The sequence below is a fragment of the Trichocoleus sp. FACHB-6 genome (assembly GCF_014695815.1).
Classification (GTDB): domain Bacteria; phylum Cyanobacteriota; class Cyanobacteriia; order Cyanobacteriales; family FACHB-T130; genus Funiculus; species Funiculus sociatus.
Window position 1 is genome coordinate 1 of record NZ_JACJOY010000065.1, and the last position, 106,339, is coordinate 106,339.

The 106,339-nt window shown below is 45.9% G+C and carries 81 protein-coding genes, 1 pseudogene and 1 CRISPR repeat array; of the genes and pseudogenes, 36 read left to right on the forward strand and 46 right to left on the reverse strand.

The window, feature by feature from the left end; translation table 11 throughout:
• The 5 genes and pseudogenes from H6F66_RS12165 to H6F66_RS12185 all read left to right on the forward strand — a co-directional run.
• Positions 1-92, forward strand: a pseudogene (locus tag H6F66_RS12165) (IS5/IS1182 family transposase); the annotation flags it as partial.
• Between the two features lie 105 nt (positions 93-197).
• Positions 198-1,124, forward strand: a complete 927-nt coding sequence (locus tag H6F66_RS12170; protein WP_347269373.1) for a molybdopterin cofactor-binding domain-containing protein — start codon at positions 198-200, stop codon at positions 1,122-1,124.
• Between the two features lie 158 nt (positions 1,125-1,282).
• Positions 1,283-2,299 carry an XdhC/CoxI family protein gene (locus tag H6F66_RS12175; protein ID WP_190421524.1) on the forward strand — a complete coding sequence of 339 codons (1,017 nt, stop codon included), beginning with the start codon at positions 1,283-1,285 and terminating at the stop codon, positions 2,297-2,299.
• An 18-nt stretch (positions 2,300-2,317) separates the two neighbouring features.
• On the forward strand, positions 2,318-2,932 hold the full coding sequence (locus H6F66_RS12180) for a nucleotidyltransferase family protein (protein ID WP_199295195.1): 615 nt from the start codon (positions 2,318-2,320) through the stop codon (positions 2,930-2,932).
• Between the two features lie 277 nt (positions 2,933-3,209).
• Positions 3,210-4,469, forward strand: a complete 1,260-nt coding sequence (locus H6F66_RS12185; RefSeq protein ID WP_190421526.1) for a Zn-dependent hydrolase — start codon at positions 3,210-3,212, stop codon at positions 4,467-4,469.
• Positions 4,470-4,500: 31 nt separating this feature from the next.
• Here H6F66_RS12185 and H6F66_RS12190 read toward each other — a convergent pair whose 3' ends face one another.
• From H6F66_RS12190 to plsX, 6 genes are all read right to left on the reverse strand, one after another.
• Positions 4,501-4,818 carry a DUF2288 domain-containing protein gene (locus H6F66_RS12190; RefSeq protein ID WP_190421528.1) on the reverse strand — a complete coding sequence of 106 codons (318 nt, stop codon included), beginning with the start codon at positions 4,816-4,818 and terminating at the stop codon, positions 4,501-4,503.
• Positions 4,819-4,928: 110 nt separating this feature from the next.
• Entirely contained in the window at positions 4,929-5,978 is a 1,050-nt protein-coding gene (locus H6F66_RS12195; RefSeq protein ID WP_190421530.1) for an AI-2E family transporter, read from the reverse strand.
• Positions 5,979-5,982: 4 nt separating this feature from the next.
• Entirely contained in the window at positions 5,983-6,621 is a 639-nt protein-coding gene (locus tag H6F66_RS12200; RefSeq protein WP_190421532.1) for a lysophospholipid acyltransferase family protein, read from the reverse strand.
• Between the two features lie 156 nt (positions 6,622-6,777).
• A complete protein-coding gene (gene fabD, locus H6F66_RS12205) occupies positions 6,778-7,665 on the reverse strand; it encodes an ACP S-malonyltransferase (protein WP_190421534.1) in 888 nt (295 codons plus the stop codon).
• A gap of 117 nt (positions 7,666-7,782) precedes the next feature.
• Positions 7,783-8,781: a beta-ketoacyl-ACP synthase III gene (locus H6F66_RS12210; RefSeq protein ID WP_190421536.1), complete on the reverse strand. Its 999-nt coding sequence runs from the start codon at positions 8,779-8,781 to the stop codon at positions 7,783-7,785.
• Between the two features lie 115 nt (positions 8,782-8,896).
• Positions 8,897-9,940, reverse strand: a complete 1,044-nt coding sequence (gene plsX, locus H6F66_RS12215) for a phosphate acyltransferase PlsX (protein ID WP_190421538.1) — start codon at positions 9,938-9,940, stop codon at positions 8,897-8,899.
• A gap of 246 nt (positions 9,941-10,186) precedes the next feature.
• On the opposite strand from plsX, the gene H6F66_RS12220 reads away from it, so the two are divergent.
• Entirely contained in the window at positions 10,187-11,542 is a 1,356-nt protein-coding gene (locus H6F66_RS12220) for a D-alanyl-D-alanine carboxypeptidase (protein WP_190421540.1), read from the forward strand.
• A gap of 50 nt (positions 11,543-11,592) precedes the next feature.
• Here H6F66_RS12220 and lptC read toward each other — a convergent pair whose 3' ends face one another.
• The 3 genes from lptC to metG form a co-directional block, all read right to left on the reverse strand.
• Entirely contained in the window at positions 11,593-12,756 is a 1,164-nt protein-coding gene (gene lptC, locus H6F66_RS12225) for an LPS export ABC transporter periplasmic protein LptC (RefSeq protein ID WP_190421542.1), read from the reverse strand.
• A gap of 40 nt (positions 12,757-12,796) precedes the next feature.
• Entirely contained in the window at positions 12,797-13,405 is a 609-nt protein-coding gene (locus H6F66_RS12230) for an NYN domain-containing protein (protein ID WP_190421544.1), read from the reverse strand.
• A gap of 112 nt (positions 13,406-13,517) precedes the next feature.
• Positions 13,518-15,125: a methionine--tRNA ligase gene (gene metG, locus H6F66_RS12235; protein ID WP_190421546.1), complete on the reverse strand. Its 1,608-nt coding sequence runs from the start codon at positions 15,123-15,125 to the stop codon at positions 13,518-13,520.
• A gap of 444 nt (positions 15,126-15,569) precedes the next feature.
• Between metG and H6F66_RS12240 the strand changes: the two genes are divergently transcribed.
• Together H6F66_RS12240 and H6F66_RS12245 are read left to right on the forward strand one after the other, a co-directional pair.
• Positions 15,570-16,292, forward strand: coding sequence for a lysophospholipid acyltransferase family protein (locus H6F66_RS12240; protein WP_190421547.1), 723 nt, complete (start codon positions 15,570-15,572; stop codon positions 16,290-16,292).
• A 125-nt stretch (positions 16,293-16,417) separates the two neighbouring features.
• The gene (locus tag H6F66_RS12245) at positions 16,418-17,233 is read left to right on the forward strand and encodes an alpha/beta fold hydrolase (RefSeq protein ID WP_190421548.1); all 816 of its coding nucleotides are present in this window, start codon (positions 16,418-16,420) and stop codon (positions 17,231-17,233) included.
• Between the two features lie 82 nt (positions 17,234-17,315).
• Here the strand turns inward: H6F66_RS12245 and H6F66_RS12250 are convergent, their stop codons facing one another.
• A complete protein-coding gene (locus tag H6F66_RS12250) occupies positions 17,316-18,140 on the reverse strand; it encodes a COP23 domain-containing protein (protein WP_190421549.1) in 825 nt (274 codons plus the stop codon).
• Positions 18,141-18,383: 243 nt separating this feature from the next.
• Between H6F66_RS12250 and crtR the strand changes: the two genes are divergently transcribed.
• Positions 18,384-19,268, forward strand: a complete 885-nt coding sequence (crtR, locus tag H6F66_RS12255) for a beta-carotene hydroxylase (protein ID WP_190421550.1) — start codon at positions 18,384-18,386, stop codon at positions 19,266-19,268.
• A 48-nt stretch (positions 19,269-19,316) separates the two neighbouring features.
• Here the strand turns inward: crtR and aroH are convergent, their stop codons facing one another.
• Entirely contained in the window at positions 19,317-19,703 is a 387-nt protein-coding gene (aroH, locus tag H6F66_RS12260; RefSeq protein ID WP_190421551.1) for a chorismate mutase, read from the reverse strand.
• A gap of 106 nt (positions 19,704-19,809) precedes the next feature.
• The gene (sppA, locus tag H6F66_RS12265) at positions 19,810-20,631 is read right to left on the reverse strand and encodes a signal peptide peptidase SppA (protein ID WP_190421552.1); all 822 of its coding nucleotides are present in this window, start codon (positions 20,629-20,631) and stop codon (positions 19,810-19,812) included.
• A 351-nt stretch (positions 20,632-20,982) separates the two neighbouring features.
• Between sppA and H6F66_RS12270 the strand changes: the two genes are divergently transcribed.
• The 3 genes from H6F66_RS12270 to H6F66_RS12280 all read left to right on the forward strand — a co-directional run bounded on the left by H6F66_RS12270 (position 20,983) and on the right by H6F66_RS12280 (position 24,737).
• Complete coding sequence (locus H6F66_RS12270; RefSeq protein WP_190421553.1) at positions 20,983-22,131, forward strand: DMT family transporter; 1,149 nt, start codon at positions 20,983-20,985, stop codon at positions 22,129-22,131.
• A gap of 237 nt (positions 22,132-22,368) precedes the next feature.
• A complete protein-coding gene (locus H6F66_RS12275) occupies positions 22,369-23,610 on the forward strand; it encodes a peptidoglycan-binding protein (protein WP_190421554.1) in 1,242 nt (413 codons plus the stop codon).
• 56 nt (positions 23,611-23,666) lie between these two features.
• Positions 23,667-24,737 (forward strand): glycosyltransferase family 4 protein, encoded by a 1,071-nt coding sequence (locus tag H6F66_RS12280; protein WP_199295196.1) that lies wholly within the window; start codon positions 23,667-23,669, stop codon positions 24,735-24,737.
• A 160-nt stretch (positions 24,738-24,897) separates the two neighbouring features.
• Here the strand turns inward: H6F66_RS12280 and H6F66_RS12285 are convergent, their stop codons facing one another.
• The 7 genes from H6F66_RS12285 to H6F66_RS12315 all read right to left on the reverse strand — a co-directional run bounded on the left by H6F66_RS12285 (position 24,898) and on the right by H6F66_RS12315 (position 33,926).
• The gene (locus H6F66_RS12285) at positions 24,898-26,493 is read right to left on the reverse strand and encodes a B12-binding domain-containing radical SAM protein (protein ID WP_190421556.1); all 1,596 of its coding nucleotides are present in this window, start codon (positions 26,491-26,493) and stop codon (positions 24,898-24,900) included.
• A 92-nt stretch (positions 26,494-26,585) separates the two neighbouring features.
• The gene (locus H6F66_RS12290; RefSeq protein ID WP_190421558.1) at positions 26,586-28,190 is read right to left on the reverse strand and encodes a B12-binding domain-containing radical SAM protein; all 1,605 of its coding nucleotides are present in this window, start codon (positions 28,188-28,190) and stop codon (positions 26,586-26,588) included.
• Positions 28,191-28,452: 262 nt separating this feature from the next.
• A complete protein-coding gene (locus tag H6F66_RS12295) occupies positions 28,453-29,430 on the reverse strand; it encodes an NAD(P)-dependent oxidoreductase (RefSeq protein WP_190421560.1) in 978 nt (325 codons plus the stop codon).
• 67 nt (positions 29,431-29,497) lie between these two features.
• Complete coding sequence (gene hemE, locus H6F66_RS12300; protein ID WP_190421562.1) at positions 29,498-30,544, reverse strand: uroporphyrinogen decarboxylase; 1,047 nt, start codon at positions 30,542-30,544, stop codon at positions 29,498-29,500.
• 151 nt (positions 30,545-30,695) lie between these two features.
• Positions 30,696-30,986 carry a hypothetical protein gene (locus H6F66_RS12305; protein ID WP_190421564.1) on the reverse strand — a complete coding sequence of 97 codons (291 nt, stop codon included), beginning with the start codon at positions 30,984-30,986 and terminating at the stop codon, positions 30,696-30,698.
• 171 nt (positions 30,987-31,157) lie between these two features.
• Positions 31,158-32,093, reverse strand: a complete 936-nt coding sequence (locus H6F66_RS12310; RefSeq protein ID WP_190421566.1) for an LD-carboxypeptidase — start codon at positions 32,091-32,093, stop codon at positions 31,158-31,160.
• A gap of 57 nt (positions 32,094-32,150) precedes the next feature.
• Positions 32,151-33,926 (reverse strand): glycosyltransferase family 39 protein, encoded by a 1,776-nt coding sequence (locus H6F66_RS12315; RefSeq protein WP_190421568.1) that lies wholly within the window; start codon positions 33,924-33,926, stop codon positions 32,151-32,153.
• Positions 33,927-34,006: 80 nt separating this feature from the next.
• Here H6F66_RS12315 and H6F66_RS12320 point away from each other — a divergent pair, with 80 nt between their 5' ends.
• Entirely contained in the window at positions 34,007-36,406 is a 2,400-nt protein-coding gene (locus tag H6F66_RS12320; protein ID WP_190421570.1) for an ATP-dependent helicase, read from the forward strand.
• Here H6F66_RS12320 and H6F66_RS27645 read toward each other — a convergent pair.
• The 5 genes from H6F66_RS27645 to H6F66_RS12345 all read right to left on the reverse strand — a co-directional run bounded on the left by H6F66_RS27645 (position 36,390) and on the right by H6F66_RS12345 (position 42,416).
• The gene (locus tag H6F66_RS27645; RefSeq protein ID WP_199295197.1) at positions 36,390-37,130 is read right to left on the reverse strand and encodes a PEP-CTERM sorting domain-containing protein; all 741 of its coding nucleotides are present in this window, start codon (positions 37,128-37,130) and stop codon (positions 36,390-36,392) included. The two genes, H6F66_RS12320 and H6F66_RS27645, sit on opposite strands and share 17 nt — an antisense overlap.
• 64 nt (positions 37,131-37,194) lie before the next feature.
• Positions 37,195-38,490 carry a choice-of-anchor tandem repeat NxxGxxAF-containing protein gene (locus H6F66_RS12330; RefSeq protein WP_190421572.1) on the reverse strand — a complete coding sequence of 432 codons (1,296 nt, stop codon included), beginning with the start codon at positions 38,488-38,490 and terminating at the stop codon, positions 37,195-37,197.
• Between the two features lie 38 nt (positions 38,491-38,528).
• Positions 38,529-39,818, reverse strand: coding sequence for a choice-of-anchor tandem repeat NxxGxxAF-containing protein (locus H6F66_RS12335; protein ID WP_190421574.1), 1,290 nt, complete (start codon positions 39,816-39,818; stop codon positions 38,529-38,531).
• Positions 39,819-39,853: 35 nt separating this feature from the next.
• The gene (locus H6F66_RS12340) at positions 39,854-41,173 is read right to left on the reverse strand and encodes a choice-of-anchor tandem repeat NxxGxxAF-containing protein (protein WP_190421576.1); all 1,320 of its coding nucleotides are present in this window, start codon (positions 41,171-41,173) and stop codon (positions 39,854-39,856) included.
• Between the two features lie 19 nt (positions 41,174-41,192).
• Entirely contained in the window at positions 41,193-42,416 is a 1,224-nt protein-coding gene (locus H6F66_RS12345; RefSeq protein WP_190421578.1) for a PEP-CTERM sorting domain-containing protein, read from the reverse strand.
• 848 nt (positions 42,417-43,264) lie between these two features.
• Here H6F66_RS12345 and rpmI point away from each other — a divergent pair.
• The 4 genes from rpmI (at position 43,265) to H6F66_RS12365 (ending at position 45,395) form a co-directional block, all read left to right on the forward strand.
• Positions 43,265-43,462, forward strand: a complete 198-nt coding sequence (rpmI, locus tag H6F66_RS12350) for a 50S ribosomal protein L35 (protein WP_190421580.1) — start codon at positions 43,265-43,267, stop codon at positions 43,460-43,462.
• A 98-nt stretch (positions 43,463-43,560) separates the two neighbouring features.
• On the forward strand, positions 43,561-43,911 hold the full coding sequence (rplT, locus tag H6F66_RS12355) for a 50S ribosomal protein L20 (RefSeq protein WP_190421582.1): 351 nt from the start codon (positions 43,561-43,563) through the stop codon (positions 43,909-43,911).
• A 202-nt stretch (positions 43,912-44,113) separates the two neighbouring features.
• Positions 44,114-44,806, forward strand: a complete 693-nt coding sequence (locus H6F66_RS12360; RefSeq protein ID WP_347269376.1) for a transporter substrate-binding domain-containing protein — start codon at positions 44,114-44,116, stop codon at positions 44,804-44,806.
• A gap of 58 nt (positions 44,807-44,864) precedes the next feature.
• A complete protein-coding gene (locus tag H6F66_RS12365) occupies positions 44,865-45,395 on the forward strand; it encodes a tetratricopeptide repeat protein (protein WP_190421586.1) in 531 nt (176 codons plus the stop codon).
• Between the two features lie 151 nt (positions 45,396-45,546).
• Here H6F66_RS12365 and H6F66_RS12370 read toward each other — a convergent pair whose 3' ends face one another.
• Positions 45,547-46,644 carry a RuBisCO accumulation factor 1 gene (locus tag H6F66_RS12370; RefSeq protein ID WP_190421588.1) on the reverse strand — a complete coding sequence of 366 codons (1,098 nt, stop codon included), beginning with the start codon at positions 46,642-46,644 and terminating at the stop codon, positions 45,547-45,549.
• Positions 46,645-46,912: 268 nt separating this feature from the next.
• Between H6F66_RS12370 and H6F66_RS12375 the strand changes: the two genes are divergently transcribed.
• From H6F66_RS12375 to H6F66_RS12405, 7 genes are all read left to right on the forward strand, one after another.
• Positions 46,913-47,860 (forward strand): response regulator, encoded by a 948-nt coding sequence (locus H6F66_RS12375; RefSeq protein ID WP_190421590.1) that lies wholly within the window; start codon positions 46,913-46,915, stop codon positions 47,858-47,860.
• 67 nt (positions 47,861-47,927) lie between these two features.
• Positions 47,928-48,629 carry a bifunctional demethylmenaquinone methyltransferase/2-methoxy-6-polyprenyl-1,4-benzoquinol methylase UbiE gene (gene ubiE, locus H6F66_RS12380; protein ID WP_190421592.1) on the forward strand — a complete coding sequence of 234 codons (702 nt, stop codon included), beginning with the start codon at positions 47,928-47,930 and terminating at the stop codon, positions 48,627-48,629.
• A 257-nt stretch (positions 48,630-48,886) separates the two neighbouring features.
• Positions 48,887-50,116: a DUF445 family protein gene (locus H6F66_RS12385; RefSeq protein ID WP_190421594.1), complete on the forward strand. Its 1,230-nt coding sequence runs from the start codon at positions 48,887-48,889 to the stop codon at positions 50,114-50,116.
• A 182-nt stretch (positions 50,117-50,298) separates the two neighbouring features.
• A complete protein-coding gene (locus tag H6F66_RS12390) occupies positions 50,299-50,565 on the forward strand; it encodes a hypothetical protein (RefSeq protein WP_190421596.1) in 267 nt (88 codons plus the stop codon).
• Complete coding sequence (locus H6F66_RS12395) at positions 50,562-50,714, forward strand: hypothetical protein (RefSeq protein ID WP_190421598.1); 153 nt, start codon at positions 50,562-50,564, stop codon at positions 50,712-50,714. The genes H6F66_RS12390 and H6F66_RS12395 overlap by 4 nt, the downstream gene beginning before the upstream one ends.
• A gap of 35 nt (positions 50,715-50,749) precedes the next feature.
• Positions 50,750-51,523 carry a GUN4 domain-containing protein gene (locus tag H6F66_RS12400; RefSeq protein ID WP_190421600.1) on the forward strand — a complete coding sequence of 258 codons (774 nt, stop codon included), beginning with the start codon at positions 50,750-50,752 and terminating at the stop codon, positions 51,521-51,523.
• A gap of 78 nt (positions 51,524-51,601) precedes the next feature.
• Entirely contained in the window at positions 51,602-52,540 is a 939-nt protein-coding gene (locus tag H6F66_RS12405) for a class I SAM-dependent methyltransferase (protein ID WP_347269375.1), read from the forward strand.
• Between the two features lie 267 nt (positions 52,541-52,807).
• A CRISPR array of direct repeats spans positions 52,808-58,583; the repeat unit is 37 nt; unit sequence GCCGGAAAAGTCCTAAATCCCTATCAGGGATTGAAAC.
• 16 nt (positions 58,584-58,599) lie between these two features.
• On the opposite strand, the gene rsgA is transcribed toward H6F66_RS12405, so the two are convergent.
• The 6 genes from rsgA to grpE form a co-directional block, all read right to left on the reverse strand.
• Positions 58,600-59,685 (reverse strand): small ribosomal subunit biogenesis GTPase RsgA, encoded by a 1,086-nt coding sequence (rsgA, locus tag H6F66_RS12410; protein ID WP_190421602.1) that lies wholly within the window; start codon positions 59,683-59,685, stop codon positions 58,600-58,602.
• A gap of 10 nt (positions 59,686-59,695) precedes the next feature.
• Complete coding sequence (locus H6F66_RS12415; RefSeq protein ID WP_190421604.1) at positions 59,696-59,956, reverse strand: sulfurtransferase TusA family protein; 261 nt, start codon at positions 59,954-59,956, stop codon at positions 59,696-59,698.
• Positions 59,953-61,080, reverse strand: a complete 1,128-nt coding sequence (gene dnaJ / locus H6F66_RS12420; protein ID WP_190421606.1) for a molecular chaperone DnaJ — start codon at positions 61,078-61,080, stop codon at positions 59,953-59,955. The genes H6F66_RS12415 and dnaJ overlap by 4 nt, the downstream gene beginning before the upstream one ends.
• A gap of 98 nt (positions 61,081-61,178) precedes the next feature.
• The gene (gene dnaK, locus H6F66_RS12425) at positions 61,179-63,143 is read right to left on the reverse strand and encodes a molecular chaperone DnaK (protein ID WP_190421608.1); all 1,965 of its coding nucleotides are present in this window, start codon (positions 63,141-63,143) and stop codon (positions 61,179-61,181) included.
• A gap of 2 nt (positions 63,144-63,145) precedes the next feature.
• Positions 63,146-63,292 carry a hypothetical protein gene (locus H6F66_RS12430; RefSeq protein ID WP_190421610.1) on the reverse strand — a complete coding sequence of 49 codons (147 nt, stop codon included), beginning with the start codon at positions 63,290-63,292 and terminating at the stop codon, positions 63,146-63,148.
• The gene (gene grpE / locus H6F66_RS12435) at positions 63,292-64,062 is read right to left on the reverse strand and encodes a nucleotide exchange factor GrpE (RefSeq protein ID WP_190421671.1); all 771 of its coding nucleotides are present in this window, start codon (positions 64,060-64,062) and stop codon (positions 63,292-63,294) included. Before grpE ends, H6F66_RS12430 begins: the two co-directional genes overlap by 1 nt.
• Before the next feature lie 824 nt (positions 64,063-64,886).
• On the opposite strand from grpE, the gene H6F66_RS12440 reads away from it, so the two are divergent.
• From H6F66_RS12440 to H6F66_RS12455, 4 genes are all read left to right on the forward strand, one after another.
• Positions 64,887-66,878, forward strand: a complete 1,992-nt coding sequence (locus tag H6F66_RS12440) for a GspE/PulE family protein (protein WP_190421612.1) — start codon at positions 64,887-64,889, stop codon at positions 66,876-66,878.
• Positions 66,879-66,937: 59 nt separating this feature from the next.
• Positions 66,938-68,041 (forward strand): type IV pilus twitching motility protein PilT, encoded by a 1,104-nt coding sequence (locus H6F66_RS12445; protein ID WP_190421614.1) that lies wholly within the window; start codon positions 66,938-66,940, stop codon positions 68,039-68,041.
• A gap of 185 nt (positions 68,042-68,226) precedes the next feature.
• Positions 68,227-69,453 carry a type II secretion system F family protein gene (locus H6F66_RS12450; protein ID WP_190421616.1) on the forward strand — a complete coding sequence of 409 codons (1,227 nt, stop codon included), beginning with the start codon at positions 68,227-68,229 and terminating at the stop codon, positions 69,451-69,453.
• Positions 69,454-69,613: 160 nt separating this feature from the next.
• On the forward strand, positions 69,614-70,201 hold the full coding sequence (locus H6F66_RS12455) for a hypothetical protein (RefSeq protein ID WP_190421618.1): 588 nt from the start codon (positions 69,614-69,616) through the stop codon (positions 70,199-70,201).
• A 69-nt stretch (positions 70,202-70,270) separates the two neighbouring features.
• Here the strand turns inward: H6F66_RS12455 and H6F66_RS12460 are convergent, their stop codons facing one another.
• On the reverse strand, positions 70,271-71,329 hold the full coding sequence (locus H6F66_RS12460; RefSeq protein ID WP_242019165.1) for a saccharopine dehydrogenase-like oxidoreductase: 1,059 nt from the start codon (positions 71,327-71,329) through the stop codon (positions 70,271-70,273).
• Between the two features lie 471 nt (positions 71,330-71,800).
• Between H6F66_RS12460 and H6F66_RS12465 the strand changes: the two genes are divergently transcribed.
• The 4 genes from H6F66_RS12465 to H6F66_RS12480 all read left to right on the forward strand — a co-directional run bounded on the left by H6F66_RS12465 (position 71,801) and on the right by H6F66_RS12480 (position 78,788).
• The gene (locus H6F66_RS12465) at positions 71,801-72,010 is read left to right on the forward strand and encodes a DUF2997 domain-containing protein (RefSeq protein WP_190421675.1); all 210 of its coding nucleotides are present in this window, start codon (positions 71,801-71,803) and stop codon (positions 72,008-72,010) included.
• 42 nt (positions 72,011-72,052) lie between these two features.
• Complete coding sequence (locus tag H6F66_RS12470; RefSeq protein ID WP_190421620.1) at positions 72,053-72,439, forward strand: DUF1257 domain-containing protein; 387 nt, start codon at positions 72,053-72,055, stop codon at positions 72,437-72,439.
• Positions 72,439-72,897, forward strand: a complete 459-nt coding sequence (locus tag H6F66_RS12475) for a ferredoxin (RefSeq protein WP_190421622.1) — start codon at positions 72,439-72,441, stop codon at positions 72,895-72,897. The genes H6F66_RS12470 and H6F66_RS12475 overlap by 1 nt, the downstream gene beginning before the upstream one ends.
• Before the next feature lie 488 nt (positions 72,898-73,385).
• Complete coding sequence (locus tag H6F66_RS12480) at positions 73,386-78,788, forward strand: ATP-binding sensor histidine kinase (protein WP_190421624.1); 5,403 nt, start codon at positions 73,386-73,388, stop codon at positions 78,786-78,788.
• On the opposite strand, the gene H6F66_RS12485 is transcribed toward H6F66_RS12480, so the two are convergent.
• From H6F66_RS12485 to H6F66_RS28900, 3 genes are all read right to left on the reverse strand, one after another.
• Positions 78,778-81,273 carry a DUF3769 domain-containing protein gene (locus H6F66_RS12485; protein WP_190421626.1) on the reverse strand — a complete coding sequence of 832 codons (2,496 nt, stop codon included), beginning with the start codon at positions 81,271-81,273 and terminating at the stop codon, positions 78,778-78,780. The genes H6F66_RS12480 and H6F66_RS12485 overlap by 11 nt on opposite strands.
• Before the next feature lie 120 nt (positions 81,274-81,393).
• Positions 81,394-81,510 (reverse strand): photosystem II reaction center protein I, encoded by a 117-nt coding sequence (locus H6F66_RS12490; protein ID WP_190421628.1) that lies wholly within the window; start codon positions 81,508-81,510, stop codon positions 81,394-81,396.
• Between the two features lie 134 nt (positions 81,511-81,644).
• Positions 81,645-81,779 carry a hypothetical protein gene (locus H6F66_RS28900; protein ID WP_277874029.1) on the reverse strand — a complete coding sequence of 45 codons (135 nt, stop codon included), beginning with the start codon at positions 81,777-81,779 and terminating at the stop codon, positions 81,645-81,647.
• 185 nt (positions 81,780-81,964) lie between these two features.
• Between H6F66_RS28900 and H6F66_RS12500 the strand changes: the two genes are divergently transcribed.
• The gene (locus H6F66_RS12500) at positions 81,965-82,192 is read left to right on the forward strand and encodes an NfeD family protein (protein ID WP_190421632.1); all 228 of its coding nucleotides are present in this window, start codon (positions 81,965-81,967) and stop codon (positions 82,190-82,192) included.
• A 51-nt stretch (positions 82,193-82,243) separates the two neighbouring features.
• Here H6F66_RS12500 and H6F66_RS12505 read toward each other — a convergent pair whose 3' ends face one another.
• The gene (locus H6F66_RS12505; protein WP_190421634.1) at positions 82,244-82,597 is read right to left on the reverse strand and encodes a helix-turn-helix transcriptional regulator; all 354 of its coding nucleotides are present in this window, start codon (positions 82,595-82,597) and stop codon (positions 82,244-82,246) included.
• 122 nt (positions 82,598-82,719) lie between these two features.
• On the opposite strand from H6F66_RS12505, the gene H6F66_RS12510 reads away from it, so the two are divergent.
• The 3 genes from H6F66_RS12510 to H6F66_RS12520 all read left to right on the forward strand — a co-directional run bounded on the left by H6F66_RS12510 (position 82,720) and on the right by H6F66_RS12520 (position 86,566).
• On the forward strand, positions 82,720-83,130 hold the full coding sequence (locus tag H6F66_RS12510) for a hypothetical protein (protein ID WP_190421636.1): 411 nt from the start codon (positions 82,720-82,722) through the stop codon (positions 83,128-83,130).
• A 129-nt stretch (positions 83,131-83,259) separates the two neighbouring features.
• The gene (gene glgP, locus H6F66_RS12515; RefSeq protein ID WP_190421638.1) at positions 83,260-85,842 is read left to right on the forward strand and encodes an alpha-glucan family phosphorylase; all 2,583 of its coding nucleotides are present in this window, start codon (positions 83,260-83,262) and stop codon (positions 85,840-85,842) included.
• 121 nt (positions 85,843-85,963) lie between these two features.
• Positions 85,964-86,566: a Uma2 family endonuclease gene (locus H6F66_RS12520; protein WP_190421640.1), complete on the forward strand. Its 603-nt coding sequence runs from the start codon at positions 85,964-85,966 to the stop codon at positions 86,564-86,566.
• Between the two features lie 4 nt (positions 86,567-86,570).
• Here the strand turns inward: H6F66_RS12520 and H6F66_RS12525 are convergent, their stop codons facing one another.
• The 10 genes from H6F66_RS12525 to H6F66_RS12570 all read right to left on the reverse strand — a co-directional run bounded on the left by H6F66_RS12525 (position 86,571) and on the right by H6F66_RS12570 (position 105,875).
• Positions 86,571-87,833 carry a tetratricopeptide repeat protein gene (locus tag H6F66_RS12525; protein WP_190421642.1) on the reverse strand — a complete coding sequence of 421 codons (1,263 nt, stop codon included), beginning with the start codon at positions 87,831-87,833 and terminating at the stop codon, positions 86,571-86,573.
• Between the two features lie 91 nt (positions 87,834-87,924).
• A complete protein-coding gene (locus H6F66_RS12530; RefSeq protein WP_190421645.1) occupies positions 87,925-89,181 on the reverse strand; it encodes a tetratricopeptide repeat protein in 1,257 nt (418 codons plus the stop codon).
• The gene (locus tag H6F66_RS12535) at positions 89,181-90,524 is read right to left on the reverse strand and encodes an ATP-binding protein (RefSeq protein ID WP_190421647.1); all 1,344 of its coding nucleotides are present in this window, start codon (positions 90,522-90,524) and stop codon (positions 89,181-89,183) included. Before H6F66_RS12535 ends, H6F66_RS12530 begins: the two co-directional genes overlap by 1 nt.
• An 87-nt stretch (positions 90,525-90,611) precedes the next feature.
• The gene (locus H6F66_RS12540) at positions 90,612-91,634 is read right to left on the reverse strand and encodes an isochorismatase (RefSeq protein WP_190421649.1); all 1,023 of its coding nucleotides are present in this window, start codon (positions 91,632-91,634) and stop codon (positions 90,612-90,614) included.
• Complete coding sequence (locus H6F66_RS12545) at positions 91,588-92,571, reverse strand: methylenetetrahydrofolate reductase (protein WP_190421651.1); 984 nt, start codon at positions 92,569-92,571, stop codon at positions 91,588-91,590. The genes H6F66_RS12540 and H6F66_RS12545 overlap by 47 nt, the downstream gene beginning before the upstream one ends.
• A 113-nt stretch (positions 92,572-92,684) precedes the next feature.
• Positions 92,685-93,050: a type II toxin-antitoxin system RelE/ParE family toxin gene (locus H6F66_RS12550; RefSeq protein WP_190421653.1), complete on the reverse strand. Its 366-nt coding sequence runs from the start codon at positions 93,048-93,050 to the stop codon at positions 92,685-92,687.
• Positions 93,040-93,279, reverse strand: a complete 240-nt coding sequence (locus H6F66_RS12555) for a hypothetical protein (RefSeq protein ID WP_190421655.1) — start codon at positions 93,277-93,279, stop codon at positions 93,040-93,042. Before H6F66_RS12555 ends, H6F66_RS12550 begins: the two co-directional genes overlap by 11 nt.
• 31 nt (positions 93,280-93,310) lie before the next feature.
• Positions 93,311-94,318 carry a tryptophan--tRNA ligase gene (gene trpS / locus H6F66_RS12560; RefSeq protein WP_190421657.1) on the reverse strand — a complete coding sequence of 336 codons (1,008 nt, stop codon included), beginning with the start codon at positions 94,316-94,318 and terminating at the stop codon, positions 93,311-93,313.
• Between the two features lie 256 nt (positions 94,319-94,574).
• A complete protein-coding gene (locus tag H6F66_RS12565; RefSeq protein ID WP_190421659.1) occupies positions 94,575-97,289 on the reverse strand; it encodes a right-handed parallel beta-helix repeat-containing protein in 2,715 nt (904 codons plus the stop codon).
• A 249-nt stretch (positions 97,290-97,538) separates the two neighbouring features.
• Positions 97,539-105,875: a DUF4347 domain-containing protein gene (locus H6F66_RS12570; RefSeq protein ID WP_190421661.1), complete on the reverse strand. Its 8,337-nt coding sequence runs from the start codon at positions 105,873-105,875 to the stop codon at positions 97,539-97,541.
• Between the last annotated feature and the right edge of the window lie 464 nt (positions 105,876-106,339).

Here is a 106,339-nt window from a genome sequence, read left to right on the forward strand (position 1 = left end):
GACTCTCTAAGGATTATGAAATTTTGCCGCAGACGTCGGAAGCTTTTATCTATATCGCAAACATTCGTTTGATGTTACGACGCTTAGCTTAGTACACTTCTCAGACATCCTCTAAAGACCATTTTCACTTAATTGGCAGTTATGGCTTACAAGAATGTTTTGAAAAAGCTACCTCAGCCCTTGGTTATGTTCCGGGAGTGCAACCCGTATTAGATGGACATTTGCGGCGAGGTTTTGGATTTGCCGCTTCAATGCAAGGAAGCGGTTTGGCGAAAATTCATAGTGCTGGAGTCAAGTTATCGCTAACAGCTTCCGGGAAGTATGAACTAAGAACTGGTGCAGTTGATGTTGGTACTGGTTCAGATACTACTTTGCGACAAATTGCGGCTGATATCCTTGGGGTAGAAGTTGCTGATATTGACCTTATTGCGGGTGATACCCACCGCACTCCTTATGATTCTGGCTCTTATGCTTCGGCTACTGTTTATATATCAGGACAAGCTGTGAATAAAGCCGCGCAAATAATGCGATCGCGTCTTTTGGAATTAGCAGCCCAACTTTTGCCTAATCAACCCGAACAAACCATTTTAACAGATAAAACTGTCTTACAACAACTAGCAGCAGCCGCTCAAGAACACCAGGTATTTCTATCAGTAGAGGTAGAACATTCAGCAGATGAATCTTCTCTAAGTTTTGCAGTTCTGGGTGTGGAAGTAGAAGTTGATATTGAGACAGGGAAAATCAAAGTTTTACGATGCGTTCAAGCCCTTGATATTGGCAAAGCAATTAATCCTAGAATTTGTCACGGACAAGCCACTGGCGGAATTGTGATGGGATTAGGATATGCTCTTGCGGAAGAACTTATAATCATCGAACAAGGGCGAATTCTTAATTCTTGGATGCGTACTTATCGCATCCCTTCTGCCAAAGATGTACCGCCGATGGAAATCATTTTAATCGAGAAAGCTGACCCCCACGGCCCGTTTGGAGCAAAAGGCATCGGAGAGATTGGAACCAATTGTACTGCACCTGCGATCGCTAATGCTGTCGCCCATGCCACAGGCATCAGATTAAATCAACTTCCCATGACACCAGAACGAGTCTGGAAAGCATTAAATCAGTAATTTGTATTAATTTGTAGGTTAGGGTTTGGTGTCCCTTGTAACTCACCTTACATCGGTTAAAGCAATCGTGAGTTGTTTGATTGAAAAATAGTGAAACTCAACAAATATTTTAAAGTAAATCTCATCCCACTCTACAACCTTTTAAACATCCGAAAGGTATGCTTTATTTTTACCATCAATTAGCGCAATCTTTGCAAGAAAGCCCAGTAGCTATTGCCACAGTAACCAGCATCAAAGGTTCTGTTCCAAGAGAAGTGGGAGCAAAAATGATTGTTTTCCCCAACGGACAAATTATTGGAACAATTGGCGGCGGCGCAGGGGAAGCTAAAGTCATAAAACAAGCCTTAAAGGTGCTAGAAACGGGGGAAAAACAATTGGTAGCAATTGATTTATCTGGCGCACCGCATCGGGAAACTCAAGGAGTTTGTGGTGGAATAATGCAGGTGTGGCTAGAACGTTGGTCAGGAACAGCTAGTATTACACTGGTAAATAAGATTATGAATGTGCTGAAATCCGGCAATTCTGGAGCGCTGGTCACACCTTTTGATGTTGCCAAATTTCCTTATCTAATTCACCCATATTCAGTAACAGCGTCAGAGTTAGAACTTAGTGAAACTGTCTTCATTGAGCCTTTACTTTATCCACCAACTCTATTAATTATTGGCGCTGGTCACGTTGCTTTGGCGCTGGCGAAAATTGCACATTTAGTAGGTTTTCAAATCGTTGTTCAGGACGATAGAGCGGAATTTGCCTGTGTGGAAAGATTCCCCCAAGCAACAGCGATTGTGGCTCAGCCTATAGGCGAGGCAATATTAAATTTACCTCAGACTTCGCAATTGTATGCAGCGCTAGTTACAAGAGGATATGCACAGGATTTGGCAGCACTGCGAATTCTATTGCAGCGACAGGTAAAATATATTGGAATGATTGGGAGTGAAAGGCGTGTTAAAACTGTTTATCAATTGTTGCAAAATGAAGGAATTTCGCTGAAATTGCTACACAAAGTTTACGCTCCTATTGGTTTGGATATTGGCGCTTTAACTCCAGAGGAAATAGCTGTTAGCATTTGTGCGGAATTAATCAAAGTTCGTCGGGGCGGAAGTGGGTTATCTTTGTCTGAGATAATGGGAGCTGCTTCAGCAGAAAACTCTCCTTTAATTCAAAAGTGTTTCTAAATTGGTAATTGATAACTGGTGATTAACAACTTTGCTATAGTTTTGGCAGCAGGCGCGTCTACCCGGATGAACTCTTGCAAAACTTCTTTAATGTGGCGCGATCGCAAAAATTTGTTATCTTATCAAGTGGAAGAATTTCTGCTTGCAGGTATTACACCTATAGTAGTTCTTGGCCCTCACAATTGGGAGCGACGTGCAGATTGCTTACCGGGAAGTATAGCCGTTATTAATAACCAGCCCAGTGATGGGAAAACCAGTTCTATATTAATAGGTTTAAAGCATCTACCTAGACACTTTCATACTTTAGTTATTTCAGCAGTAGACCAACCTCGATCTGCGTGGATTTATCAAAAATTACTACAAGCAAGCGAATCTTCTGATGCACCTATTACTGCACCAACTTATCAAGGTAAAATGGGTCATCCTTTATTTTTCTCGCCCGAAGTTCTGCCTAAATTAGAAAATTTGCGCGAAGAAAGTTTTGGTTTGCGGCAAGTAGTTCAAGATTTTCATCCTAATATTCAGCAAGTGGAATTTGACACAAGTGATGTTTTGATGGATTTAAATACGCCGGAAAGTTATCAATCTGAATTTATCAAACTACCAACTATAGCCGTTCTAAATTATCTCTAAAATTCTCTGCTTTCTCTTACTCAGCGCCTCAGCGGTTCGTGAATATTCACCAATTAAATCAAATTGCCATATAAAAATGTGTTAATGAAAAATTACAGTTGTTTTTAGTCTGAGTTGGAAAAAAAATATAGAAGCGCTGCCTCTTATAAAGGCGGCTGAAAAATGTTAATTTCTAACTTACATTTAGCGCTATTATCAACAATCGGAGGCAGAGCCTCCAAAACTTCTTTTCCAGACTGAGCCAGAATACGAGAAAATCGGATAAGGGAGTTTGTATATGACAGTTATTTCCCCACTGGCGGTGAATAGCGATCGCCTCAACCGCAGCATCGCCAACCTCGCAGAAATTGGCAAACTCCCTAACAGCGGTGTGCGCCGTCTTGCTTACTCTCAGGAAGATTTACAAGCGCGTCAGCTGGTGCAAGGCTGGATGATTAAGGCAGGTATGACAGTTCGCATAGATGCCGCTGGTAACATTATTGGCACTTATCCCGGTCAGCAGCCAGCACCAGCATTAGCCACAGGTTCCCACATTGATACAGTACCCTCTGGCGGACGCTACGACGGCGTTTTGGGGGTGTTGGCGGGAATTGAAGCTGTGCGAGTATTGCACGAAAACCGTATCGCACTAACTCATCCGGTGGAAGTAATTGTATTTGCGGACGAAGAAGGCACAATGATAGGTGCTAAGGCGATGTCGGGTAGTGTTGTAAAAGACCCAGAATATTACAGTCGCCGCGATCGCGCCTCAATTCAAACTTGTTTACAACTCATTGGTGGAAATTGGGATAAAATTGCCACAGCAAAACGCACTCGCTCTGATATCGCTGCCTACGTCGAATTACACGTCGAACAGGGAGGAGTGCTGGAGAGTTTGGGTAGGGAAATTGGTGTTGTCGAGGGCATTGTTAGCCAGCATCGGTATAAAATTACCATCACAGGTTGCCCAAATCACGCTGGAACTACGCCCATGCACCAGCGACAGGATGCTTTAGTAGCAGGCGCTCAAGTAATTTTAGCTGTAAATGATCTAGCTAAGAATACGCCCGGTCAACAAGTGGCAACAGTGGGAGCCTTGAATGTCTTTCCCAATGCTGCCAATATTGTACCGGGACGAGTTGAGATGACGGTAGATATCCGCGACTTATCTCAAACTCATGTTGAGGGAATAGCAGAGGAGTTGGAAGAAAGATTGAAAGCGATCGCTAGTGCAACGCAAACTGAGATAGCGATCGCCCCGTTTTTACAAACTATACCAACTCTCGCAACACCACAGATTCAACAGGCAATTGTTCAAGCTTGCTTATCATTGAAACTTACCCACTGTACAATGCCTAGCCGTGCCAGTCACGATGCACAAGAAATAGGACATTTCACGGATATGGGCATGATTTTTGTCCCCAGCAAAGCAGGTATCAGTCACGCAGAAAATGAATATACCTCGCCAGAACAATGTACTCAAGGTGCAAATGTGCTGTTACAAACTTTGTTACATCTAGACCAAATTTACACAGCGCGATCGCGCTTTCCAAGCTAGAGGTAACTCAAAAAACTATGATGAGGAGCTTTTATTCTTGGGGACTTAGGGGAGTTTCAGGGATGTATTCTTGCACCAAAACGTAAGGCGACACGATCAGCGCGTTGAATCGCTTCTTGTGGTTAACGTTCCAATCTTGCTTCTCTTCTGGGGAAGGCTTGTAAATTAGCTGTTCGACAATCCAATGCTGCACTGAGGAAACATCATCAGACGCGATCGCTACCCCCACATCCAGCAAATCCAAACCTTTATCCACAACAACCACAGCATCGCGTTCAGCATGAGGCATCAGCCAATTCCACTCGGCCTCATCCAGCAATTCTGCTAATTCTGCTCTTAAATCCGACATTTTTTTATCCTCTTTTATTTTAGTTTAATAGGCTGTAGCTAATAGCATCAACCCTACTTTAAAGGTATTTTACCAAATAGATAAAAATTTAAAATCCGCTGGTACTTTATCTATACTTCGGCTTTCATTTCGTCAATCTCAAACAAGCTTACTATTACCCCAGTAATAGGAATCGAAATAAAAATACCCAATAATCCTGCTACTTTTGCACCTACTAACAGGGCAAAAAATACCACTACTGGATTAATATTGAGCGAATTTTGCATAATCCGAGGGGAGATCAAATTATCTTGTAGCTGCTGAAGTACAATACACGCTGCTACTACTTGAATTGCCAACCAAACATTTTGAGATAGCAAAATAATAAAAACTATCCCCACTCCTAAAGTTGCTCCAATCCCAGGAATCAAGTCAAATAATCCCGTAATTATTGCTAAAAGCAATGCAAAAGGTACGTTTAAAACTAAAAATACAATAAAACTAGAAGTAGTCAGAAACAAACTTAACAATAATTGCCCTCTGAAAAAACCTAAAAACTTCCGTTTTATTACAACTGTAACTCTGTTTTGTAGGTGATTGGGAACAAATTTAATTAGTAAATTCCAAAGTCTGTCCCCATCTAAAAGCATGAAAAAAGAAACAACCGCAATTAATATCAAGTTCAGAAAGTTTGCAAAAAATATTTGAATTGTCGCCAGACTGTAGCCAAGCCCTATTCCAAGTCCGGCGAGTAACTGCTCTCTAAACTGCTCTTCGATAAGATTTAAGTTTACTTGTATATTTCGTTGTCGAAGGTAGTTTTCTAGTCGTTCTAGCAGCGGCAACATAGAATTGAAAAACGTAGTCAAACTTTCAATTAATTGTTGCCCTTGTGATACAACTGATATCCCCACAGTAACCGTCAGACCAACGATTAAAGTCATGCCGAAAATAAAAACTACAGTCACAGCTACACCGTGAGGCACAAAACGATGTAGCGATCGCACGGGATAACTCAACAAAAAAGCTACAATTGCTGCAAACGTAAAAATTACAATAACCGTCTCAAAATATTCTAAAATCTCTACCGCAGCCCAGCCACAGGCAAACAATAGCAGAAATCTCACCAAAGCCGAATTGTTAAGTCGTTCCCACAAATTTTTGCCTAATGGTTCGCTCATCTTTTCAGCGTCCTAAGTCGTGCAGGGCATGAATCGCCGCCGCACATTTTTGAGTTACTTCCTGCAATTCCTCCCTATCAGTCGAACTGGGAGCATCAATTACCTGACCAATCCGCACCGTCACAGGCACCGGACGCGGTACAGGCGAACCTTTCCTAAAAATCGCCTCCGTACCCCACAAACTAACCGGAAGTAGCGGGGCTTTCGCCTTAGCCGCAATCAGTGTCGCCCCAAGTTTAGGATCTGTAATCCGGGCATCTAGTGTCCGCGTCCCTTGCAAAAATAGACCAACAGCCCATCCTTCCTCCAGCAGAGACAGCGCCGAACGAATCGCACTCCGGTCTGCCGAACCACGCTTCACCGGATAAGCACCGTATAACTGAATTGCCTGCTTCAAAACCGGAACCTTAAACAGTTCCTCCTTTGCCATATACGCCACAGGTCGCCGCACACAACAAGACAAAATCGGCGGGTCAAAGTCACTGGCATGATTGCTCACAACCACCAATGGCCCCGTAGCAGGCACCTGTTCCGACCCATAGATGCGCCCCCGGAGGTATCCGTGCAGCACAGGACTTACCACCGACCATTTGAAGACATGATACAGAACTAAACTCGAAACAGGTTCGCGATCTTTGCCCATAGAGGGTAGGTGTGATAAGGATTTTTTCTCGTTCCAAGGCACTGCATTGGAATGCCTTCTGTATTAGCAAAGCTTCGCTAACACACAATTAGTTGTTGCATCACAGGAGGCAGAGCCTCTTTGAGAGTCGTTCCCAGTCTTAGACTGGAAGTAAGTTTATTTTGCTGTTGGTAATTCGGCAACGTTCCCCACATTCTGCAAAATGACATCGGGACAGGTGCGTTTAATCAGACCAGTCAAAACTTTGCCGGGGCCAATTTCCACTACCCGCGAAATCCCTTCTAATGGCAATTGTAGGGAAATTTCTCGCCACCGCACCGATCCTGTCATTTGGCGAATCAGGCGATCCTTCAAAACATCCGCCTCTACAGCAGGAATGGGTTCCACATTCGACAGCACAGGCACTTGGGCCGAGTTAAATGGTACAGACTCCAAAACTTGCTGGAACTCAGCAGCAGCTTGAGCCATCAACGGGGAGTGAAAAGCGCCAGAAACATTCAAGCGGACAATACGCTTAGCTTTTACTTGAGATAGCAGTGCCTCTGTTGCTTCTACTGTTCCAGAAATGACAACTTGAGCAGAACTGTTGTCATTAGCCATTACAACGTCGGGAGTTTCCTGAATTAGTTGTTCCAGCTTGGTGCGGTCAAACCCAATCAAGGCAGCCATCATCCCTTCAAAGGCATTATCCATCAATTCAGCGCGGCGCTTGACCAAGTTTAAACCAGCTTCAAAGTCAAACACACCAGCAACGTAGAGAGCAACGTATTCTCCCAAACTGTGACCAGCAACCAGGTCGGGTTGGTGTCCCGAAGAGCGCATCATATCCGCCAAAATACTTTCTACCACGTACAAACAAGGTTGAGTGTAGAAAGTACGCGATACCTTATCTTCCTGGCTTTGACAAATTTCCGGAACAGACCAGCCTAAAATTTGCTCTGCTTGCTCAAATTTAGCCTTAGCATCTGGCAAGTCTAATAAATCCGTTCCCATTCCAATTGCTTGCGAACCCTGTCCCGGAAATACCCATGCGGTTTTTGTCATTGTCAGTTGTCAGTTGTCAGTTGTTAATTGAAAAAAGTTAGGAGGCGAGGAGTTAGAAGTTATTAATTAAAAATTCATAACATTCCCAATCCAAAATCAAGAGCATCCAAAATCGAATTATCTTCCCCATTGGAAAATCGCCGCGCCCCAAGTTAGCCCAGCCCCAAAACCAGAAGTAGCAATTACATCACCCTGTTTAATCTTTCCTTCTCTTACTGCTTCATCCAGCGCTAAGGGGATGCTTGCAGCAGAAGTATTGCCGTAGTTGGCAAGATTGCTGATGACTTTATCAGCAGGAATATTCAGGCGTTGGGCGACAGCATCAAGAATGCGTTGATTGGCTTGATGCAAGATCAGCCAGTCAATTTGGTCAACGCTCATGTTTGCTCTAAACAGGGCTTTCTCTAGCACTTCCGGTACTTTTTGGACGGCAAAGCGGTAAATTTCTTTGCCATTCATCGTGATGGGTTGGTAGGAGCCTTCTTGGACGGTGACATCGGCAACAAGTTCTTTAGGCTGTGGTTTGTAGGCTAGGTTCAGAGACTGGTGTTGAGTGCCATCACTCTTGAGTTCAAAACCCAGGAGGCGATCGCTAGTCGAAGCCTGCATCACGACAGCACCCGCACCATCCCCAAATAATACGCAGGTTTTCCGGTCTGACCAATCTACCCAGCGCGAGAGAATATCAGCCCCAATCACTAAGACATTTTGATATACGCCAGTGCGGATAAATTGCGATGCCGTCGCCAAAGCAAAGACAAACCCAGAGCAAGCGGCTGTTAAATCAAAGGCTACCGCTTTTGTTGCCCCTAACCGAAACTGAATTGATGAGGCACTGCCAAACAAATCGTCAGCAGTTGAGGTTGCCAGAATAATCAAATCCAGGTCAGTTGGAGAAATTCCCGCCATAGCGATCGCATTTTGAGCCGCAACCGTAGCGAGATCGCTTACCGATTCAGTAGCCGCTATCCGCCGCTCACGTATGCCAGTGCGCGACGTTATCCACTCATCGTTCGTTTCCACCAACTCACACAGTTGGTGATTATCCAGGGAAACTGTCGGTATCGCGGAACCGCTCCCTGTAATGGCGACACCGACACCTAATTGCTGTATCATTACACTCCATCAATCGTTGTTTGCTAATGGCTAATGGCTATGGCTAATGGCTAATGAACAATTAGCAATCAGCAATCCTGACCTTAGCTGTTCCCCAATTAGCCATTAACAGACTTCACTCTTCTTCCTGACCGCTAACTGCTGATTGCTGACTAATCCGACCTTGAGACTGAATTCGCTCCAGTACCTGATTATCAATAGCTTCTTTCGCCAAGCGAACTGCATTAAAAATCGAGGGAGCTTGGGAGCTACCGTGGCTGATAACGCAAATTCCTGCTACTCCCAGCAATAGGCAACCTCCGTGTTCTGCATGGTCTACACGCTGCTTAATGCGCTTCAGATTCGGTTTTAGCAAAGCCGTGCCTATCTGTCCGTGCAGTCCTTGAGGCAACTCCTCCTTGAGGATATGCAACACCGCCTCACCAACCGCTTCGGCAAATTTCAACAAAACATTGCCTACAAAGCCATCACAAACAATTACATCAAAGCGTCCCGTGAGGACATCTCGACCTTCAGCATTGCCGATAAAGGAAATTTGCGAATTTTCTTGCAGCTTTTGGTGAGTGCGAATTGCCAATTCGTTACCTTTACATTCTTCTTCCCCAATGTTAAGCAGTCCTACCTTGGGTTCATCAACACCCAGCACATATTGGCTATAAATTGACCCCATCAGTGCGAACTGTTCTAAGAACTTAGGACGACAATCGACATTTGCGCCCACATCAAGAATTAGCACCGACTTACTTGCTACCATTGTCGGCAAAACTGCACCAATTGCCGGACGGTCGATGCCTCGCAGTCGTCCCAGTCGCAGCAGTGCGGATGCCATAGCGGCTCCTGAGTGTCCTGCTGAAACCACTGCATCCGCCTGCTTTTGTTTTACCAAATCCATAGCCACGTTAATCGAAGCCTTGGGCTTGCGTTTTAACCCGCTTAGAGGCTCCTCGTGCATTTCAATTGTGCCTTCTGAAGGCACAATTTGAGGAAGATGAGAACTGGTGTGTTGCTTGAGAGTGGCTTCAATCTGATGAGGATCGCCCACCAGCAAAACCTCTACGCCCAATTCTTCCTGTGCTCTAAGCGCCCCTGCAACGATTTCGGCGGGGGCGTGGTCGCCACCCATAGCGTCAATTGCGATCCGTGCGCGAGTCGATCCCATTGATCAAAATGATAGAAACCTTAAAAATTCTACCAGTACCGATGACCGATGAAGAAGGCAATCATGGAAAGGTAAAAAGCAAAAATAAGAGAAACTAGGGGCCAGAGGGCAGGTGTGGGGTAAACTTTTCCCAGTTCCCAATCCCCAAAAATTGGTAAATTCAGGCGGAAGTCGCTTGGGTCGTTCGTCTAATTTCTAGCTTGCACGCTCTTGCAGGCTCTTTGTACTAAGAAAGGAAAGTGAGTAATGCTGGAATTATTTGGCTCTGGATTGGTTACTTTGTGGCTGAATATGGCTGGGTTGAAAACAACTGGAGTCGATACTGCCCAACTAATGGCGTGGCGGGGCGTTCCTTTGTTTGCCCTGAGCAGCGCAACCGATCCCGCAGCTGAAATCGCTATGCGGCAATACTTGAAGGGCTTGTCAGCTAAAGGAGCTGTTACAGCTTCTCAGGGGGTGTGGCTTCAGTCTGGGGCGGTGACGTTGGCAAATCACCAAGGGACTATTCCCATCCCTGCGGCTTCGTTGACTAAGATTGCTACTTCTGTAGCTGCTTTAGAAACTTGGGGACCAGCTCATCAGTTTGAAACTTTGATTGGTGCCACGGGACCGATTAAAAATGGGGTCTTGCAGGGAGATTTGGTGATTACGGGTAGTGGCGATCCGTTCTTTGTTTGGGAGGAAGCGATCGCTGTTGGTAATGCTTTAAATAAGCGTGGTATCCGCCAAGTTAACGGCAATTTGGTGATTGTGGGTAATTTCTACATGAATTACCAATCTAACCCCGTCTTGGCTGGTCAAATGCTAAAAGCAGCATTTAACCCCCGCTCTTGGCCCAGAGATGCCCAATACCTCTACAACTTAATGCCGCCAGGAACGCCAAAGCCCCAAATAGCGATCGCTGGTGGTGTGAAAGTGCTAACTCTCCCAAGCCCCGTTAGTCAGATAGATTTTGGCGGATTCCCGAAACAAATCTTATTGTTACGCCACCACTCCATGTCTCTGGCTCACATCCTCAAGGAGATGAACATCTACAGCAACAACGAGATGGCAGAGATGCTTTCCAATTCCCTCGGTGGCGCATCAGTTGTAGCCCAGTTGGGAGCTAAATCTGCGGGGGTTCCCCAGCAGGAAATTCAACTTATAAACGGTTCCGGGCTGGGAGTTGAAAATCGCATCTCTCCCCGTGCTGTTTGTGGGATGCTGATGGCAATGGAGCGCTATCTACAGCCCCACAGTTTAACCGTTGCCGACTTATTCCCCGTAGCGGGACGCGATCGCCGGGGAACGATGGCATATCGCAAACTTCCACCAGGCACAATTATCAAAACTGGCACCCTGCGAGAAGTTAGTGCCTTAGCTGGAGTAGTTCCAACACGCGATCGCGGCCCCGTATGGTTTGCCATCATCAACAAAGGCGGCAACGTCGATAACTTCCGCACCCAACAAGACATCATCGTGCAAAAGCTTGTCAAGCAGTGGGGAATGGCACCCACCTTACCCGTTGCCCTCGCCCCCAGCCCCGGCACCTCTGATGCCCCCAAGCACCTCGGAGAACCTACCCGTAACGAAATTATCTCTGGTGTCCAGGTGCAATTTTGATTCGCTAATGGCTAATTGTCTGCTCTTCCCAATTAGCCATTAGCCACTAACTAAGGAATAATTTCCGTCACCACTCTGCCGCCGCTGTTAGCACCACCGCCGCCAGTAACGACAACCGTCTGATCCTGTAACCTCCCGGCAGCTTGCGGGCCTGTCAAGTGCAGGGGCGGATTAACTTGTTTATAAGTCACATTACCTACAGCATCAAATTCCTCAGTAGAAATATTCCAACTCACCCGATCTGCTTGAAGTTGGGATTGATTTCGAGTACCAACGCCTCTGACATTTCCACTCAGACGAGCAACTTTTCCCTTCAAATCTACCTGACCCTGATTTCCGGTCAGCGTCACTTGCTGCTGCCGATGGAAAACCTTTAATGGTTGGTCTGACGTTACCATTTCCGTAGTTAAATCCCAGGTGACAGAATTACCAGCTATTTGCATCGGCGGTTCCAAAGAATTTATCTGGACATTCTGCTTCAGCGTCGCCGTCTTTGTGTTCAGGTTTACCTGACCACTGTTGCCGAAAGCTTGGTCTGTCACAGTTTGACCTTTGTAGCGATTAATTTGGAGTGGGCGATCGCCTATAACCATCTTTTGAGGAATCTGCCAAATCAAGTGTTCCGTTCTCACTTGTAACACTGGGTCTTTCGACGTTCCTACAACCTGGCCGATTAATTCCAATTGCTGCGATCGACTAAAATATCTTCCTTCGTTAGCCACAGCATCCAGCTGTTTATGAGTTCCTACCAAATTGTCACGAACTATTAACAGGTCTTCCTTCGGTCTCCACTCTAATTGATCTCCCTTTAGCACCGCACCATTACGCGGATCGGTAGCTACAATTTGACCATTGAGAAATACTTTTTTTCCATCCTCCTGAATTTCTCCACTCTTGGCCTTGATTTGCAAAACCAGTTTCCCATCCTGAAACAAATCGCCTGTTGGATTCTGAATGCGGGCAGTTTTCTTATCTTTGGTGTAAACCGCCTTCTTCGCCTGCACTTTCCACAGCGGTCGTCCCTGCTCATCCGCCTGATCCAAAGTTACATCGTTAAATACCAAACTCCCCTCGAAATCTGTCACAGAGGAAGTATCTTTCTGTAACTTTTTTTCTGCACGTTTTTGCGGATTACAACCAACCAATAAACCCGGTAAGAGGCAAAACGCAAAAGGCAAAAGAAATAGCTTTTTACTAACTTGTAAGTTTTTCATTCCTTCTGCCTTTCTATCAATTATTTTTTTGTCTTTGACCCTACCTTTCTTCCTGATCGTCCATAAAACCGATCCCAGAAAGCGGACGGTAAGTGTAGTTTTGTCGGGGCGTTTTTTGGATATCTTCTTTGATACCATCGAGGTCAATGTAACGGTCTGACACATTGATCAAACTGTCACTGGTCATTGAACGCAGACTCACAACCTCGACCCGGACACCCCGATAACTAACAGCATCAACCGCGTAAGCCAGATCCCCATCCCCACTCACGAGAACCGCTGTATCGTAAGACCCCACTAAAGCCATCATATCAACTGCGATTTCCACATCTAGATTGGCTTTCTTAGAGCCATCAGGCAGCTGTACCAAGTCTTTAGCAATGACGCGATACCCATTGCGACGCATCCAAAGCAGAAAGCCTTGTTGCTTTTCATTGGTGCGGTCAACACCAGTGTAGAAAAAAGATCGCAGCAGCCGAGATCCTGCGGTTAATCGGCACAGCAGCTTCGTGTAGTCAATTTCAATCCCCAGCTGCAACGCTGCATAAAACAGATTTGATCCATCAATAAAAATGGCAACCCGACCCCGATTTTCTAAAACTTGTTCCGGCGTGAATACGGAATCATTAGTGGTGAAATTATTCAACATGATTGTTATGCCTCGGTTTTTTATGAAAAAAGTAATTAGCTGTCAGTTGTCATTTGTCATTAGTTAAGCTACAAAAGACAAAAGACAGCAGAAAAAAGCTAACAGCTAGTAGCTAAGACGAAACAGCTTGGGGTTGTTCCAGTCTGGCGAAGACTGGTTTAGCTTCCCCCAACTTCTGTCTTGGAGTTAGTGTTCCCCAAGCGCTATGAGTAACGAACGGTTCTGTAACATCTGTTAACGATTTGTTGTTAAAGTCAATTGAAAAGCCTAGCTGTTGGTAGATGTCGTTGCTGATGTTGGGAATAATTGGGGAAAGTAGATAAGCTGCCAGTCTAACAGATTCAAGAACAGCATACAGCACTTGTTCTACTGCCTGCTGTTGTCCCTGCTTGTATAACTTCCAGGGAGCCTGTTCATCAATAAATTTATTACAGGCTCGAATCAAAGTGAAGATGGCTTCACTTGCTTGACTGAAAGCCAAGGATTCATAAGCTTGAGTAACTTTGTCACCTAGAACAGAGCCAATCGCTTTGAGCTGATTGTCAGCGGGAATGTCTTCTCCTGAGCAATTGGGAACCTCGTTGTTACAATATTTTTTGAACATGTTTAAGGTTCGGTTAAGCAAGTTTCCCAAGTCGTTTGCTAAGTCTGCATTCAGGGTATTGATAAACCGGGTTTCATTAAAATCTCCGTCTTGTCCAAATTCAATCTCCTTGAGAAAGTAGTAACGAATAGCGTCAGCGCTGTAACGGTTTACTAAATCGACCGGATCGACAGTATTACCCAGAGTTTTACTAATCTTCCGCCCGTCTTTGGTGAGAAAGCCATGCCCAAACACCCGGCCGGGTAGAGGCAAACCAGCTGACATTAACATTGCCGGCCAATAAACTGTATGAAACCGCAGAATGTCTTTACCAATCAGGTGCATATTAATCGGCCACCACTTGGATAAAGCATTCTCTAGTGTTGGTTCCATATCAGGATCGAGCAATGCTGTTATGTAACCAACCAAGGCATCAAACCAGACATAGATGGTGTGGCTGGGATCGACTGGTACTGGAAAACCCCAGTCTAAATTTACTCGCGAGATAGAGAAATCTTGAAGTCCTTGGCTGACAAAGTTCAAAACTTCGTTGCGGCGGCTTTCTGGCTGGATAAAATCTGGTTGCTTTTGATAAAGTTCTTCCAGCTGGCTTTGGTACTTGGAGAGTCGAAAAAAGTAGTTCTGTTCGTCTCGCCACTCGGCTTCTTTATTTGGGTGCAGAGGGCAACGGTGTCCTTCTAGGAGGTCACGTTCTTCTTTGAATTCTTCGCAGGCAACGCAGTACCAACCTTTTTGTTGACCAAGGTAGATGTCACCTTTCTCCCAGACTCGCTGGAAAAATTCTTTGACTATCGCTTGATGGCGGGAATTTGTGGTGCGGATAAATCGGTCGGGCTTGATGTTAAGCTTTTGCCAAAGTGTATTGAAAGTATCAGCAATTTTGTCGCAGTGAGCTTGCGGGGCAAGTCCATTAGTTTCTGCTGTCCGCTGAATTTTCTGTCCATGCTCATCCGTGCCTGTAATCAATAACACGGATTTGCCGCGTAGTCGCTCAAACCGAGCCACGACATCCGCAGCTATGGTTGTATAAGCGCTGCCGATATGGGGTACGTCGTTCACATAATACAGCGGTGTGGTAATAGCAGATGTGCTTTTACTTGTATCGTTAACACTCATAGATATAAAAAACAACTAGATTATTTGCTTTCGATCATATCCAAGGGTACGGTTATTTTGGATTTTTTCGTTACCTTTTCTAGATGTTTTTAAGTAAATTTAGTTAAGCAAGTATAAAATTATACGCTTTATGGCTAAGAAATTGCCCAGAACACTTAAACACTCTTTACTAAAAAGTTCTGCCTTAAGAGATTCGTAAACCCCAGGAAAATAAGGTTAATAATTGTATTAAGAAAAGTTAATGAGTTGGCGTTGGGAAAGTAAGGGTTGAGTGCGAAGTGTTGGAAGACGGCAGTGCCGTACCCTAACTGAAGTAAGGAAAATGCTTCTAGCCTAAGCACAGGAAGTCTTGCCCGTTAAAGGTGGCGTTGCGATCGCATCCATCCCTTTTACTATCCGCTCTACTCTTCCTTACGCCTGTTGATTATTGCTTACATTTAAAGAATGTTTTCAGATAGCCCTTTACAAATTTCTCAATTTCTGCTCTCGACTCTCTCGACGCGGATGTATGTATACCATGAGGATCGGGTTCCTCATGACTGTCCTGTACTGGTTGTGAGCAATCACCGCAGTGTTATCGATGCACCGCTACTGATGGGGGCGATCAAACGTCCGATTCGCTTTGCCTGCCATCACTATATGGGGCAAGTGCCTGTGATGCGGGAGATTGTTAATCAGTTGGGGTGTTTTCCTTTAGAAGCCCCTGAACATCGGCAGAAAGGTTTTTTTGAGAAGGCGATTCAACTGTTGCAGCATCGTCAGGTTGTTGGGGTGTTTCCAGAGGGAGCTAAACCGATGGTGCAGGTGACACCGCCTAATAAAATGGGGGATTTCCAACGGGGATTTGCTCATCTGGCATTACGAGCGCCTGTGAAGAATTTAGCCGTTTTGCCAGTGGCGATCGCATCCTTGGAAGAAACCATCAATTCAGGGGTGCCACTGCGTTTGTTAAGTTTCTTTGACCGTTCAGAGCCGCTTTTCGACAGCCCCGGCTGGCACCCGATGGTTATTTATCGTCGGACTAACGTTTTAATTGGTCGTCCGCGTTGGATTTCTCCCCAAATGCGGGAACAATATCAAGGAAAGCAGGCAAAATCAGTTGTTGCCGATCTGTCTAATTACTGTCATCAGGAAATTGCTGATCTACTGCGTCAGGGTTGTTATTAGTGGAAGAGGGTGGGGCTATCCCATAGAATGAGGATAAATACCTACCAGATTGACTATTCAACAAGCGAGCAATTAGCAACTGATTCTAATTTTTCACAAGTTGTTTTTTAAACGGACGTTAAAAAATGCCAGAAGTTAAAAGCCGTCCTTGTTTCCTTACCCCCAGCCGGATGAATCAAGATCACCCGCTGTTTGTGTTCCTTCCAGGTATGGATGGTACAGGTCAGCTGCTGCGATCGCAAACGACTGGATTAGAATCAGGCTTTGATATCCGCTGTTTGGCGATACCCGCCGATGATTTGACCAGCTGGGAAGAACTCACAGAGCAGGTAGTGGCTCTGGTGGAAGCAGAACTAAAAAAACAACCAAATCGGTCAGTTTACCTGTGCGGCGAGTCATTTGGCGGCTGCTTGGCGATGAAAGTGGCACAGCGATCGCCTAAACTGTTTGACCGGATGATTCTGGTTAACCCAGCTTCTTCTCTTAATCAAAGACCGTGGCTGCGATTGGGATCGCAACTAACTCACTTGGTGCCAGAGTTAATTTATCGTCTGGGAGCAGTTTGGCTTTTACCGTTTTTGGCTCATTTGGAAAGAATTTTACCAAGCGATCGCCAAGCGCTTCTAGATGCCGTTCGGTCAGTACCGCCGAAAACTATTATCTGGCGAATTTCCTTAGTGAGAGACTTTCACATGGAGGAAAGCAAGCTGCGTAGCCTTAACTTACCTGTACTGGTGATCGCTGGTGGCGCAGACCGCTTGTTGCCTTCTGTAGCTGAGGCTCAACATTTAGCTTCCGTCCTACCCAACGCCAAAATGCTTGTCTTGCCTCGTTGCGGTCACGCCTGCCTTCTGGAAGCAGATGTCAACCTCTACGAAATTATGAAAGCGGAAAATTTCTTAGAAAGTCGGGAAAAAAATCTTGCGAATATTTCATCCTAACTTTCTGAGAATATGCGCTCAATAGCTTGAGAAGTTGAGAAGCGATCGCTTCTCAACCAAAGCAAAAATCAGGCATCAGTCCTTAACGGAAATTATTGGGATTCAGCCGAGGGTTGGATCGTGCGGGTATTCCTCGTCTCAACTGGGTGCCAGTACCACCGTCAGATGGATCTAAGAAAGGTCGCAGGTTAATATTTTGAGATGGACGATTTCGGGAATTGCCGCCCAGGGAAGACAAACCCAGGTTTAATAAGTCGCTGAGCATCTGAGCATCCCTACCGCCGACAAAAGTATTCACGCCTTGAGTCACCTGTCCGCTGTCGGCGATGCTAATGTTTTGGAAGACGCGATCGCGTGTCTGTTGTGGATCTTGTCCCGGTGGTACTGTCAGCACAATTCGACAATCTGGGTTTTTCTGGGTGGTGATACAAACAACGTTGTAGTTGTTTTCCACAGATGCCTGCATCTCTTGCAAACCATCAGGTCTATAAGATTCTAACCTGCGACTAATTTCGTTACAGCGTCGCTCTGATGTCCAACCACCGCCTAAAGGACTCGGAGTTGCCCAAGCATAAGATTGACTTGGTTGGCTCTTGGGATGGTACATCACCGTATACTGCCCGCTCATAACCTGACAGGTGAATCGCGACTCGTTGGCAGTTTTGCTATCTGATTCCGCATCCGGTTGGGTTGTGGTAGACTCTTTACTCTCAGGCTTGGTTTCTACCTCAACATCCCCAGGCGATGTCTTCTTTTGGTCTTCTACATCTGGTAGTTGCGCTTGAATCAAAGAACCAGCATTGGCTTCACCGCTACTCAGTAGAATTGTTACGCCAACGGATAAAGCCAGACTTTGAAAAACTGAAGACCCAAGCACGAAAGCCAACTTACACAGCCGTGGTGACATATCAACCCTCTTAGGAAGTTTCTTGACTATTGGCAGCATCATTTAAAAAATGAGCTATTTTCACAAATCTTTATAAATGGACATTTGTAGCGTATACTACGAGGGTGCGACTATAACCTCTGCCCCGAAAGAAATCCGGGCAAGCGGTAATTGTCTACGGTGTCCCCTAAATACCAATGACGGGAAAACCGCTCTAAAGTTCCCGCGCAGTCCTTAAATAGAAGATAAAAGGAGAAAAAACCAATGTCGGAGGCACAAAAGCCGCTGACAGTTCCACGCGAATACTTGGAACCGCCAGGAGAGTTCAATCCAACGCTACTCATGTTTGTATCATCCGTAGCGATGCTAGTAGTTTCAAACTTCGGTTACTGGCTCTGGGAGTGGCCTCACTGGTGTTGTTTTACTACTAATACACTTGCCCTGCACATGGCAGGAACGGTGATTCACGATGCCTGCCACAATTCTGCCCATCGTAACCGGGTAGTTAATGCCATCATGGGACATGGCAGTGCGCTGATGTTAGTCTTTGCCTTCCCGGTGTTTACGCGGGTGCATTTGCAGCATCATGCTCATGTGAATGACCCGGAAAACGACCCGGATCATTACGTTTCTACGGGAGGGCCCCTGTGGTTAATTCCGGTACGCTTTTTGTACCACGAGATATTTTTCTTTCAACGGCAGCTGTGGCGCAAGCATGAACTTTGGGAATGGTTTTTAAGCCGCTTGTTTGTCGGGTCTATTTTCTATATCTCAATTCAGTATCACTTTTTAGGCTACATTCTGAATTTTTGGTTCATACCGGCTGCCGTGGTGGGATTGGCACTAGGATTGTTTTTTGATTATCTACCGCATCGTCCGCATCAAGAGCGCGATCGCTGGAAAAATGCCAGAGTTTACCCCAATTCAGTTCTCAACGTGCTGATTATGGGGCAGAACTACCATCTAATTCATCATTTGTGGCCTGCTATCCCCTGGTACAACTACCAGAACGCTTATTACGCCACCAAGCCACTGTTAGACGAAAAAGGCTGTCATCAATCCCTAGGACTGCTGCAAGGAAAAGATTTCCGGAGCTTCCTCTACGACGTTTTTTTGGGTATCCGCTTTCACAAAAAAAGTGTTAGCTAATGGGGATTGGGGATTGGGAAAAATATTTTCCTATTTACCAATTACCAATTACCTATTACCTATTACTAACGCCCAATCTGGTCTTAGGGTTTTGGCACCGCGCAGATAGGGATGGTGAATGGGGGGGTGAGAAGCTGGAAGATTGACGTGGATTAGGAAACGGATGCAGCGTTCCAGTCCGCCCTCTACGTGCATTTGTTGAACATCTAACAGGGGAACATTGTCCCATTCAGGACGAGAACGAGCGATCGCTGCGGGAAAGACAGCATCTAAATCACGAGTAACCGAGAACGTAGCACTGATAATCTCATCTGGGTGCAGTTGATTTCGCTTTTCCAATTCATCCAGCAGTTCTGTCACCACTTCTCGCATCGCCTCAACGGTGTTTTCTGAGGCAGTCGTTGCCCCGCGAATCGCTCTAACTCGCCACTCCACGCAAAAGTCCTCCGAATATTAAAATAGTTTTAAGTTTTGAGTTGTTCCAGACGCGATATATCCCGTCTGAGTTTTAATTTACTCAACACTCAACACTCAGCACTAACTATGGTCGATATAGCCACAACGGCTGGCCACTGGTAGATAGTTCAAATTCTAACCAGTCTATCCCAGCTGATAGACCAGATACCCCCTGAACTTTACTTGATACCACGCGATTCCAAAAGGGTTTGCGTTCTTCAATAGTGAAACACTTGGTTTTCTCCGGGTCAAGACCCACCAATTCTGCTGCCCAGCGGCGTGCGTCTTCCTCAGTTCCGAGTCTGTCTACGATGCCCAGTTCTAAAGCTTGCGCTCCAGTAAAAATGCGACCATCAGCAAAGCTTTTAACTTTTTCTGTTGCTAATTTTCGCCCCTCAGCAACCGTTTCGACAAACTGCTGATAACTGTTGTCAATCAAATCTTGGAGAATGTTCTCTTCCGGCTCTGTAAGTTCCCGGTCAAAAGCCAAAATATCCTTATAGGGGCCGGATTTGATCACCTTGAAAGATACGCCGATTTTTTCTAGCAAGCGCTCCAGGTTGTTTCCTCGCAGAATTACACCGATACTGCCAGTAATCGTGCCTGGGTTGGCGACGATGTGGTCGGCTCCCATGCCGATGTAGACTCCTCCGGATGCCGAGATATTGCCGAAGCTGGCAACAATCTTGACCTTCTGGCGCAGACGTTTGAGCGCCTCGTAGATTTCTTGCGAATCGCCAACAGTGCCGCCTGGACTATCTATGCGAAGCAGTAAGGCGGGAAAGCGTCGTTCTTCAATGGTTTTCAGAGCTTCCAAAACCCGTTTGCGGGTGGCAGCAGCGATCGCGCCTGTAACTTCAATCCGAGCAATTTGTTTTTGAAATTTGGGCTTAAAAGGCCAGATCATGAGCAGTCAAGCAATGAATCTTGAATTATTGGATGAGCCGAGTTAGGTAAAAGAGCAAATCCTAGAAACAGTAAGCGTTTCCACACAAATGCCGATCCTTTCTCTAGTTTGCACGATCCGCATCTGTTTATGTGGGCTACTGGTGCCTAGGCTTGTTTGTCTATTTCCATTTCTCCTCTAACATAGCTGGTGTTTTATAGCAAATATATATTTTTTTGTAATCCTCACAACAATTCATATAAGTTGCTTAACAGAAATACATATTAAGTACAATAAGGGGATTGGGGGCTGGGGACTAGGTAAGACTTTTTCCCAATCCCCAATCCCCAATTCCCCATCCTCAGCCCTTCTATGCAGCTAAAATACACAGAATCCAAAATCCCGTTCGCACCGTTGCTACTAATTGCCCCGTTTTTTCTCTGGGGAACGGCTATGGTAGCGATGAAAGGCGTTATCCCAAACACGACACCTTTGTTTATGGCTGGTGTGCGGTTGGTGCCTGCGGGTCTTTTGGTATTGGTAGCAGGCTTTTTGATGGGGAAACCTCAACCAAAAGGTATTAGTGCATGGCTGTGGATTAGCTTGTTTGCCTTGGTTGATGGCGCTTTGTTTCAGGGATTTTTGGCTCTGGGATTAGTGAGAACTGGTGCGGGGTTGGGATCGGTAATGATTGACTCTCAACCGCTGGCAGTAGCTTTGCTATCGTGCTGGTTGTTTGGTGAAACCATTGGTTTGTGGGGTTGGCTGGGATTATTAGTGGGAGTGCTGGGTATTAGTTTGATTGGGTTGCCCCAAGAGTGGATTTTCAATCTTTCACACCCAAACGCGATCGCCCAATCGATGGTAGAGACGCTAAATTTAGCGTCTTTGGTGCATCTATTTGAAAATGGGCAGTGGCTAATGCTGTTGGCGGCGCTGTCTATGGCTGTGGGAACGGTGACAATTAGGAAGGTGTGCCAATATGCCGACCCGGTGATGGCAACAGGATGGCACATGATTTTGGGCGGGTTGCCTTTATTTGCGCTGTCTGGTATTGGAGAAACCCAGCAGTGGGTGCATTTAGATAGCTTAGGCTGGCTGGCGTTGAGCTATTCGACAATATTTGGCAGCGCGATCGCTTACGGTTTATTCTTTTACTTTGCCTCTAGTGGCAGTCTTACCAGTCTCAGTTCTCTAACTTTTCTGACACCAGTGTTTGCCCTACTCTTTGGCAACCTGCTGTTGTCAGAAGTTCTGACTCCCCTCCAGTGGGCAGGAGTCAGTCTTACCCTGGTGAGTATATATCTAATTAATCAGCGGGAGACACTAGCCCAAAAGTGGAGCGATCGCAGCTTCTGGGCTTCCTCTTCATCATCCACATCTGTTGAGGCTATTGTCTCCGGTGAGGAAACCACGTCTGAGGAGCAAATTCCCCTGTTAGGTGCCGCAGAACAACGACCCTATGCGTCGCTGCCGATAAAATTGAAAGAATCTGAAGCCGAGATGTGGCAAAATCGGTAGGAATGAAGATGATCGCTCCCAAGCAGAAGTTAATATGTGAGAGCAAATTAATAGTTTTTGCTATGATCGGCGCATCATTTTCAATTCCACCAAACGAGCTTTTTCCCCAAATCTTGCGGATAAAAAGCTTACTAACTGTATAGAAATTATAATTTCATGCTGGCACTGGAAGCTAAAGAAAAAACTCTTAGCAAAGGATCTTGTCGGGTTTTGATCGCTTAGACAGGTTTCCCCAAAATGATACTCTATCGCTCAACGTTGCTTCTAGTCACATCTGTCACCTGTCTGGGTTTTATCCCCATTTCAGGCAAAAACTTTTCAGGTGTTGAGCAAGCGATCGCTACTTTACCAACCCGTTCGCAATCCATAGAATTAGCTCAGGCAAGTTCTCCAAACGCCGCAGACGCCCAACCTGTCCTCACAGTTGGCTCTCAAGGCTTGGAAGTAGCCGAATTACAAAAGGCACTCAAGCGTTTGGGACACTACGACGGGGCAGTTGATGGAGTCTATGGGCGAACTACAGCGGTTGCAGTTTCCAAATTTCAAACATCTGCCGGGTTAGCGGCTGATGGCGTTGCTGGCTCAACAACTAGGGAGAATATCAAGACATCTCTAGCTGCACAGCCCAAACCATCGCCTACACAAAAACCCAAAGCGGCAAAACCTCGCCCTAATTTTCTGTTGTGGGTGCTGGGCTTGATTTTAGCATCTGCTGGGGTAGGGTTGGCAGTGTACTTCTTTGTGTCATGGTTGAAAAACGCTACTAGGCACGAAGAGGAGCCAGAAGCCTCATCTGATGAACTATCCGATGAAATCAGTTATCTAGACTTGGAAAATGCCAGTAATAATGGCATCGACACCCACATTCAACCGCTAGAAAACGACAGCAAAAACGGCTTTCATTCCTCTGTTTTTACCGTTTCAGATAAACGTCATCCAGACGAGGGAATAACTCCCCAGCCGCCCAAAGAAACAATACCGCCTATCAGGGAAACTACTCGCCTGGCTAAAATCGACATTGTTGAGGAATTAGTCAAAGATTTACAGGGAAACGATCTGACAAAGCGACGCAAGGCAATTTGGGAACTGGCGCAACGGGGAGACTCTAGGGCAGTACAGCCATTAGTGGATCTGTTGATGGATTCAGATTCCCAGCAACGCGGCTTAATATTGGAGGCTCTATCGCAAATTGGCACGCGCACTCTCAAACCCATGAATCGGGCGCTGGCAATTTCATTGCAAGATGAAAGCCCGGAAGTGCGGAAAAATGCGATTCGCGATTTGACGAGAATCTATGACACGATTTCCCAAGTTAGCCAGCTGTTGCGCCTTGCTGCTGAGGATCAAAATTCCGATGTTCAGGAAACAGCGCGGTGGGCTATGGGTCAGTTAAATCGGATTCGCAGTATCCCTGGTGCCGAGAATAAGGCAGCTTTGCCTAATTCCCCTGAAGACAAATCAGACGAGCGATCGCAATAGAGTTTTGATTGAATTAAAATAACTCAGAACTCAACCCAAAACACATTCAACGCTCTTTGAAACTGTTATTGCTCTCAACCCCAGTTGGCGCTCTTGGCACAGGGCTAGGGGGAGGTGTCGAACTAACGCTGCTTAACGTTGCCCAAGAGATGATCCGGCGGGGTCATAGTCTAAAAATTGTCGCTCCCCAAGGATCTGTCTTAGGGGAGATTCCCATTGTCGAGATTGCTGGAGAACTCCAAACGACGGCTCAGAGTCAGGGACGCAGTACGCCGATTGTCATGCCGGAAAATTCGGTATTAGGCAATATGTGCGACTACGCGCGGCAAGTGCAGGCTGATTACGATCTGATTTTCAACATTGCCTACGATTGGTTGCCGTTTTACCTGACACCATTTTTTGAGTGCGCGATCGCGCATTTCATCAGTATGGGTTCCCTCTCCGATGCAATGGATCAAATCGCTGGAAAGGTTGCTGTCGAGTTTCCCGGTACTATTGGTGTCTACACTCGCACCCAGGCAGAAACGTTTCCTTTTGCCCAGCAGTGTCGGATTCTGGGTGGTGGACTGGATCTATCCCTGTATGATTTTGTCAAAGAACCCTCACCTGCCTTAGCTTGGCTGGGTCGAATCGCTCCCGAAAAAGGTTTGGAGGATGCTGTCGCAGCTGCGAATATAACTGGCATCCCCCTGAAAATATTGGGAAAGATGCAGGATGAAGCATACTGGCAGCAGATTTGTCAAGAGTATCCCGATGCTCCCGTGGAATATGTGGGATTTTTCCCTACAGCCCAAATGCAGCAAGAATTAGGCAAATGTCGGGCGCTGTTGATGACTCCTCGCTGGGTGGAAGCGTTTGGCAATGTGGTAATTGAGGCGTTGGCTTGTGGGGTGCCAGTAATTTCCTACAGTCGAGGTGGCCCGACTGAAATTATCCAAGATGGGAAAACGGGCTTTTTGGTGGAACCGGATAGGGTGGAAGGTTTAGTAGAGGCAATTGGACGATTGGATCAAATTGACCGCCTAGCCTGTCGTCAACAAGCGGAAGCGGAGTATTCGTTGGAGGCTTTGGGCGATCGCTTCTTAAACTGGTTTCAAGACATCATAGAGGAATCTATGAATTGCTGAGATGGTGTACCCCTGATCAGCCGCGATCGCAGAATTCAACTTTCAAATGTACATACTATTTGGTGAGAGCGATCGCGTTTTCTGCGTACATCAAATGCTTAGGATGCGTTAAGCGATTGCTGGTAACGCACCCCAAAAAATTAAAATGAACGATTTTGCATTACGCACTCACAGGAGTTTTTACCTCTTGTGGGAGTTTTTGCAGTTTTGCTTCCTCTGCCATAAAATCAGCCAACTGAGCTTCAATCTGCTCTTTGACAATCTGGCGATACTCCACAAAATGCTCGATTTGAGCGCACACAGCTAAATAGCTGCTGATTCCGCCCTTATTATGGCGATACATACTAAACAGGTTGCGCCAGAACTTGAAGCGAGTTTTGCGGACAACACCTTGTCGCCAACAAATTGTGAGAAACGCCCGAATTACCACCAAATCTAGTTTCTTTTTGGGACGTTTTCCTTTGTTAGGATAAGTTGCTTCTCCTAAAATGCGGAAGTGACGGTAAGTACGGTCTAGAAAACGCTCTGGATCGTACAGTGTCCAGAAGGCGTTGATATATTCGCGGGCAATTTCTTCTAAGGGACGAGTCGGGACATAGTTCATCAATGTGGTTTGATTGATGTTAGCTGATTCTGTCCGCAGTCGTCCTTCTTTCTTTAGCCGATGCCAGAGGGCGGTATCGGGTAAAGCTTGCAGCATACTAAATATGGCTGTGGGAATTGAGGTTTTCTCGACAAATTGGACAATGCGATCGCCTGCTCCCGGTTTTTCGCCATCAAAGCCAATAATAAACCCTGCCATCACCCGCAGCCCCGAACGCGCGATCGCCTCTACAGAATCGCTCAAAGAATCTCGTGTATTTTGAAACTTCTGCGTTAGCGCTAAACTGTCCTCATCGGGCGTTTCTATTCCTAAAAACACCGCCCCGAAATTACACTGAACCATCATATCCATCAGTTCTTGATCTTTTGCCAAATCAACTGATGCTTCTGTGGCAAAAGAGAAAGGATACTGATGTTCAACCATCCAAGGTTGCAACTCTTTTAGGAACAACTTAACATTACGCTTATTCCCAATAAAGTTGTCATCCACCATGAAAATGCTGCGTCGCCAACCCAACTCATAAAGGCGTTCTAATTCAGCTATTAATTGGGCTGGGGCTTTTGTCCGGGGTTTGCGTCCGTAGAGAACAATAATGTCGCAGAATTCGCACTGAAAAGGACACCCGCGAGAAAACTGGACTGACATCTCCGAATAAGCGTCAAACTCCAGTAAATCGAAGCGGGGAATAGGCGTAATGGTGACATCTGGCCTTTCTCCCCCAGACCGGAAAATACCACCAGTTTCGCCCCGTTGAACTGCCTCCACAAACATCGGCAGAGTAATTTCCCCTTCATCCAAAATCAAATAATCTGCACCAGCCGCTTCTGCTTCTTTGGGTAAAGCTGTTGGATAAGGGCCGCCTACTGCAACAGCTTTACCGCGTCTTTTTGCTTCTTGAATTTGGTCGATAAAATCTTCCTGCTGGACAATCATTGCTGAGAGAATCACCAACTCTGCCCATTCCCACTCAGCTTCAGTTACCTGGCGGATATTTCTATCTACTAGCTTAAACTCCCACTCTTGGGGGAGAATTGCCGCTACAGTTACTAAACCTAAAGGTGGTAGCATAGCTTTGCGATTTAGCAAAGCTAAGGTTTTTTCAAAAGACCAAAAACTTTTGGGAAATAGCGGATATAAAAGTAAAATTCGCATGAAATGTCCATCCTCACTTTATTTAAATTCATTATTCATTAGTCATTAGTTCTTAGTTTTTGGTAGGGACACGGCGGCCCGTGTCCCTATAACTAATGGCTACTAACTAATGACTCTTCTGGCTTAATTTTCACCTCAGAAACTTCCGTTTTCTGTTTTGTCAGGGGTGCTAGATATTCAACTAATTGAGCCTCAATTTCGTCGCGAACAATTTGCCGATACTCCATGAAATGCTCATTGTGGGCGCAGACGGTGAGGTAATGTTCCCATACTGCCGGGTTGTTTTTAATGATGCTAAACAAATGATGCCAGAATTTCCAGCGAGTCTGGCGTTTGAAGCCCTGACGCCAGACTACAATCGAAAGTGCCTTCAAATCTATCAGGCTGGGCATTTTGAAGGGGGCTTTTACTTTTGGTGCGCCTAGCATTAGGAAACAGCGATAGATGCGATCCAGATAGCGACTGGGTTCATACAAATCGCTAAATGCCTCGACATATTCTCTGGCAATATCTTCTACAGGGCGCGTCGGGATAAAATTCATCAAAGTGGTCTGGTTGAGGTTGCCTTCTTTGCCCACCAGTCGCCCTTCTTTCTCTAGCCGGTACCACAAAGCTGTATTGGGGAGGGCTTGCAACATTCCAAAAGTTGTGGTAGGGATAGCAGTCAGTTCGGCAAATCGGACAATGCGATCGCCTGCACCTTTTTTCTCGCCATCAAAACCAATAATAAACCCAGCCATCGGTCGTAACCCGGCGCGTGTAATCATTTCCACAGCTTCAGCTAGGGAACTGCGCGTATTTTGGAATTTCTTCGTCATCGACAGACTTTCCTCATCTGGCGTTTCAATTCCCAGAAACACAGCATCAAAATAACACTCAACCATCAGCTCTATCAATTCGGGATCTTGCGCCAAATCGATAGAAGCTTCCGTATTAAATTTGAAAGGATATTTGTGTTCAGCTTGCCAGACTTTCAACTCCTTGAGAAATAACTTGACATTGCGCTTATTCCCAATAAAGTTGTCATCCACCATAAACACACCGCGCCGCCATCCCAGTTGGTAGAGATACTCCAACTCTGCCAAAAGTTGCGCTGGGGTTTTAGTGCGGGGTTTGCGACCATATAGCACAATGATGTCGCAAAATTCGCACTGGAAGGGACAACCCCGCGAAAACTGCACCGACATCGAATCGTAAGCATCAAATTCTAGCAAATCAAAGCGGGGAACTGGAGTTGTCGTGACATCTGGTTTTTCCCCATTGACGGCGCGGAAAATGCCCGATTTTTCGCCGCGCTTAATTGCTGCGACAAACATCGGCAGAGTAATTTCCCCTTCATCTAAAATCAGGAAATCTACACCCGCCTCTTGGACTTCTTCCGGTACAGAAGTTGGATAAGGGCCACCGCACGCCACCAGTTTACCGCGCCGCTTGGCTTCCCGGATTTGGTCAAGTAAATCTGGCTTTTGGACAATCATGGCGGAGAGAATTACCACATCTGCCCATTCCCACTCTGCGTCTGTCACAGGGCGAATATTTCGGTCTACCAGTTTAAATTCCCATTCTTGCGGTAAGATTGCCGCCACGGTCACTAAACCCAACGGCGGTAGCAAAACCTTACGGTTGACTAATTCCAGAATTTTCTCGTAAGACCAAAATGTTTTAGGAAAAAGAGGATAAACTAATAAAACTCTCATTGAATCTAAACCCTCACACTCTTGTAATTTTTTAGCTATTAGCTAATTCATAGCATAAGAGTTTAGCTGAATCCGGCAAATTGCGGTTAATATAATTGTTTTTTTAACGCTCCCTGGTAGCAGTACGCCCGAAGGAACGCAAAGGGTAGGTTATAGGTTTTTAATCTAATCCTTGTTTTTGTTCGCTAGTTACTAGCCGCCTTTCCATAAGGGTTGCAGCGCGACAGCACTATCTTGGCGTTAAAAAAGCCTTCTTGAGTGTCTACTCACCTTTAATTGCGGGCGGTTTTCTCTCGACTCCGCTAATTTTCAGCACGTCGGTGAAGGTGGCGCAGTAATTCGGCAGACCAAAGGTAGTTGGGTTTACGGGATCTTGGTAGGTGAAATTACGGTAGCGCAAGCAAAATCGATCCCAAGGTGCCATCTGAATTCGGAACAAGACAATCAATAAATCAGCAAGTGAGAGAGTCAAAGGCACGCGGAAATAAATCTTTTTATCCAAATAGGCGCAGACTTCTTCTACGGCTTGATTTGCCGTCAGCGCTTCCTGTCCCAAAACTAACTGTCGCGGTTCTCCAGGTTTTGGGGGATGGTCGATGAGGTATTGCACCACAGTCGCAATATCCCGCGCATGGATAAAGTGGAAGCTGCCATCAGCTTTGAAAAAGCGAATCATGTCTATCCACTTGGCTACTCCTGGCAAACCGGAGGAAAGATGGGAGTAAGGTTTGTTGGTATCTCCTCCGAGTACCAGGGTGGGAAACAGGGTAGTGATGCGGGGTGCGATCGCTAGTTTCGATAACCGCTGCAAGCAGTCATACTTAGAACGGATATAGTCTGTCCCCAGTTGTGACGCTTCTTTGAGTGGTTCGTTGGAACGGTCGAGGACGCTGGCGGTGGAAAAGTAAATTACTTGTTTGCACACTGCTGGGTCAAGCAGGTTCAACAACCGGATGGTTTTGATAACGTTAACATCAAACACCTCTTGCGACCCGCCCCAAGCGGTAGCTGCCAAAACTGCAACATCCATTGTCTTGAGCAAATCGCCTATTCGCTCAACTTCTCGCAGGTCATAGTGCAGGATGGTAACGCCCGGTCTTGCTTCGTAGTCAATTCCTAGTTTATCTGGGTTTCTGACCAGCAGATACAGCTCGTGTTCTGTGTTTTGAATCAGGCTTTCGCTAATGTAGTGACCAATGCAGCCACTCGCACCAGTCACCAAAATCCGCTTCGGGGTCATAAGGGGTTAGTCATTAGTAAGTTGCTAAGAGCTAAGAGCTAATCGTGAAGCTAATAGCTCTTAGCTATTAGCTCTTAGCTGATTTGGCAGTTTCAAAGAAGAATGCCACGTTTTCTTCCGGGGTGCTGGGTAAAACTCCGTGACCGAGGTTCATGATATGACCTTTTTTCCCGGCTTTGCGAATCGTGTCTAAAATGCGATCGCGTATGAACTCTTTCGAGCCAAATAAGGCGCACGGGTCCATATTTCCCTGCACTCCCATATCAGAGCCAAGTCTTGCCCTTGCTTGAGCCATATCCACCGTCCAGTCTACGCTGACGATATCTACGCCGGATTGTGCCATCCTCTCAAGTATCCCAGCACTGCCATTAATGTATAAGATCAGTGGGGTATCTGGATGAGTTGCCTTCACCTGCTTGACAACTTGTTGCTGATATGGTAATGCAAAAGTTTCGTAGTCTTGAGGACTAAGTTGCCCCGCCCAAGAGTCGAACATCTGGACAACTTGAGCGCCGCAGTCGATTTGGTAGCGGACGTAAGTAGCAATCGAGTCTGCTAATTTGCCCAAAAATTTATGCAGCATTGCTGGCTCTGTGAAAGCCATGCTCTTGATAATCGTGTAGTCTTTCGAGCTTTTGCCTTCAATTGCATACGCCGCCAGCGTCCAAGGCGCACCGACAAAACCTAGCACAGTTGCCTTATTTCCGACTTCTTGACGCAAAGTTTGCAAAATTTCGCGGATGAAAGGCAGAGATTCCTCAGGTTCCAGGGGATGCAATTTATCGATTTGCTCCAAAGAGCGAATGGGCGGATCGATTACTGGTCCACGACTTTCGATGATATCAAAGGGAATGCCGAGTCCCGGCAGGGGGGTTAAGATATCGGAAAATAAAATTACCCCGTCTGGCTCAAAGGCGCGAAACGGTTGTAGCGAGATTTCGATAGCGAGTTCTGCTTTTTCAGAGCGATCGCGGAACGCGGGATACTTATCTCTTAAATCCCGATAAGCTTTCATATATCTACCCGCCTGCCGCATCATCCACACTGGCGGACGGTCTAAAACTTCTCCACGAGCTGCCCGCAGCAGATACGGTACTTGGGTTGCAACGGTCATCTACACTTCACCTAAAGACTTTATTAAACACATTCGTTTAGCTTATCACTCTCGGATGGACGTTTAGACTATTTCCGCTCTCGACAACCCAAAATCTAAAATCTCTATTCGCCACTAGCCGTTGACAGACTAACAGCTAATCCCCCTTTTTTTACCTAACCAGGCAGATGCCACCGATTTCCACCGTGCATTGCTGCTGTTTTCTAGCAGCTTCTAGAGTGCGAGAGTTGGGGTTATAGCTGTACTCGCCTGCGGGGAAAACGCGGTTGGGATTGGCACAGTATGTATACGTTTGTCCGCCTTCGAGATAAGACACGACAACTAAAGAAGTCCTTGCAGCCGGACAATTGTCCATAACTGTCAATCCAAACTCTTTTTCTAGGCGTTGTTTTCTGATATCTGTGACTGTGGCTTGAGTAGTTGGGTTTTGAGTTGCAACCATTCTTGGCTTTAGCTCACCAGTGCTAATGTCATAGTTATATTCTCCTGCTTTGACAAAGCGGTTGGGATTGGCACAGTAAGTATACGTTTGACCGCAAAGGTTGTCGCAAGTGTTTGAAAAAACTTACCAGACATTATTTTGTCATATCACATTAAGCAAAACTTCTTCATACTAGGAGCATAAGCTTAAAAGGCCTTTGTCTGCGTCTAGTAAACCGAGTATTCCTATAGGTAGAGCTGCGTTGCAACCATCATGACCAAAAGGCAGATCGGAGACAATAGGAATGTTGAGAAGAGACAAGCGATCGCGCAAAACTTCCTCAATTGTCAAACTAGGAATATTAGGCGGAGCCTCACATCGGCTAAAGCGTCCCAAAGCAATTCCTCGAACTTTCTTAAAAGCGCCAGAAAGTCGCCATTGTGTCAGCAATCTGTCGATGCGGTAAGGAACTTCAGTCACATCTTCCAGTGCCAAAATAACGCCATCAAGTTCAGGTTGTATCGGTGTGTTTAAAAAATGCGTCGCTACTGTCAGATTTGCTGGTAGCAAAATGCCACTTACTTGGCCACCACCCCAACCTGTACCTTTCAAAGGTTCTACAGAACGTCCTTCTACTAAGTCAAATAGTCGCTGTTTTGACCACTCAGGCTCAGCTGCAATCGTCGTCAACAGCGGCCCATGAACGCCTGCAATCCCCTCCTTGCCAAGACTCCATAGCAAGCCTGTAACATCAGAAAAGCCGATTAACCACTTGGGAGTGGGGATTGGGGATTGGGGATTGGGGATTGGGGCTTCCTTGTCCCTGGCTTGCCAAGTCCAATCTTCTAATAATCTGGCACTACCGTAACCGCCTCTAGCACAAAGGATACCCTTGCATTCTGGGTCATGCCATGCTTCTTGCAACTGGCGACGACGGTTCTCATCTGTTCCAGCAAGGTAGCCATAGCGATCGCTCACATTATCATCTACTTTTACTTGATAGCCACGCGATCGCCATATCTCCACACCCTTTTCAAACGCCTCAACTTCACGCATTGCGCCACTGGGGGCAATTACTCGTAGCAAATCCCCTGGTTGTAGGGCTGGTGGCAAAGAGCAAAGATTCATAATTGGGATGCCTAGACTCCGAAAAAAACTATTTTAATCACCGAATAAACATTAGAACTAACGACACCGATACAGTTGATACGGAACCCCGATCCGATAATGTTCAGTCGGGTCAATGTTACAAGTGTATTTATCAGAAAGCGCTAAATCTTGAGGATAATCCCTCCGCTTGAGTCCAGGGGCAACTACCCATAAGTTGAGCGGTTTTTCTAAGGGAGTTTGGATCACAGACAGCTCTTGCCAAACGTTATCATAACCAGTTTTCCTATCTAAGAAAGCAAAATATGCTTTTTCATTTTCAGGCGATCGCTTCGACTCTAAAGCCTCTACATTAGGTGTCCGTATTTTATCGAGTGCTAGTGCAAAGCTTAATCCCAACGCTACATCCTGAGAACTGTCGTATCCCACCACAACCATCAACCCAGCATCAGGTTCTATGTTCATGTTCTGGGCGACTCGTTGTGGGTTAAAGGGTTTTTGAAAGGTTAGGTTGAATACTACAAAAACACAACTTATAAAGGAAATTAAGAAATAAAATATAAAAACAAAATTGGCGTTACGTCTTGTTTTTTTGCTTTTTATTTTGTTTAGCCTGATAGCTAAAATAGCTCCTAGAATAGCGCACATAGCTGGATAATAAACAAAGTTATAACGAGGAGCGATAGTAATATCTTTGTCCAAAAAGTAGATAACAGCGAAGAATTGCAGCAGCACACATAGGCTGAAAATGACAAAAGTCAAAATTGCCCAATAACGACTTATATTGGCAATAAATTTTGACTCTACCCTGAAAGCATCAAAAATAACGTATTTTAAGAGCCACGTACCAAATAGAAGCATCAGCACTCCATTAGTAACTGCAATCCAGAGGGGTTGATTTTCTACTGGTAGAGAAACCACCATCAACAGCCAACCAACAAGAGTTTGGTATAGGGGAGCAATATTATGTGGAGAAGGTAGCCAACTGGTTTCTGGACGGTTAAAATGTGCCATTAAAACTTGCAGCCACGGCAGATAAAATAAAAAAGGCAAGCAAGCAAAGGCAAGAGGTAAAAATAAGAGTCTTATATTCTTAGTTTTGCCGCGTCCATCGTTAAAGGAGGTTGGGGATATCCCATGAAGCCTTGTAACTTGCATGATAACGAGGGCGAAGATTTGGGCGATGAAAGCCAGGATAAAAAAGTAGTGGACGTAGAAACCAATGCTGTTAAATATTCCCCACGCTAGACAAACTAGCACTTGTGTTGAAATACCCTTTTCCCGGTTTTGCTGGATTTGAATTAATCCTAAGAGAGCTAAGGTAATTAGTAATACTGGCAAAGTATAGTGTCTTGCCTCTTGGGAAAGGTAAACTCCAAAAGGGGAAACAGCCATTATAGCGGCGGTAATTAAACCAGTAGTTCTGGAGAAAGCGACGCTACCCAGCCAGTAAATTGCCATGATCGCAACTACTCCAAATATTGCTGGAAGCGATCGCACAGCCCACACCCACGACTTTAAAGCATCGGCATCAACTGAGTTTAACCAGGAAAGCCAGCTGTGCATTAAGCAAAAAAATAAGGGAGGATGGGTAGACTGAGTAGCAAGTGTTTGTGCAATTTCCGACCATGTGACTTCTGGGTTAAGCGTGAAAATTTGCTCTAATGTTGATAGGGGAAAAGCCTCATTTAGCGGTACGTCATCATAGGTGCGTCCCAAGCTAAATAACGCCGTAATTACCTCATCCAACCAAAGAGGTTTCAGGTCGAGATGCCAAAACCGCAAAGCAGCTCCCACACCAATTACCGCAGCCAGCGCTAAATAATGTAGAAAGAAATTAATAGATTGATTCATGTTTGTCCGTTGTCCATTGCTAATTGCTCGCTTGTTCAAAAGCCATCAGCCATTAGCCATTAGCCATTAGCCATCCTTCCATGAACGACGATAATCTAATTTCACCCGATGGTACACCCCAGCCGTCTATTGCACCTGTGCGGGAGGAGGCGATGCTGCGACTCCGCGAAGGGCTGCGGGAAGGGCAGCAAAGCATGGCTGACTGGCGTTCTGGGCCGTTGGCGGTTTCTGCTGTCCCTGGCGCAGGTAAATCAACGGGGATGGCAGTAGCAGCTGCTTTAGCGATCGCTCGCGAACAACTGCATACGCGACGCTATTTAGTCATCGTCACCTTTACCCGATCCGCTGCTGCTAATATCAAAGCGAAAATTCGTCAGTGTCTCCGGGAAGATTTACTATTACCACAAACAGGCTTTATTGTCCATACTTTACACGGTTTGGCGCTGAATATTGCCACTCGCCATCCAGAGTTATCGGGTTTGAATTTGGAAACGGCGACGGTGGTTTCTCCTAACCAAAGTCATCGGTTAATTCGAGAGTGTGTAGAGCGATGGATTTCTGCCAATCATGGGCGCTACGGGACGCTGCTAGAAGGCATTCAATTTGATGGGGAAGAAACGGAGCGGTTGCGCCGTCAGGCAGTTTTACGGACTGAGGTGCTGCCTAGCATCGCCAACACAGTGATTCACGAAGCGAAAAGTTCTGGTCTCTTGCCGCAAGATTTGTGGGCATTGGCGAGGCAGACACCGGATGATTATGGGATTTTGAGCGTAGCAGCTGGATTGTACGAGCAGTATCAAGCATTATTGCGATCGCGTGACTTAATCGACTACGACGAAATGATTTTAGGCGCACTGCGCGTACTGAAAAACGACAGCGCCCGCCAATTGTGGCAGAATCAAGTTTTTGCCGTCTTTGAAGACGAAGCCCAAGACTCCAGCCCCCTCCAGAGTCAGCTGTTAGAAATTCTCGCTACTACAGATTACCCAACCGCCTTAGATTCAAACCAGAGCGATGTATCCCGTCTCTACAATCTTAATTTGGTGCGGGTAGGAGATCCTAACCAAGCCATCAACTCCACCTTCACGCCAGCCGACCCAATTTATTTCCGGCGGTTCTGCGAAGATTGCCAGCACCTCAACCGCTTGGCAACAATGGATCGAGCTGGTCGTAGTACCCCCATCGTCATCGCCGCCGCTAACTTTGTCCTAAGCTGGGTGAATCAACAATCGGCAGCAGTCAACCGACAACGAACAAGAGACAACAAACAACCAACAGCCGAACTCCCGTTTCGTGAGCAAGAAATTCGCCCCGTTGATGCAGGCGATCCGCAAACTGATGCCAACCCTAGCGCCACAGGTCGGGGACTAGAAATTTATAGTCCCCGCGATGTTTATCATACAGTCGAGTTAATAGGAGAGCGAGTTATTGAATTATTTGGGAAAACCCCAAATAGTCGGGCAGCTGTTTTGGTGCGGGAAAATCGGCAAGCCCGATTTGTTAAAGAGAAACTAGATTATCTGGAACGTCAGCACGATATTAAAGTGTTCGAGGTAGGAGAAAGCGATCGCCACTCCCGCGTTCCCGCTGAAATCCTCGCCATGCTGCAATTTCTCGACCGCCCTCATTCCCCAGACTACTTAAAAGCCGCACTAGAAGTCCTCGTCAAACGCGAACTAATTCCCACCCAAGACCTGAACGCCCTCGCCACCTTCCCAGAGCAATTTCTCTATCCAGGCCCCCTCGACCCAGCACAGACACCACCAGTGCAGCAGGCGGCGCGTTACTGTCGCAGTTTACTTCGCGCCCGCCTAGAACTGCCGCAGTACCAACTGCCAACTTTCCTGGCGCTAACCTTAAAATATGGCCAATCCGAGCTAGCCACAGCAGATAAATTAGCAGAACGAATTGCGATCGCTACCTCTGGCAACAGTTCTATGAGTGCCACACTAGAGGTACTAAGTGAAATTGTAAACTCGGAACGATTTGAACCCGTAGAAACTGAAGACACAGACGCTCGTTATATCCGTTCCGGTCAAGTCACCATCATCACCATGCACAAAGCCAAAGGGCTAGATTGGGATTACGTGTTTATCCCGTTTTTGCACGAGGATAGCATTCCTGGTAGTCCTTGGGTGCCAACAGCTGCCCAGTTTTTGGGTGATTTTACCTTAGCAGAAGTAGCTAGGGCGCAAATTCGCGCCCATCTCCACGGTCAAGTACCGCCAGTAGCACCCCTTGCCTGGGAACAAGCAGGACAACTCAAAGCCGCAGAAGAATTCCGCCTCCTCTATGTAGCTATGACACGGGCAAAGCGCCTACTCTGGATGTCCGCCTCCCAAAAAGGCCCTTTCCGCTGGAACACCTTCAACTGGAGCCATCAAGACAGCTTACAGGAGAAAAAACCTTGCCCGGTCATACCTGCGTTGAAGAGTCAGTTTCCGAAATCGGTTGTCACCTTATCTAGGATGCGGAGTTAATTTGCTTGCGCTTCATTACTTTCGTTGCACCCAAAGCACCAAAGGTTAATAGACCCAACACTGAAGCAGGTTCGGGAACCGGAGTGGTTTGAGTGGCAGCTTGATAAGTCAGGTTGTCAAATCCAACTGAACCTGTGTTGCTGAAATCTATAACTGCCCGTTTTACTGAAGTTCCGCTGTAGGCAAAAGTTTTACCCAGAACAGCCGCTCTTATCGGAGAGGGGAAAATGCCGATTATGTCTTCATCCAGAAGCACCTGCTGGATGCTAATAGAACTTAACGCCTCATTAAAGAGTTCAATAGTAAATGTAGGCATAGGCGGAAATGGAGAATAATTCACTAGGCTTGCCACGTCGAACATAAGTTCTGCTGTCGGCATGGTGAAATCAAGTGTAAGGATACCAGGGGCATCGGTTGCTAAGACGGGGGGTGATAAATCTAAGTTATAGAGTAGACTTCCTGGCGGGCGACCTGCTATTTCTGATAGATCCCAAGTTCTTACAACATTGTAGGTGGCAGCAGTTGAGTCTATTCCATCTACCTTGAAATCAAAGGTGACTCCCTTAAAACTTAAATCATCTACTGGTTGAGTCGGTAGCTCATCAAAAGTTAATTTGGTCAATGTAGCAGCCTGCACACTTTCAGGTGCTATCAGCGTAGATAAAGAAACTGAGCAGATTGTGCTGAAGGTTAAGGCTGAAAATGTTTTTCTTAAGGTAGCCATACGAGTTATTTCTCCAAAAGTTATAAGTTGATAAAAGTGCAATGCGATCGCATACCATCAGACGTTAAGAAGGCTGTTTTGGTTTGCGCTTTAGTGGTGAAGTTGCACTCCATACACCAACCGCCCATAACCCCAACAAGCCAGCAGGCTCCGGAACATCTTTTGGCGGTTCAACTACTATTGGATCGGCGCGAAAAATTCCGCTAGTGCCATTAGCAAGACTGGCAAAAAACGCCACCTGACCGGAATTATTCAATCCCTCTCGGTAAAAACTTAACTCTTGCACTGTCGAACCAAATAGGGTGTCACCAGTAACAATTACCTTATCTTTGATAGGATTGTTTCCAGTGAAAATGCCACTTCCTCCAGCATCTAAGCCTGCCAAAAAAGCTACTGTTCCAAAATCATTAATTGAGGGAGTACTAAAAAAGTTGTTAAAAGCGCCACTGCTATCAGCAATGGTGGTTGTTGTTGTGCCGTTGCCCGTAAAAACTCCGATACTTCCCGTATCTAGACCCGCAATAAAGGCTACATTGCCTGAATTATTAATGGAGGGGTCGCTAAAACCGCTAAAAATACCGCTAGTATCAGCAATGGTCGTGATAATAGGCTCAGAGCCAAATGGGTTATCGTTGCCTGTGAAAATTCCACCTGCTATATCACTTTCATTATCAGACTGATATACGCCCCCTCTAAAGGCTACGGTTCCGGCATCGTTGAGCATAGGAATGCTAATGCTTTCAAAGACACCAGGTGCAATGGGCTGGCAAAAAACGCTGCCGCAGGAACGGGTGGAAATAGAGCCTCCGTTACTTATGCGAATGCTGGTTTGCACGAAAACCCCTGTGAATTCTTCTAAGAAAGCTACATTTCCAGCGTTATTGATGGAGGGGAAGAAAACAGCCTCTCGGAAGCCAGCAACCACAACCAATTCAAAGTTGGTTTCATCTTCACCCTTAAAAATTATTGGAGTATTAAAGCGACGAAGTCCGGTAGAAAAGGCTACGGTTTTTGCGTCATTAATGGAGAGGGAACTAAAGCTATTAAATAGAGGCTCTCCGCTAGGATTGCCATAGGTGGTATTAGTGTCAACAACGGTGGTAGTTGTTGTGCCGTTGCTCGTGAATATCCCTTCGCCACCCACATCTAGTGCAGCATAAAAGGCGACGGTTCCTGTATTATTAAGGGCAGGGCTACCAAAGAAGTTATCATTGGGGTTACTATTACTAAAGCTGCTAAAAGAACTGTTGGTGTCAGCAATTTTTGTAAAATTGAAACTGGCAGCTTGTGCTTCTCCAGTTGCTAGCAAACCCAGACACAAACCCATCAAGGCAGATGGAAAGCTCAAGTGTAATTCCATGGCTATTTTTCTCCTGCATTTAGGTAACTGTTTATTTGCTATTTCTGTTTGCGCTTCATCACTGAAGTAGCCCCAAAAGTACCAACAGCCAGTAAACCCAACACAGAAGCAGGTTCCGGAACATCTTTTGGCGGTTCAACTACTATTGGATCGGCGCGAAAAATTCCGCCAGTGCCATTAGCAAGACTGGCAAAAAACGCCACCTGACCGGAATTATTCAATCCCTCTCGGTAAAAACTTAACTCTTGCACTGTCGAACCAAATAGGGCGTCACCAGTAACAATTACCTTATCTTTGATAGGATTGTTTCCAGTGAAAATGCCACTTCCTCCAGCATCTAAGCCTGCCAAAAAAGCTACTGTTCCAAAATCATTAATTGAGGGGGTACTAAAAAAGCTGTTAAAAGCGCCGCTGCTATCAGCAATGGTGGTCGTTGTCGTGCCGTTGCCCGTAAAAACTCCGCTACGTCCCGTATCTAGGACAGCACTAAAGGCTACGGTTCCTGAATTATTAATGGAAGAGTCGCTAAAACTGTTAAAGGCACCATTGCTGTCAGCAATGGTGTTGGTGATAATTTCTCCATCATCTCTTGTGCCGTTGCCTGTGAAAATTCCGCTACTGGTTAGGTCATCATCGGGACCACCCGGAAGGGGGACGAAGCCATCAGACTTATATACGCGAGCTTGAAATGCTACGGTTCCGGCATCATTGATAATGGGAGCGCTAAGGCGTTCAAAATCGCCAGCGGCAGCTGGTGGACAAAAAGAGGGAAAACAACTGTAGGTGGAAGCAATAGAGTTAGAGTTGCTTGTAGTAATCCTTGTTTGCCCAGAAAACCGTGAGGTTTCTTCTAAGAAAACTACAGTTCCTGAATTATTAATAGAGGGAGAATCAAAGCTTGTAAAGCTAAATTCAATCAGGGTGAAGTCTCCCTGACTCGTAAAAATTCCTGTAGATCCAGATGATTCTAGGATTGCCTCGAAAGCCACGTTACCTACATCATTGATGGAGAAAGAACCAAGTTCAGCAAGAGGATAGCCTACCGTTGGCCTGTCAGGGGGTCCGCCAAAAAGACTGTTCGTATTGGCAATGCTGGTCGTTGTGGTGCCGTTGCCCGTAAAGATACCTTTACCCCCTGCATCTAGAAAAGCCGAAAAGGCTACGGTGCCTTGATTATTGATAGCGGGAGCATCAAAGAAAGAGCTAAAGGAGCCATTGGTATCCGCAATTTTCGTAAACGTGAAACTAGCAGCGTGTGCTTCTCCAGTTGCTAAGAAGCTGAGGCACAATCCCATCAATGCGGTGGGAATACTCAAGTAAAATTTCATGACTATTTCTCTTTTACAACTAAGTGAGTATCAATCTACTGTTTCTGTTTGCGCTTCATCACTGAAGTAGCCCCGAAAGTACCAACAGCCAGTAAACCCAACACGGAAGCAGGTTCTGAAACATCTTTTGGCGGTTCAACTACTATTGGATCGGCGCGAAAAATTCCGCTAGTGCCATTAGCAAGACTGGCAAAAAACGCCACCTGACCGGAATTATTCAACCCCTCTCGGTAAAAACTTAACTCTTGCACTGTGGAATCAAACAAGGTGTCACCCGTACCAATCACCTTATCTTTCAGAGGATTGTTTCCAGTGAAAATGCCACTTCCTCCCACATCTAAGCCTGCCAAAAAAGCTACTATTCCAAAATCATTAATTGAGGGAGTACCAAAAAAGCTGTTAAAAGCGCCACTGCTATCGGCAATGGTGGTCGTTGTCGTGCCGTTGCCCGTAAAAACTCCGCTACGTCCTGTATCTAGGACAGCAGTAAAGGCTACGGTCCCTGAATTATTAATGGAGGGATCGCTAAAACTGTTAAAGGCACCATTGCTGTCAGCAATGGTGTTGGTGATAATTTCTCCATCATCTGTTGTGCCGTTGCCTGTGAAAATTCCGCTACTTAGGTCAATGTAGTTATCATCCGGATCATCCAAAAAGCCATCAGACTGATATACGCGAGCTTGAAAGGCTACAGTTCCGGCATCATTGACAATGGGAGCGCTAAGGCGTCGAAAATCGCCAGCGGCAGCTGGTGGACAAAAATAGGGAAGACAGGTGTAGGTGACAGCAATAAAGTTAGAGTTGCTTGTGCGAATCCTTGTTTGCCCAAAAAACCGTGAGATTGTTTCTAAGAAAACTACAGTTCCTGGGTTATTAATAGAGGGAGAATAAACGCTTGTAAAGCCAGATTCAATCACCCCGTAGTCTCCCTGACTCGTAAAAATTCCTATACCTCCAGATTCTAGGCTTGCCTCGAAAGCTACGTTCCCTAAATCATTGATGGAGAAAGAACCAAGTTCACTAAGAGCATAGCCTACCGTTGGATCGTCAGGGGGGCTGCCAAAAAGGTTGTTCGTATTGGCAATGGTGGTCGTTGTGGTGCCGTTGCCTGTAAAGATACCTTTACCCCCTGCATCTAGAAAAGCCGAAAAGGCTACGGTTCCTTGATTATTGATAGCGGGAGTGGCAGAAATTGGCTCGTAACCACCAATGCCTTTGCCAAGAAAACTGTTAAACGAGCCACTTGTATCGGCAATCTTGGTAAAAGTGAAACTGGCAGCTTGTGCTTCTCCAGCTGCCAGGAAGCCCAAACACAAGCCCATGATTACAGTCGATGCGCTTAAGTGTAATTTCATGGCTAATTTTCTCTTATTTCTATTTGCGCCGCTTGACAAAAGCACCGAAAGTACCAAATGCCAGTAAACCTAACATAGAAGCAGGTTCCGGAACATCTATTGGTGGTTCGCCAGGCACTCCCTGATGATCGGCGCGGAAAATGCCGGTAGTGCCATCAGCAAGGCTGGCAAAGAACGCCAGCTGACCGGGATTATTTAATCCTTCCCGGAAAAAGCCAAGGGACGTTACGGTGGAACCAAACAAGGTGTCACCAGTGCCGATAACTTTATTAGTTAAAGAATTGGAGCCAGTAAAGATACCTGTACCTCCCGCATCTAGACCCGCTAAAAAGGCTACTATTCCTGCATCGTTGATAGAGGCAGCACCAAAGTTGCTAAAGATGCCGCTAGTATCGGCAATGGTGTTGGTTGTGGTGCCGTTGCCTGTAAAGATGCCTTCTCCCCCGGCATCTAAGTCAGCGTTGAAGGCTACTGTTCCCTCATTGTTGATGGAGGCAGCACCAAGGTTGCTAAAGATGCCGCTGGTGTCAGCAACGGTAGTCGTTGTGGTGCCGTTGCCTGTGAAAATTCCGCTACCTCCCCCACTTAAACCTCTTCTGAAAGCCACGATTCCTTGATCATTGAGCGAGTTGGACTCGACAGAACGACCGAGAGTGTCATCGACATTAGGAGCTTCACCACGGGCAATAGTGGTGGTTGTGGTTCCATTCGTTGTCACAACTGTGCTGTCATTTGAGTCAGCGGTTCCTAAAAAGCTATATGAGAAGGCGACCGTTCCTTGATTATTGATCGATGGAGAATCGATGGTAATGCGGGTACGTCCATCTGTTGCAAAATCCCTAATAGTGTTTGTTGTGGTTCCGTTACTTGTAAAAATGCCTTTCCTGAATATGGCACGTCCATCTCCTGGGGCTGTTATTTGCTCTAGCTCAGCATTAAAGGCAACGCTTCCTTCATCATTGATAGAAATATCCCTAGAGGCTCTAATTGGGGATTGCGAGGAAACGGTGGTGTTGGAAATGGTAGTAATTGTTTCTCCATTTCCAGCAAAAATTCCTTCGCTTGTTCTGAAGGCGACAGTTCCTTGATTATTGATGACGGGAGCTTCAAAAAAAGAGCTAAAGGAGTCCCTGTTATCAGCAATCTTGGTAAAGGTGAAGCTGGCAGCTTGTGCTTCTCCGGTTGTTACTAAAGTGAGACATAATCCCATCAATGCTGTTGGAAGGCTCAAGTGTAATTTCATGGCTATTTTTCTCCTACATTTAGGTAACTAACGTCAATTGTTTCCTAATGATTAAATTAGGTAAACATTTACCCTCTGGAAGGCTGGATGTTTGTATGAGAAATGTTCCAAAGCGCGATCGCTACAATTTTCGTGTCAACAGAAACCGTGTATATCTCTGGCGTTCAACAAAAGCTATAAATCTTTGCGGAAATTAGATACTCTGACAATCTTGCGGTGATTTGTTTTCAGGGTTACTTCGCATTATCATGGAATCTTCACATATTCTTCAAACAAAATGCTAGTAGTTATACTGAATCTTTATCAAAACAATAAACTTTAAAACGCCCAACCAGGCAAAGAAAGACACCAAAGCCTTTACCTGGGAGGAAATCTAGCTCTAAGTGGTTATACTGAAAGTATATGAAGTTGTAGTAAAGCTGAGTAAGGTATGAACTTAAGGTAGATGCGTGAAAGTTAGCTTTTCTTAACCGGTGGCTCACAGAGGAAGTAGCCGATGGCTCGTGTGAAACCTAACTGATGTGCAAAGTGTCACTCTTGATTTCAGGATATATGTCAAAATAACGATAGAAATTTTTTAACGGCTTTAAGAAATAGCGGTGTAACTCGTATTCAAAAACATTTTGAAGATTTAAGAGGTGTTGAGGGCAGACAGATTGTCTCCACTGCAAAAATGGGAATGCAAGGTTTGATTTGCTTAGTTAATATTCTGATATGACATAAAAAAGGATTGGGGATTAGCAATTGGGAATTGGGAAAAAGTCTTATCCAGCCCCAATCCCCCATTACTTGTCGGAAACCACATAATAGTGCTAATGTTGTAGATTGTGTCGAATTAAAACAAGGTTATGCCCAAACTGAAAACCCGCAAAGCAGCGGCAAAGCGTTTCAGAGCTACTGGCAGCGGTAAAATAGTACGCCGCAAAGCCTTTAAAAGCCACTTGCTACAGCACAAGTCTTCTGACCGGAAACGGCGGATGTCTAAAATGGCGGTGGTGCATGAACGCGATGAAGAAAATGTACGCTTGATGCTGCCGTATTTGTAAGGAAGCAATTAGTCGCTAGTTTTTAGCTAATAACTAATAACTACTGACTAATAACCACTAACTACTGACTACTGACCCCTAACCACTAACGACTAGCCATGACACGGGTAAAACGCGGTAATGTTGCTCGTAAACGCCGCAACAAAATTCTCAAACTAGCCAAAGGCTTCCGAGGTTCACACTCAACTCTGTTCCGGACGGCCAATCAACAGGTAATGAAGGCGCTGCGTAACGCTTATCGCGATCGCAAGAAGCGCAAGCGCGATTTCCGCAGTCTGTGGATTACGCGCATTAATGCAGCAGCACGTCAGCACGGCATTAGCTATAGCCAACTGATGGGTAAATTGAAAAAAGCTAATGTTCAGATAAATCGTAAGATGCTGGCGCAGATGGCTGTCCTCGATCCATCTAGTTTTGACCAAGTGCTGCAATTAGCTACTAAAGATTAGGGATAAAGGCAAAAGGATGAAGGATAAATTAATTTTGCCTATTGCCTTTTGCCTATTTTCTTTTTCCTTGTGCCTTTTGCCGCCCCCCACTTTCTCCGATTCCCGTGCTGGAGAAATCAGGAAAATTTATTGGTGGGTGGTTGGGAGTATCGCCTTTTCTCATGCTGCTGAACTCAAAGAGATTCAGGAGCGTGGCTATCTAATGGTTGCAGTTAAAGACAATCTGCGCCCTCTAGGTTTCACAGATGCCAGTGGCAAACTGCAAGGGTTAGAAATTGACTTAGCTCGGCGTTTAGCGGCGGAAATTCTGGGGAAACCGGATGCGGTGAGGTTGCAGCCAGTGGCAAACCGCGATCGCATCTCGGTAGTGCTGGAGGGTAAAGTCGATCTGACGATTGCCAGAGTAACGGCAACCTCATCGCGTGATCGCTTAGTTAACTTCAGCCTTCCCTACTATCTGGATGGCACTGCCTTAGTTACCAAGGACGCATCTTTACAGAAGCTAGATGATGTGCAAAATCAAAAGATTGCCGTCCTGAAAGGTTCTGATACGATTTCGCAGGTGCGGTTTATTATACCACAAGTTGAGCTAGTTGGTGTAGATTCTTATGAAGAGGCGCGATCGCTTCTAGAATCGGGTGGTGCCAGTGCCTTTGCCGCCGATGCCAGCGTTCTCACAGGCTGGGTGCAAGAGTATCCTCAATACCGACTACTAAGTGTGCGACTCTCAGGACTCCCCTTAGCTGTAGTAATGCCCAAGGGATTGCAGTACGATAGTTTGCGGCAGCGGGTGAATGATGCGATCGCCCGTTGGAAGGCAGAAGGATGGCTACAGGAACGGATTAAGTATTGGGGGCTACCTCAGAGCGATACTCCACGGTTCCAGACACGATGAATCGCATCTCATCATAATAAAGTTAGAAGCAAAATTTTAATCTCTCTAATGGAAGGGCATGGATAACGAAATTCTGCCAATTTTCTATCTCTCGTTGTTGCTGGTACTGCTTGGTGCTGCTGCTGTGGCAATTGTGCGCCAGATTTTCAAAACTCGCAAAATTGAAAGCGCCCTCTCGCGGCTGCAAAAGCAGCTGAAAGATAACCAAGGCACAACTCAAGAGTATTACGAACTGGGCAGCATCTATCTCGATAAAAAATTGTACGTGCAGGCGATAAACCAGTTTCAAAAAGCCCTAAAAGCTGAAGATGCTGAATCAGAAAACCTTGCGCCTGTATACAATGCTCTTGGCTTTGCTAACTTCTCTCAAGAGCAGTATGACGTAGCAATTCGCAACTACAAAGAAGCCTTGAAGCTAGATCCAGATTATGTCACAGCGCTCAATAACCTGGGTCATGTTTATGAGAAGAAGAAATTAACTTCTCAAGCGTTGGAAATGTATGAGGAATCGCTTAAACACGCACCGAACAATCCTACTGCCAAGCGTCGCGCCGAATCCTTACGCAGAAGGTTGGTTCCCTCTAGTTAATTGCAAATATACCCCCCAGGCTAGAGCCTGTGGCTAGACAAACCAAGCCTACCTACAGAGGCAAATAGAAAAAGCCCGCGCAGGCGGGCTTTTTTTGTGTAGGTGCGACTAAAGTCGTCAGGCGTTTTTACAAATGGCTAATGACCAATGACTAATCTTCAAGTTCCCATTGATCCTTACTCATTTCTTCATCCAGAATTTTTTTCGGACGCAGCACCAAGATAACTTGTCCTAAAAGAGGGAAACTGGGAGCATCTGGGAACCACTGAAATTGCAATTCTCCTGACTCTTCAAATAAAAAGTAGCTATCAGCATCCCATTCCTGTTTAGCTCGATCTATCAGAAGCAGGATTGGTTCAGAAGTGCTGCTTAATTGATTGGGTAAATAGCTACTATCACAGAGAATTACTACTGGCTCTTGGGCTTTCAAAACGACTTGCCAACCGGGTAAAGAAACCCAAGATCCATTCCAAGATATCTCCACTAGCTCGAATGGCTTAATTGGTTCGACTAGCGGGACATTTTGCAAGTCAGCAGATTTTAGGGGGAGGACGCCCGCTACTGGGATTATGCGGGGTTGTTGCTCGTCTTCGTCCTGCCGATACACGGGTAAAATGGGGGCTTTACGCTTAGAAGTGCCTACAACTTCAGTAAGCAGCTGCTCTATCTGTTGTCGGGCGCTCTGGCTGTGAGCGAACATTAAGCCACGAGCAATAAAACGCGATCGCTCTGCCAAATCGGTTTGTTGTTTTGCCCGTCTCCAATATTGGTAGGCTACCGCATCTCCCGGATGGTTAGAAAATCCCTGCGGTAACGTCCGCATCCGGGAAAGCTCTTTCACGTCTTTTGCGACTTCACGGGCTACATCGGCATCCAGATTTCTGGATAATATAAATTCTGCCGTTGCCACTCGTTCTAGCTGGGTAAGAATACGCAATTCATACAAAATATCGCTACCTTTGCGAAAATAGTGCGATCGCGCTTCCTGGGACGCTTCACCATTTACCAATGATGTATAAACTTGAGAGCCGACAATAACTTGATTCTGCTGTATAGGCTCAAAACCAGTTGCCTCAAAAATCGCCTGGGGAGTGTAGCCTGCTTTTTGCAATGTGGCACAGGCTTGTCCCCACTCAACCCAGCTACCTTCTTTGCGCCGGAGACTAAGCAGCAAATCTTCGCTATTCTCTTTCGCTTGCTCTGGTTGAGGGTTACGATCGGGAGTGTCTGAGCAAGATGTTTCAGTCATAATTACCTCAAGGAGCTTTCACAAGTTATCAAGTTACAAGCGACGTTTTTAAATGTATCGCGTTTAGGTCACTAATTTAGAGATTGGGGATTGAGAATTGAGAATCCCCACTCCCCACTCCCAAGTGTCCCTTCGATGAGCCAAAAACCGTAAATTCCTGGTTACATTCTTCGTTACAAAAATGCTACTAATAATTAGCCTCTAGTTAAAAATGATTTGTACGTCTCAATCTACACCAAGAAGTTGATCAAGAGTTTATTGTATCTTTATGGACAATGCTATTACGGATCTTGATACTATCAGCCGTCAGTTAATGAGTCTAGAGCGACCCAAAAAGCCTAAAATGTTGGTGGTGGACGATGAGCCAGATAATCTCGATCTGCTCTACCGCACTTTCCGCCGAGATTTCAATGTTCTGAGAGCCGAAAGCGGTATTCACGCCCTGGAAGTTTTGTCAGCAGAAGGGGAAGTTGCCGTAATTATCTCTGACCAGCGGATGCCAGAAATGAAGGGAACAGAATTTTTGAGCAGAACAGTTCCCAAGTTCCCAGATACGGTGCGAATCATCCTCACGGGTTTTACAGACGTTGAGGATTTGGTAGAAGCGATTAACTCTGGACAAGTTTACAAGTACATCACGAAGCCTTGGGACCCCAATGAACTCAAAGCCGTGGTGCAACGGGCAGCAGATACTTATGATTTGTTGAAGCAACGCACGGAGGAGCTGCATCGCGCTCAGGCGCAAACAGCACTTCTAGCAACCATTGTCCAGGTAGCACAGGAATCCCCCAGCTTAGAAGCGACGCTAGAGCCAATTGCTGATGCTTTTGGCAAAAGCTTTTGGGCCGATGGCTGCATTTTGCAGCTGGTGGAGGGTGAGGCGCTGGCTGCGGCTCAAGGAATTTACAGTTCCGCTCTTGACACAGAAAACTGGCTCTCTTTAGACCCCAGAGTAGAGGAGGCGATCGCATCCCGACAAGTTCAGGCTTGGGTGAATGCTCCCGGAAATACCGTTCCAGCTGGTATTGACCAATACCAAGCTTCAGGTCTTCAGGCGCATCTAGTTATCCCCATCGTCTATCGGGGTGAAGTGCTGGCGGTGCTATCCCTCCAGTGGAAACGCCCCTGCAAATTGCGAGAAGATGAGCTGAAACTGATTCACTTATCGGCGCAGCAAGTTGGCCTAGTCCTCACCAGTACCCGATACCATAAGTAGTCATTGGTCATTAGCCATTAGCCAATGACTAATGGCTTTTAAACAATTAGCAATTAGCAACAGACTAATGACTACTGACCAAAAGCAAATTCAAGCCATATTCGACCGCATTGCTCCAGTTTACGACCAGCTTAACGATCGCTTGAGTTTAGGGCAGCATCGCGTCTGGAAGCTGATGACGGTGAAGTGGATTGATTTAAGTATTGGTGATGTTTGCTTGGATGTATGCTGTGGCAGTGGCGATCTAGCCCAGCTAGTGGCGCAGCGCGTCGGAGAAACCGGGCAAGTTTTTGGGGTAGATTTTTCATCAGAGCAGTTAGCGATCGCTCACCAACGATCCCAAAATCAACACCCGCCTCTACCCATCACCTGGATCGAAGCAGACGCACTAAATCTCCCCTTTCCTGACAACCACTTCGACTGCGCCACAATGGGCTACGGACTCCGCAACGTCACCAATATTCCCCGGTGTCTCCAAGAGCTGCACCGCGTCCTCAAGCCTGGTGCTAAAGCCGCTATGTTAGACTTCCATCGCCCCAGCAGTCCCCTACTGCGATCCTTCCAGCAGTGGTATTTGGATAACATCGTCGTCCCAAATGCCAAAGAACTAGGATTGACCGAAGAATACGCCTACATTAGCCCCAGCCTAGATAAATTTCCCATAGGTAGCGAACAAGTTCATTTAGCCCGTCAAGCTGGATTTGACAAAGCTACTCACTATCAAATTGCTAGCGGGATGATGGGCGTTTTAGTCGTAGCCAAAGCCTAATATGGGAATTAGGGGGAGTAGAGAGTTAAAAGTTAAGCGTTATGAATTAGCGCGATATGCACTTTTTCTGAGCAGCTCCTTTAAAAGGGGGATTGGGGGGATCAAAACGCTAGGCATAAGCGATAATATCCCGCTAGCCGCCTTTCAAAAGGGGTGAGACAAAGACTGAAAGTTGCACTCGGCGTGAATTAGAGTTAATAAAACTCCTCGCCTACTCACTCCCCTATCCCTAAGCCCTGTCTAACTGGATCGCTATCTTGAATTGGTCTAACTTCTGGCTTTACGTCAGCCCCCCCATAGTTGGTGCAATTATTGGCTATTTCACCAACGATATTGCTATTAAAATGTTATTCCGCCCCTATCGTACTCTTTACATAGGAGGGCGGCGCGTACCTTTCACTCCCGGCTTGATTCCCCGAAATCAAGAGCGCCTAGCTAATCGGGTCTCTGCGACAATTATGGGGTCGCTGCTGACACCACAAGAACTGCAAAACCTGGCGCGGCGGCTGTTGCATACTGAGCGTGTCCAGGCGGCAATTCTCTGGTTGCTCAAACTGGCACTAGAGCAAATTAAACCCGATAAATCGCAGAAAACCAGCAAAGTTCTGGCTGGAATTCTTCGGGATTTGCTCGGTCAGTCCTTACCCCGCATTATCAAAGTTTTAGCTCGTCGCGAAGATTTTCTGGAAGCTCAATTAAACCAAATTTTTGACCAGATTTTGCTGGATTTTCAGCTTAGTGAAGACCAAGCTAAAAAGCTTTCTGATTGGATATTGCAGGTGGTACTGCCACCAGATGTTTTGCGACAAACTATAGTAGATTTCTTGACAGATCGCAATATTCAAATTATTGATGAAGGCTTTCGAGAAAAGGCCAGTGGTACTTACTGGGTAGTAGCGAATTTGTTTGGTCTTCGCAATACACTAACGCGCTTGCGGACGTTTTGCCTGGATGAAAAAGAAGCGAGTAATGCACGTCTTGCGGAGTTAATAGTTTCTTTAGCGATTCGACAACGCTTGCAAGAATGGCTGCAAAATCTCTCTTTGCAAAATTTACCAGTTTCAACAGTGCGACAGCTGCGTAAAACTTTACGCGATGGTGTCCGCCAATATGTTCAAGAGCGTGGCACTGAATTAATGCAGGGATTGAGTCAATCTTTAGACTGGGAAAATATTGCCTCGTTGCTGCTTAATCGTTTGCGAACTTCTGCGGCTATAACTAATTCTTTAGGAGTGGTCAGCAAAGAATTAGCTTTAGTTTTAGAGCGTTATTTGGAGCGAGATTTAGAAAATATTGTTGCTCAAGTGATTCCCATTTTGAATATCGATCAGGTAATTATTGACCGAGTGAAGGCGACATCTGCGGCGGAACTGGAAACATCAATTCAAGGAATTGTGAAAAATGAGTTGCAAGCTATTGTCAATTTAGGCGGCATTTTGGGGTTTGTGGTGGGGTTGTTCCAGACGGTTGTGCTGCTGCTGCGTTAGTCTGTACAACAATTAACTCTAGCGTTGAAGAACCGTTTGTAATACTATTTTGTTTAAGTGGGCAACGCATAAATTTCTAAAACGGCTTAGAGGCAATAGTTACACAGTCGAAAATCACGCGATGTTTTGGGAAAAATCAATCTCCCCAAAAATCGCTTCAAAAATCCAAAATGGTATGAGCTATGGCTTGGGAAGCTGGGCAGAGATTATACGGCGATCGCTATATCATTGATCGTGCGATTAGTCGTGGCGGCTTGGGTATCACCTATCTAGCCAAAGACAGAAAGGGTAATCGGGTTTTCATTAAAACTCTCAAAGACGAGGTACTGAATAACCCTGAATTGGCGGCATTTCGAGACAAATTTCAGCAAGATTTTCTCGTCGGAGGCGCTACGCCTAGCATTATGTCGCCATCCTCACATCTGGCGATCGCGTCGGCTGGCGCGTGAATGAAACTTGGCTGTGGTGGAATGACCTCAACTTCACCCATGATGCTCTCCCCGGACATCTTCCTGGTTGGCGCGTTGGAGGTTCGGGGCGTGTGTGGGGTTGTTTCGTAACGGTTGGTGAATCTCTGCTTTCACGTCCAAACTGGTGATTTATTTGTATAGCAAAAACTCTAACGTCTCAAAAGTGAATAACTTTAATCGCTACTACGAAATCCTCGATCTTGAACCCAGTGCTTCGCTCTTAGAGGTGAAGCAGGCTTATAAAGATTTAGCATCTGTCTGGCATCCAGATCGCTACTCTCACAATCCTCGGTTACAGAAAAAAGCAGAGGATAAATTAAAAGAAATTAATCAAGCTTACGAGAAAATATGCACTAATTTGAATACTTCTCAAAATCGAACCTCTCCTATTGAGAGTCAACCCGATCAACCATCTTCATCAACTCCATCTGTAAGTCTAATTTCAGCCGTAGGCGTTGATTACAGGCAACTGCGAGATTTACTAGCAGCTGGAAAGTGGAAAGAGGCTGACGAGGAAACAGCTAAAAAGATGCTAGAGGTAGCAGGTAGAGACAAAATAGGTGGGTTGCGAGTTGAAGATATCAAAAGATTTCCCTGTGAAGACCTTCGCACCATTGACCAACTCTGGCTAAACTACAGCAACGGGCGTTTTGGATTCAGCGTTCAGAAGTCTATTTGGGAAAGTGTCGGGGGAAAAGATAATCTAGACTGGAAAACCTACGAGAGTTTTGGCGAGCGCCTCGGATGGCGGAGGAAAACTACCTGGCTACCCTACAGTAGCCTCACTTTTACAAAAAATGCTCCTATAGGACATCTCCCTGTAGGTAAACTGATTGTGCGTTGGTGGTCGTGTAGCTTTGTAGCAGCGGACGACATGACAGAGTGGGTAGATTTTGTGCTTTGTCTATTAAATCGTGTCGAGACTTGTAAGCTTTAACATCTAGTAGTTAGGCGATCGCATCTCACAAGAGCAAAATCTGAAGGTGCGGAATCAAAATTTTGAGGTACGCTCACTGTGGGAAAGATAAACAGGAGCGATCTTAAGGTCGTCAGTGCCATGCGTTTAAAGCGAATCTTTGGCTTTTTGGTGTTGTGTGTGGGTGTTAGCAGCGTCTTCATCTGGAGAGAGGGTCAATTGGCACCCGTCTCGCAAGCTGAACCTGCACCACTGTCTGAGGAGGTTCTAGCACAGAAAGATGTGCCGTATGTGCCAACGCCTAAAGAGGTGGTAACAAAAATGTTGCAACTGGCGAGTGTTACCAAAGATGATGTCGTCTACGATCTCGGTTCTGGCGATGGAAGACTGGTTATCGAAGCGGCGAAACTCGGCGCGAAGGGTGTTGGTGTAGAGCTTAACACGCGGCTAGTTGTAGAGAGTAGGGAAAATGCTATATCGGCGGGTGTAAGAGATCGCGTCAGGTTTATGGAGCAAGATTTATTCAAAACTGACCTCACTCCGGCTACAGTAATCACACTTTACCTGTTGCCTAAAGTTAATTTGCAGCTGCGACCTACTCTACTCCAACTCAAACCGGGGACGCGCCTTGTCTCCCACCAGTTCGATATGAGGGAATGGAAACCGGATCAAACTGAACTGGTGCAGGTAGGTTCGCGTCCGCATCTGGTTTACTACTGGGTGGTTCCAGCACAAGTATCGGGAACTTGGGAATGGAATATGCCAACGGCTTCTGGTGAAGAACGTTACAAGCTGCAATTAACCCAAGAGTTCCAGGGAGTCAAGGGAACCCTAAGTATAGGCGATCGCGTAATCAAGTTGACTGATGCCAAGTTAACAGGTGATCGTCTCAGCTTCAAGACCGTCGAGTCGGTGAATGGAACTGAGGTAACGATGCAGTTTGATGGGAAAATTCAGGAGGATGCGATCGCTGGTAGTGTCAATTTGGGTGGCAATGAAGCACAGCGCCGCGATTGGGTAGCCAAGCGTCAATCATAGAGGCGATTTTTAGTTCAATGCGTCAACCTGTAGGTGTTAAAATTCACCAAAGCTAAAAAATGGCTGAATCCTTCTGTGTGTAAGGATTTAACTGATGCAATCTAATTGTACGGTTGGCGCATCTGCTGTATTGCTCTCGTACCGAGCTTTTCAGACGTTTTCACTAAATGAGACTCTTGCCTAATCCGCGCCAGGATGATAATATTCCAGAGGTTGACGCAATTGCACCTCGAAAACTACATACAGTAAGCCTTTCAGATATCGGCAGCCGGAAAAGTCCTAAATCCCTATCAGGGATTGAAACTTTTAAGGATATTCCTTTTTAGATATGCTCCAAAAGCCGGAAAAGTCCTAAATCCCTATCAGGGATTGAAACTTGTGCCTGAGCTTTCCAATCCTCCAGAAGCGCCAGCCGGAAAAGTCCTAAATCCCTATCAGGGATTGAAACAGCTGATGGAGAGGAGAATGCGATCGCGCTGCCGTGCCGGAAAAGTCCTAAATCCCTATCAGGGATTGAAACTATTGCGACAGCGGGCCATTTTGATGGGCGCTTAAGCCGGAAAAGTCCTAAATCCCTATCAGGGATTGAAACACTTAGTATTCAAGACAAGGATGAACTCCTAAAGCCGGAAAAGTCCTAAATCCCTATCAGGGATTGAAACATGTCCTATTTGTCAATGGAGGCGCAGTATGCGCGCCGGAAAAGTCCTAAATCCCTATCAGGGATTGAAACAAAATTGTTCGTTTTGTTACCTCTGAAATAGGGCGCCGGAAAAGTCCTAAATCCCTATCAGGGATTGAAACGAAGTATATAAAATCTTCGATTGCTGCTAATTTTAGCCGGAAAAGTCCTAAATCCCTATCAGGGATTGAAACCCCCCGAAAGTGAAAAACGCCTTTGCATATATGATAAGCCGGAAAAGTCCTAAATCCCTATCAGGGATTGAAACTGCTTATACCTATGCTGAGGCTACTGAAAAAATCACGCCGGAAAAGTCCTAAATCCCTATCAGGGATTGAAACTAGTTGCTCTCGACTTGCAACTGCGTTTTATCCGCCGGAAAAGTCCTAAATCCCTATCAGGGATTGAAACCTACAGAACATAGTTTTAGCTTGATTATAAGCAAGCCGGAAAAGTCCTAAATCCCTATCAGGGATTGAAACATAAGAAAGAACGGCCCCACGCTTACCCATCTGCGCCGGAAAAGTCCTAAATCCCTATCAGGGATTGAAACTCTTTTTCTGTAAACCAGCCTCGTGGTACTTATGGAGCCGGAAAAGTCCTAAATCCCTATCAGGGATTGAAACTCGATGGGCTTGGCTTCTGTCTAGCCGGAAAAGTCCTAAATCCCTATCAGGGATTGAAACAATCAATTACTAAAAAGGCCAGCTTAATTGAAAAGGCCGGAAAAGTCCTAAATCCCTATCAGGGATTGAAACATATCTAAATTCAAGAACGCGAATAAATCGCAGCGCCGGAAAAGTCCTAAATCCCTATCAGGGATTGAAACTTTGACAGCTAGGAGCATACAAGTGAAGGTCTACAAGGCCGGAAAAGTCCTAAATCCCTATCAGGGATTGAAACATTAATATTTATTTACAATCGCTTCACCTAGGCGCCGGAAAAGTCCTAAATCCCTATCAGGGATTGAAACCTAGAATTTGCCGCTGTAAGGATGCGATCGCTTGCCGGAAAAGTCCTAAATCCCTATCAGGGATTGAAACCTAATGCCAATTGAAGTGTCAATTGGATTTTTATGCCGGAAAAGTCCTAAATCCCTATCAGGGATTGAAACAAATATCCCTGCTATTATGAAGGGGAATTTAATTATCGCCGGAAAAGTCCTAAATCCCTATCAGGGATTGAAACGCTTGCTCATCCATTGAAGTAATCATCGCCCCATAGCCGGAAAAGTCCTAAATCCCTATCAGGGATTGAAACTGAGCAGGCGCAGGAAGCGCCCAGAAAGATACAGCCGGAAAAGTCCTAAATCCCTATCAGGGATTGAAACATCAAATTATGATTCATTCTTCCTGGGGTGGTACTCCTCATGCCGGAAAAGTCCTAAATCCCTATCAGGGATTGAAACGCAACTGAAGGCGCGGGAACGATTGGGAATTATAGCCGGAAAAGTCCTAAATCCCTATCAGGGATTGAAACGCGGATTAATCCAGCAAATGTAGAAACACTAGAGCCGGAAAAGTCCTAAATCCCTATCAGGGATTGAAACGCGAAATGGCAACATATATACTTGGAAAATACGACGCCGGAAAAGTCCTAAATCCCTATCAGGGATTGAAACTATTTTTAGTAAACCTAGCCCGGATAAAACCAAGCCGGAAAAGTCCTAAATCCCTATCAGGGATTGAAACTTAGACGAGGTTACAAACACAAACAAAGTAATTGAGCCGGAAAAGTCCTAAATCCCTATCAGGGATTGAAACTTCCGTATTTATGCCATAATTTCATTAATCTCTTGCCGGAAAAGTCCTAAATCCCTATCAGGGATTGAAACGCGGAATGGCAACGGGCATATATTTTGGAAACTGCCGAGCCGGAAAAGTCCTAAATCCCTATCAGGGATTGAAACAAACATTAGGAGAGCCAAAAAGGTCAAATGGGAAGCCGGAAAAGTCCTAAATCCCTATCAGGGATTGAAACCACCACCAGAAGAATCATTTACTGCTTTCCAATGCCGGAAAAGTCCTAAATCCCTATCAGGGATTGAAACTGAGAGATTTCTCTATCTCTCTCAAAATTCGCAATGCCGGAAAAGTCCTAAATCCCTATCAGGGATTGAAACAAATTAATTCCTTTGCTTTTGAGTATCTGACCTGCCGGAAAAGTCCTAAATCCCTATCAGGGATTGAAACTTTGGAAAGCCCGGAAAACCCGGAAGGCTGAGGAAGCCGGAAAAGTCCTAAATCCCTATCAGGGATTGAAACTGGGATAAGCATAAGGCTTATGCAGAGCAGGTTTCAGAGCCGGAAAAGTCCTAAATCCCTATCAGGGATTGAAACTTTGTTATGGCTACTATAGCTTTAGTGATTAAAATATGCCGGAAAAGTCCTAAATCCCTATCAGGGATTGAAACTGAGAGCAGAAAATTTCCTGAGTTTTATGTTAAGCCGGAAAAGTCCTAAATCCCTATCAGGGATTGAAACATGAGCAGGGGAGCTGAGCCAGCAATCAACAAAGGCCGGAAAAGTCCTAAATCCCTATCAGGGATTGAAACATTATCGCGTAATAGTTCCCCTTTCGCACGCTTTGAGCCGGAAAAGTCCTAAATCCCTATCAGGGATTGAAACCTCCCCCTCCCCCCAATCCGGAGCCGGAAGACCCCAAGCCGGAAAAGTCCTAAATCCCTATCAGGGATTGAAACAAACGAGTTTCTAAAAAGCGGAAAAAATAAAGTTTTGCCGGAAAAGTCCTAAATCCCTATCAGGGATTGAAACCTTATACTTCCCTTTAGCTTCCTTTCCTACCGCTGCCGGAAAAGTCCTAAATCCCTATCAGGGATTGAAACAATTTAGGCTTAGGCATCTGTATTTCTCCATTCTAATGCCGGAAAAGTCCTAAATCCCTATCAGGGATTGAAACAGAGAGAAAGGTGGCAGAATCACCAGATATTCGAGCCGGAAAAGTCCTAAATCCCTATCAGGGATTGAAACTCAAGCATCGCAAGCGGCTCAAACGGAAGCACAGAAAGCCGGAAAAGTCCTAAATCCCTATCAGGGATTGAAACAGGAAGTTATGGTTTGCTTGATTGCTACGACCTGGTTTGCCGGAAAAGTCCTAAATCCCTATCAGGGATTGAAACTCTGCCCCGTCTGCCAGTGGAGGAAACGTTTGAGCCGGAAAAGTCCTAAATCCCTATCAGGGATTGAAACACTCGTGAAAAAGGTAATTCAGATTATGCACATCCGCCGGAAAAGTCCTAAATCCCTATCAGGGATTGAAACTTATTCAAACCCGCATTGCCAATATTGGGAGCAGAGCCGGAAAAGTCCTAAATCCCTATCAGGGATTGAAACAAATTGTATTGCATACTCCGGCATTGCACAGTAGAGCCGGAAAAGTCCTAAATCCCTATCAGGGATTGAAACATCTAATTGTGTATTACATAGAGAAGTACACAGTGCCGGAAAAGTCCTAAATCCCTATCAGGGATTGAAACCTTTCATCAGCTCTCTTGCTTGATCACTGTTTTGCCGGAAAAGTCCTAAATCCCTATCAGGGATTGAAACCAAATAAAATATTTAACTCAGGAATTGCTATTTTGCCGGAAAAGTCCTAAATCCCTATCAGGGATTGAAACTTACAGGTACAGCATAGAGAATGTATATGTAGAGCCGGAAAAGTCCTAAATCCCTATCAGGGATTGAAACTATGATAAGCGCTTGGAAAGTGAGGGGGAAACAAAAGCCGGAAAAGTCCTAAATCCCTATCAGGGATTGAAACATTTTAGAGCGATTGCTTTTCTTACACTTGCCCAGCCGGAAAAGTCCTAAATCCCTATCAGGGATTGAAACAGTTATCTTACTGGATTTATAAGTCAATTTTCCTGCCGGAAAAGTCCTAAATCCCTATCAGGGATTGAAACTTACTTTGACAATCTGACTCTACAGGATGTCTTGAAAGCCGGAAAAGTCCTAAATCCCTATCAGGGATTGAAACGAAACCTCTACATACATCTGGATTGAGTAAAATATGCCGGAAAAGTCCTAAATCCCTATCAGGGATTGAAACATCGGTGCTAGTTGACTCCGGTTCATGGCTTGAAAGCCGGAAAAGTCCTAAATCCCTATCAGGGATTGAAACGACCAAATTAAAGCTGAGGCTGAGGCTCAGAAGAGCCGGAAAAGTCCTAAATCCCTATCAGGGATTGAAACATAATAATAATCCCGTCTTGCATTACTCTGCTCTAAGCCGGAAAAGTCCTAAATCCCTATCAGGGATTGAAACCAAGCTTTGAATCAGCTTTAAAGCCTGTTCCTGGCGCCGGAAAACTCTTAAATCCCTATCAGGGATTGAAACCAAAACGTCATCATTTTGTAGCTAGACCCTCAGAAGCCGGAAAACTCTTAAATCCCTATCAGGGATTGAAACCACATAAACCGCAGCAACCGCCACGCCCGTCGCGCCGGAAAACTCTTAAATCCCTATCAGGGATTGAAACTGGAGAATTGGAAGCTAGTATTGTAGAAATGTAAGCCGGAAAACTCTTAAATCCCTATCAGGGATTGAAACAATTGATTTGTAAATTGCATCCTCAAGTTTACTCAGCCGGAAAACTCTTAAATCCCTATCAGGGATTGAAACGCCAAGGTTGGCGTACTTCGCCATGATTTCAAAGGCCGGAAAACTCTTAAATCCCTATCAGGGATTGAAACCCCTCAGTTCCGGGTAAGTAAATCACATTTGTTAAAGCCGGAAAACTCTTAAATCCCTATCAGGGATTGAAACGCGATACCACAGTCCTTCGCCCCACCAAAATTTTGCCGGAAAACTCTTAAATCCCTATCAGGGATTGAAACAAGATTGACCGTAGCTGGAAGGGATGCTCCCTAGCCGGAAAACTCTTAAATCCCTATCAGGGATTGAAACTCCGAGGATGGTCTGTGGCTCAGCAATGAATCTGCCGGAAAACTCTTAAATCCCTATCAGGGATTGAAACACTTGACAAACATAAAGCCTCTCAGCTATCTTGGGCCGGAAAACTCTTAAATCCCTATCAGGGATTGAAACTTTTGGTCAACTTTAGACTTCCACATTCCCCCTAAAGCCGGAAAACTCTTAAATCCCTATCAGGGATTGAAACATTCATAAAAAGCAAGCGCCCAAAAAATCCGGGGTTGCCGGAAAACTCTTAAATCCCTATCAGGGATTGAAACTCAGTCATGACTAAAGAATTAATGAAAGGATTAATGAAGCCGGAAAACTCTTAAATCCCTATCAGGGATTGAAACGGCACCGGACGCTACGCACCAACCAACGCCCAAACAGCCGGAAAACTCTCAAATCCCTATCAAGTTGGATGTCCTAGCGATCGCTCACATCAACTATCTGGGTCTTGATAAAATTCTTGTAGCGCTTGCTGTTGAGTGCGACGGGAAGGACGACGATATTTTTTAGTGTTCAGCCTGGGTTCGTATTGGTTTTGCCCTTTGCCCTTGGTTTTCTCCTTCATAGCGGCATCAGGATCGGATTGTTGGTGGAGATGTTCGCTGCGAGCGATCGCATCTTCCAAAAAATCTAGATAATGCTCGTAACGCTCCCAATCTCCACTAACTGCACAATTCGGCTCATCGCGATGCAGACAGTCGCTAAATTGACATCTTCCCACTTCTAGCCGCTTCTGCGCTTCGGGAAAATATTGGACTAACTCCTCTGGCAGACAGTCCAAGTCTGGCTGATTGAAGCCTGGAGTATCTGCCAGCAGTCCACCTGTCGGCAGTTCAAACAGTTCTACGTGTCGCGTCGTGTGACGACCCCGGCTGAGTTTCCCAGAAACTTCCGCCACTCTCAAATTGACATCTTCAATAAAATAGTTTACAATACTAGACTTTCCAACTCCAGAAAGCCCAGCAAAGACAGTAATTTTGTCATTGAGCTGGGCTTGCAGTTCCTCCATCCCCATGCGAACATGGACGCTGATAAAGATGGGTTGGTAGCCCCATCCGTGCAAGCGATCGCGCCACTGCTGGACTTGCTCCTGTGAGACTAAATCGCTTTTATTCAGGCAAAGACAGACATCCAAATCGGTAGATTCTGCCTTCACGAGAAATTTACTGAGTTGGTAGGGATCTAGCGGTGGATCTGCCAAAGCAAAAACCAGCAAAATTTGATTAGCATTGGCAATTGGGGGACGATCCAGTTCCGTTTGGCGGGGCAAAACTTGCGATATTGCGCCTCGTCCGCCAGCCCAATCTGGTTCCTCAACAATTACGCGATCGCCCACCATCACCTTCTGACCAATTTTTTTCAGACGCGATCGCCTAGTACACAGCAATTCCTGAATCGCGTCCCGACTCTCCTCCAACCTCACCTGATAGAAATTTGCCTGCACAGCCAGCACAGTACCCAACACAGTGCTGAGTGCTGAGTCTTGAGTACTGAGTGGTTCTTCTAGCTCAGAACTCATAACTCATAACTCATAACTCATGAGGACGACGCACCTTCAGCGCAAAAAAGCCAGCACGGTCTTCAACTTGCTCTACCGTGTAGCCTGCCATTGCTAAACTATCAGGAACCTGCTCTATCGGTTCCCCTGGATCTAGCCACACTTCTAACAAGGCTCCCGGTGCCATTTTTTCCAAGCGGAGTTTAGTGCGGACAAAATTAATCGGGCAAGGTGTCCCACGCAAATCCATCTCTTCGTCTGGCAGACCTAGCGAAGCTGTTGGATTGTTCATCCCTTGAAGAATCCTCCCAAGAATCCTTCTATCCCTCCTTTGCCAGTGCGATCGCCTTTTATTTTAGCTAATTTCTCCAGCAGTTCCCTTTCCTCAGCCGTAATCCGAGTCGGAATATCAATTCCCACCGTAATCAGTTGATCTCCCCGACTCACCGGGTTTCCTAACTTAGGCACACCGTGGTTTTCCAGCATCTGCACCGTATTCGGCTGAGTTCCAGACGGAATCGTCAATTCTACTGGCCCATCAACTGTATTAACTTCCAGACGACAACCTAAAATCGCCTGCAAGTAGCTAATCTTAATTTCTGACAGGATGTTAATCCCATCCCGCTGAAACTCTGCGTCTTCCTCAACAAACAAATAAACGTACAAATCTCCCGGAGGGCCACCGCGCAAACCAGCGTCTCCTTCTTTAGAAACTCGCAAGCGAGTTCCATTATCTACCCCAGGAGGGATGGTAATTTTCAGCTTCTTAGTTTCCTGTTTTCTTCCGTTGCCACCACACCCTTCACACTTTTCCTCAATCACCTGTCCCTCGCCGTTACAGCTGGGACACACAGAAACTTGAGTAAAGCTACCGAAAGGTGTCCTGGTAGCGCGGCGCACTTGACCGGAACCGGTGCATGTGGGACAAGTTTTGGCTCGCGTTCCCGGCTTTGCACCAGCACCATTGCAGACATTACAGGTTTCCAAATGGGGAATCCGAATTTCTTTTTCCCCCCCAAATACAGCTTCCCGGAATTCCAATTTCAGATCCAAGCGCAAATCGTCACCGCGAACTGGACCGCTGCGTTTCCTGGTCGCTGTCTGACCCATCCCGCCAGCAAAACCGCTGAAGAAGCTTTCAAAGATATCGGCAAAGTTGCCCATATCGCCTAAGTCTGGACCTGCACCGACACCAGAAGCCACTCCTGCCTCACCAAAGCGATCGTAGCGAGCGCGTGTCTCTGGTTCCGAGAGGACTTCGTAGGCTCGGTTAATTTCTTTAAAGCGTTCTTCCGCCCCTGGCTCTTTATTTACGTCTGGGTGATACTTTCGAGCCAGACGGCGGTAGGCACGCTTAATTTCTTCTTTATCTGTGTCACGGGAAACCCCGAGAATTTCATAGTAGTCGCGGGCCATAGAACGCTGCTTGGTTGGGGATAGGGGTTGATGAAAGTTAGGAGTTAGGAGTTAGGAGTTATGAGTTATTAATTCCTAGCCCTTAACTCCTAACTCTTTTAGTCAACTGCCTCGTAGTCGGCAGTTACAGTGTTGTCATCATCAAAATTGATGAAATCGTCTTCTTCGTTTATTGTGCCGTCAGGCGTGTTTTGGAATGGGGCTATACCACCTTCTACACTCTCGTAATCCTGCACTGACTCGCGTCCGTTGTTAGCTTTCTGGTAAACAGCAGCCCCAATAGCAAACAGCGCCTGTTGAAACTCTTCAATTTGCTGTTTTATCTCCTCAACACTAATCGAGGGATTCGCCAGTGCGGTTCTTGCCTGTATGCCCTTTTGATTCACCTGCGTCTTCAAATCCTCGCTAACGAGATCCCCGTTGTCATTTAACGTCGATTCATAGCTGTAGAACAGGCTATCAAGCTGGTTTTTCAACTCAACCACTTGCACCCGACGACGGTCGTCTTCGGCAAAGGTTTCAGCTTCTAGCCGCATCCGTTCAACTTCGGTAGCACTCAAGCCGCCTGTATTGGTAATTCGGATACTCTGCTCTCGCCCAGTACCTTTGTCTTGAGCTAATACTTTGAGAATCCCGTCAACGCCGATTTCAAAGGACACTTCAATTTGGGGTACGCCTCTGGGGGCAGGGGGAATTCCTGCTAGGAGGAATTTCCCCAAACTTTTGTTGTCACGAGCCATTGCCCGTTCACCCTGCAAGACGTGAATTTCCACGCTTGTTTGTCCGTCTGTGGCGGTGGAAAAGACTTGGGATTTTGTGGTGGGAATTGTGGTATTGCGTTCAATAATTTTTGTGAACACTTCTCCCAAAGTTTCGATACCCAAGCTCAGGGGGGCAACGTCTAATAGCAGCAGATCCTCAACTTCGCCGCTTAACACGCCGCCTTGAATTGCTGCTCCCAGTGCTACTGCTTCGTCGGGGTTGACTGAGCGATCGGGTGTTTTCCCGCCAAAAAACTTCTTGATAGCATCCTGAACGGCTGGAATCCGGGTGGAACCTCCCACCAGGATAATGCGGTCAATTTCATTTGGCGTTAAACCACTGTCCTTGATGGCTTGACTAACTGGCTCAATTGTGCCTTCTACCAGATAATTTACCAGTTCTTCAAACTGGGCGCGGCTTAGTTCCATCTCCAAATGTTTTGGCCCAGTGTCATCGGCGGTGATGAAGGGCAAATTTATGGAGGTGCTGCCCATGTTGGAAAGCTCAATTTTGGCTTTTTCAGCTGCTTCTCGCAGCCGCTGGAGAGCCATTTTATCGGTTCCCAGGTCAATTTTCTCTTGCTTTTTGAAGTTTTCTATCATCCAGAGGACGATGCAGTTGTCAAAGTCATCTCCACCTAGATGGTTGTTACCGCTTGTGGCTTTGACTTCAAAAACGCCATCACCGAGTTGCAGAACGGAAACGTCGAAGGTGCCGCCGCCTAAGTCAAATACTAGGATGCGCTGTTCTTGATCTTGTTTATCCAGTCCGTAGGCGAGTGCAGCTGCTGTGGGTTCGTTGATGATCCGTAGAACTTCCAGACCGGCAATGGTTCCAGCATCTTTGGTGGCTTGCCGTTGGGCATCTGTAAAGTAGGCAGGTACGGTGATTACTGCCTGATCTACTTGTTCGCCCAGAAAGTTTTCGGCATCCTGCTTGAGTTTTTGCAGGATCATCGCGGAGATTTCTTGAGGGGTGTAGTTGCGTCCCCGAATCTGAACATCAACGGTATCGTCCCGACCTTTGATGCAGGTGTAGGGTACGCGCGATCGCTCTATTTCGGTGTCATCCCAGCGGCGACCGATAAAGCGTTTGATGCTGTAAACTGTGTTTTCCGCATTAGTTACAGCTTGCCGCTTTGCCAGTTGTCCTACTAAGCGATCGCCCCCTTTCCCAAATCCCACCATACTAGGGGTCGTTCTTCCACCTTCTGTGTTAGAGATGACGATCGGTTGACCCCCCTCTAAAACAGCCACGCAACTATTGGTCGTGCCGAGGTCGATGCCAATGACTTTTCCCATAGCTAGCTGTAGTGAAGGTGTGCAAGAAGATTTGTTGAGTAACCGTTAAATTGTTTACCTTGGACGATTCTGACTTCGCCCAAGATTTCCATCAACTTGATTGTAATTACTAATGCCAATAAGCGTCGATCCAGTGCGTCAAAGTCCATTAACTTTCCTGCTCTGACCGATTGCCTTCCTCTGAGGGTACCACGGGGTCACGAGCCGCAGCAACTTTAACTAGGGCGTGGCGCAAGACGCGATCGCCTATAAAATATCCCCGCACCAGCTGTTCGATCACGGCTCCTTCTGGATATTCATCAGTTGGTTCACGCATCACCGCCTCGTGGAGATTCGGATCAAATTCTTGTCCTTCCGGACGCATGGGAGATACTCCAATCCGCTTGAGTCCGTCTGCCAGCTGTTTGTATACCCCTTGGTAGCTTTTGTGAATGCTCCATTCTCCGTCTGTTTGGGGTTTGATTTGCGATCGCGCCCTTTCAAAATTATCCACCACTGGCAGTAATTCTGTTATCATGGCGCGTTTTACTTGCACCTCCGAGTCTTCTTTTTCTTTGAGGTTCCGCTTGCGGAAATTTTCAAAATCTGCCGCAATCCTCATATACTGCGTTTTGAAAGACTCGCACTGCTGGGTGCGCTCTTCCAGTTGCGCTCTGGTTGCCTCTAGTTCCCGCTTCAATGCCTCACTAGCAGATGAATCGCCCTCTTGTGCGTTTTGATCGGCTTCGGCTTCCCTTGATGTTGCAGAGGCTTCTGGTACCGCATCAGATACTTGGTCCCCTTCTACTTGCACGTCTAAATCCAGTTCTCCACTCATGTTTCCTGTTTCAGATAATGGTTCATTCCCCATTCCCTCTACCACCATTGGGTCATCAACCCGAAGTGAAGTGTTATCTTGCTGATTTTCTTCCTCGTTCATTCGGCTCTCATCCCAAGTTTTGAGACTGCTCACACTTGCTTGTTTGTTAGTCCTGTCTTGACTATCGCCCGTACCATCTTATGATAAGGAATCTGGGTCAGTGGCCCGCAGCCGGAGTAGATCGGAATAATTGGTAAAGGGGTGCGACAGGAACCTCCTTTTTCTAGAATAGTGTTCCAGGGCATCATGCCAACACTTTTGGACACTGCGATCGCTTTACTTGTCTAAAACTAACAAGTTATGCAACCGATATCAGGGCGCTTTTATTGGCATTGAGCCAACCTACTCCCTCCGCTGGCATTTGGGCGTAATACGCTAGTATAAACTGGACTTGTGTAACATTAGTGTAACGAATCCGCTTATGCCCATTAACTAAGCGCGCCTACCAGATAGGAGAATCTAGACATTCCACTATGGTTTTATTGCAAAATAATATATTAAAACAATCTTGCTCGTAATACTGGGCTTTTGGCTATCATCGAGAATGTTGCATCCCTAGACAAATAAAAGCGTTTGTGCTGACACCAATATTTAAGCCATCCCGGAATCAAAATCCTCCGGCTTGTCTTACATCTTAAACTTACAGCACCGTTCTACAGGTATTACTGCTTACTGCTCTTGAAAGCACCATCTGCTTTGAAAGCGGTGCTTTTCCCATAAAAGCACCGTACCCGCTCAAAATGGATGAAGGCATGGTCTTTAATACTGCTGCCTGGAACAGCCCCAACTTGGTTGCCCAACAACAAAGTAGTTTTAACTGAAAAATTGCAATTTTGCTGATCGTTTTGGGAACAATCTGTAATATAAGGTATGATCGCGCCTCTATGACTCAATCTTCACCACGAAATCGCGCCCTTGCTGTCCGCAACGAATTTTCGCCCTTCGGCATGAAGGTGATTCAGCAGGGCTTAGTTGATGCCGACCAGATGCGGCAGGCTATGGTCGAAAGCCGGAAGTCTGGTAGACCCCTAACAGAAGTCCTAGAATCGATTACAGGGCGGGCTTTGCCCCCAGATTTACTGCGCCAATACAAAAAACAACAGCTGTTTGAGCTAAAAATACTTTACGGTGTGGAATCGCTAGATCCGGAAATCAGCCAGATTCCGACTGGGCAGCTGCGCGCTTTGATTGAAACCCTGATTCCAATTGATATTTGTAGTCGCTATCAACTGGTGCCATTATCCAAAAACGACTCCGAGCCGCCCTCTGTGCTAGTGGCAATGGTCGATCCCGATAATCTAGCCGCTCAAGACGACCTTAACCGCATCTTGCGACCTCAAGGAATTGGGTTGCAGCGAATGGTGATTACGCGGGAAGACTATTTGCATCTGATTAACCAATATCGAGATGAAAAAGTAAAAAACGAGGAAGCAGCTCGACTTCAAAAGCAGACTGATGTCTCAGACGTTATTGAAAGTTTTGGCGTTTTAGAAGATGCACCTGATGAAGATGATGGTGACATCAGTAAGGAGCAGGCAGAAGATAAACCGATCATTAACTTGGTCAATAAAATCCTGCTCAAGGCTCTGCAAGAAAAGGTTTCAGACATTCACGTTGAACCCCAAGAAGAATACTTACGCATTCGCTTTCGTAAAGATGGGGTGTTACAGCAAGCCTTCGATCACTTGCCCAAACAAATCATCCCAGCTGTCACTGCCCGCTTCAAAATTATTGCTGAGCTAGACATCGCCGAGCGGCGGATGCCCCAAGATGGTCGTATCCGGCGGGTGTTTGAGGGACGCAAAGTTGACTTTCGGGTGAACACCTTACCTAGTCGCTACGGTGAAAAGGTAGTATTGCGGATTTTGGATAACTCTGCTACTCAGCTGGGTTTGGATAAATTAATTTCCGATCAAGAATCCCTAGATATTGTCAGAGAGATGGCAAGCCGTCCCTTTGGCTTAATTTTGGTGACAGGGCCAACCGGGTCTGGTAAGTCTACCACCTTGTACTCAGTTTTGGCAGAACGGAACGATCCGGGGATTAATATCAGTACGGCGGAAGACCCGATCGAGTATGCCTTGCCGGGGATTACCCAGGTGCAGGTGATTCGAGAAAAGGGAATGGACTTTTCTTCGATTTTGCGGGCGTTCATGCGACAAGACCCGGATGTGATTCTGGTGGGCGAGACGCGGGACAAAGAAACGGCAAAAACGGCAATTGAAGCAGCACTCACCGGACACTTGGTACTGACAACGCTACACACCAATGATGCAGCAGGTGCGATCGCTCGCTTAGACGAAATGGGCATTGAGCCATTCATGGTATCCGGTTCCTTGATTGGAGTCTTAGCACAACGTCTGATGAGGCGCGTTTGTAGCGATTGTCGCGCTCCCTTTACCCCCAGCAAAGCTGAACTGGAGCGATTTGGTCTATCGGCTTCTAACCTTGAAGATATTACCTTCTACAAAGCCAATACCTTAGCACCCGATGAAGCTAAGGAAGCCAAAGCCCAAGGCAACTTGTGCCAAAAATGTAATGGTATTGGCTACAAAGGTCGCGTAGGTGTCTATGAAGTCATGCGCGTGACCGAGGAGCTACAAACCTTAATCAGCCAAGGTGCGCCCACAGAGCGCATCAAAGAACTGGCTGTGGAACAGGGAATGAAGACCTTGTTGGCATACAGCTTACAGCTGGTACGCGAGGGCCATACAACTCTTGAAGAAGTAGAGCGGGTAACGTTTACTGATGCCGGTCTGGAGGCAGAACTTAAAGCCAAGCGCAAGAGCGGTCTTGAGTGTAAAACTTGCACTGCTGAGTTAAAACCAGAGTGGTTAGATTGTCCTTACTGTATGACACCTCGCTTTGCAGACTAAACGGACTAAACAAACTAGCAATTAGCAATTAGCAACGGACAAACAAAGGAGACAGCCTAATGGAATTAATGATTGAAGACTTGATGGAGCAACTCATCGAAATGGGTGGCTCAGATATGCACCTCCAAGCAGGAGCGCCAGTATACTTCCGCATCAGTGGGAAATTGACCCCTATCGGTACCGAGCCGCTTCCCCCCCAAGAGTGCCAGAAACTGATTTTTAGTATGCTGAACAACACGCAGCGTAAAGATTTGGAACAAAACTGGGAACTGGATTGCTCTTATGGGGTAAAAGGTTTAGCTCGCTTCCGGGTCAATGTTTACAAAGAACGGGGTTACTACGCAGCGTGTCTGAGAGCTTTGTCTTCTAAAATTCCTAACTTTGATCAACTGGGTTTGCCAGATGTTGTACGGGAATTGACTCACAGACCAAGGGGATTGGTATTGGTGACAGGACAGACGGGTTCCGGGAAAACCACTACTCTCGCTGCGATGATCGACTTGATCAACCGGACGCGGGCGGAACACATTTTAACAGTGGAAGACCCGATTGAATATGTTTTCCCAAACATCAAGAGCTTGTTTCACCAGCGTCAAAAAGGCGAAGATACCAAGAGCTTTGCTAATGCCTTGAAAGCGGCGCTCCGGGAAGACCCAGATATTATTCTGGTGGGGGAAATGCGCGACCTGGAGACGATTTCTCTAGCGGTTTCAGCGGCTGAAACTGGTCACTTGGTGTTCGGTACGTTGCACACCAGCTCAGCAGCTGGCACCATCGACCGCATACTGGACGTGTTCCCTCCAGAGCAACAGCCGCAAATCCGCGCTCAGTTGTCTGGTTCATTGTTGGCAGTCTTCAGTCAATGTTTGGTGCCTAAGCATAACCCGAAAGCCGGTGAATATGGTCGGGTGATGGCTCAGGAAATCATGCTTGTGACACCTGCGATCGCTAACTTGATTCGAGAAGGCAAAACCGCTCAAATTTACTCGGCAATCCAGACCGGAGCAAAATTGGGGATGCAGACGATGGAACAGGCTCTAGCTAACTACGTTAAAGCTGGTTCCATCTCCTTTGAAGCGGCGATGGGCAAATCGTCTAAACCTGACGAACTACAGCGGATCATCGGTGCAGCTCCAGCTGGAGCCAAAGCAGGCGCTCGATAATTAAAGGATGAAGGCTGAGGAATGAAGGCTAAAGAAAGAAAGGACAAAAAAGAATCAACTCTCAATCAGATTCTTCCATCTAGCTTTATCTTTCCCAATTCTGACCTTCATCCTACCGTAACAGGCGATATGCGATCGCCTTTCATTCTCTCATTAACCTTTCTTCTCTCATCCAGAGGTGAGCTATGCCTACCTACATTGCTGATGTGCGTGACTCTACAGGAGCCGCTAAAAAAGACAAAATTGTTGCCGACTCCGTTGCTAATGCGCGTGATGCCTTTCGCGAAAAGTGGGTTTCTGTTGGAAATATTAGAGAAAGTAAAAGCTTTGACATCAGCAAATTAAGCCTGGAAGACATCAAAACTTCCTTAGCCTCAGTTACAGTCAAGGACAAAGCCGTCTTTTCCCGTCAATTTGCCGCTATGGTGAATGCGGGTGTGGCTATTGTTAGATGTCTAGGCGTTTTATCGGAGCAATGCAGCAATCCTAAGCTGAAAAAAGCTCTAGTGGAAATTAGCGCTGAGGTGCAGCAGGGTGTCAATCTCTCTGATGCCATGCGTAAACATCCGGAGTGCTTCGATAATCTCTACGTCAGTATGGTACAAGCTGGTGAGGTCGGAGGTGTCCTTGATGAGGTACTCAACCGCTTAGCCAAGGTACTAGAAGATATGGCGCGACTGCAAAACCAAATCAAAGGGGCTATGGCTTACCCAATGGCTGTGGGATTTTTGGCAGTCGTTGTATTTATCTGTATGACAGTGTTTTTGATACCGATTTTTGCAGGCATTTTCCAAGATTTGGGAACAGAATTACCCGCGCTAACTTTGTTCATGCTGTGGATCAGCGGAATTCTTAGAAGTTGGCAGGTGCTCATCCCCATAACTGCTGTGATAATTATCTCCATTCTCTACAGATGGTACTACAAGACACCCGTTGGTCGTCTGACTATGGATCGTTTTTTCTTGAAAATGCCGCTGTTGGGTGACTTGAATGAAAAATCATGCGTCGCTCGTTTTTGCCGCATTTTTGGCACCTTGACTCGTTCTGGCGTGCCAATTCTAACTTGTATGGACATTGTTAGAGATACGGCCGGAAACCAGGTAATTGCGAATGCAGTGGATGCAGCTAAGCTAGACATTCAACAGGGTGGAATGATGAGCTTAGCTTTGCAAAAAGAGCAGGTTTTCCCAGTTCTAGCAATTCAAATGATTAGTATTGGGGAAGAAACTGGTCAGCTAGATGCCATGATGATGAAAGTGGCAGACTTCTATGAAGATGAGGTGGAGCAAGCTGTGAAAGCACTCACCAGCATTCTTGAACCAATTATGATGGTGGTGTTAGCCGGGATGGTAGCGGTGATTTTGCTTTCCATGTATCTACCGATGTTTGCAGTGTTTGACAAACTAGGCTAAATGAAAAGGCAAAAGGCAAAAGGCAAAAGAAAGGATGAAGGGTAAAATAGATTTTGATATTTATTTGAAATCCAATATTTCTGATTTTTTGTGTCTTTTGTCTTATGCTTTTTGAGGGACATAATCAAAAATGTTCCGAGATAAAATTGAAAATAAAAACATGTCTGTTAAACAATCCCATTACGAAGCTAGTTTGGCGGAGTACAGTAACCACTCAGGCGCGATCGCATTGCTCAAGCAGTACCGCCCATATCTAGAGATGATTCCTAGTATGCGGCGAGCAGACGAAAGCGCGATCGCTATACCTCTGCCAATAGTGCGTATTCGCCACAGCGTACCAAAGGGAGATATCGGCGTTGTCACGCACACAGATGAAGCAATTCGCCTACCTTCTGATGTCGCCATTTTGATGTGCGATCCAGAGTGGAAAATTAAAATGGGGGTGGAAATATTTGTTTTTATCCACCGTCCCCAAGAAGACTTTTCCGACTTGCTGAGTCGCTGGCGGCAAACCCAAGTTTGGCTAGATAAAGATTATGAATGGGTGATGCCTCACCGCTATAAGCACATTTTTAGCGAGGGCGCACAAAAGATTTATCCCCTATTTGTAGTCTTTGAAGAAACTCCAGAAAGGATTAAGCGGGGCTTAATGGGGGCAAGTCTCCCCTTTGTCATCCAGACACCAACTTTGGATATTGAAGAGGAGGCATCGGAAACCTTTTTGCCGAAAAGTCCACCAGCTTCATAAAGGCAAAAAGTAACAAAAGCTAATTGCTAATGGTAATAAAAAACAATTAGCAATTAGCTTTTTGCCTTTTTATTTTACAAATTGCGGCATGACTTCGGCAGCGGTAAACAAACCGTAGATGCCTCGCCGATGCAACGCTACGCCAGCTTTGAGATAACCGAAGGCAGGGCCGCAAACATTTGCTGCCATACTGGTTTCATCCCCAAGGGTGAAGGTATGGGTGGAAATTTTGCCCTCAAAGGTGCGCCCCGTTACTTGGACATTAGTGCTGAGTGGTTTTTTGGGATTGCGGGTATCAACAACGCCACCCACCGTGACGCGATCGCGTTCAACAATTCCCGCTAGTTCCAGCATCACATCATCGGCGTGTTCCATATTCTCCAGAGTCAGGATGCCATTGGTTTCATCCAACAACGCTTCTACCTCGCGATCGCTCATCCCTCTGGCGCGTTCCACATCGTAACCTGGTAAATGAGCAATATCCTCCCGGATAGTCGCCCGATAAGCTTCCCAATTAGCAATTCCTACCCCAAACGTAATTTTGACACTGTGGATTTCTGAATAGCTCTGCGCCGCTAAGGCAGCTGCCGCAGTCAACAAGCCTGGTGTCGCACCGCAGCCAGTCATATAAGTAATTCCAGCCGCTTGGAGCTCCTCAGAGAGCGCCAACATCTGTTGGACGGCACTCGTGCGCTTCATAGCATCTACCAGAACACCCCGCCAACCTGACTGGATAAATTGCTGCGCCACAGATGCCATAAAGGTGTTGGGTAAATTCGGCAGGGCCAGAAAATAGCCATCCACGGGGTTTGCTTGTTCAATTAAATCTTGAATGCTCTGGCTGCTGAGGGTGCCTGCTGACTCTAAATAACCAAGCGAACCTTGAGCTTGATAAGTCGCAATGCTGGCATCTGGATCTAACCCTGCGGCAGCGTAGGCATAGCCTTTCTGGTCAGCAGCCGCCACCAAAATCATCTCGCGTTTTGGTGCAAGAACTCTGGCAGCAGCCTGCCCCAGTCCCCCGAAGCCCAGAACGCCCACTCTAATAGGATTAGGGTTTTCCTCCCCTCTCCCTTGATGAGAGAGGGGCTGGGGGTGCAAGCTAGTTGGATTGATGGAAACACTCATAGCGTCTTACCGAAACTGAACAAACTTTAATTATCTAGGTTGATTGACCCAATCCCAAAATCGATCCAAGACCTGAAATTTGTTCATAAAGAACAAACAAATTTTTTCTCTATTCCAACCATGAGGATTTATTGTTACCAGCTCCTAAATTCCCAGTCTCACTGACTAGGTATTATTGCTATTCATCTGCCAAGCTCTGGGATCAAGATGCTTGTAAGCTTTTTTACCAGATTTTGAAATAATTCTCTATCTTGACGGAGATGTAAAGTTAAGCGACACTGACAAATAATAAAAGCACGACTCGCTCAAATCATTAAGTTATGTTACGTTTTGCGTCGCTTTGATTCAATCGAACAACATTAATTTAGTGAGATGCCCCGGAGTCAGTCCCTAGAAAGATGTCTTATACGGCAACATCAGCACTATGGTTATTGCCGCCGCCTAACTTCTTGGATTTCTTAAGCAATGAGCATGGAATCATTAGAGTTTGTCATTTATCCGGATGGACGGGTGCAGGAAAAAGTCACGGGAATCATCGGGGCCTCCTGCTCTGAAGTGACTGCCGCTATTGAAGCGCAGCTTGGTGTGGTACTCACTAATGAGCCAACTTCGGAATTTTTTGCCTTAGCTGTTGAGCAAAATGCGGTGGCGACAACCCAAGCCACCTATAGCGAATGGTAATTTTTTTGTTTAATCCATCTTTATTCATTTGAAAAAACCGCCATGTCACACTTTAGCAACATCAAAACTCAAATCCGTAACCTTTCTTCTTTAGAAGCTGCTTTGACAGACTTGGGAATTGACTGGAAGTCTGGTCCTAGCACAGTACGAGGCTATCGCGGTCAGACCCGTACTGCCGAAGTTGTCATTGAGCAGGACAATGGTTCTGACCTCGGCTTTAGCTGGAATGGTCAAGAATACGAACTGGTCGCTGACCTACAGTATTGGCAGCAAGTCGGGTCTGTGGATCGTTTTCTTAATAAAATAACTCAGCGTTACGCTTACCATACGGTTATCAAAGAATCTGCTAACCAGGGCTTTCAAGTTGCTGAGCAAAAACAAAATGAAGATGGTTCTATCCGCCTAGTCGTGCAGCGCTGGAGTGCCTAATGTCTGAGGAAGCACCCTCTGTGATAGAGCAGACTCCTGAGCGTTCTGGTCTAGAGCCAGAGTTAGGTGGTATTTGGCGGGATGCACCGGAACGTTCTGGTTTGGAGCCGGAGTTGGGTGGCGGCCTGCGACAAAAGGGAGTCTATGTTGACGAAATAGTTTGTATTGGTTGTAAGCACTGCGCCCATGTTGCCCGGAATACATTTTATATTGAGCCAGAATATGGGCGATCGCGTGTAGTTCGCCAGGATGGAGATTCAGAAGAGGTAGTTCAAGAAGCCATTGATACCTGTCCTGTTGATTGCATCCATTGGGTCGATTACACGGAGCTGAAAAAGCTCGAAGAAGAGCGGCAGTATCAAGTCATACCCATCGCTGGATTTCCGATTGACCATGCTGTTACTGCTACCAAAAAGCGGCAGCAAAAGCTCAAGAAAAAGCAAAAGTCAGCTAATTAGCAAAGCTCGCGCACATGGCTGTCTTCCTAAAAAACCCTCAATCGCAGTTGGCTGTTGAGGGTTTTTAGCTTCATAAGCTGTGGTGTCTTTTTGCGGGGTAAGTGGTTGGATAGCTGCTATAGCCTCCAACTGAACTAATATTTGAAATTAATCTATGATTAGATAAAATTTTTGATCAGCAATAATTATTAATTAAAGTTTATTGAAAAATGCGATCGCCGTGACAGCTTTTTTAACTTTAGGCAGAAAATTCTCTTTCCCAAAACCTCAAACCATTGGTTTGAGGCGATTTAAAGATGCGATCGCTGTGCCAGTTTTGTTAGCTGGGCAGCGAAAAAAGTGATATTAGCTACCTATTACTTGCAGCGATCGCCGCGAAAATTGCTTAAATTGGTTAGTGTTAGCGGGTGCGATCGCGTATTTTCCCCATTGTTGAGCATAGTTCTAGATGCCAGGATATTAATACCTTAGGTAACTTTTAGGGCTTTATGCAGACAATCTCCGAATATGAAATCCAATCGACTCTGCACGAAGGTATCCAAACGATTATCTATCGCGGGCAGACACCAACCCACCAACAGCCAACGATCCTCAAACTCCTCAAAGCGGAATATCCCACCCTCGAAGCCATCACTCGCCTCAAACACGAATATCAAATCCGGCAAAGCTTAGACCATCCAGGCATCGTCAAAGTCCTTAGCCTCGAAACCTTCAACAATCGTCAGGCACTACTTCTAGAAGACTTTGGTGGTAACTCCCTGGCACAACTACTGCGAATAGAGAAACTCAACCTCAGTACCTGTTTAAGCATTAGCATCCAACTCGCTAAAGCCTTAGACTATCTGCATAAAAATCAGATTATTCATAAAGATATTAAACCCAGTAACATCATCATTAATTCCCAAACCGGAATTGTTAAACTTACCGATTTCGGCATCGCTTCACGCCTAACTAAAGAAAGCCAACTAATTAATAATCCTAATTCAGTCGAAGGCACCCTTGCTTATATGTCTCCCGAACAAACTGGGAGAATGAATCGCACTCTCGACTATCGCACAGACTTTTATTCTCTCGGTGTCACCTTGTATGAAATGACCACCGGGAGATTGCCATTTCTGAGTGACGACCCGTTGGAGATAGTTTACAGCCATATTGCCGCTGAACCAAAATCTCCCCACAAATTAAATTCTGAAATTTCCCCGGCCATCTCAGAAATTGTGATGAAGTTGATGGAAAAAAATGCCGAAGATAGATATCAAAGTGCAGCAGGACTATTAGCAGATTTAGAAATTTGTTTTCACCAGTTAAAAACAAAGGGTGAGATTACTGATTTCATACCAGGACGGCGAGATGTCTTGAATCAGTTGCTCATCCCACAAAAATTATATGGCAGAGAAACTCAGGTAAAATTACTTCTAGCCGCTTGCGATCGCATCAGTCAAGGAACCAGTGAATTGATGCTAGTTTCTGGTTACTCTGGCATCGGTAAATCTGCCGTAGTAAATGAAGTTAATAAGCCTATTACCCGACAACGGGGTTATTTTATATCCGGTAAATTTGACCAATTAAAGCGGAATATTCCTTATGCATCATTGATTCAAGCCTTCGGCTCATTGATGCGCCAATTACTAACTGAAAGTGCTGCCCGACTGTCAAGATGGAAAACTAAAATCATAAGTGCTGTCGAGTCAAATGGGCAAGTAATTATTGACTTAATTCCCGAAGTAGAACTAATCATTGGCAAACAGCCAGAAGTGCCACAAATTGGGGCAAACGAATCGCAAAACAGATTTAATCGAGTTTTCAAAGAATTTATTCACGTCTTCGCTCAAAAAGAGCATCCTTTAGTCATATTTTTAGATGATTTGCAATGGGCAGATTCAGCCACATTGAAGTTAATGCAAGTGCTAATTGCTGACCCAGATAGCAAATATCTGCTATTCATCGGCGCGTATCGGGATAATGAAGTTAGTCCCACTCATCCTTTAATTCAAACAGTAGAAGAAATTCGTAAGGCAGGCGCAGTTGTTAATAATATTGTTCTGCAAGCGTTAGATTTATTTCATGTAAATCAGCTAATTGCTGATACCTTAAATGATACGGAACGAGTTAAACCTCTAGCAGAGTTAATTTGTAATAAAACTGCCGGAAACCCATTTTTTATAACGCAATTACTCCAGGCGATATATCAAGAAAAGCTTTTGAAATTTGATTTCAAACCCTTAATTTCTCCTTACCAAGGAGGGACACAGGGGGAATGGCAGTGGAGTATTGAAAAGATACAGGCGATTGGCATCACCGATAAAAGTGTAGTGGAACTGATTGCTTCTCGTATTGAAAAGCTGCCGAAGTCAACACAAGAAGTATTGAAATTAGCCGCTTGTGTGGGAGACAGATTTACCCTAGATGTTCTTTCAATTGTCAATGAACAGTCACCCTCCGTCACTGCCAGTGAACTGTATCCAGCTTTACAAGCGGCGTTAATACTTCCCTTGAGTGAAGCGTACCGCGTTCCCTTAGTCTTTAACCAGTCAGAAGCGGTTGATTTGACTTTCGATACTTCACGGGTTGGTTATAAATTCTTGCACGACCGCGTCCAGCAAGCAGCATATTCTCTGATCCCTAATACTCAAAAGAAAGCTATCCATTTAAAAATTGGTCAATTGCTCTTGCAAAATACGCCAATTGAGGAAATAGAATTGAACATTTTTGATATTATTAATCAGTTGAATTTCGGAATTGACACGCTCACCCAAGAGTCTGAAAAACATGAATTGGCGCGATTAAATTTAATTGCGGGACGTAAGGCAAAAGCTGCTACTGCTTATGAACCTGCTTTCAAGTATTTGAACACAGGAGTAAAACTTTTAAGCGCTGATACCTGGGAAAATGCTTATAATTTTACCTTGGTATTATATGAACAAGCAGCAGAAGCAGCTTACCTCAGTGGTGAGTTTGAACAGATGCAAAAACACGCTGAGATTGTGCTGCAACAAGCAATAAATCAGCTCGATAAAGTGAAGGTTTATGAAGTCACAATCCTCACCTATGTAGCCCAGAATAAACTGCTAGAAGCTATTAAAATCGGGCTACAAGCGCTGAAGTTGCTGGGGGTAGACTTTCCCGGAGAACCTACAGATGCAGACATCGGTCAGGCGCTCTTCAAAACGGCTGCTCTACTCCCAGAAAAGGGCATTGAAGACTTAATGAATCTGCCCAAAATGACTGATGTTTACGCGCTGGCAGCTATGCGGATTTTGTATACAATAGCTGCTGCTACTTACGTAGCCGCTCCCAGGCTGTATCCGCTGATTACATTATCACAGGTTAATTTGTCTATCACTCACGGTAATGCGCCCGTGTCTGCCGTTGCTTATGCTACTTATGGTGTTATCCTTTGCGGTATAGTCAATGACATTGAATCTGGCTACCAATTTGGCAAATTGGCGTTAAATTTGTTGTCACACTTTAGTGATAAAGCAATCGATACCAAAGTGTTTTGTGCCGTTGCACTCTTCGTAAATCACTGGAAGTTTCATTTGAGGGAAACTTTATCACTTTTTCAGCTAGGGCATCAACGGGGACTAGAAACTGGAAATTTAGAATCTACTGCTTGGAATTACTTTTTTGAATGTCAGTCTTTATACTTGATGGGTCAGGAACTAGCTGCTTTGGAACCCAAGCTAGCAACCTATAGTAATGCCATCCGCCAAATCAAGCAGGAACTTCAGTTAAACTACAGCGAGATGCTACGCCAGTCTGTTCTAAATTTGATGGGGCGTTCTGTCGATCCGTGCCGTTTAATCGGTGAAGCTTACGACGAGGAGCGATCGCTACCGCAACATCAAGAAGCAAATGATGTAATGGCGCTTTACTATCTGCACCTTTACAAACTGATCCTTCACTATCTGTTTGGGCAGTATCCCCTAGCGCTGGGAAATGCAGCTTTAGCAATAAACTATTTAGGCGGTGTAACAGCACAGCCAGTTATTCCTCTCCTCGATTTCTACGATTCTCTAGTCCGGTTGGCGATGTATGCCTCCCTATCAAAACCAGAACAAGACTGTGTACTGGACAAAGTGCAAGCCAACCAGGAGAAAATGCAGCACTGGGCAAATCATGCCCCAATGAATTTTTTACATAAATTATATTTGGTCGAAGCAGAACAATATCGGGTGATTGGCGAGAATTATCAGGCGATGGATTACTACGATCGCGCCATCAAAGGAGCCGCCGAAAATGGTTATATTCAAGAAGAAGCACTGGCTTATGAATTAGCTGGGAAATTGTATAAGTCGCTAGGGAAAGAAATAATTTATCAGGCATACATAACGAAAGCATACTATGCCTATATCCGTTGGGGAGCTATAGCCAAAGTCAAAGACTTAGAATCAAAGCATCCAATTCTTGTAGCACAAAGTCGTACTGTAGAAGACTCAACCCTGGATGTCACCATCACTACGACTACCACTACTGGTAGCAATTTGAACAACTTTTTAGACTTAGCTACTTTTATCAAATCTTCGCAAGCGATCGCTAGTGAAATTGTCTTAGAAAAATTGCAGAGCAAGTTAATCAAAATTCTGCTGGAAAATGCCGCTGCTCAAAAAGGAGTGCTGCTGCTAGTTAAAGATAACCAACTGTTCATCGAAGCTGCTGGTACTGCTACAAACAATGAAGTGACAGTTTTAAAATCGATTTCTCTTGAAACCAGTGAGGATTTACCCCTTTGCGTTATAAACTACGTCTTCAGAAGTCAAAATCATCTCGTCTTTAATGACGTGACTCAAGCAGAGCCTTTCAACACAGATCCCTACATTCAGAAAAATCAACCAAAATCAATTCTCTGTCTACCAATTATTTATCAATCCCAGGTGCAAGGAATTCTTTACCTGGAAAATAACTTGGCAGCAGGAGCTTTTACGCAAGAGCGGATAGAAGTCTTGAAAGTCTTAGTTTCGCAAGTCGGTATAGCTTTAGAAAATGCCCGCTTATATGCGCGGGAAAAAGAGAAGTCTCAGCAGTTGCAACAATTTTTAGAAAAACTTCAGCAAACGCAAGCTCAACTAATCCAGACTGAAAAGATATCCTCTTTGGGTCAATTTGTCGCTGGTGTTGCCCACGAAGTTAACAATCCGGTCAGCTTCATTGCGGGTAATTTGCACCATGCTAAAGAGTATGTTCAAGACTTGAGTAATCTGGTGAATTTATATCAAAAGCATATGCCGAATCCGCCAGCAGAAATTGCCGAAGAAATCGAGACGATTGACCTAGAATATTTGCTGGAAGATTTACCCAAGATGATTTCCTCAATGAAACTTGGTACTGACCGCATTCGGGATATTATGCAGTCTTTACGCAACTTTTCGCGGGCAGATGATGCTGGGAAAAAGGCTGTGAATATTCACGATGGTTTAGAAAGTACGCTGATGATCTTGCAGCACCGCCTGAAAGCTAAATCAGACCGTCCAGCGATTCAGGTGCTTAAAGAGTATGGAGATTTGCCTATGGTTGAGTGCTACGCCGGACAACTCAACCAGGTATTTATGAATTTGCTCTCGAATGCGATTGAGGCGCTAGAGGAGTCTAACGCCCTTAAAACTTATGCTGAAATTGAGCAGCATCCGAACGTGATTACAATTCGCACATTCGTAACCAATAACCATCAGGTGGAGATCCGGATAAAAGACAATGGATTAGGAATGTCTGAGTCAGTACGCCAACGGCTATTTGACCCATTTTTCACCACTAAGCCGCAGGGTAAAGGAACTGGACTAGGACTTTCGATTAGCTACCAAATTGTTACAGAAAAGCACAGCGGGACGTTGCAGTGTTTTTCATCAATTGGGGAAGGGGCAGAGTTTGCGATCGCAATTCCACTCAGTCTGTAGCGGGAACACCTTGGATAACTGGACGGACACCAGAACCTGGGAATGGATCTGGATTACCTAACCAGTTGAAGTCATTAATCCGCAAACTGATGGAACCCAACTCTAGGACTGGGTTATAACGCAAGATGACGTTGTAGGTGCGGCGGCTGTATTCTAGAAAATAGTCGGTGCTGATGCTATCACCGGTATCTAAACTGATGGCTGTTTGAAAACCAGCGCGAAATGGGCCATAAATTTGCTGGGTGATGCCAGCGTAAAGGACTTTAGTATCAACTAAACGGTCAAACAAGAAAGGCGATGTGCCATTGCGGGCAATTTGAGACAAGCTGACATTAAACCCGGTGTAATCTAAGAAAGGCTTAGAAAAATGACCAATTTGCCCTTGTAGACCGATGTCTGCACTCAAGGATGCTTGGGTATCGCTACTGCTGTAACCACTGTATACGCCAGTAGCGCTAGTAGTCAGTTGCAGGTAGGGAACAATTGGTACTGGTGTATATCGCAATCCTTCGGTAGGCGTGGCGGGTAAGGCTTCACCCCGCCACAGTGTAAAGGCACGGCTAAGGGTCGCACTACCTTGGTAGCGGTTGAGAGTGACGCGGTTGTTTGTCCGCACCGGGTCGAGCAAGTCTATGCGGTCGGTGTCGGCGTTAATAATTTGAGCGCCTGCTTGATAGCTGAGGTTGATGCCTGTGTTTCCAAGCGGAATTACAGGAGAAGTCAGGACTGCGCCTATACTACTCTGGACGGTTTGAAAGCCGAGGGAGCCGTTGAAGAGGCGATCGCGATAGCTATATTCTAGGTTCAGGGTGTGCGGGTAACGGGTGCCGATGGTCTGGCGCAAGCGCAGACTTGCCCGCAACTCGTCTTCTGCTATCTCTTCGGGATCTAGACTGGTGAAAACTGCCGTCCCCCTCAAAGTGGTGGTGGGACTCAGGGTGGCATCCAGCCTAGACCGGACACCAAACACTGATGGATCGATGTAGTCGCCCTCAGTAATTGCTTTCTGGAGAAAATACTGCGGTGTGACGCGAAATAACACTTTGTCAGTGGAAATAAGTTGAAAAGTGCGCTCCGCAAACACACCACCGCGATCGCCAGCATCATACCCGAAGGTGACGATACCAGGTTCGCGGTCCCTTCGGTCAATCAGTCGGCGATCTTGAAATATGGGAATGGAGAACCCCTGATCGAAAACTAGGCGGGAGTTGGTGCTGGTAATTTCATCTACAAGCGGCGAAATTCTTCTAAATCTAGCTGTGTCTGCCCGTACCTCTAACTCTGGCGGCGAGAAGGGGTCGTTGGTAAAGCGAACGTTTCTAGCGATCGCGCCTTCGGAGTCGAAATCAATTCGATCCGCTTGAAAGCGCAGCCGATTCAGGGTGCCTCCCTCTTGAAAGGCAGACTGGTTTTGAATAGTTCTGCCAGCACCAAATACAGCGCCAAAGCCACCGGGATTGCTGATATTCGATAGCGGTTGGTTGGCGAGGATGCGATCGCTTAACGGTCGGGCAAAGGCACGGGTATCATTTGGTAATGGCCCAGAAAAATCCGTGCCAGCTGTGGGCTGATAAATTTCCCCACTGGCATTTAAGACAAAACCGCTATCTTGGGCAAAAAAGTATTCTAAGCGATCGCCTCTGATTGTTTGAGCGCCCCGCTTCAAGGCTATATTCCCCTCGCCTACCACAATCCGATTTGGCAAGTTCAGCTGCACCCGGTCGGCATCTACTACCGATCCCTGGTATCGCAATAAAACATCGCCTTCGGCTGTCACAACTTGCCGATCTACCTCGTACTCCTGACGGTCTGAAGTTAATTCCACGACACTACCATTACTCCCAGTAGTGGGTGTTACGGGGGAAGGTTGCTGTGTCTGTGTCTTGCGTGGTGGTGAGACAGGTACTAATTCCTCCTCACTCCAGGGTTCGCCCTCCAAGGGGGAGGGGGCAACTGGTGTATCGGATTCTCTGGGAGTTTCTGGCGGTAATTCTAGGGGTACCCTATCATCTTCGGAATCTCTCCCACTTCCCTCTGACGCTGGGAGTGGGGATAGCCTGTCATCTTCGGCTTCCGTCGGATTTGGCTCTGGCGGCGGCTCTTTTGGCTGTTGATCTACACTTGGTAACTGGGATACGGACAGCGACTTTTGCAAAACAGGAGCTGCTGCCCGTTCTTTTACTGGTTGTGTCTTATTTTCAGAATTTCGATTTTTCGCAGGCGGCTGCTTTGCTCCTACGACAGAATGCCCCACTGAAATCGGAGAACCAAGCAGGACGGCACTTCTTTTAGGGATAGATATAGATGAGGAAGACTCCGGCGGTAGGGTTTCCGGCGGAGTCGGAGCAGCAACCGCCCCGGTTTGCATGGTTCTGGTGGAAACCGAGAAAAGAGTTGGAGTTGAAGCAGCCAGAGGAGCGAATTCCCCTGGCTGTGAGGTACTGACAATTGAAGGTGGTTCAGGCGGCGGGACTGGTTGGGGCATTTTCTAGCAACAGGAGTCGAGCGGACAGCACAAATGCCTATTCTCAACTGCATTCTGAGCAGCGTGCCTCACATTGGGCTGCTGTCCCGACATTGGCCTGAGGCATTAAGCGATCGCTGTTTATTCTAAATCCCGACGTTTCGGGTTACGAGCCGGATCATTGGACAAAAATCCAAACATAAAGAGCAGGACGAAGAAGGCAACGACTATATAAACAACTATTTTGAGGGTCAGCATACCGATATCTACTCCAGACGGGAAAGGCTGAATGTTGTTACCTTAAAGGCATGACAACTTTCTCATAATACCGAAATATTGCTTCATTTTTGACAAAGACCTCAAGCGTTGAATTCAGGGTCGTGCAAGGCTGATCAAATTGCTTGACGATTCTGGAGTGCATTAAGTTTCACCAGGCGTCGTTGTTGAAGAAAGCGATCGCCCTCGTTGGCGACTCCTGCCGCCCAACTAATCCGGAAATCTTGGGGCTTTATCCGGAATTTAAGCAACTTCAGCTGATGTTAGGTTTCTAATGGTCTAGATTTTTCGTGGCTGAAAACTAATCGGATGCTGGTTGCAGAACGATAAGCTAAACACTTAAGTATTTCCGAAAAAACCCGCTCGGCTCTGGCTCAAATCTTTCTCACTCAGTTTTCCAAGGCTCAGGTTCTCGCTCAATCAGATGGAGGTAATCGTGAAAAGCCCATTAGCTCCCGAAAATTTTGAGATGTTCGCTGAACCTATCGCGGGTACAGTGGAGAAAACAATCGCTCCTAATCAGCCTGGACGAGTCAAGTGTCTTGGTACTTTCTGGCCTGCACGATTTATAGAGCCTGATTGCCAAGCCACTGTTGAAGCTGATGAGCCTGTGATGGTTGTTGGCAGACAGGATATCACTATGCTGGTGGTTCCAGTTAAGTAGATTTTTTTTACAGAGTTACGCGATCGCCTACTGGGGAAAAATGCGATCGCTCTAGCTTTTCTCTTTTACACCTTCGTTGCGTTCTTCTTCCCTTACCAGCATCAAATTGTATAGTTCAGATAGGGTATACGTCTCGCCTGTATCGGGATTTTGTGGTTCTAAGGCTACCCGCAAAGTTTCAAGCGTATCAGCATGAATTTTTGTAACACATCCGTTTTCAATGTCATTAGATGTGCTTGGTGGGAGACCACAATAATTCTGTAAATCTTGAAGACTCCAGCCTTTTGTCTCTCTCGCCTTGAGAAGAATCTCTCCAACACGCAAAATCCCCTGACGGTTGAATCGAAAACGACCTGAACCTTGCTGCACTCGACCCTTGCTTCCAGTCTTAACCTTAGTCAACATAGCGCCATGTAACTTTATAAGTTTATTTTAGGTCAGCCGGATTGCCTTGCTTTTCCGCTATAGCGTAGAATATAGTGTATTCCGGCGTAGCGGATAGTTTAAACAAAACTAACAAGAGCATCATGACCCGCAAAACTCGCTCAAAGCAAGCAACTCGCCACAGCTTTATTAAAACCCGATGGTTTAAGCGTGCCAGCTTGCATATAACCAAGGCAGAAGCAGGGCAAGTTTTGGGGGTTCCGGCAACCCAGGTGAAGTGGATAAAGCACATGGCGCATCAGTTGTGCATAGTCTGGGAAAACGAAAAAGGGAAGACGTGCAGCAGCTTTTTTAGCTACAGAATTTTTCCAAGTTGGCAGCAACTCCTCATCGCCGCAATCCAAAGCTGCCAAAATTTGGAAGAATTAAACAGCCTTGGCGCAGTCATTGAGTATGAGTTTGCGCGGTTTAACTATCCGACGGAAATGGAAGATTTAATTTCGCATACCTTGAAATCCCATGATTCTGTATTAAAAGCGGCTGCTTGTTGCTAAACAGAGGTATAAAAATATTTGTTCTAAGTTGTAAGCATCATCAGTCCTCGAAAAGAGTATAAAAAACATCGTACTTTCGGCCGATCTGAGTACACAATAACTTTATTCAGACTTATAGAGGCTTTGTCGATGCAGCCGATTCGGACATTTAATGTTTCTCCTTCTCTGCCGCCGAGACTAGAACCCCTACGCAAGCTGGCTTATAACCTGCACTGGGATTGGAACGTCGAAACCAAAGAGTTATTTCGGCGCTTAGACCGCGACTTGTGGGAATCAAGCCGTCACAACCCAGTTCTGATGCTGGGAACCATCAGCCAAGCCCGATTAAAGGAAGTTGCTGAAGATGAAGGGTTTGTCGCCCAAATGGAAAGGGCTTCAATGCAGCTAGACGACTACCTGCAAGAGCGAAATTGGTATCGCAAAAACCGAAACTTGTCAAGTGGCAGCGATCGCGCAACTGACCAGAAAGAATGCTACGCCTACTTTTGTGCGGAATTTGGTCTTACCGATTGCCTGCCTATCTACTCCGGAGGCTTAGGCGTTCTGGCGGGCGACCACCTGAAATCAGCTAGTGACTTAGGCTTGCCGCTGGTTGCTGTAGGCTTACTTTACCAAGAAGGGTATTTTGCCCAGTACCTCAACGCCGATGGCTGGCAGCAGGAACGCTACCCGATCAACGATTTCTACAATATGCCCCTGCACCCGGAGCGCAATCCTGACGGTTCGGAATTGCGGATCGAGGTAGAGTATCCAGGGCGCACCGTTTATGCTCGTGTTTGGCGGGTACAAGTGGGAACTGTACCTCTGTATCTGCTGGATACTAACATTGAGCCAAATAATTCCTACGACCACGACATCACCGACGAGTTGTATGGTGGTGACTTGGATATGCGGATTCACCAGGAGATGATGCTGGGCATCGGCGGTTTCCGGATGCTGAAGGCTTTGGGATATAAACCCACCGTCTATCACCTCAATGAAGGCCACTCAGCGTTTCTGATTCTGGAACGCATCCGAATGTTGATGCAGGACGAAGGTTTGACTTTTGCCGAAGCTAAACAAGTAGCGCAAGCTAGTCAGGTTTTCACTACTCATACACCAGTTTCTGCTGGATTCGACTTGTTCCCCCCAGACAAGGCTCTGTATTACGTGGGACACTATGCCCATAGTTACGGGCTTTCTCCAGAAGAGTTTCTCGCTTTAGGACGGGAAAATACCGGGGATTTGGCATCGCCTTTTAGCATGGCAGCACTGGCGATGAAGACATCAAGTTTTGTTAATGGTGTCGCCCAGCTGCACGGGTTGGTATCGCGGAAGATGTTTAAGGATCTGTGGAAGGACTTGCCCCTGGAGGAGGTGCCAATTACAGCGATTACCAATGGGGTACACGCCCGTAGTTGTGTGGCAAGGTCTACTCAGGAGCTATATGACCGCTACCTTGGCCCTCAGTGGTCTGATGCGCCTGCGGATGATAGTTTATGGGAGCGGGTGCTGTCAATTCCGGATGAAGAGTTGTGGCGCAATCACGAGCGTCAACGGTCGGAATTGGTGGTGTTTGTCCGGGAGCGTCTAGTGAAACAGTTGCGCGATCGCGGTGCAACTCCCGGTGAAATTGCCCAGGCGCAGGAAGTGCTAGACCCAACGGTGTTGACGATTGGGTTTGCGCGACGGTTTGCTACTTATAAGCGGGCTAGCCTGTTTCTCCGTGACAAAGAGCGAATCAAGAAGATTTTGCAGGGTGACAAAAATCGCCGGGTGCAGTTTGTAGTTGCTGGTAAGGCTCATCCCAAGGATATACCGGGGAAAGAACTAATCCGCGATATCATCCATTTCTCGCGGGAGGAAGGGATGAATGTCAGTGTCGTGTTTATCCCAAATTACGATATCTATGTAGCTCGGTTGATGGTGGCTGGTTGTGATGTTTGGCTGAATACGCCCCGCCGTCCCCGCGAAGCTTCTGGTACGAGTGGGATGAAGGCATCGATGAATGGTTCGCCAAACCTCAGCATATTAGATGGCTGGTGGGATGAGGCTGATTATGTCCGCACTGGCTGGCCTATTGGTCATGGGGAAGACTACGACGACTTGAATTATCAAGACGATGTGGAGGCAAATGCCCTGTACGAGTTACTAGAACAGGAAGTCGTACCGCTGTTCTATGAACGGGATGGTTATGGAATTCCCCGCCAATGGGTTGCGAAAATGAAGGATGCAATCCGGTTGAATTTACCATTTTTCAATACTTCGCGGATGGTACGCGATTATGCTGTACGGGGATATTTCCCGGCAAGCGATCGCTACTCGATTATGACTTCAAACAACTACGCTCCAGCTAAGGAAATAGCTTCTTGGAAGCAGCGGATGTTTGAACATTGGTATGACATCAAAATTGAAGAAGTTGATGTCTCTGAACCTGCTGGGGTTTTGGTTAATCAAACTATTGGTGTCAAAGCCCGAATTAATCTGGACGCTCTAACTCCAGATGATGTGCAGGTGCAACTCTATCAGGGTGCTGTCGATGCTGATGGGGAAATTGTCAACGGTGTGCCTGTGGTGATGGAACACCAAGGTCAAGATCAACAGAATTGTTGCATTTACACTGCTGATATTCTCTTCACTTCCAGTGGTTTACAAGGTCTGTCTCTGCGCGTTCTGCCGAAACATGAAAATTTGTCAACTCCTTATGAGTTGGGATTGATTCGCTGGGCGTAACAATTTTGGATTTTGCGGGGGCGAAGGAGTGTCTGGGCTTCCGCAAAATCTAACATCAATTGGGAATAACAAAGTCCCCAATACCACCAATCTGCTGCTATGTAGGCACATGGACACTACAATGACACAAGTTCGTCTCGCGCATCCGATTCCAATCAATATCCCACCAACATTAACACTTACGGTTACTCACGATCAGTTCGTTGAGTTGTGTGTTGTTAACCAAGATTTACAACTAGAACGCACAGCTACAGGAGAATTAATTATTATGCCTCCAACTGGAAGCATCACAGGAAATAGAAACTCAGACATTGAAGGACAACTCTGGTTGTGGAACCGTCAGGCTAAACTTGGTAAGACGTTCAACTCTTCTACTGGTTTTCACCTCCCCAACGGTGCGGATCGTTCTCCTGATGCTGCTTGGGTACGTCAAGATAGCTGGGACGCACTTACAAGAGAACAACAAGAAGGCTTCGCCCCTCTGTGTCCTGATTTTGTTCTGGAACTACGTTCTAAAAATGACAATATGGAACCGCTACGAGCCAAAATGAGGGAATATATGGATAATCAGGCTCGTTTAGGCTGGTTGATTGACCGAAAGAATCAGAAGGTCGAGATATATAGGCAAGGTCAGGATGTGGAAGTGTTGGATAATCCTACTACTTTGTCAGGGGAAGATGTTTTACCAGGGTTTGTCTTAGATTTGACGGAAGTTTGGTCATAATCGATTATTTGTTTTGTTTAACTCCCATTAGTGCATTCGCAACCCAGGTGGAAAGCATCCCTCCCAGGAAGAAAACGCTAAAGAAAATTGTTGTTAATATGCTAGGGTATTCTAAAAGCTGTAAAACTACGATCATTAGCCATGCGATCGCTAAAATAATTGTGTAAATTGTCATAAATTTTCTCGCGCTTCCCGCCGGACATTGTAAAGTTGCCGAGACTGGTAGTAAGAACCATATTAAGGAGATTGCTGCTGCTAAAACATTGGGGTTTTTCGTAGTAAACCAAGCAGCAACAGCAATTATGATGCAAAGCGACAATCCGCCAAATAAGTTCGATTTGTTAATCTCTTCTTCGGAAAGGATTAATCTTCCGAAGTTATCAAATCTTAGTAATAGGGTGAAGAGAGGGTCAGCAATCCAGGTCAGAACTACAAATGAAATGTAGGCAATACCTATTAACCATAGTAATGGATTTAAGTTAGCGACGGCGAGGCCACCTACTAACAAGCGGAAGACAAAATATAAGCCAATACTGAAGAGCAATCTAGGGCGATTATCTAATCGAGAGCAAAAGAGAAAGTATCGCAACATTACCCTATAAATGGGATTTTTGGCTTTCATCGCCTCGACAATTCCCTGCCTAGCCCATTCAAATGTAGGATTGAGTCGCAGTGCTTCGCGGAAACTTTCGGAAGCTTTGTTAGGGTTTTTTCCCTGCGTCAGAAGTATCCAGCCTAAACTAGCGTAGCTGGAGGCATTTTCTGGGTCTTTAGCGATCGCATCCTCAATGGCTGTCTTAGCTTCCTGTGCGCGTCCTAGTTGCGACAAGGCGAGGGCGTGGTAATTTAAGCATTCCACGTCTTCCGGGTCAATAGCTAAGCCTTGCTGCGCCGCATTTAAGGCTTCCTGCCAAAGTCTTTGGTTGTATCGAATGCGCGATCGCAAGGCGAAGTAACCTGAGTTTGCCGGGTCAATTCGGATCGCCTCAGCTAGCGATATTTCAGCATCTCTGAGATGCTCGCGATCGCATAAAATGTACGCCAAGATGTAATGAGCATACGCCCAATCAGGAGCCAGCCCAATTGCGAGCTGAGCTTCTTGTGTTGCTTCCTGGTGCTTCTGGCGGTAACTCAAGCACAAGCCTAAAAGAGCGTGCGCGATCGCGCTATCGGGCGACTGGCTTAACTCCTGTCGCAGTTCCTTCTCTGCCATTTCGTACCGGGATTGCCCAATTAGCAATTGCGCCCGTTCTAAGTGTACGCCCATCAGATTTTCATATATTTGAGGATGTCGTCCAATCCGCTCTCATCAGCATACAAGGCATAGTTCCTAGCAGTCGAAAACCATTCTTCAGGCACTACCTTAACTTAGGGGAGCTTCTCCAGATGAAAAAGAAGGAAAAAAGCGTTCCAAAAGCGAGAACGATTAACCAAGTTAACCAGAACCAAACGTCAACACTTACAAAAGGTAGCCCTGGTAATGGAAGAACTAGCCCTGCCAGCCCAACTAACGCCATGATGGTTGTATATCCCACCATGAGGCTGCTGTGCCACCCCGCTGAAGATCGGAACGTTGCCGATACAGGCAGAAGCAACAATCCGAATAAAACGGGAGCAAACAGAGTTTTAGAATTTCCGGTCATTAACCACAAATAAAATGCGCTTAGTATTGCCCAAACTAAAGTCGTGAGCCAATAGGATTGCTTAAACTTCAGTTGGAGTAATAGGGTTATAAAGAGGTCTACAAACCAAGGCAAAAAGATTAACCAAAACAAAACAATCAGCGCTAACCAAATCAAAGGATTGGGATTAGTTGCAGCAAGATTCAGCAATATACGGAATCCCAAACACAAGCAGGCAAAGAAGCCCAACAAAGCTTTCCCGCTCAAAAATCTGCCTAGTTGTAAACGGCGATACGGGAATATTAAACACCTGTAAACTGGTCTGTATAGTGGGTGTTTTAACTTGATCGCTTGGATGAGTCCATCCTGTGCAGATTCAAAATTGGGGTTGAGTCGGAGTGCTTGGCGGAAATACTCCCAAGCTTTCGTGGGGCTTCCTTCCCGATTCAATATCATCCATCCCAAGTTGTTGTAGTTGCGAAAATTCTCCGGGTCAAGAGCGATCGCTTGCTTAGTCGTAGCGATCGCCTCCTCTGTTCGACCCAACTCAAATAGGGCAATCCCTTTGTTATTCAAACAGTCAGCATTCTCTGGGTCTATGTTAAGCCCCTGCGTCGCTGCTTCTAGTGCCTCCTGCCATCGCTTTTGTTTAACTCGAATGTTTGATAGTAGGATGAAATGGTTGGTATTTTCAGGATTTAGGCGAATTGCCTCTTTGGTTGCGTTCTCAGCTTCCAGAAGCTGATTGCGATCGCAAAGAATCCAACCCAGAACGTAATAGCCATCCTCCCAATCTGGTGCCAGCTTAATTGCTTGCTCAGCTTCTTTTATTGCTTCCTCGTACTTCTTGAGAAACCTCAAGCACCAACCTAGCCACGCATAAGCCTGGGCGCTATCTGGATCGACTGCTAATTCCTGCTGCAATTCCTGCACCGCCATCTCATAACGCGATTGAGCCATGAGAAGTTCGGCCCGATCTAAGTGTACGCCCATCAGAATTTCATATATTTAAGGATGTCGTCGTACAATCCGCCCTCATTAGCATATAAGGCATAGTTCCGAGCAGTCGAAAACCATTCTTTTGTCGAAGGTTTCACTCCTCCCGCAGCCGATGCTAAATCTTTGGTAGTTAGTGGCTTTGGGATACCTACTTTCATCGCTTCAGCTAACTTCTTTTCTATTGCCACATCGACAACTGCCATTAAGTCTGCGCCGGAAAAATTCTCAGTTTTCTTCGCTAAATGGTCGTAGTCGATATCTTCCACTGGCTTACCTCGACACAACAAGCGCAAAATTGCCGCCCTTGCTTCAGCATCAGGCGGCGGTACAAATAATATGCGGTCAAAGCGTCCCGGACGGCGAAAGGCTGAATCTAAGTGCCAAGGTGCATTAGTTGCCGCTAAAATTAATACCCCTTCATTAGAACTCCTCACGCCGTCTAATTCTGATAGAAATTGGTTAATTACCATGCGGCTAGAATTTTGTCGCAAGTCCGCACGACTGGCAGCTAAAGCATCAACTTCATCAAAAAATAATACACAAGGTTGGTTGCGTCTGGCTTGTTCAAAAAGGTCGTGCAAATTGCGTTCACTGTTGCCCAACCACATATCTAATACATCGTTGATGCCTACAGAAAGGAACCCAGAGTTAATTTCGCCAGCTGTGGCACGGGCAAGGTAAGTTTTACCGCAACCCGGAGGGCCGTACATCAAAATTCCGCCCCCAATTGCCTTGCCGTAAGCTTTGTACAGTTCCGGCTGTTTTAGGGGATAAATAATTTTCAGGCGAATTTCGTCTTTGACCGCTTCCATACCGCCAACATCTGCAAATGCGATCGCAGGTTTTTCGACTTGGGTATCTTCTAAAGTCGAAAAGTCTCCCAACCCTGCCCGAATTTTGCCGTCTACGACCTCTTGCACGTCCTCCTCTGCCCCAATTCCCAACCTTTCTGCAAAATCAGCATCTTTAACAGCAGGATCGGTTTCAACGGCTCTGCGGTACTGACGAACAGCTTGTTCCACTGCACCCACGTTCAAGAGAAGACGCGCATGAAGTAAAAAAGCACCCGCCGGACAATCCAAACGCTTAATTTGATCTTCCACAATGACCAACGCTTGGGTATACTTTCCTTGTTGGTAGAAAGCACGAGCTAAACCTAATTTTAGCTGCTGATTTTCAGGGGACAAAACTAAGGCTTGGCGATACTCTTGTTCGGCTTCCTCTGGCTGTCCCAAACTTAGCAGAGTTTCTGCCAAATGTTGCCGTAAAGGTACGTTATCGGGAGAGAATTTTAAAGCTTCTCGGAGGGACGCGATCGCATCATTACTGCTAGTCATTCGTTTTTATTCCTTATACTCCTTCCCCGTCTCTGACTGGGAATGTTTACAATGCGGTTCTGCCTCATAATATTATTTGACACTACACTATAAATTATCAATTTCGAGAGGTTCAGTTGACTTAATTAGGTGCATTCCCGCCGCCGCAAATCTGGCAAAAGCCTCATCAGCTTGTTCTGTATAATCCACTATTCCCGGCACCACAACGGGCGATGTACAATCTTCCAATAGATAAACTTTTTCAGCAAGACTAGCATCTTTTGCTTTGATTTCTGTCAATAAATCATCAATTGTCCAGGCAACGCAATGGCTTTTTGCTTGTCCAGCAATTATTACAGCATCAAATTTTAGCAGATACTCGATAAATTTTGTATTCTTCTGGGCAATAGGGTTTCCATTCACTCCTTCTAATACTTCTGCACGCAACACAGAATAGTTTTCTGTTAAAGGATTGTCTCCTTTTACCTCAAACCGCGTTTGGCTATTCCTAGCAATGCAGTGAAAAAACAACGCCTCTTCTACCGCAGAAACCAAAGCGTGACCAATCCCGCCCAACATGGAATGATAAGGCCATACGGTTAGCGGATATTTGCCTTTTTCACTCAAATGCTTGACATAATGCAAAGAATGTGAAACAAGATTAGAGTAATCTGCACCGACAATTCCAGCAACTGCTGGGTTTACCTTCCAGATACCTTGCTGGATATCTTCCGGTGTAATCATCGTGGCGGCGGGGGTGGGATGTTCTCCAGCGTCGTTAATCCAGAAGATGGGGTGGAAGATTTGGATGGCGGTGTGAGTATCCATTGTGGGTGCGATCGCGCTAACCTTCCCCAAATTCCGATAGATGAATTCGCACAACCGCACATTATCATTAACCGCACCCGTGACAAATAATTCAAAGTCGGGGATGCAAAATGTATTCTGCACATCAATCAACAACAGGCAAAGGCGAGTTTTATCCTCGCTAGATGGAGGAATATCGTGCTTTTTTGCCCAATTCCTCGCGTCTTCTGCCCGTTGTTGATATGGCACTCGCCAAACTTCTCCCACCTTTTTAGCATCAAAGTGCGACGGAATCGGCAGTTGCTTTATTGTTTGTGCGTTCATCTTCTGTTCCTGCTGACACTAACTGGTTTAGCCGTGGAATTCCAGCCATATCCAGAATTTCGGGAATCAAATCTTCCCGCTTTACAGCCATCATATGAACACCTTGGCAGAGTTGACTAGCCAATTTGACTTGTTCAGCTGCGATCGCCATCCCTTCTTGCAATGGATCGTCTGCTGCTGCTAAACGGTCGATGATGTCTTGGGGAATATTGACACCAGGTACGCAGCGATTAATAAATTCGGCATTTTTGGCAGACTTTAGCAGAAAAATTCCCGCCATAATTGGCTTACCGCAGCCAGCAGCAATTTTGTCCATAAATTTTTCCAAACGGTCAAAATCGCAAATCAGCTGGCTTTGGAAGTATTGCGCTCCAGCTTCTAGTTTACGTTCAAATCGGCTTTGCAATCCTGACCAACTTGCCAGCTGGGGGTCAACAGCAGCACCAGCGAATAAATCTGTAGCACCATCTGTGAGGGGTTTGTCGTTCCAGTCGAAACCGAGATTCATTTTTTTAATTAAACCCAGCAACCGCACAGATTCCAGATCAAATACACTCTTGGCATCAGTATGATCGCCTGCTTTCACAGGATCGCCTGTTAGCGCTAAAATATTGCGAATGCCGAGAGCATGAGCGCCCATGAGATCGCCTTGCAGTCCGATGCGGTTGCGATCGCGACAAGCCATCTGACAAATCGGCTCGATTCCGTGCTGCAATAAAATTACACTAGCCGCCATCGGACACATCCGCAACACCGCCCGACTGCCATCAGTAATATTAACCGCATGAACCCTACCTTTGAGGGTTTGTGCCATTTCCACCATGTGGACAGGATTCCCGCCTTTGGGGGGTGCTACCTCTGCGGTAATCAGGAATTCACCAGCTTCAGCAGCGCTACGGAAAGATTTAAACAGCATTGAGTTTTGGATGGTAGGCATTTGGTTTTTTTGTTAAGTATGGATTATGAAGGATAAAGAGAGTGTGAATTGTGCTGTAAGAATTGTAAAATTTCAGCTGTCCTTCATCCTTCAATCCCATCGCCTGGATTCTTTTAGTGATGACCACTACCTTCTTGAAACTGCGCGATCGCAGACTGGATATCGTCTGCTGAAACATCTGTCTGTTCCAGCTTAGAGTAGATGAGCAGCAGCAGAACGCTCGTGGGTGACTCAACCTGATAGATTAGCCGATAACCAGCACCTTTACCCTTTTGAATATCGCTGTTGCGGACTCGCACCTTGAAAACTGCAAAGCCTGTTCCGGCTATCTGGTCGCCCACAAAGTCACCAGTTTGCAGTTGTTCGATGATAGGCTGAATATCATCTCGAATCAGGCGATACTTTTTGGAAAGGGCGCGTAGTCTGCGCCCAAATTCATCAGTAAACTTAACTTCAACTGAGGATGACTCACTCAGCATCAATGTCATCCCACAGTTGAGAAACTGGTTTAGTTTTACCTGCTTTTGCTTCCATAAGCGACTTGTTAAGGCTTTCTAAAACAGACTCCTTGGGTTCATCATCTTCCTCTGTATCTTCTACGAACAATACAATTATCCGGACGCGGCTATGCTTATCCACTACTAAGGGTGCGTCTAAGGACAGTTGACCGTGTTCGTCAACATTTCCCATCACTTCTTGGGCTTTCATTTTCTCTACTACTGTTGCGAAACTGCTATCCTCACAATGGTAAGGAATAACCCATAGCAGATTTTACTTGGGAGAGGGTAGAGGATGCGATCGCTTGGGCTTTCTCTCTTCCATCCCGCAACACCGACTCCAGATAACCCTTGTCATCCATCACCGCGTGATACTTTTCCTGAATTGGTTTCAAGGCGTTAATCGTCGTTTCTGTCAGCAACGGCTTAAACTGTCCCCAACCCATATCCTGACATTCCGCCGCCACTTCTTCCTTAGTTTTTCCAGAAAGTACAGTGTAGAGAGTCAGCAGATTTCGTGCTTCCGGACGTTGGGAATTGTCAAACGTCAAACCGCGTACCGAGTCAGTCTTACAACGCTTAATCTTATTTTGAATTTGTTCTGGAGTGTCCAGCAAATTAATCCGACTCATATCCGAAGGGTCAGACTTAGACATCTTGCGAGTTCCATCAGTCAAACTCATCACCCTCGCACCCTCAGCGCGAATTAACGGATTTGGCAACTTCAGCACCGGATTTTCCCGACAAAACAGATAATTAAACCGATTAGCAATATCCCGCGTCAATTCCAAATGCTGCTTCTGGTCTTCACCGACAGGCACCTTATCCGCCTGATATAGTAAAATATCCGCCGCCATCAACACTGGATAATCCAGCAACCCAGTATTGACATTTTCCCCCTGCTTTACCGCCTTTTCCTTGAACTGGATCATATCTTGCAGCCAGTTAAGCGGCGTAACGCAATTTAGCAGCCACATCAGTTCGCTGTGCGCTGAGACGTGAGATTGCACAAAAATAGTAGAGTGGTTTAGATCGAGACCACACGCCAGATACACAGCAGCGAGGTTGTAAGTATTAGCTGTCAGCGATGCTGGATCGTGCGGTGCTGTGATTGCGTGCAAGTCTGCTATAAAGAGAAAATTTTCATACTGGCTTTGACCTTCTACCCAGTTGCGAATTGCTCCCAGATAGTTACCTAAATGCAGATTTCCGGTTGGTTGAACTCCAGAGAGAACGCGCTGACTTGCCATAAACTTCAATTTAACTGTTTGCGAAAGTTAAAAAAACACATTTATTTAGTTTGACATTTTCTTGCGTCTTGTGACGATATCCTGGTAAAAACAGACAGACAAAATTTTTCGTGTGTATACGGTTTACAACCTATAGCATTCCTAAATGATTCGTGAAAGCAAGATACCCGACTTCTTAGAGAAGTCGGGTATCTGAAGGGCTGGATCACAATTTTGAGGATTTCTATATTTGGTAGGATTGATTTTACTTTATCTTTTACGGGAAACCACAGCTCCTAGCCGCTACATTAGTTCCTGACCAATTAGTGACATTACTTGTGGCAATGTTATTAGTGGATATTCCATCCTCTGCCTGTATCGTCCCCCCAAGACTATCATCTAACAAAAGATTGCCAATTGTATTTTGACGCGATCGCAAGCAAACAATATCATCAACCCCACTCGCTATCACTTCTAAATCGCCCAATGAACCGCCAGTTAAAGTGTTTAAGGCGACACTAGCAAAAGTATTACTAGAACCAAAACTGTTAATAGAAAGCGAGGTAAAAGAATTTTCATAAATTTGATTCGAGTCAATTGTTAGCCGGAGTTGGGATGTTTCACTCGTCGTTGTAAAAAGCCCGTTTAATCCATTTCTAGCAATTTGCTGATTATTGGAAATATTAATAGTTCCTGCTGCTGTATCGTTTAATTGAATATTTACCCCATTGTTTTGATTTTCTTGAATCGTATTGCTAGTAATGTTGAACGTTCCCGAAGTGCTGTCGGACAGTAATATAGCAATACCGAACAAGCCATTTTGAGAAATTTCAGGGTTGTTAGAAATATTAAATGTTCCAGTTGCTTGATCGTTTAGTTGCAGAGTAATCCCGTCGTCAAGGTTTTCTTGAATACTGTTGTTGGTAATATTGAATGTCCCAGAGGATGTAGAGTCAAGTTGAATATTAATTCCCTTAAACTGATTTCTGCTTATCTGATTATTAGTAATATTAAACGTTCCAGAAGCATTATCGATAATTCTGATTTCGATTCCATCGGCGATGCCACTATTACTGCTATTATTAGCGATCGCGTTCTTTTCTATATTGAATGTCCCTGTGGCGCTATTGCTAAGTTCGACATTAACTCCGTCCCCGTCGTCAGCAGCAGCGCCATTATTGGCAATACTGTTCTCTGTAAGCGACAGAGTTACTTGTCCTTGATTATTACGCAAAGAGAAGCCTTCCAAACCAGAATTGTTGATTGTGTTGTTAGCGATCGCTACCTGTCCAGCCACATTCTGAAGTAAAATACCCTCGCTTACAGAAGATGCGATCGCATTCTCTCGAATTGTCACATCGCTGATATTTGTCCCAGCAATACCAGCACCAGTAGTAGTAGCAATTTCAAACCCAGAAAGCGTAGTTCTATTACCTATCGTTACCGTTCCCGTCACCTGTGGACGCACACCCGCACCAGAGGACGGCAATTGTAAATTACCTTCTACTGTATTTATCAGCTGTACGGGGCCAGTAGAAAGCACCTGCACCCCATCAGGAATTTGGAAGGCGGGAATACTTGGATTTGTCCCTGGTTGCACATAAACAATATCCTCCGGCTGCGCCACAGCCAAAGCTGAAGCAACATCTCCAGTCGGACTTTCAAATGTGCCGTTACCCGTTCCTATCCCCAAATTAACGTGTTGAAATCTCCAAGGTTCACCAGTATTCGGGTTAGTAACAAAAACAGTTTCTTGTCGTGTAAATGATTCAACATCCTGTTGCTCATCCACTACAATATTTGCATTTCGGGTTACAGATTCTCCCAAACGCGCCAACACCGTATTTTCTTTACCTATATTTCTCGGACGAGTGCCAGGGAAATTCGCCCCCACACTTAACATCAAATTAGTCCCAAAGGTAGCATCATTTGAAAGCGAAACTCCTAGCCGCAAATTATCAGTAGGACGGGCTTCTAAACGAGTGCTAAAGCCCAAGATATCGGCACTACCTGGAGCATCATAATAATATAATCCAGCATAACCCCGCAGATCGCCCGTCTTACCTATCTGAGCAATTTTTGTACCAGCCTCAACATCAAATCCCGCCATCGCTGCTTCAAAGCGGCGGTTAATTTGTCTTTGCTGAGTTCGAGTCTGCGCTAAAAAATTCCCCTGAAAGACAGGTTCTGATAAGGACAAATTATTATTAGAAATAGTTTCTTGTGTCTTTTGGCGGGTATCGCCAACGGGTATATAAGCATTAGCGCGAACATCCCAATCCCCTAGGCTTTCAACTCCTACACCTAATTGGTTGAAGTTGCTATTTCCTGTGTCGCGCGTGTTGTAGGCGACATAACCGCCTAAAATGCGATTATCTTTAGGGTTGTAAGTGCGATAACCTAAAACCAAATTACTGCTTATGAGAGCACTTTCTGTTGATAATAGGACTCGTCCTTCTAGAAATGGCAGGTTATTAGTTTTACCTGAAGATAGAGGTAGAAAACCTTCTAAGCTAGTGAACGAACTAGAGTAACCAACACCTGGCCCGCTGGTAAAGTTTACGCCCACACGCGGGAGAATTTTTACAGTTGATTCGGTTGGTGTTGCGGTCGTTTGCGCGGTTTCCTGGCTACTTATTGGAGGGCTTTGTGCAGGTTCGAGGTTAACTTCTAGCGAGATTTTACCAAACTCGTTTAAGGTGCGAGGCGGCAACTCTACATCTGCTAGTTTTTTCGGATTTGTAATTGGGGGTAAAGTATTTTTTACTTCAAAAGTTGTAGTATTAGTTTCGACTTCGAGTTTTTCGGCTTCCTCAGATGCCTCAGTTGCAGGTAAATCATTTTCTACAGTGCTAGTGTCTGCTTTTACTTCTAATATTTCAGATGAAGACTCTATAGTTTGTGCAGTGGCGGTGGTGGCGAGTATTCCCGAAACTAATCCCGAAACTAACAAAGTGGCGCACAAGTATGAAGTTGATTTTTTCGGAAGCATTCTTTTTTCTCCGACCTAAAGGGTGTGGCGTTTTCAGCTAAATAATATTGCAGAGTTCATGGTAGCTGCTGACTGCACCCTTGCCCTTGTACACAGGGATTGGGGGAGTGAAGCTCCACTTTGTAGAGGCGGGGTTTCCGCGTCCTTGGATTGTGGCGTATGATATCGCCGATTTGATGGTATCAGTTCACTGCACCGATTGACATAGGTGCAGCGATTTTATCTTCTAGAAATCGGGGTTTCCTACACTTAGATAGTCACGAAAGTGCTGGAAGCGTAGCTTTGGAAAGTAGCAGCATTAACATTATTCAAAGCTGCTAACAACTCACCATTGGAGTTATTAGTAATCACAGTTTGGCTGCTTCTTTGTGTAATCAACAACTGACCCAAACTCAAACCGCCAGCTAAACCAATGAAGTCACTACCAATTTGAAAGTCTTGGATGATGTCAGTGCCTTCGCCTCTGGCAAAGACAAAAGTATCGCGTCCGGTACCACCTGTAACCACGTCATTGCCTAAGCCGCCTCTGAGAAGGTCATTGCCAGAATCGCCGAAAATTAGATCGTTTCCTGACTCGCCGTAGAGGAAATCATTGCCATCGTTGCCATAGATGCGATCGCTTCCTGTACCACCATAAATAAGGTCATCGCCACCCGCAACCAAGTTATTGCTGATATCGCCAATTAGGGTGTCGTTGCCATCATCACCGTAAATTTGGTCGTTTCCTAGTCCAGCGGAAATGGTGTCATGTCCACCGAAACCATAGATGCGATCGCTTTGAGTGGTTCCCACCAATGTTTCAGAAACTAATGTGCCGTTAATCACATTAAATTCAGCTGTATCGTTGTCCGCGTTTCTAACAGCGACATTAACCGGATTAAGCCGGTTGTATTTGCTATCAGCGCTGACGGCTGGTTTAGTGAGTATCTTGTAAGCGATGTTACCATCAACAACTGCATCATCCACACCCGTAACAGTCACAGTTTGGGCAATATTCCAGTTGTTGGGGGTGAAGGTGAGGCTAGAGGTGGAAATGCCTTCGGTGGTATCAGAACTGACTAAGCCAAAGGTGACATTAGCTGTGGGTTGGCTATTGAGTTTCACTGTGAAGCTGGCTTGGCCACCCGCTTCGGTGGTTTGTAGTCGCCTCGCTGGGGTGATGGTGAAGCCAGCAGTGTCATTGTCGATGTTGGTGACAGCGACATCATTAGGGTTAAGGTTGTTGTATTTACTATCAGTGCTGACTACTGGGGCAGTGATAATGCTGTAAGGAATATTGCCATCAGCGATCGCATCATCAGCACCAGTGACGGTTACAGTCTGGGCGATATTCCAATTATTGGCACTGAAAGTGAGGCTAGATGCCGAGACTTTGCCTTCGGTTGTGTCAGAACTGGTTAAACCAATTGTGACATCAGCGGTGGGGGCGCTATTCAATTTTACGGTGAAGGTGGCTTTTCCTCCGGCTTCGGTAGTGTTACCGCTAATCGGGGAAATGGTGAAGCCAGCCGCGTCGTTGTCGATGATAGTGCCGATACCCTGGTTATCGGCAATTGTGGCATTGATTGGGTTGGAAAGGTTGACAAAAAAGCTTTCAGTTGCTTCACTTGCCAATTCACCAATAACCGGAACGCTGATGGTTTGAGTCGTGACTCCAGCGTTGAAGGTTAAAGTGCCATTGGTAGTAGTGTAGTCACTACTCGCGATCGCGGTATTATTAGCTGTGGCGTAGTTGATTCTGACAGGTAAGCTGCTGGGGTTGGAGAGGCTAACAGTGAAGATGGCATTAACAGTGCCGTCGTTGCCTTCAGTGATGCTGACATCATCAATGCTAATTTGCGGTTGATTGTCATCATTAGTAATCGTACCAACTCCCGTGTTATCAGCAATGGTGGCATTAGTCGCACCACTGAGATTCACGTTAAAGGTTTCATTTGTCTCAAATTTATTATCACCCTTAATAGCAACAGTAATGGTTTTGGTTGTTTCTCCAGGGTTGAAGGTGATTGGTGTTGATGTAACGCCAGTGTAATCTCCATCAACTGTGGTAGCTGTACCGTCAGATGTGGCGTAATTTACGGTGACAGTTTCGCTACTTGCATCAGAAAGGCTAATAGTAAAGCTAGCGTTAGTTGTGTCGTTATTTCCTTCGGTTACGCTGACATCGTTGATGCTGATAGTAGGTTGATTGTCATCGTTAGTAATCGTAGCCACTCCGGTGCCTTTAGCAATGGTGGCATTAGTTGCACCCGTGAGATTCACGTTGAAGGTTTCATTCGGCTCAAATTTATTATCACCATTGACAGCAACCATGATGGTTTTGGTTATTTCCCCAGGGTTGAAGGTGATGGGGGTTGATGTAACGCTGGTATAATCGCCATCAACTGTAGTAGCTGTAGTGTTAGATGTGGCGTAATTTACCGTGACCGTTTCGCTACTTGCATTAAAAAGGCTAATCGTATAGCTAGCGTTAGTTGTGCCGCTATTTCCTTCGATGACGTTAACATCGTTGATGCTGATAGTAGGTTGCTTTTCATCATTGACAACTGCCACCTGTCCTATAGCTGTGGTAATCGTAGAACTTTCTGGGGCAGCCGTCAGGTTAGGATTACTTAAAGTGACAGAAATATTTTCATTCGCTTCAAATGTCGTGTCACCCAAGACATCCAATGTAATCGTCTTTGTTGTCTCACCAGCAGCAAAATTAATAGTGCCAGAAAGGGCAGTTCCCCCACCACTCACCAGAATATTGTTATAGTCAGTGCCAGAAGTAGCAGTCCCACCAATTGCATAATCAACGGTACTGGCTACCCCAATTCCGCCGTTGCGCGTGACAGTAAAGGTAGCAGTTTGCTTACCAGTGTCACCTTCAATCAAAGTTGGGTAAGCAGTGGTAATAGCGTATTGAATAGTGTCATTGGATGCGATCGCTACCGTAGCATTATTATTATCAGTATCAATGGTGTAACCCGCACCCGTCGCCAAGTTTAGCCGCAGCGTTTCCGCTAACTCTGGCAAAGTATCATCAACAGCAGTAAGAGTAACATTGACAAAACTCTGCCCATCCGGAATCACCACGGACAAACCGCCGCTACTGAGATTGTAGTCATCCCCACTGGCGCTGCTGCTACCATCAACAGCAAGATTTACTGTCAAATTGCCCGTTGTACCAGTACGAGTAATTTGGTAAATGCCTGTATCTGTGGCAGATTCAGCAGCAGTAGCATCTATGGCATTGATACTGACAACTGTAGTAACAGCTACTCCGGTGGAAAACTCGGAGGTGTTGTTGGAATTGGTTGCTGTTGCGGTAATAAAGTTACCCAACGCCACCGTCGCCAAATTAGCCGTAAAACTGCCATTGCCACTGGCATCAGTCGTTACATTAGTAAAGCCCAGGAATGTTCTACCCTCACCATTGCCAGATGCATCTAAGGCTGTGTTAGAGAAAAATTCTAGCCTGAATGTAGCGTTGGGGTTGCTGTTGAACGTTCCTGTAACTGTTGTGTTGGCACCATTGAAAACCGCAGAAGTAAGCAACGGGAAATTTTGCAGATTATTTGCCCCCGTGTCACCATCTCCAACATCGTTAGCGGTTACACTGATACCGCCAAGATCAATTCCTAAGTCAGTGTTGGAGAAGATGGAGTTTCCAAGGATACCATTGCCAATGCCGGAACTAACCAACACCCCTTGCTGACCATTAAAAGCGATCGCGTTCCCAGTTCCTGCTGCTGTCCCGCCGATGGTGTTATCGTTAGCGTCGGTAAGCCATACTCCCCGGAAGGTATTGCCCAAAGCGCTGCTGCCATCGGCATTGGTGCCAATGTAGTTGCCTTGTACTCGGTTCCCCGTAGCGGTGTTGCCTGTAATCCAGATACCGTTACTGTTATTACCAGAAATAACATTACCTGCACCTGCCGTTGTCCCACCGATAATATTATTGGGTGCGTATTGAATTTCTATACCATTCAGAGTGTTGCCTAAGTCGGCAGTACCAGCAGCATTAGTGCCAATGTAGTTACCTAATACCTGGTTTCCGCTGGAACCGACTTGGCTAATGCTGACACCATTCTGATTATTGCCGGAGATGACGTTACGTGCGCCTGTTGTCGTCCCGCCAATGATGTTGTTAGTTCCTTGGATGGTTATACCGTCAGCAGTATTACCCAAGTCAACATTACCAGTAACATCAGTCCCGATGTAGTTACCTTGGATTTGATTCCCGCTACCAGTGACGAAGAGACCGACACTGTTACCGGAAATAATGTTGCGCGTCCCTGCCGTCGTTCCCCCGATGATATTGTTAGAGGAACCGTTGATAAACACGCCCCAGCGGGAGTTACCTGCTACTGCATTACCCGCTGCATTAGTCCCAATAAAGTTGCCTGCAATAACATTGTTGCCGCCACCGCTTAACTCAATGCCATCTTGAAAGCGGTTGATTATTAAGCCGCGTACTGTACTATCTCCGGCAGTAATTGTCAGTCCAGCACCCGTGCCGCTTCCACTTAATTGAATAATAGGAGTACCAGAAAATCCAGGCTGAGTAGTGCCGTCAATAATTACCGAGTCGTTGATGGTAGGTAAGGCTGACAGGGGTGTAATTGTTTGTAAGCCACTGCCAATTTGAAAACCGATGGTATTGGTTCCACTAAAGGCGTTGGCGTTGATAATTGCTTGTCGTAGCGAACCTTCGCCGCTATCGTTGGTGTTAATTACTACCGTGTCATTTTGCTGGATGGTGACAGTTGCGGTATTTTGGGAAGATGCGATCGCATACGCCCCATCAGCTACTAAATCTAACTTTAGTGTTTCCGCTGCCTCAGCTTGGATGTCGTTAACTGCGGTAAGAGTAATATTGAAAGATTCTTGCCCAGCTAATAGGGTCACGGTGGCAATTCCATTCGAGATAGCGATCGCATTGCCGTTACTATCTGTTAAGGTATAGTCCCCGCTGCTGGCACTGTTGTTACTGACGGCAAATTTTACAGTTAAATTGCCCGTGGTGTTGCCAGTACGAGTAATTTGGTAGTTTCCAGTATTTGCGCCCGCTTCTGCTGCATCAGCATCTACCGCTTGGATGCTAACTGTCGGTGTTCCAGGGTTGACAGTAATTTGAAAGGTTTGCGCTACTGAGGTATCGACACCACCGTTAGCAGTGCCGCCGTTATCCTTGACTTGGACTTGAACTGTCGCTGTAGTAGCTGTACCAATTGTTGCAGTAGGAGTATAAGTAAGATTGCCTGTCAGGGGGTCAATTGTCGGCGGAGTGGCAAAAATACCAGGGTTGCTAGTGACGTTAACTATGTAACTATCGACGCTTTGAGTTGATTCCGTTGCACCAGGATTGAAATTGCTTGCCCATCCAGCTACAGTTTGTAATCCAGAGCCGGCGATCGCATTTTGATTTCCTCCACTGGTGAAACTGGGGGCATCGTTAACTGAGTTAATAATAATACTTGTTGTTTCAGTAGCAATACTGAATGAAGACGCACCGCCACCAGCCCCAGGATTTACATTAGTTGTACCGCTGGCAAGTCCATCAGAGGCATCCCAAGCGCGGAAGGTGATGCCTGGGGTGATACCGTTAAAGTCGGGATTGGGGACAAAACGGATGCGATCGCTTGTTGTATCCTTTAGGACGGTAGCAGCAGCACCGGAAACCACAAAATTATTCCAGCTACTTCCGCCATCAGTAGAATATTGCCAAGTGCCGTTGGTATTATCTACCTCAATTACAGCAATTCCTTCTACTGCACCTGCATCTGCATCGGTGATGGGGTTGCCGCCAGCACCGCTGGCAATAACATCAGAAACCAGAGTACCATTGTTGCTGGCAAGCGCAACGTCTTCGTCAATTGCTGTTAGTGCCGGACTCCCGGTATTATTTAACACCGGGGCATCGTTGGCTGAGGTGACGGTAATCGGTATCGTCTTGATATTGCTAGTAGCCGCACCATCGTTAGCTGTAATCTTGAGAGTGTCGCTACCATTAAAGTCTTGGTTGCCTTTGTATAGCAGTCCGTTTGCGGCGGCTAAGTTAGCGTTGATCTGGCTTTGGCTGCCTGTCAGGGTGACAGTTCCCGTGCCGTTGCCATTGACTGTTAACCCAGTAGAGTTGACTGTCAAAGCACCATTGTTGACTTCTAGAGTGACGGTGATGGCAGTATTTCCCGCATCCACGTCAAACACGCTAACTCCTGTGATGGATAAATCAGTATCTTCAGCAACTGTTTGGGGTGCAAAACTGCTATTAGTCGTAACTGAGACACCCGATAAATTTACTCTGGCGCTGGCAGAGGTAGTGTCATCGCCCAAGAAAATCAGGTTCGGGGTTTCATAAGGATCGGGAGTTGCAGTAGCAGCAGTATAATCCCGCAGTTTGCCGCTGAGGATGGTGGTGCCACCTGTGGAGAGAGTGTAAGTATCGCCCACAACTGTCAGCTGGTAAGGAATTAAACCTGTAGTGGTGTTGAAGGTAGCGCCTTCAGCATGGGTGAACAGAAGTTGGTTGTTGCTTGCCGAGGGATTTGTACTAGGATTTGCCTGAGTTGTGCCATCTTCCTGCGCCCAGATTTCGTTATCCCAGAATCCTAATTCGATGCCTTTTTTGTCGCTGCTGAGAACTATGATGCTGAAACCGGCTCTATCGGCAATGCCATCGCCATTTTTATCAGCTGTGCTCGTCGTATGATTTTCTGAGAGAACTTGGGCGGTGAAGCTGACGGTGTAACCAGTAGTGCGGTCTAGGGTAGGTACGTTGTTAGCAAAGTAGCCAGCATAAGTGCCTGGGTTGGCAGTGGTATCCAAGGTAGTCGCGCCACCAGAGGCAGTTTGCGTTGCACTACCAAGGGAGAGGTAGCTAAATCCTTGAGTGTTGGGCGTGGTATTTAACGAACCATCGTATTTAACTACCGAAGCACCAATAATCGGCGCATCGTTGACGGCTGTAACATTTATAGTTTCAGTAACCACGGTGCTGGTGCCACCGTCACCATCGGTAACGATGAAGCGGACAGTGCGAGGAGTGGTGCTGGGGTTATCTGAGGCGTTCTGATAGGTGATGTTTTGCAGTAGTGCAGTAGCGGCGTCGAGTGTGGCGTTGGCGTTGAAGGTGATGACTAAGGGAGTGGTGCCAGTCCCACCTTTGAAAGTGCCGATTTGCACTCCGCCGTATTTGACTATTGTGCCATCTAGCCCAATTTGTCCAGCACCGTTACCTTGGTTGCGAATCGCTAAACGGTCGGATGCCGTGCCACCTGCGGTAAAATCTACTGTCAGCTTCCCGGTGTCAAAGTTGAGGGAGTCGGTGTCAATTACTGTAGCGGTGCTGTCTATGACTGTGGCGGCGGCGTTCTCGGTGTAAGATACAGCGGCACCTGGTAGGGTAATATTAGGTGGGTTATTAGTAACCGTACCAGGAACAGAAATAGAAAAATCGTCAATCGCTAAGCCGTGGTCGAAGCCAGAGTTATCTGGATCGTTCCAACGCAACCATATTTCTTGACCATTGTTGACTGAAAAACCACCCAGCGTTTGGGTAAGAATGGTGCGATTACTGGCACTGTTTCCGTCTACAGCACCTGTGTTTGTATTATTAACGCTGACAATATCTAAGGCATCAAAATCTGCGTATCCTGTCTCTGAAATACTTGATGCTCCAACCTTATACTGAAAATTGGTTGTTTGAGAAGAATTGACAGCTCGCCATTGCTCAATAGTATAGGCAATATTGAGAGAAGTAAGAGTGCTGCCTGTGTTGTTGACTAGACGCACACCCCAAATTACAGGATCTGCACTTGCTGAAGCGATCGCTCCTAAAGCGCGATCGCTACTTCCACTGGTACCATAACTGTAGAGTCCGCCTGTAGTTGACCCTCCATCACTTGCTAAGTACAATGCTCTATTGGAATACCAGCCAGGTATTGTGCTGTCATTATTCCATGTATTATTAGTGCCTGTTGTACTTAAAGTATTGAAGTTTTGAGAGTAGCTACCTCCTGAAGTAAGACTAATCGCTGGCAAAATTGATTTATATGTCTGCATCGCCTCAGGCTTAAACACCAGAGGTGCTTCAATCTTCCCTGTCGCTACTTCTAAATCCCAGTCACCGCCTAATCCAGCACTACCCGTCACGTCATTGGAAGCCGCAACGTCAGCACCCGTCAGCTGACTAAGTTGTTGGACGAAAGCGGCCCCTGTTTCCCCACCTGCCACATTGCAACCATACAGGAGAATGTCAGCATCCGGTGTTAAAGCATTTGCCCATTGCTGCAAAGAGTTGGTGTATGCTTCGAGGTTGTTTGAGTTGACTTGGGTTGACCCCAGTTGCAAATTTGCTTCGCTGCCGTGGGAGACTATATGAACGCTGGCGATGTCGGTACGTCCCGCCAGCACTTCAGTAATTTGCGCTATTCCATCCCGTACCGAGTCGAGGATAACTACCTCTGTCCCCGCTTTGACACCGGCTGCAAGACTCTGGTAATCCTCAACCGTTGCATCAATGAATAGTATCTCTTTGTTTGCTGTCTCAGTAGAGCTGCTTGGTTCTTGATTTGCGGTTGAGTTATTCTGGAATTGCATAATTAATCCTTCTATATACCTGAGTTAGGCAGAGAAACTGGAACGCGATCGCATCCCTAAATTTTGTTTAACCTTGCCAAAATTTGCCCAATGTGCAACAAGCAAGTTAAATGACGAATTTCGGCAGCTTCAGTTCTATAATTCCCAAAAATTTCTATAAATCACCATTTTTAGGTTGATAAATGACTTTTTCTGGGAAAGCCTACTTTGACAAGCTTTTAGGCTTTTTCGTTAATCTCCAACCCTGATGGAAGATAAGTTTTCGGCGGTTGCAGCAAAGATGGCTCAAAAGCGCGATCGCATATCTTGAATTTTCTGCACCCGTGTCCTATTTATAAATATGCCAATCTTAGAGGATGTTTGAAAAGTGGTGAGGGGTTAAATATTATGCCAACCGCCTGACCATGATACGGATCATTGCCAGATAAATAAAAGTCTCCGATGTTTCTGGCAATAACTCATAA

What these genes read in the sequence shown, in the direction of transcription:
- H6F66_RS12175 (WP_190421524.1), top strand. Translation starts at nt 1,283, where the DNA reads ATGCTTTATTTTTACCATCAATTAGCGCAATCTTTGCAAGAAAGCCCA.
- H6F66_RS12185 (WP_190421526.1), top strand. Translation starts at nt 3,210, where the DNA reads ATGACAGTTATTTCCCCACTGGCGGTGAATAGCGATCGCCTCAACCGC.
- H6F66_RS12190 (WP_190421528.1), bottom strand. Translation starts at nt 4,818, where the DNA reads ATGTCGGATTTAAGAGCAGAATTAGCAGAATTGCTGGATGAGGCCGAG.
- H6F66_RS12195 (WP_190421530.1), bottom strand. Translation starts at nt 5,978, where the DNA reads ATGAGCGAACCATTAGGCAAAAATTTGTGGGAACGACTTAACAATTCG.
- H6F66_RS12200 (WP_190421532.1), bottom strand. Translation starts at nt 6,621, where the DNA reads ATGGGCAAAGATCGCGAACCTGTTTCGAGTTTAGTTCTGTATCATGTC.
- fabD (WP_190421534.1), bottom strand. Translation starts at nt 7,665, where the DNA reads ATGACAAAAACCGCATGGGTATTTCCGGGACAGGGTTCGCAAGCAATT.
- H6F66_RS12210 (WP_190421536.1), bottom strand. Translation starts at nt 8,781, where the DNA reads ATGATACAGCAATTAGGTGTCGGTGTCGCCATTACAGGGAGCGGTTCC.
- plsX (WP_190421538.1), bottom strand. Translation starts at nt 9,940, where the DNA reads ATGGGATCGACTCGCGCACGGATCGCAATTGACGCTATGGGTGGCGAC.
- H6F66_RS12220 (WP_190421540.1), top strand. Translation starts at nt 10,187, where the DNA reads ATGCTGGAATTATTTGGCTCTGGATTGGTTACTTTGTGGCTGAATATG.
- lptC (WP_190421542.1), bottom strand. Translation starts at nt 12,756, where the DNA reads ATGAAAAACTTACAAGTTAGTAAAAAGCTATTTCTTTTGCCTTTTGCG.
- H6F66_RS12230 (WP_190421544.1), bottom strand. Translation starts at nt 13,405, where the DNA reads ATGTTGAATAATTTCACCACTAATGATTCCGTATTCACGCCGGAACAA.
- metG (WP_190421546.1), bottom strand. Translation starts at nt 15,125, where the DNA reads ATGAGTGTTAACGATACAAGTAAAAGCACATCTGCTATTACCACACCG.
- H6F66_RS12240 (WP_190421547.1), top strand. Translation starts at nt 15,570, where the DNA reads ATGTTTTCAGATAGCCCTTTACAAATTTCTCAATTTCTGCTCTCGACT.
- H6F66_RS12245 (WP_190421548.1), top strand. Translation starts at nt 16,418, where the DNA reads ATGCCAGAAGTTAAAAGCCGTCCTTGTTTCCTTACCCCCAGCCGGATG.
- H6F66_RS12250 (WP_190421549.1), bottom strand. Translation starts at nt 18,140, where the DNA reads ATGTCACCACGGCTGTGTAAGTTGGCTTTCGTGCTTGGGTCTTCAGTT.
- crtR (WP_190421550.1), top strand. Translation starts at nt 18,384, where the DNA reads ATGTCGGAGGCACAAAAGCCGCTGACAGTTCCACGCGAATACTTGGAA.
- sppA (WP_190421552.1), bottom strand. Translation starts at nt 20,631, where the DNA reads ATGATCTGGCCTTTTAAGCCCAAATTTCAAAAACAAATTGCTCGGATT.
- H6F66_RS12270 (WP_190421553.1), top strand. Translation starts at nt 20,983, where the DNA reads ATGCAGCTAAAATACACAGAATCCAAAATCCCGTTCGCACCGTTGCTA.
- H6F66_RS12275 (WP_190421554.1), top strand. Translation starts at nt 22,369, where the DNA reads ATGATACTCTATCGCTCAACGTTGCTTCTAGTCACATCTGTCACCTGT.
- H6F66_RS12285 (WP_190421556.1), bottom strand. Translation starts at nt 26,493, where the DNA reads ATGCGAATTTTACTTTTATATCCGCTATTTCCCAAAAGTTTTTGGTCT.
- H6F66_RS12290 (WP_190421558.1), bottom strand. Translation starts at nt 28,190, where the DNA reads ATGAGAGTTTTATTAGTTTATCCTCTTTTTCCTAAAACATTTTGGTCT.
- H6F66_RS12295 (WP_190421560.1), bottom strand. Translation starts at nt 29,430, where the DNA reads ATGACCCCGAAGCGGATTTTGGTGACTGGTGCGAGTGGCTGCATTGGT.
- hemE (WP_190421562.1), bottom strand. Translation starts at nt 30,544, where the DNA reads ATGACCGTTGCAACCCAAGTACCGTATCTGCTGCGGGCAGCTCGTGGA.
- H6F66_RS12305 (WP_190421564.1), bottom strand. Translation starts at nt 30,986, where the DNA reads ATGGTTGCAACTCAAAACCCAACTACTCAAGCCACAGTCACAGATATC.
- H6F66_RS12310 (WP_190421566.1), bottom strand. Translation starts at nt 32,093, where the DNA reads ATGAATCTTTGCTCTTTGCCACCAGCCCTACAACCAGGGGATTTGCTA.
- H6F66_RS12315 (WP_190421568.1), bottom strand. Translation starts at nt 33,926, where the DNA reads ATGAATCAATCTATTAATTTCTTTCTACATTATTTAGCGCTGGCTGCG.
- H6F66_RS12320 (WP_190421570.1), top strand. Translation starts at nt 34,007, where the DNA reads ATGAACGACGATAATCTAATTTCACCCGATGGTACACCCCAGCCGTCT.
- H6F66_RS27645 (WP_199295197.1), bottom strand. Translation starts at nt 37,130, where the DNA reads ATGGCTACCTTAAGAAAAACATTTTCAGCCTTAACCTTCAGCACAATC.
- H6F66_RS12330 (WP_190421572.1), bottom strand. Translation starts at nt 38,490, where the DNA reads ATGGAATTACACTTGAGCTTTCCATCTGCCTTGATGGGTTTGTGTCTG.
- H6F66_RS12335 (WP_190421574.1), bottom strand. Translation starts at nt 39,818, where the DNA reads ATGAAATTTTACTTGAGTATTCCCACCGCATTGATGGGATTGTGCCTC.
- H6F66_RS12340 (WP_190421576.1), bottom strand. Translation starts at nt 41,173, where the DNA reads ATGAAATTACACTTAAGCGCATCGACTGTAATCATGGGCTTGTGTTTG.
- H6F66_RS12345 (WP_190421578.1), bottom strand. Translation starts at nt 42,416, where the DNA reads ATGAAATTACACTTGAGCCTTCCAACAGCATTGATGGGATTATGTCTC.
- rpmI (WP_190421580.1), top strand. Translation starts at nt 43,265, where the DNA reads ATGCCCAAACTGAAAACCCGCAAAGCAGCGGCAAAGCGTTTCAGAGCT.
- rplT (WP_190421582.1), top strand. Translation starts at nt 43,561, where the DNA reads ATGACACGGGTAAAACGCGGTAATGTTGCTCGTAAACGCCGCAACAAA.
- H6F66_RS12360 (WP_347269376.1), top strand. Translation starts at nt 44,114, where the DNA reads ATGGTTGCAGTTAAAGACAATCTGCGCCCTCTAGGTTTCACAGATGCC.
- H6F66_RS12365 (WP_190421586.1), top strand. Translation starts at nt 44,865, where the DNA reads ATGGATAACGAAATTCTGCCAATTTTCTATCTCTCGTTGTTGCTGGTA.
- H6F66_RS12370 (WP_190421588.1), bottom strand. Translation starts at nt 46,644, where the DNA reads ATGACTGAAACATCTTGCTCAGACACTCCCGATCGTAACCCTCAACCA.
- H6F66_RS12375 (WP_190421590.1), top strand. Translation starts at nt 46,913, where the DNA reads ATGGACAATGCTATTACGGATCTTGATACTATCAGCCGTCAGTTAATG.
- ubiE (WP_190421592.1), top strand. Translation starts at nt 47,928, where the DNA reads ATGACTACTGACCAAAAGCAAATTCAAGCCATATTCGACCGCATTGCT.
- H6F66_RS12390 (WP_190421596.1), top strand. Translation starts at nt 50,299, where the DNA reads ATGGCTTGGGAAGCTGGGCAGAGATTATACGGCGATCGCTATATCATT.
- rsgA (WP_190421602.1), bottom strand. Translation starts at nt 59,685, where the DNA reads ATGAGTTCTGAGCTAGAAGAACCACTCAGTACTCAAGACTCAGCACTC.
- H6F66_RS12415 (WP_190421604.1), bottom strand. Translation starts at nt 59,956, where the DNA reads ATGAACAATCCAACAGCTTCGCTAGGTCTGCCAGACGAAGAGATGGAT.
- dnaJ (WP_190421606.1), bottom strand. Translation starts at nt 61,080, where the DNA reads ATGGCCCGCGACTACTATGAAATTCTCGGGGTTTCCCGTGACACAGAT.
- dnaK (WP_190421608.1), bottom strand. Translation starts at nt 63,143, where the DNA reads ATGGGAAAAGTCATTGGCATCGACCTCGGCACGACCAATAGTTGCGTG.
- H6F66_RS12430 (WP_190421610.1), bottom strand. Translation starts at nt 63,292, where the DNA reads ATGGACTTTGACGCACTGGATCGACGCTTATTGGCATTAGTAATTACA.
- grpE (WP_190421671.1), bottom strand. Translation starts at nt 64,062, where the DNA reads ATGAACGAGGAAGAAAATCAGCAAGATAACACTTCACTTCGGGTTGAT.
- H6F66_RS12440 (WP_190421612.1), top strand. Translation starts at nt 64,887, where the DNA reads ATGACTCAATCTTCACCACGAAATCGCGCCCTTGCTGTCCGCAACGAA.
- H6F66_RS12445 (WP_190421614.1), top strand. Translation starts at nt 66,938, where the DNA reads ATGGAATTAATGATTGAAGACTTGATGGAGCAACTCATCGAAATGGGT.
- H6F66_RS12450 (WP_190421616.1), top strand. Translation starts at nt 68,227, where the DNA reads ATGCCTACCTACATTGCTGATGTGCGTGACTCTACAGGAGCCGCTAAA.
- H6F66_RS12455 (WP_190421618.1), top strand. Translation starts at nt 69,614, where the DNA reads ATGTCTGTTAAACAATCCCATTACGAAGCTAGTTTGGCGGAGTACAGT.
- H6F66_RS12460 (WP_242019165.1), bottom strand. Translation starts at nt 71,329, where the DNA reads ATGAGTGTTTCCATCAATCCAACTAGCTTGCACCCCCAGCCCCTCTCT.
- H6F66_RS12465 (WP_190421675.1), top strand. Translation starts at nt 71,801, where the DNA reads ATGGAATCATTAGAGTTTGTCATTTATCCGGATGGACGGGTGCAGGAA.
- H6F66_RS12470 (WP_190421620.1), top strand. Translation starts at nt 72,053, where the DNA reads ATGTCACACTTTAGCAACATCAAAACTCAAATCCGTAACCTTTCTTCT.
- H6F66_RS12475 (WP_190421622.1), top strand. Translation starts at nt 72,439, where the DNA reads ATGTCTGAGGAAGCACCCTCTGTGATAGAGCAGACTCCTGAGCGTTCT.
- H6F66_RS12480 (WP_190421624.1), top strand. Translation starts at nt 73,386, where the DNA reads ATGCAGACAATCTCCGAATATGAAATCCAATCGACTCTGCACGAAGGT.
- H6F66_RS12485 (WP_190421626.1), bottom strand. Translation starts at nt 81,273, where the DNA reads ATGCCCCAACCAGTCCCGCCGCCTGAACCACCTTCAATTGTCAGTACC.
- H6F66_RS12490 (WP_190421628.1), bottom strand. Translation starts at nt 81,510, where the DNA reads ATGCTGACCCTCAAAATAGTTGTTTATATAGTCGTTGCCTTCTTCGTC.
- H6F66_RS12505 (WP_190421634.1), bottom strand. Translation starts at nt 82,597, where the DNA reads ATGTTGACTAAGGTTAAGACTGGAAGCAAGGGTCGAGTGCAGCAAGGT.
- H6F66_RS12510 (WP_190421636.1), top strand. Translation starts at nt 82,720, where the DNA reads ATGACCCGCAAAACTCGCTCAAAGCAAGCAACTCGCCACAGCTTTATT.
- glgP (WP_190421638.1), top strand. Translation starts at nt 83,260, where the DNA reads ATGCAGCCGATTCGGACATTTAATGTTTCTCCTTCTCTGCCGCCGAGA.
- H6F66_RS12520 (WP_190421640.1), top strand. Translation starts at nt 85,964, where the DNA reads ATGACACAAGTTCGTCTCGCGCATCCGATTCCAATCAATATCCCACCA.
- H6F66_RS12525 (WP_190421642.1), bottom strand. Translation starts at nt 87,833, where the DNA reads ATGGGCGTACACTTAGAACGGGCGCAATTGCTAATTGGGCAATCCCGG.
- H6F66_RS12530 (WP_190421645.1), bottom strand. Translation starts at nt 89,181, where the DNA reads ATGGGCGTACACTTAGATCGGGCCGAACTTCTCATGGCTCAATCGCGT.
- H6F66_RS12535 (WP_190421647.1), bottom strand. Translation starts at nt 90,524, where the DNA reads ATGACTAGCAGTAATGATGCGATCGCGTCCCTCCGAGAAGCTTTAAAA.
- H6F66_RS12540 (WP_190421649.1), bottom strand. Translation starts at nt 91,634, where the DNA reads ATGAACGCACAAACAATAAAGCAACTGCCGATTCCGTCGCACTTTGAT.
- H6F66_RS12545 (WP_190421651.1), bottom strand. Translation starts at nt 92,571, where the DNA reads ATGCCTACCATCCAAAACTCAATGCTGTTTAAATCTTTCCGTAGCGCT.
- H6F66_RS12550 (WP_190421653.1), bottom strand. Translation starts at nt 93,050, where the DNA reads ATGCTGAGTGAGTCATCCTCAGTTGAAGTTAAGTTTACTGATGAATTT.
- H6F66_RS12555 (WP_190421655.1), bottom strand. Translation starts at nt 93,279, where the DNA reads ATGAAAGCCCAAGAAGTGATGGGAAATGTTGACGAACACGGTCAACTG.
- trpS (WP_190421657.1), bottom strand. Translation starts at nt 94,318, where the DNA reads ATGGCAAGTCAGCGCGTTCTCTCTGGAGTTCAACCAACCGGAAATCTG.
- H6F66_RS12565 (WP_190421659.1), bottom strand. Translation starts at nt 97,289, where the DNA reads ATGCTTCCGAAAAAATCAACTTCATACTTGTGCGCCACTTTGTTAGTT.
- H6F66_RS12570 (WP_190421661.1), bottom strand. Translation starts at nt 105,875, where the DNA reads ATGCAATTCCAGAATAACTCAACCGCAAATCAAGAACCAAGCAGCTCT.